Raw genomic sequence first — 113038 nt, 5'->3', positions numbered from 1 at the left:
TGCAGTCCCTCTCATCCTCTCCCTGATGTGGCTCCGCAACCGCGTTGAAGGCGTGTTTCTCCAACTCGCAATGCTGTTGCGTTGACCAGGTCCGGTCTGCGCGAAACAACGCGCAGACCCCTCCATGACATGCGTGTCGCGTGAATTCGGCATCGAAATGACGGGTCGAGGTGTAAAGTTGAGAAACATCTTCTTACGCAGCTTCTTGGCAATGGAGCGTCAGGAAATACCGGAATGGCTGAGCTGGACGCTGACGCTGATTCTGATACCGGCCTTCCTGATTTTTCTCGCAACAATCTACGTTATCACTGCTGTTTTTCTGCGCTATCTTGCCGGATTCAGCCCGGAAGACATCTTGTCGATGGTTGTATTTCGGCCAAGCGCCTGAAGCAACGTAGCCGCGACGCCGGTCACCGCGATTCCGCCCCCCCTGCAGGGCGATCTGCGGCGCAGCCGCAGCCTGTGCATGCCATGACGAAACGGAACGCAAATCGATCAGGAGGCTGACCAATGTTCAAGGTCTTGTTCAAGTTCTGGCTGGGCACCGCGATCCTCTACCTGATCGGGCATGTCGTTCTGACCAGCCATTTGCGAACCGCTGCGGTAGACGCTTTCGCCGCGTCGAACTATCGCTTCGTCGAGGTCAAGCGCGTGTCACTGCCGCTCGATGCGCTGGTTCGCATGCGCGTCGAGGGCCATGCGACGGTCATCATTGACCGTCGTGAAGTCGAAATCGGTGTGCGGCTCGACGGAAACCCGCTGCTTTCACCCACCGTCGAAGTACGGATGGGGATGTCGAATTTCATGCATATCCGCTTTCGAATCGGGCGCGTATGAACCGCGATCGGGGTTCGCGCGCCTGATGCGCTTCATGCCGAGCCGCCTGCCCTTCGCCCACCGGCAGATACGGCCCGACGCTGGTGAACTCGGCCTCTTTCGAGCCGACACGACCTGCCGGCATCGATGAAAAAGGCAACCCGGAGCCGAGCAGGCCCCGGATCCGTTCGCTTTCGGCTTGTGGCACGATCACTCGACCCGGCTGAATATTTCACCGTCGAGGAAAGCGCATGACGGGTCGGCTGCGGTGACACGCAGACCGCCGGCTTCATTCGAGAACATGCAATTCGCATCCTGATCGGCCGGCGTTTCAGGCATCGGCGCTGCGGCCAGAACATTGCCTTCGAGGCGGTCCGTCCCCGCGAGTTCCTCACCTTCGCCGGTCATCTCGATGACATAGGAGCCGTCCGGCGCGATCTCCATGGTCGCCAATCCGGATTCATAGATCCCGGGCTCGATGCTCACACCCGCCTGATCGGGAATGCTGCCGGTCTCATCTGCGTCCGGTTCACCGGATTCCTCCTCGGCGAGCAGGCGCTCGTCGGGATCGGCCTCCGGCTCTATCGGCGGCGATTCGGTAGCAGCGATACCGGCGTCATCCTCTTCCCCGGGCATGACCGGCGAACCCATTCCGCCACCGGCAGGCTCTTCCGCGACACTATCCGGCGGCGTGCCCGGCTCCGGCACGGGCGCAGGATCAGCATCATCCTCCATGAAGGCGGTATCGCCCTCGACGAGTTCGCCCTCCTGCTGCGCGGTCTGGTCTTCGCCACAGGCGGCAAGCAGCAGCGCGAAAGCGGATACGGATGCAATGGCAAGCGGTTTCATCGTGATCACTCCGTGGTGATGATGGATCGGACTTGCAGCACAAACGCGTCCCGCCCCGCTGCGTTCGAGCCTGGCCGTAAAAATCCATGGATTGCGAGGAATATTCTCAACGCTGTCGTGGCGCCTTCGCAGCCTCGAGCGCAATGAAACCATGCGGGTCCGCCTGCGCCTGCGCCATCGCCGCTTCGGGATCGCACCAGGACCAACCGGGCAGCACATTGCGAAACCAGGTGAACTGGCGCTTGGCATAGGCACGCGTATCCGCCTTGCCGCGCGCAACCGCATCCGCGAGTGACATTTCACCGCGCAGGTGAGCGATCAGCGCCGGTACGCCGTGGGCGCGCATCACCGGCAGGGCCGGATCGAGATCGCGCGCGGCCAGCCGGGCGACTTCGTCGAGGGCACCGGCTTGCATCATCGCATCGAAACGCGAATCGATGCGTGTGCGCAAGACAGCACGCTCCGGCGCCAGAAACAGACGCGCCACCGGCTCGCCCGTCAGCGGGCCCGGTTCGCGGGCATCGCGAAATCTGACGATGGAGCGCCCCGTCGCTTCCAGGACTTCCAGCGCCCGCATGATGCGCTGGCGGTCATTGGGCTGGATCCCCGCTGCGGCCCCGGGGTCACGCTCTGCAAGAACCGCATGCAGATCCGGCGTCGGCCTGTCGGCGAATTCCGCGCGCAATCCTGCACGCACGCCATCCGGCACCGGTGGAATCGCCGAGAGCCCTGCAATCAGCGCCTTGAAGTAAAGCCCCGTACCGCCGACGAAAATAGGCACCCGGCCTTCGGCGCGGGTCTCGGCCAGGATCCCTGTCGCATCGGCGAGCCAGCGCCCGACGGAATGGTTCACGTCCCCGTCCACGCTGCCGTACAGCCGATGCGGTGCCAGCGCCTCCTCATCCGGCGACGGGCGCGCAGTCAGGATCCGCAGATCGGCATAAACCTGCATCGAATCGGTGTTGATCACCACGCCGTCCAGCTTCCGTGCGAGGGTGAGCGCCAATGCCGACTTTCCGGAAGCGGTGGGGCCGGCGATGAGGATCGGCGCGACCGGGTTAATGGCTGGAGCAGGTTTCATCGCCTCTGATTAGCCGGTCGTGCGCCATCCCGGAAGTCGTGAAACTCGCAATTCGCTTCACTTCGGTCGTGGCGGAGGTGTCATCCGCGCAAGCCCATGCTAAAGCCGCTTCGCATTCGTCACGAAAGACCAGACTGCAACGCAGACCGCGAGAGAGACCGCATGGCGCGCAAGGCTTTCACCCTCGACAGCGATACCGTGGCTCTGCTCAAGCGCCTTTGGCGTGAGCGTGTGGCGCATCACAGGCGCAGCCTCGTGCTGATCATGATCCTGATCGTCATCGGCGGCGCTGCCACCAGTCTTTATCCGCTCTTGATTCGCGAGGCTTTCGACGCGCTCGACATGCGCAATATGCAGATTCTCTACTGGGGCCCGCTGGTCGTCATCCTGGTGACCTCGATCAAGGGCTTTGCGCTCTACGGGCAGGTCGTCCTGACCAATGTCGTCGTCTGCCGCGTCGAGGCGGACATGCAGAGCGCGCTCTATGCGCATCTGATCGATCTCGACCTTGCACAGCTCCAGAAGGACAGCCCGGCCACACTGACCCAGCGCTTCACCACCGATTTCACCTTCATCAAGGAAGCGCTGACGCGCCTCGTCACGGTCTTCCTGCGCGAAGCGGTGACCGTGATCGCGCTCGTCGGCGCCATGTTCTGGATCGACTGGCTGATGACCCTGGTGGTGATCCTCGTCGCACCCTTCGTCGCGCCTCCCATCGCCCGGATCGGCAAGAAGCTGCGCCGCGTCTCCACCGCCACGCAGGAGGAGATCGGTTCAATGGCCGGGATGGTCTCCGAGAGTCTCGGTGGTGTGAAGGTCGCCAAGACCTATGCCATGGAGCCCTATCTCAAGGGCCGCGCGCGCGACGCGTTCGAGCAGGTTCGCGCGCTCAAGGTCCAGGCGGCGCGGGCGCGGGCCCGGCTCGATCCGATCCTTGAGATCAGCGCCGGCTTCGCAGTGGCCGGTGTGCTCGCCCTGATCGGCTGGCAGATCGGGCGCGGCGAGACCACGATCGGCGATTTCACCGGCTTCGTCACCGCTTTGCTCCTCGCCGCGCAGCCCGTGCGCGCGCTGGGCAATCTCAACGCCACGGTCCAGGAAGCCATCGCCGCACTGGTTCGCTATTACGACGTGATCGGACGCAAACCGCAGATCGCCGAGAAACCCGCCGCCCCCGCACTCGCCATCAGCGATGGCACGGTCCGTTTCGAGAATGCGGGTTTCAGCTATGGTGATCAGGCGGAGAGCGTCGTACCGGCCCTCACCGGGATCGATCTCATTGTCGCCGGCGGCTCGACCACGGCGCTGGTGGGGCGGTCCGGCTCGGGCAAATCCACGCTGCTGTCACTGATCCCGCGCCTCTACGACGTGACGCAGGGCCGCGTTCTGATCGATGGTCAGGACGTGCGCGATGTTTCGCTCGCCAGCCTGCGCGGGGCGATCTCCGTCGTCAGCCAGGAGGTAATGCTGTTCGACGACACCGTACGCGCCAATATCGGTTTCGGACGCCCCGGGGCCGGCGAGGAGGCGATTATCGCCGCTGCCCGCAACGCCGCGGCGCATGACTTCATCTCGGCCCTGCCGGAGGGCTACGACACCCGGGTCGGCCCTGCGGGCAGTCGGCTCTCAGGCGGTGAGCGTCAGCGCGTCTCCCTCGCCCGCGCCTTCCTCAAGGATGCGCCGATCCTGCTTCTGGACGAGGCCACCTCCGCCCTCGATGCCGAGAGCGAGAAGCTCGTCCAGGAAGCGCTGGCGCGGTTGATGCAGGGGCGCACCACGCTCGTCATCGCGCACCGCCTCTCCACCGTGCGCAATGCGGATCTGATCGTGGTTCTGGAGGGCGGGGTTATCGTCCAGCGCGGCAACCACGAGGCGCTCATCGCGGAAGGGGGCGCCTATTCCAGGCTGCATGCACTACAAAACAGCGGCGCCTGAGCGGGCGCGCAGCCTCACTCGCGGCGCATGATCTTGTCGACGAGGATTTCGGAGAGCAGGCCTGCCCTGAAATCCTGCTCCAGCGCCTGCGGATCGTAATGCCCGCTCAGCCATGTCGCGAAAGACAGACCCCGCGCCTCGCCCTCGTCGCGATAGCGTGCGAAGAACGCATCAAGGATCCCGGTGCGCGCGTGGCGGAAATGGCCGTAGCGCCACGAGAGCTGTTTCAGCGCTTCGTCGGCGGACACCTTTTCGACGAGCAGCATGTAGAGCGCCGAGACGAATCCGGCCCGGTCGGCACCGGACTTGCAATGGATCAGAACCGGCTTTTCCAGCCGCGCGAAGAACGCCTCCGCCGCCAGCATTTCCGCGCGATCCGGCGCCCCGCGCGAGCGCACCACGAATTCCTCGAGCTTCAGCCCGAGCCGCGCGCAGGTTTCCTGCTCAAGCTGCCACGAGCCGTGCTCGCGCCCGCCGCGCAGATAGACCACCGTGCGCCCGCCCATCGCGGCGAAGCGCGCGAGCTGATGCGGCACGGGCTGCGCCGAGCGGAAAAATCCCGGAGCGACCTCGTGGAGATTCAGGTAGATCAGGCGAAAGATGCCGTGATCGGCAAACAGCATGTTGATCCAGGCGCGCAGCCGTTCGCCACGGGAGGTGATCGGGCGATTCCAGCGTGCGATCCGCGCGAGACGGCGGGCATTGCGGGTTTCCGGAGCGCGAAAACGATTGAGCACGGAGCAGCCTGGTCGCGGTGGCGGATGAACGGTCAAGCGAAAGTGCATAGCAGCGCCGCCGCCCTCCCGCAATCGCAACCTGCCGCATTTCCCCCGACGCCTCGCGCGCGGCGACATCCTCGCCCGACCGGCTGCGACGCCCATTCACAGCGTTCACGCACCAGACCCACCCTTTTCCGGTTGACCCCACCGCCGCAAGGCCTTAAATCCTCGCCCATCGAGCGCGTAGCTCAGTTGGTAGAGCAACTGACTTTTAATCAGTGGGTCCAGGGTTCGAATCCCTGCGCGCTCACCACTGAATTTTCAGATCCATCAGGATGTTGTGTCTTTATTCCGGGATCTTATCCGGTTTCTTGCGGCACGCTTCAAGCTTCCCCAGCCCGGAAATCCCGTTTCCCCATCACAGCCTTGCCACCTCCCCCATCCGCTCCATTTCAAGCACAGCGGTTAGGTCACGTCGCCCCGCCGAAAACCATGTGCCTGAGATGATCATGCAACGCCCCGCCTCAGCCCTGCTCGCCCTGCTTGCCTTCATCGGCGTGAGCATCGCCAGCCCCGCGCTTGCCGATTTTGCGCCCGTGCAGCGTGAGGCCGATTTTCGTGCGCTGGTCGCGGGGCATGATCTGACGCGATTCGGGATCCGGCTTCAGGTGACGCCGGAGGGGCGGATTACCGGGCGGGGGTTCGGCATGAAGGTGAGCGGCACATGGGAATGGCGCGACGGGTATTTCTGCCGCACGCTGGAATTCGGGACGTCGAACGAGCCGCTGAACTGCCAGCGCGTCCTGCGGCGCGGCGACACCCTGCGCTTCATCGCGGACCGGGGCGAAGGCGATACGGCTGATTTCAGCTTGCGTGACCGTTGAGCCGGTCGCGGCGGGCCAGCCCCTGCGCAACAAGCGTCAGGCAAAACGGATAGAGCCGGCATGGCGGTCGGCGCCGCCACGCCGGTCACGCGCGGCCCCGCCTCAGGCGATGCCGTGCGGGTGCTGCCCGTCGAGGACGACATCGCTCGTCTCCAGGCTCTCGCTCGGGTGACTATGGGCGCGATCGACATCCGGCGGCACGGCCTCGGCGGTGAGCGTGGCGAGCGCCTCGGCGAGCGACATCGCCGTCTGGTCCCGGCTGCCGAGGCGGCGGATATTCACCGCCTTCTCCGCAGCCTCGCGCTTGCCGACGACGAGGATCACCGGCACCTTGGCGTGAGAGTGCTCGCGCACCTTGTAATTGATCTTCTCGTTGCGGATATCCTTCTCGACCCGCAGACCCGCCCGGCGGGCGGCGCGCATCACCTCCTCGGCATAATCGTCGGCTTCCGAAGTGATGGTGCACACGACCACCTGCGCCGGCGCGAGCCAGAGCGGGAAATGGCCGGCGAAATGCTCGATCAGGATCCCGGTAAAGCGCTCCATCGAGCCACAGATGGCGCGGTGGATCATCACCGGCGTCTTCTTCTGGCCGTCGGCATCGACATAGAACGCACCGAAGCGCTCGGGCAGGTTGAAATCGACCTGCGTCGTGCCGCATTGCCAGTCGCGCCCGATCGCATCGCGCAGGACATATTCGAATTTCGGACCGTAGAAGGCGCCCTCACCCGGATTGATCTCCGTCCTGATGCGCCCGCCCGATTGCGCCTCGATCTGCTTCAGCACGTCTTCCATGACGGCCTCGGCGTGATCCCACATGGCATCGGTGCCGACGCGCTTCTCAGGCCGGGTGGAGAGCTTCACCACGATCTGGTCGAAGCCGAAATCGGCATAGGTGGTAAGGATCAGATCGTTGATCTTGAGGCATTCCGCCGCCATCTGGTCCTCCGTGCAGAAGACATGCGCATCATCCTGCGTGAAGGCGCGCACGCGCATCAGCCCGTGCAGCGCGCCGGATGGCTCGTAGCGCGAAACGGCGCCGAATTCCGCCATGCGCAGCGGCAGATCGCGATAACTCTTCAAGCCATGCTTGAAGATCTGCACATGGCCGGGGCAGTTCATCGGCTTGATCGCGAAGACGCGCTCATCCTCGGTCTTGGTGATGAACATGTTTTCGCGATACCAGCCCCAGTGCCCGGAGGTCTCCCACAGGGCGCGGTCGAGAATCTGGGGGGCGTTGACCTCCTCGTAATCCTCGGCGAGGCGCCGGCGCATGTAGTTGGTGAGCTGCTGGAACAGCGTCCAGCCCTTGGCGTGCCAGAAGACGACGCCGGGCCCCTCCTCCTGGAAATGGAAGAGATCCATCTCGCGCCCCAGCTTGCGATGGTCGCGCTTCTCCGCTTCCTCGAGCTGGTGGAGATAGTTCTGCAGATCGGCATCATTGGCCCAGGCGGTGCCGTAGATGCGCGTCAGCATGGGATTGCTGGAATCGCCGCGCCAATAGGCGCCCGCCACCTTCATCAGCTTGAAGGCGTTGCCGATCTTGCCCGTCGAGGTCATATGCGGGCCGCGGCACAGGTCGAACCACTCGCCCTGGCGATAGATCTTGAGGGACTGGTCGGGCGGAATCGCATCGACGAGCTCGACCTTGTAGGCCTCGCCCTTCTCTTCGAAGACGCGCCGCGCCTCGTCACGCGACCATTCCTCCTTGGTGAAGGGCTGGTCGCGCGCGATGATCTCGCGCATCTTCTTCTCGATCGCGGCGAAATCCTCGGGCGTGAACGGCTCGTCGCGGGCGAAATCGTAATAGAAGCCGTTCTCGATCACCGGCCCGATCGTGACCTGCGTTCCCGGATAGAGCTCCTGCACGGCCTCGGCCAGCACGTGGGCGCAATCATGGCGGATGAGATCAAGCGCGCGCGGATCCTCGCGGTTGAGGAATTCGATGCGCGCATCGCGCGTGATCGGATCGGAAAGATCGACGACCGTGCCGTCGAGCGCCATGGCGACCGTCTTCTTGGCCAGTGATTTGGCGATGCCTTCGACGATCTCGCGACCGGTCGTGCCCGCCGGGAATTCACGGCGCGCGCCATCGGGGAATGTCAGGTTTATCATGATTGAAACGCTCCTGGCTCACTCCTGCAAACGCAGCAGGTAAGCATTGGGGGATGACCTTTCCGGAATAGAGCGCGCCGTCAGCCGTCATCCGTGGACTGCGTGCACCTGGCCTCGCGCGGCGCGTTCGTGGAGCGCCACAGGCCATAGCGCCACGGCATATACCAGTGCGCTTGCGCGGGCAATGCGTCGAGAACATTGTCGATGCCGTGCGTTCCGCCAGGGCCGCAGCGGCAGATCCGCGCGAGCCCCATCCAGCTCCCGGCCCAGAGCCCGTATTTGCCGATTGCCTCGTGGGTATATTCCGAGCAGCTCGGCAGATGCCGGCATTGCCGCCCCATCAGGCCGGAAAGCGAATAGCGATAGACCGTGATCAGCCCCCGCGCCGTGTTCGCAGGCGCGCGTGCCATCGCGCCGGCGCTGCGGTCGAACAGCCTGTCGAGCGCGGCGCCGTTGTGAGGGCCTCGGGGGCCATCATGGGGGCCTGGGGGATCGCGGTCGGATTTGCTCATATGCCTGATCTGGCGTGCGCGGGCGCGGAATGCAAGCGGGTGGCAGATCAGCCCCGGCATGGTGCGCCGGCGAGAGCCATGATCACCTCATCATCCTCCACCTGGTGGAAATCATCGTAGAAGAATCCCACCGCCTGGAACAGGCGGGGCGCGAGCGGGCAGATCACGTGATCGACCGCGTCGCGCAGGCGCGCCAGAATCTCCGGCGGCGCCACCGGCACGGCGACGGTGATGTCGCGCGGATCCTGCCGCTGCACGGCGGCAATCGCCGCGAACAGGCTCGTCCCCGTGGCCACGCCGTCATCGACGATGATCACCGAACGTCCCGCGACGGGAAGGCGCGTGCGCCCGGCGCGGTAATCATTGCGCTGGCGTGCGATTTCCGCGATCGCGCGCAGGCGCCCCTCCTCCAGCCAGCCATCGGGGAGGCGCAGTCCTTCGACGATGTCGGGATTGGTCACGACCGCATCCTCCGCGCCCTCGACGACAGCCGCGATGGCGAATTCCGGCTGGCCCGGAGCGCCGATCTTGCGCACGAAGAGCAGATCGAGCGGTGCATCGAGCGCCTGCGCGACGGGAAAAGCCACGGGCACCCCGCCGCGCGGCAAGGCAAGGACGATCGGATCATGCAGCGGCTTGCGCGCGGTATGGTCCGTCAGCGCCCGCGCCAGAACCTGCCCGGCATGGGCGCGGTCATGATAGCGCTCCGGAGCCTTCATCATCGTATCTCCCGTCACCAATCCACAGCGTTACGCTTTCACAGGCGGGTCTGCCCGGTACGACGGAGACTATGAGTCGAAGCCATGTGCGGCCTTGATCATGCGCAATGCAGATGACGCAGCCGACAATCTCGCCGCAGCCCTAATCATCCATGGCGATCAGCGCCGCATTGCCGCCAGCCGCCGCCGTGTTGATGGTAATCGTCTGCTCCGTGCCGAAACGCGTCAGATAGTGCGGCCCCCCGGCTTTCGGTCCGGTTCCCGAGAGACCGTTTCCGCCGAAAGGCTGTACGCCGACCACGGCGCCGATCATGTTGCGGTTGGCGTAGACATTGCCGATGGCGAGACGGTTTGCCACCTTTTCGACGACGCTTTCGATGCGCGAATGCAGGCCGAGCGTCAGGCCGTAACCCTTGGCCTCGATCGCATCCAGCACCGCGTCGAGCTCGGAAGCCTTGTAGCGCACCACGTGCAGGATCGGGCCGAACACCTCGACTTCGAGATCCTCAGCCTGGCCGAGTTCGAACATGTGCGGTGCGACATATGTCCCACGCGCCGGCGCCGTCCCGGCATAATGCACCGCCCTCGCCTCGCGCTTCATGCGCTCGATATGCTTGTCGAGGCCGGCCTTCGCCTCGGCGTCGATCACCGGGCCGACATGGATGGCGAAGTCGCGCGGATCGCCGAGCGTGAGTTCCCGTGCCGCGCCGGCAATCATTGCGATCATCCTGTCGGCGACATCCTCCTGCACGAACATCAGCCGCAGGGCCGAGCAGCGCTGGCCGGCGGAGCGGAAGGCGCTCATGATCACGTCGTCGGCGACCTGCTCCGGCAGCGCCGTGGCATCGACGATCATTGCGTTGATACCGCCCGTCTCTGCAATCAGCGGCGTGATCGGCCCGTCCTTGCCGGCGAGCGTACGGTTGATCAGCCTTGCCACCTCGGTCGAACCGGTGAAGACGACACCGTCGATCCTGTCATGCGCGACGAGCCGCGCGCCGATGCGCCCGTCGCCGAGCACGAGATGCAGCGCCGAATGCGGGATACCGGCCTCGTGCATCAGCGCGATGGTTTCAGCCGCAACCAGCGGCGTCTGCTCGGCGGGTTTGGCGACCACGGCATTGCCGCTCACCAGAGCCGCGACGATCTGGCCGGTGAAGATGGCGAGCGGAAAATTCCAGGGCGAGATCGCCACGAAGACACCGCGTCCGCGCATGCGCAGCCGGTTGGATTCGCCGGTCGGACCGGGCAGTTCCTCACCGTCACCATAGAGCCGGCGCGCCTCGATGGCGTAGTAGCGGCAGAAATCCACGGCCTCGCGCAGTTCGGCCATGGCGTCGTCGATGGTCTTGCCGGCCTCGGCCTGCAGCAGATAGAGCAGCCGTGCACGGCGTTCCTCCATCAGATCGGCAAAGCGCTCCAGCGCTCTGGCGCGCTTGTCCGCCGGCGTGGAATCCCAGGCGCGGAAACCCGCACGCGCGGCAGCGACCGCCTTGTCGGCCAGCGCCTCATCCGCTTCCGTGACCGTCCCGACACGGGTCTCGCCATCGACCGGCGAGACGCAGACCCGGCTCTCGCCACCTGCCGGCTTGCCGTCGACGAGGGAAACAGCCTCCGCTGGCGCCTTGCCGGCTTCATCCATCTGCCCGCGCAGTTGCGCCACCGCCATGCGATCGCCGAATTCGATGCCGGCGGAATTGCGCCGTGCCGCGCCATAGAGATCGCGCGGCAGCGGTAGCGTGGAATGGCGCGCCTGATCCGGCGTGCGGATCAGCTCGGAGGGGCGTCGCAGCAGCGATTCGATCGTGACATCGGGGTCACCCGCCACCGAAACGAAGGAGGAATTGGCACCGTTCTCCAGGAGCCTGCGCACCAGATAGGCCAGCAGGTCGCTGTGACCGCCAACGGGCGCGTAAGTGCGGCAGCCGAGCCCCGGGCGCTGCTTTATCAGGTGCCCGTAGAGCTGCTCACCCATGCCATGCAGGCGCTGGAACTCGTAGCCCGCGTCATCACCGGCCATTTCGATGATCTCGGCCACGGTCAGCGCATTATGGGTGGCAAATTGCGGGAAGATGCGCGGACGCAGGGCGAGCATCTGCTCGGCGCAGGCGATATAGTTGAGATCCGTCATCGCCTTGCGCGTGAAGACCGGATAATCGTCGAGCCCGCGCTCCTGCGCCCGCTTGACCTCCGTGTCCCAGTAGGCCCCCTTGACCAGGCGCACCATCATCTTGCGATCATGGCGCTCGGCGAGAGCGGCGATGTGCTCGATCACGGCGCGGGCGCGCTTCTGGTAGGACTGGATGGCAAGCCCGAAACCGTCCCAATCGGCCAGTGACGGATCGGCGATCACCGCATCGATCACGTCGAGCGACAGTTCGAGCCGGTCCGCCTCCTCGGCATCAATGGTGAAATTGAGATCGAAACCCTTCGCCTTGTGCGCAAGCGCGACGACTTGCGGCACGACCTCCTCCAGTACCTTCTCGCGGTTGAGCGCCTCATAGCGCGGATGCAGAGCCGAGAGCTTTACCGAGATGCCCGGACGCTCAGGCAATGGTCGATTGCCGGCTATACGCCCGATATTTTCGATGGCATGGGCGTAGCTGTCGAAATATTTCTTCGCGTCGCTACGCGTGCGCGCACCCTCGCCGAGCATGTCGAAGGAATAGCGATAGACGCGGCCCTTGGGCGATTGCGCGCGCTTGAGCGCTTCCTCTATGGTCTGGCCGAGCACGAAATGGTTGCCCATGATGCGCATGGCCTGGCGCGTCGCGGTGCGTACGGTGGGCGCGCCGAGGCGCTTGGTCATCTGCCGCAGAATGCCCTCCGGCGTCTCGCCGGGCTGGATGACACGCGCGGTCATGCCGAGCGCCCAGGCCGAGGCATTGACGAGAAAGGCGCCGGATTTCGTTTCGTGATGCGCGAAATCGCCCTGGCCAAGCTTGTCCTCGATGAGCTGGTCCGCCGTGCGGGAATCGGGAACGCGCAAAAGCGCTTCGGCCAGCACCATCAGCGCGAGGCCCTCGCGGGTGGAGAGCGCATATTCCTGCAGCATGTCCTCGATGCTGCCGAAGCCCCCCGCCTCGCTGCGGATCGCCATGATCATGTCGCTGGCGAGCCTATCCACGCGTTCGCGCGAACGTGAATCCGCAGAGCGCCGCGAGAGCAGCCGGTGCGCAAGTGCTTGATCATCCTCCGCATAAGGGGCGGCGAAGCTGGTGGTAGAAGTTGTCACAGCATCCATGAACATCACTCCGTTGCGGCAAGCAGACCGTCACGCTTCAGCGAACTCCAAGAATAATGGATTCAAGGATGGATATCGATCGGCCTTTTTCGAATTATTCCGTGACTTATGCGGAAAATAATTTATAATTTAGTGATTATGACGGAAATTGATCGGACAGACCGGCGCATCCTTCAGGAGCTTCAGCGCGACGGGCGCCTCGCCAATGTCGAACTCGCGGAGCGTATCGGCCTTTCGCCGACGGCAACCGGCGAGCGCCTGCGCCGTCTGCAGAAGGACGGCGTGATCACCGGTTTCGGTGCACGGATTGCGCCCGGGAAACTCGGACTGGGATTGCTCGTCTTTGTCGAAGTCTCGCTGGACAAGACGACGCCGGATGTCTTCGAGCGTTTCGCGGAGGCCGTCAGGCGCGCGCCGGAAGTTCTGGAATGTCATATGGTTGCTGGCGGCTTCGACTATCTGATCAAGACCCGCTTCGGCACGATGAGCGCTTATCGCCGCTTCCTCGGCGAGGGGCTGCTCTCGCTCCCCGGCGTACGCGAGACGCGCACCTACGCCGTGATGGAGGAAGTCAAGACCGATGGGCCGTTGCCCGTCTGAACATCTGCGGCACCGGTCCGATGATGCACGTCAGGCGATCAGTGTTGCAGCGACCGCACAGCGCGCAGATGCGCAGTCGGCTAGAGTGATCGCGATTCGAGGGCTCCACGCAAATTGTCGGGCCCGCCCCATTGCTCGAGCCTATTGCAGATCCATGCCGCGTCACCAGCGAAAGACAGTCGATCCGGTGCTCTCTGCCGCAGCCATGCTGCGGCGCATCGGATTCATGCTGCTGCTGACGGCACTCCCGGTCTTCGCCATGGTCTCGCGTCGTGCCGTTGTGCTGCTCATGCCGATCGCGGTGTCGCTGATCATCATCGCCAGCCTGATCGATGGCCGGCAGCGTGCTTTCGCGCTGGTCAACCGGCGATTCGCAGCCTCCCCGCCCGTTCTCGCGACCCTGGTGCTCGCGATCTGGATCACCATGAGCCTGATCTGGACACCCTATCCCGACCCGGCGATCAGCCGCGCCGTCAGCCTGCTGGCAACCGCCGCGCTGGGTCTGGCGGGTTACTATGCCCTGCCCGACCGGACGCGCTCGGCCAATCTCTATCTCCTTCCGATCGGGGTTGCAGCCGCTGCGGTGACGGGCGCCCTGGCCGCGCTGGCAATGTCGCGCGGCGCGGTTCCCGGTATCGCGCCCGTCGCGCTCGAGCGCGGCATGGCGCTTGCGGTGCTTGCAACGTGGCCGGCGGCTGCGTGGATGCACTCTCGGGGTCGCGACGCGCAGGCGCTCGTCGTCGCGGCATCGGTGGGGCTGATGACATTGCTCGCGCCGACCTGGCTACCGCTGATCGCCTTTGTCGCGGGGGCGCTCGTGTGGCCGCTCGCCGCCTCCTATCCCCGCGCCATGACGGCGATCCTGGCGACCGCCGTTGCTGTGCTCATCATCTCCGCCCCCCTCTTCGCCTTCATCGCGACGCCACTCGGCCCCGGCATGACCGGCGGCAGCATCAATGCCCTGGCGATCTGGCGGGAGATCATCCTGAATGATCCGCTGCGGATCATCACCGGCTACGGGCTCGAAGCGGCGCAGCGATCGCGCATGGCCGGGGATTTACCATGGAATGCGCCGAATTCGCTGCTCTTCGAGATCTGGTACGAGCTCGGCATCGTCGGTGCCGTCGCGATCGCGATTGCGCTAGCCGGTGCCGTAAGAGCGGCGGCGCGGCGCCAGCCGGTCCTGATACCAGGCGGGCTGGCCTGCTTCACCTGCGCCTTCACCTTCGCAGCATCGGGAATTGCAAGCACGCAGATGTGGTGGATGACCGGGCTGATCGTGATCGCGTTGGCGTTTGTCGCCGTGACGCGTGGCCAGTTCCGGACCAGCCGTCCCAGGATGGTATTCCCGCGCAGCCCGGCTGGTGACGATACTGTCGGGTGAGGCGCGCCCTTGAAAAGGCGCGCCGTCACCGGAAACACACCTTCTCAGGCCGCCGAGCTCTGCTGCATCTTGAGCTTCTCGACCTCGGCTGCGAGCCGCCCCTCCTCGACCGCATGACAACGCACGTCGATCTCGCCCGGAAGCGACGTCACGCCCGGTGTCTCGCTCTTGCAGCGCGCGTTGGCGAAGGGGCAGCGCGGGTGGAAATGACAGCCGGACGGCGGCGAAATCGGGCTCGGCACCTCACCACCAACAGGAATGCGCTTGCGCCCGGTCATTTCGAGATCGGGAATCGCATCGAGCAGCATGCGCGTATAGGGATGCTGCGGGTTCTTGAAGATCTCGCGCGCCGGTCCGACCTCGACCAGACGCCCGAGATACATCACGCCCAGATAATCCGAGATGTGATAGACCACCGCGAGATCATGGCTGATGAAGAGATAGGACAGCCCCAGTTCACGCTGCAGATCCTTCATGAGATTGAGAATCTGCGCCTGTACCGAGACGTCGAGTGCCGATGTCGGCTCGTCACAGACGAGGAATTCCGGCTCGGAGGCGAGTGCGCGCGCGATCGAGATCCGCTGACGCTGACCACCGGAAAACTCGTGCGGGAATTTCTCGCCGTCGCGCGCCGAGAGCTTCACGCGCTCCAGATTGAGCGCGACACGGCGCGTGATGTCGCGTTCGTCATCCGAGATTCCGTGGGCGCGGATCGGCTCGGCGATGATGTCGTGCACGCGCCAGCGCGGGTTCAGCGAGGCGAACGGATCCTGGAAGATCATCTGGAAACGCCGGCGCAGACCGGCCATCTCCTTGCGCGAACGCTTGCCGGCCATATCATGCCCGTCGAAGACGCCCTTGCCGCCGGTCGGCTGGTACAGGCCGACGACGAGACGCGCCACCGTGGACTTGCCGCAGCCGCTCTCGCCGACGAGGCTGAATGTCTTGCCTCTCGGGATCCTGAAATTGATCGCATCGACCGCATGCAGCGTCGCGCGCCCCTCCCGGTGGATGATCCGCCGCAGCAAGGGCGCCGACACGTCGAATGATTTCGAGAGATCGACGGCTTCAAAAATGGGTTTTTCAACCTGCATCGTCACTATCCTGTTCGCCTATTGCGCCGCTTCGGTCTTGCTTGTGCCATTGGCGTGCAGCCAGCACGCGGCACTCGAGCGATCGACATCGATGAGATTCGGTCGCTCCACGCGGCACCGATCAAACACCTGCGGGCAACGCGGATTGAAGGCGCAGCCCCTGGGGATTTCCGTCAGACGCGGCATTGAACCCTCGATCTGGGTGAGGCGCTCAAGATCATGGCCGACGACCGGAATCGAGCCCATCAGCCCTTCCGTGTAAGGGTGCTTGGCTTTCTTGATGACATCCTGAACCGGCCCGATCTCGGCGATCCGGCCGGCATACATCACCGCCACGCGGTCAGCCGTCTCGGCGATAACACCCATATCGTGTGTCACCAGCATGATCGCCGCGCCATGCTCATCGCACAGACGCTTGAGCAGCTTGATGATCTGCGCCTGGATCGACACGTCGAGCGCCGTGGTCGGCTCATCCGCGATGATCATGCGCGGATTCACGCACAGGGCGAGCGCGATGACGACACGCTGTCGCATGCCGCCGGAGAACTGGTGCGGATACTGGTCGATTCGCTTCTCCGGCGATGGGATACCCACCTCGCCGAGAAGATCAATGGCATGCTTTCTGGCCTGCGCCTCGGTCAGATCCTGATGGGTCAGGATCGTTTCGATGAGCTGCCACCCCACCGTATAAAGCGGGTTGAGCGAGGTCAGCGGGTCCTGGAAGACCATGCCGATCCGCTTGCCGCGGATTTTTCGCATGGCCTCCTGAGACAGATTGTCGATGCGCTCGCCATCGAGCCACACCTCCCCGCCGGCAATCCGTCCCGGGGGCTCCAGCAGACCGATGATGGCGGAGCCCGTCATCGACTTGCCTGCGCCGGATTCACCGACAACACCGAGCACCTCGCCCTCATTGACGGTAAAGGAGACATCGTCGACCGCAACCAGATTGCCGCGACGATTGGGGAATTCGACCCGGAGGTTCCTGACCTCGAGAACCGGTTTCTTGGTGCTCACGAGACCCTCCTCAGCGCAGCTTGGGATTGAGCGCATCGCGCAGCCAGTCACCCAGCAGATTCACTGCGAGGACGAGCACGACAAGGACGACGCCGGGGAAGATCGACATCCACCATTCACCGGAAAACAGGAAATTGTTCCCGATGCGGATGAGTGTTCCCAGCGAAGGATTGGTGGGCGGCACGCCCACACCGAGGAAGGACAGCGTCGCCTCGGTGAGGATGGCCACGGCCAGCGACAGCGTCGCAATGACGAGAACCGGACCCATCACATTGGGCAGGACGTGCCGCAGCATGATGAGGATTGGATGAATGCCCATAACCTTGGCGGCCTGAACGTATTCCCGGTTCTTCTCGACGAGCGTCGAGCCGCGCACGGTGCGTGCGAAATTCACCCAGAGCGAGGCGGCGATCGCGAGAATGATCACATAGATCTTGAAGTCCGCCCGCGCCTGGCTGCTCATGACCGTCGACGCGACGCCGTCGATCATCAACGCGATCAGAATGGCCGGAAAGGTCAACTGGACATCGGCGATGCGCATGATCACGGCATCGATCCAGCCACCGAAATAGCCGCTCACGAGGCCCAGGATCATGCCGAAGGCCGCAGCCAGCACGACACCGGAAAAACCCACGAGCAGCGATATCCGCAAGCCGAAGATCATCGCCGAAAGCACATCACGCCCCTGATCATCGGTGCCGAGCAGATAGTTCGGATCACCGCCCGGCGACCAGGCCGGCGGCTTGTAGGCATCGATCAGACTGAGCGAGCCCAGATCATAAGTGTCGTAAGGCGCAATCCAGGGTGCAAACACAGCGGCGACAAACATCGCCATCGTGACAAGGAAAGCCACGATCGTCAGTGGCGATTTGCGGAAGCTGTAGAAGATGTCGCCGTTGAAGAAGTCTTTCGTATTGCCGTAAATCCTTTGCCACATGCGCGGCGACGACGCCGCGACGTCGGGGCTCGTCACTTCCGGGCTGGTGGATGCTTGTTTCGTGAAGGTGTTTGACATACCGACGCCCCTTACTTCGTGCTCGCAGGACGCTCGATCCGCAGGCGCGGATCCACGACGTAGTAGAGCATGTCGACGATCAGATTGATGAGCACGAAGAACACGGCGACGAGCACGAGGTAACTGGACATGATCGGAATATCTCCGAAATTGATCGCCTGAATGATCAGGAGTCCCATACCGGGCCACTGGAACACGGTCTCGGTGATGATCGAGAATGCAAGCAGCGCACCGATCTGAAGGCCCATGATGGTGATCACGGGAACCAGCGTGTTCTTGAGCGCGTGCCCGAAATTGATTGAACGCTGCGGTAGTCCGCGCGCCCGCGCGAACTTGATGTAGTCCGTGCGCAGCACCTCCAGCATTTCCGCGCGCACGAGGCGCATGATCAGCGTGAGCTGGAACAGCGCCAGGGTGACAGCGGGCAGAATGATGTGGCTCCAGCCACGCAACGACAGGAGGCTTGTCTCCCAGCCGAAAACGGTCGTCAGCCCGTTCCGCCCGAAAGTCGGCAACCATCCCAGCGACACCCCGAATATCAGGATCAGCAGGATGCCGATCAGGAATGTGGGAAGCGATATGCCGACGAGCGAGACGGTCAGAAAGATCTTCGACAGGACCGAATGACGGTTGAGCCCTGTATAGACACCCATCGGTACACCGACGAATACCGCGAGAATGGCGGATACGAAGACAAGCTCCAGAGTCGCCGGAAGGCGCTCAGCGATCAGCGTGTTGACGTCGCGGCCCATGCGATAGGAGCGACCGAATTCACCCTGGACCGCATTCCCGACCCATTTCGCGAATTGCAGCGGAACCGGATCGTTAAGCCCGAGATTTTCCCGCGCAGCCTGACGTTGTTCTGCCGAGGCTTCGGGTCCGAGCATGTTGTTGACGGGGTCGCCGACGAACTGGAACAGCGAGAACGAGATCATGGCGACGACGAGCATGACGAAAACCGCCTGCACGAGTCTTTGAACGATAAAGTCGAGCATCGACATACCCTTGATAGCCAGGACAGAGCGCGCGTTACGGCACTGACAGGACCCGACAAGAAACCTTCCGCGATAGCAGCGATCGGACTTGAAGCTGCTCCCGATTAGAAAACCCGGGGCAGGAATCCGGCCCCGGGTTTTCCATTCATCTGCAAGGATCAGTCGCGCAGGCGGACGTAACGCAGGTCCACGTCGTTGTGCGGACGCTGCTCGATATGCTCCACACGGTCCGTGCGAACAGCCCAGGCCAGCGCCTGCTGGTGCAGAGGCAGGTGACCCACCTCGTCCTTGTGGATCTGCATCGCTTCGCGGATCAGCTCGTTACGTTCGTCCTCGTCCACGGTCACTGCAATCTGCGCGGACAGTTCATCGACACGCTCGTTGGAATAACGTCCCGAGTTCCAGACGGCACCCTCATTGATGAGGTTCTGGAACGCGTTATGCGCATCATAGGTGCCAGGCGTCCAACCCAGCATGTAGAAGCTGGTATTGTAGTCTTCGGCAGCACCCATCTTGTTGAAGTGCAGCGACAGCGTCTGTGCATTCAGATCGGCATCGATCCCAATTCGGCGCAGCATCGGGATGATCGCAGAGCAGATCGCCTCGTCGTTGACGTAGCGGTCATTCGGGCAGTCGAGGGTGACCGGGAAACCGTCAGGGTAGCCTGCTTCCGCAAGCAGTTCCATCGAACGCTCGGGATCATACGCGTAAGGCTCGGCGATTTCCTCGTCGAAACCGACGATACCCGGAGCGATCATGGAACCCGTCGGCGTGGACGCGCCGCGCATCACCACACGCTGGATAGCATCGAGATCAATCGCATGCGCGAAAGCCTGGCGCACACGAAGATCCTTGAAGGGATTTTCGCCGGAGCCCGGCATATCAAGCAACTCGTCGCGCTGCTGGTCCATACCGAGGAAGATCGTCCGCAGCTCGGGCCCTTGCAGCACCTCGATATTCTCGTCCTGCTCGAGACGCGGAACGTCCTGAAGCGGAACCGGATACATCATGTCGATCTCGCCGGAGAGGATCGCCGCGACGCGCGTGGAATCATTGCCGATCGGGAGGAATTCGGCGCGCTCGACATTGGTCTCGAGTTCGTCATAGCCCCAGAAATCCTCGTTGATCTCCATGACCAGACGATTGTCCTGCGACCATTCGACGATTTCGTAGGGACCCGTGCCATTGGCGTTGAGATTGGCGAAATTGGTCGACCCCCCGCCGACAACGACGTCGAAGGCATCATTCGCTTCCATGAAGTCTTCGTTGACGACGAAGAACAGCGACAGATTCTGAAGCAGGATCGGATCCGGTCCCTTGGTGATGACCCGGATCGTGTGATCGTCGACCTTCTCGATCGTCTCGACATTGGAGAGGAAACCGGACATCTCCGAGCCTTCCTGCGTGATACGGCGGAAGCTGTAGAGAACGTCATCCGCCGTAAAGGGCGTGCCGTCATGGAAGGTGACATCCTCCCGGAGCTTGAACTCCCAGGTCACGTCGTCGATGGTCTCCCACGACTCGGCAAGATCCGGCTCCAGAGTCAGATCATATTTGCGGTGAACCAGCGCACCGTAGACCATGCCCTTCACGGTATTGGTTGTGCCGTGGTTATGCATGTGCGGGTCGAGCCCGAGGATGTCACCCGTCGTGGCGTAACGGAAGGTATTGTCCTGGGCGTGAGCGCTGAAGCTCATCATGGCCGCAACCGCGACTGATGCGAGCAATTTGCCAGTATTTTTCATCTCTGATGGTCCTCCGAAGTCAAAAGCGGACTGTGTGGTTTTTTGCGATCTGTGCCGCTTATCCGAACTCGCGGATCATTATGCACCGCGCCTGACTCTGGCAACTCCCCCCATTTCATTTTCTTGCTGATTTCGCACAATTTGAGAGCATGAACCGGCCAAGATATCGGCATGCAAAGAGTTTGTGCAATTTTTATCGACATTGAACTAGACACATTCTAGGGTTACTATACGTAATATAAAATAGCCTTTGATTGCATTTCTCGTGACGATATGCCCATACCGATTCCGCCGGGGCAGCGGCGGGGCCGGATATTGACCACATGGCGCAGTCAGTCATGATCGCGCATCGAACGCGCGACCCATCCGGCCGGACGCCTCCGTGCTCGGCCCCATCCACGAGAGAGCCCCAAAATGCCCGTCATCAACCGCGTCGCGGATCTCACCGACGAAGTCGCCGCCTGGCGCCACGATTTTCACGAGAACCCCGAACTCCTCTTCGACGTCCACCGGACCGCCGGAATCGTCGCGGAAAAGCTGAAGGAATTCGGCGTCGACGAGATCGCCACGGGTATCGGCCGTACCGGCGTCGTCGGTGTCATCAAGGGCCGCAGCAACACCTCCGGCAAGGTGATCGGCATCCGCGCCGATATGGATGCGTTGCCGATCGAGGAAGCCGCCGACGTCCCCTATCGCTCGAAGACACCCGGCAAGATGCATGCCTGCGGCCACGACGCGCATACCGCCATCCTGCTCGGTGCGGCGAAATATCTCGCCGAGACCCGCAATTTCGACGGCACCGTCGTGCTGATCTTCCAGCCCGCAGAGGAAGGCGGCGGCGGTGGTGACGAGATGGTCAAGGACGGCATGATGGATCGCTTCGGCGTTCAGGAAGTCTATGGCCTGCACAACATGCCGGGCCATCCGGTCGGCTCCTTCGCCATCCGTCCCGGTCCGATGATGGCCGCAGCCGACAGCTTCAGCATCACCATCGAAGGCAAGGGCGGCCATGCGGCCATGCCCCACCAGACGGTGGATACCGTGCTGGTCAGCGCCAACGTCATCACCGCCCTGCAGGGCATCGTCTCGCGCAATGCCGATCCGCTGAAATCCGCCGTGATCTCCGTCTGCTCCATGCAGGGCGGCAACGCCTACAACGTCATCCCGCAGACGGCCACCCTGCTCGGCACCTGCCGCACGCTCGAGCCGGAGGTGCGCGACATGTGCGAGCGGCGCATCAAGGAAGTCGTCGATGGCGTCTGCGCGGCCTATGGCGCAAAGGGGAAGGTGGATTACCACCGCGGCTATCCGGTCACTGTGAACGACCCGGACAAGACGCAGTTCATCGCCGATATCGCAGCCGAGATCGTCGGTGCGGACAAGGTGGCGACCGATATCGCCCCGCTGATGGGCGGCGAGGATTTCTCCTACATGCTCAATGCCCGCCCGGGCGCCTACATCTTCCTCGGCAACGGCGACAGCGAATCCTGCCATCATCCGGCCTATGTCTTCGACGACGAGGCCCTGCCCTACGGCGTCTCGCTCTGGGCAAAGCTGGTCGAGCGCGCGATGCCGGCGCAGCCCTGACGGAGAAGCCACAGAGCCCCGGCAAACCCCGTTAAGGACCCTGAACGCTCTCTGAATATCGCGCTCAGGGTCGGTCCAGCGGCGGTTTGGCATGGTGATTTCCAACAAGGGAGATCACTCATGCGCCGCTTCGTCACCACCGCTCTCACCACCGCCTACTGCTTCGCCATGATCGGCTTGCTCGGTGGTATCGGCGTGATGGCGTCCGGCGCGGGCCTGCCGACACCCAAGGCGGAAGGCAGCGTCGGCATGGCTCTGATCCTGCTGCTGCAGCACTGATTCCCGCATCCCTCCCGGCGCGAAAACGCTTCCCGGCGAAGTCGGAACTGCTCTACCCTTCCGCAACGTCAATACGAATGCGGGAGGAGCACGAAATGGCCGCCGACAATCTTGCGAAAGACCCCGAGACACTGCTCGAATCACACACGCCATCAGGCCGGCTCGCGGGCCGCGTCGCCTTCGTGACCGGGATCGGCTCGGTCGGCCCCGGATGGGGCAACGGCAAGGCCATCGCTGCGCTCTATGCCCGCGAGGGCGCGAAGGTCTTCGGCGTCGACATCAATCCGGATGCGGCAGAGGAAGCCTGCGCGGCAATTCGCGCCGTCAGCGCGGCGGATGGCGGCGAATGCGCTGTCATGGCGTGCGACGTCACGCAGGAAGACCAGGTCGCAGCCGCAATCGCCGCATGCCGCGCCCGCTTCGGGGCGATCGACGTACTCGTCAACAATGTCGGCATCGTCAAGCTCGACCGCGTCACCGAGATCGACGCTGACGACTGGGACCGGGTCTTTGCCATCAACGTCAAGAGCGCCTTCCTCACCGCCAAGCATATCCTGCCGGAGATGGAGGAGCGCGGGCGCGGCGCGGTGGTGAATATCGCCTCAATCGCCGCGATTCGGTACACGGGCGTGCCCTATGTCACCTATTACGCGACAAAATCGGCCATGCTCGGCCTCACCCGGGCCATCGCGCTCGAATATGCGGGCAAGGGTGTGCGCGCCAATGCGGTGCTTCCCGGCCTGATGGATACGCCAATGGTTACCGCCGGGCTCACCAGCGCCTACGCCACGCAGGGTGATGTCGCGGGCCTCAAACAGACGCGCGCGGCACAATGCCCGATGGGGCGCATGGGCGACGCCTATGACGTCGCCACCGCCTGCCTCTACCTCGCCAGCGACGAGGCCAAATATGTCACCGGCGTGGAACTTGTCGTCGATGGCGGGATCACGCAGAAATATGCGTAAGGCAGCGCAATCAGGAGGAGAGCCATGGCCGTCATCGATGAGTTCCGCAAATTCGCCCTGCGCGGCAGCGTGGTCGATCTCGCCATCGGCGTGATCATCGGCGCCGCCTTCTCGCGAATCGTCGATTCGATGGTCAGCGACATGATGATGCCAATCATCGGCGCGCTCGCCGGCGGGCTCGATTTCAACAACTACTTCCTGCCGCTCTCGCGCGAGGTCACGGCGAGCACGCTCGACGCGGCACGCGAACAAGGGGCGGTGATCGCCTATGGCTCCTTCATCACCGTGGCGCTGAATTTCCTGATCATCGCCTGGGTGCTGTTCCTCGTGGTGAAGCTGATCAACCGCCTCAAGCAACGCGAGGAGAAGAAGGCCGAGGCCGTAATCGCCCCCACCTCCGAACTGCCGGCAGATGTAAAACTCCTCGCGGAGATCCGCGATCTCCTCGCGGCAGGCGGCGCCGTCGTGGGCGCACCGGGAAATCAGCCCGCCCCGAATAGCACGCCCGGTGGCGACAGGACGTGACCGGAGGCGCCGGCCTCAGGTGTCGATCACACCCGCCGATTCCTGCTCCTTGAGCGAGCCGGGGCTCGGCATCGAGATGGTGTTGTAGCCGGAATCCACATAGTGGATTTCACCGGTGACGCCGTTCGACAGATCCGACAGCAGATAGAGCCCGGAGCCGCCGACATCCTCGATCGTCACCGTCCGCCGCAGCGGCGCATGCGCCTTCTGATAGGCGAACATCAGCCGCGCATCGGTGATGCCGGCACCTGCCAGCGTGCGCACCGGGCCGGCGGAAATGGCGTTGACGCGGATATTCTCCGGACCAAGATCGGAAGCGAGGTAGCGCACGCTCGATTCGAGCGCGGCTTTGGCCATACCCATCACGTTATAGTTGGGCATGACACGCATCGAGCCGCCATAGGTCAGCGTCAGCATCGAGCCGCCCGGGCGCATGCGCTTCGCCGCGCGCTGCGCCGCCTCGGTGAAGGAGAAGCAGGAGATCACCATGGTGCGCGAGAAATTCTCGCGGGTGGTGGCGTCGATATAGCGCCCCTTCAGCTCTTCCTTGGCCGAGTAGCCGATGGCATGGACGAGGAAGTCGAAACCCTCGCTCCAGGCCGCGTCGAGCTGCTCGAACACGCCGTCGAGCGAGGCCAGATCCTCGACATCGCAGGGGATGACGAGATTCGAGCCCACCGATTCGGCCAGCGGCTTCACCCGCCGCCCGAGCGCATCCCCCTGATAGGTGAAGGCGAGCTCGGCGCCCTGATCGGCCACCGCTTTCGCGATGCCCCAGGCGATGGAATGGTTGTTGGCGACGCCCATGATCAGGCCGCGCTTGCCCTTCATCAGACCGGTCAAAAGCCTGCCCTCCCCTTCAACCGCGCCCAATCAGGCGTCGGGATGTTTCATCACGATGGTCGCGTTGGTGCCGCCGAAGCCGAAGGAATTCGACATGAAGTAGCCGATCTTCGCGTTGTCGCGGCGCCTGGTCGAGATGGGCATGTCGTCGAATTCCGGATCGAGCTCGGTGATATGGGCATTGGCGCTGATGAATTCGTTCTGCATCATCAGAATCGAGTAGATTGCCTCCTGCACGCCGGTTGCGCCGAGGGAGTGCCCGGTGAGCGACTTCGTCGCCGCGATCGGCGGGCATCTCTCGCCGGAGCCGAAGATCTCGCGCAGGGCCTCGATTTCCTTGGCATCGCCCACCGGGGTCGCAGTGGCATGAGGATTGACGAAATCGATCGGCGCTTTCACCGTCGAGAGCGCCTGCCGCATGCAGCGCACCGCGCCTTCGCCCGACGGCGCGACCATGTCGTAGCCGTCCGACGTGGCGCCGTAGCCGACGATCTCGGCGATGATGGGCGCGCCGCGCGCCCTGGCGTGCTCCATCTCCTCGAGCACCAGCACGCCCGCGCCGCCGGCGATGACGAAGCCGTCGCGATAGCGGTCATAGGCGCGCGAGGCGGTCTCGGGCGTGTCGTTGTACTTGCTCGACATCGCGCCCATCGCGTCGAACAGGTTGGAGAGCGTCCAGTCGAGATCCTCGCAGCCACCGGCGAAGATGATGTCCTGCCGCCCCGCCTGGATCGTCTCGAAGGCATTGCCGATGCAATGGTTCGAGGTGGCGCAGGCCGAGGAGATCGAATAGTTCACGCCCTTGATCTTGAACCAGGTGGCGAGCGTCGCGGCAGCGGTCGAGGACATCGCCTTGGGCACGGCGAAGGGACCGATGCGCTTGGGGCCCTTGTCCTGGGTGATGCGTGCCGCCTCGACGATGGTGCGTGTCGAGGGTCCGCCGGAGCCCATGATGATGCCGGTGCGCTCGTTGGAGATGTCCTTCTCCTCGAGCCCGGATTGCGCGATCGCCTGGTCCATGGCGACATGGTTCCAGGCCGTGCCGCCGCCATGGAAGCGCATGGCGCGGCGATCGACCAGCGCCTCGACATCGATCTTCGGCGCGCCATGGACATGGCAGCGGAAGTTCAGATCGGCGTATTCCTGTGCGAAACCGATGCCGGAGCGGCCTTCGCGCAGGGAGGCCGTGACTTCCTGCGTATCATTGCCGATAGAGGAGACGATCCCCATTCCCGTGACGACGACGCGTCTCATGTGCAACTCCCTTCCGCCGCGATTGGAGCCTGCGCGGGCTCGAAGCGGATTGTTATTCAAGCGTTGTCTTTTCTTGTGGCAGAGCCGCCTTGCGCGCCCTGCCGGCTACCCGGCGAAGCGATGCTCAGGCCGCTTCCGGCTTGAACAGCCCGACGCGCAGATCCTTGGCTTCGTAGATGCGCTTGCCATCCGCCTCGAGGAAGCCGTCGGCGACGCCAAGCACCAGCTTGGAGCGGAAGACGCGCTTGAGATCGACGCCGTAGACGACTTTTTTGACGCTGGGCAGAACCTGATCGGCGAACTTCACCTCGCCGACACCCAGCGCGCGACCACGCCCCTCGGCGCCAAGCCAGCCCAGATGGAAACCGACCATTTGCCACAAGGCATCGAGACCCAGGCAGCCCGGCATCACCGGATCACCCTGAAAGTGACAGGGGAAGAACCAGAGATCGGGGCGGACATCCAGTTCGGCGCGGACATGGCCCTTGCCGTAAGCGCCACCATCCTCACCAACGGAGGTGATCCGGTCGAACATCAGCATGGGCGGCAACGGCAATTGCGCGTTACCGGGGCCGAACAGCTCGCCGCGACCGCAAGCGAGGAGTTCCTCGTAGGTGAAACTGTTTTGACGGTCCATGTGACTCCGGCCGATCCTTCTGGGGCTCGATTCTCGATGCCGACGATATGCGCCGACGCGCGTCTGTTAACATAGTGTATCCGGCCATCAAAGGCACGTCGGCAGCGTTTTGCGTGTTTTTCGTATACAATGCGGCACGCGGCGTTGCAGGCTGCCATCGTGCGCAATGCCGCGAAATCGCCGCAGATACACCCAATAAGCGAAGCGACGGGTTGCGGATCGGATGCGCAAACCCTATAGACATGGTAAGGATTGTTCGAGCGAAGAAGCGGGCGTCATGGATCATATCGCGTCGACCGAAAAGCGAAGCACCCAACCGGATACGCAGGGCCAGATTACAACTGCGCCGCAGCCGGCGGGGCGCAGTGGCTGTCCCCTTTCCGAGCTCCGCGACAAGCTGCGCCGAGTAGGCCTGCGCCCGACGCGCCAGCGCGTTTCTCTCGGCTGGCTGCTGTTCGGCAAGGGCGACCGTCATATCACGGCCGAGATCCTCTATGATGAAGCCGCGCGCGCCCGCGTCCCGGTGTCTCTCGCCACGGTCTACAATACCCTGCACCAGTTCACCGAGGCGGGCCTGCTGCGCCAGCTCGCAGTGGATGGCTCGAAGACCTATTTCGACACCAATCCGACCGAGCACCACCATTTCTTCGTCGAGGATGACGAAGCCCTGATGGACGTGCCGGCGGCTGACGTCACGGTGGTCGATCTGCCCGAAGCGCCCGCCGGGTTCGAGATCGCCCGTGTCGATGTCGTCGTGCGTCTGCGCCGCAAGGATGATCACGGCTGAACCGCAGGGCGGTGCCCGCCCTCGGGCGGGTGCGCCACAAGTGATGTGCAGTCTCGTATCTCCCCGTTCTCATGTACATCTGCTAGCGTATTCCGGTTCTGCGCGGCCATGCGGCCTGCGCTTCGAGAGCGGGGTTCGCATATGCCTTCGACATCCTGGAGACTGGGTCCGCAACCGGGGGCGCGTATCGCGGTGCTCGGCGCTTGCGGTGGAATCGGACAGGCCCTTGTTGCTGCCCTGAACGCGATTGGCTGCCGCGTCTTCCCGCTCGACCTGCCGCGCTCGCTTGAATCCTCTGCGCTGCAGGGAACCGAAGCCGCCATCCCCGTCGATGCGACCAGCGAATCGGCGCTGACGGAAGCGTTCGCAACACTGGAGCAGCGCGCCGGCGGGCTCGAAGGCTTCGTGCATCTGGCCGGGTTCACGGCGGCGCCGGCGCCGCTCGCGACGCAGACCCGCGCCGTCTTCGACGATGTCGTCACCGGCAATCTCGATTCGACCTTCCTCGCCGCCCGCGCCGCACTGCCGCTACTGGCGCGCGGGAGCGATGCCTCGCTCGTGCTGACCTCCTCCGGGCTCGCCGCCAAGGCAACGCCTGGATACGGACCCTATGCCGCCGCCAAGGCCGGCGTCATCGCCCTCACCCGCGTCCTCGCCATCGAGAACGCGCCGCATATCCGCGTCAATGCCGTGGCGCCGAGCGCCGTCGAAACACCGTTCCTTGAAGGCGGGATGGGGCGAGACCCGCATGGGCGCGGTTTCGACCGCGAAGGCTATGCGAAGACAATCCCGCTCGGGCGCATCGCTGCCCCCGATGACGTGACCGGCCCACTGCTCTTCCTGCTCGGCCCCGCTTCCGGATACATGACCGGCCAGGTCCTGCATGTGAATGGCGGTTCGCTGATGCCGTAGGCCAGTGGCGCCGGCACGTTGCGGCCTGCCGGCTGATTGTACAATTCTTGCATTCACGGCCCGTTACGCTTACCGGAGTGCCAGGTCGAGACAGGCGGGTCAGGATGAACGAGAGCGCTGAAACGCTGCCACGCTACATGCAGGTCATGCAGATCCTGCGCGAGCGGATCGCGTCGGGGGTCTATGGCGTCGATTCGCTGATCCCGACCGAAGCGGAATTGTGCGAAGAGTTTTCCGTCAGCCGCTATACCATTCGCGAGGCGCTGCGCCGGCTCACAGAAGCGGGATTCGTGGCGCGCCGGCAGGGCTCGGGGACGCTCGTCATCGCACGCCAACCCCCGGGCAATTTCACGCATTCGATGCGCTCGCTGACGGAGCTGTTTCAATACGCCGTCGACACCCGCTTTGCCATCGACGAGATCGCGCCTGTCGCGGTGAACGAGGCGGCCGCAGCATTGATCGGATGCGCACCGGGCGAGACCTGGCTGCGGGTGCAGGGCCTGCGCATGACGCGGTCGCAGGACGCGATCATCTGCCATACGACAGTGTATATCGACATGCGTTTCGCCTGGCTGGAGCCGGAGATGCGCGATTGCGTCGGGCCGCTCTACGCCCTGATCGAGCGTCGCGCCGAAATCCCCGTCGCCGAGGCCATCCAGACGACCAATGCCGTGCCGATGCCGGAGGATATCCGCATCAGACTTGATGCGCCGAAAGGCGCCTATGCGCTGCGTCTGGTGCGATGTTATCTCGATCGCGACGGCGCAACCATGGTCGTCTCGATCAACCACCATCCCGCCGATCGCTTCAGCTACACCATGCGCATCCGCCGCGACGCGCTGGAGGGATGAGGGCGCATCACGCCTGCAGGACGTAGACGCGAAACGGCATCCAAAGTCCCATCCCCATCATGATCAGATTCTCGGTGAGCGAGACGAAGCCGAGCGGCACGTTGCTGTCACCGCCGACACAGGCGCATTTCAACTCACGTTTTTCGATATAGACCGCCTTGAACACCGATACCGCGCCGACCGTCCCGATGAACAACGCCACCGGCCCGGCGAGCCAGATCAGCGCGGAAGCCAGCATCAGCACGCCGGCAAGCGTTTCTGCAAAGGGATAGACGTAGCCATAGGGCACCCAGCGGCGCGCGAGCAGATCGTAATTCAGGAACATGGTCGAGAAACTCTCGACATCCTTGAGCTTCTGAAGACCCAGCAGCACCATCGCCGTCGCCACGAAGATCTCGAAGGTGCGCAGGCTGGCAACCGCCCCCTCCATGCGCCAGCCGATCGCGAGGGCCATGGCGAAAGCCACGGCAAACAGAGCGATGACGGGCATGTAGGTGACCTCGTCCTCATCCTTCACGGCGAGGCCAAAATGCGTGCGAAGCTCTTCGTATCCGCCGATGCGCTCGCCGTCGATATAAGTCTGCGGCGTCGTCTTCACGCCCTCGCGCTGCATGAAGCCATCGGTTTCCTCGCGGGTACGCAGTGGATGATCCTCGACCTCAAAGCCCCTGCGCTGCAAAAGGTCCAGGCTCTTGAGGCCGAACGGACAGCGATGATCGGGCATGTCCATCCGGTAGAGCTGAGCGGTCTTCACCCCTGTGGTGCGTGCATCCACTGCGCATCCCCTTTCTGCCGCATGCGCGGCCTTGAGGGGAGTCAAATCGGGACGGGGGAAGTGGTTCCGGCGACGCCTGCCCTCAGTCAGATAAAGCCCTCAGCGACCCGCATGCAGGCGCGGGTCGAGCGCGAAGCGCTCCTGCCGGACATCCTCGAGATGATGAAAGGCGCGGCCCGGATCGAAAATCAGGTTCCAGCTGTAGCGTGAAACCGTCGAGGGGATCAGTGTGAAAAGATGATCCCTGACGAGCTGGTCGCCGAAACCCTGCTGGCCCGGCCCGTGGGTGGTTGGCACCAGCCAGCTGGGATTGGGTATGTCCTCCGGTCGGACCACGTGAATGATCGACGGATCGGTGATCCTTGCGCAAGTCAGCAGGTGGGGTGCGGTGTCGAGGACGCGGAAACCTTTATGGACCGCAACTTCGAGGATCGCCACAGCGGGATCAATCGAGGCATAGACGACCCGCACACCCCGCGAATTCCATCGCCCGCCGACACGATGCGCCCCCTCGCCGGAATGCCAGCTCCCGGCATGACGATGCTGATCAAGGCGCCACAACCGGATTTCGCCCTGCCCCAACGGCGCCGGCAGAGGGGTCACGTATAGACCCCGTATTCGAGCCGGGTGAGGTAATTCTCCACCGCTTCTGCCCCAGCCGCCGAGGAGAGAAGATCGATCGGACGGCGGTTATCGAGGCCGATCGCCTGCGCTTCGAGCCATGCCTCGGCAGCCTCCTGCGCCCCCATCACGTCGATGGCGCGGGCGAGGATTTCGGCGAAGCGCCAGGCGCGGCTGCTCTGCTCGACAGATAACCGCGTATCCGCCGCATCCTTCCTGCGCCTTTGCAGCGTACGGATGCTCATGCCGATGGCCTTTTCGAGCGCATCGCCATGCGAAAGGACGCGCACACGCGCGATCAGGTGTATCAGCGATGCCGAAGGCAGGCCGCGCATGATCACGTCATGCGCATCGATCGAATTCTGCACGCCATGTGCCACGATCCTGCGCCCGCCCAGCATGGCGAAGGCCCGGATCGGAATGCTGTCACCGGCCAGTGCGCCGGACTGCTCGGCAGCTGGAACGGCTATGCTCATGGGGGCTTCCTCTCGCGTCACCTGTCGCGAGAAGCGTGCCACATGTCGCCAGCTGCCGTCAATGCCTTGCCAGCAGCGTGCCATACCCCTGGATCTTGTCGGTAATGCCGTTCTGGCGCAGGGCCCACCAATAGGTCGCCGTGTTGATCGCGATCACCGGCTTGCCGAGCCAGAATTCGGCGATTCCGGCCACCCGCGCCATGGCGAGATTGGTGCCGACCTGCACGATGGCGTCGACATCCGGGCCGTCGACCTCGTTGATCGCGTCACGCAGCTCGGTTTCCGGGACATGGGCGATCTGCATCGGGCTCTTGCATTTGAGTCCCTTGAGATTGACCACCTCGAAGCCGCAATCGGTGAAGAACTTGCGCACCTGGACATCGCCCACGGGCATGTAGGGCGTGATCACGCCGAGCCGCTTGACATTGTCATAGCAGTTGAGTGCCGCGCGGCAGGCATCCGATCCCATCGCCACCTTCACGCCAGCGCGTTCCTCGACGCGACGCTCCAGTTCGATCGAGCCCTCAAGCCCGTCCCAGAAGGTCTCTGCCGACATCCCCATGACGAGATAATCCGGGCGGCAGGTCATCACCGCATCGACCGAATCCATCAGTGCCGCGCGGATGTCATCCATCAGCTTGTTGAAATCATCGTCGCTGGTGACCGGATTGTCCGGGATGATGATGCGCGAGAAATGGTTGGTCACGCCCACCGGACGCATCGCGTCGAATTCCGGCTGGACCGAGGTGTTGGTAGAGGGGGCGATGACCCCGAATTTCATGCGGTAACCGAGACTGTCGACCATGGTCGTTCTCCCTGGATATGGTGTCCGCGCCGTTCAGGCCACGTCTTCGAGATCACGCAGCGACTGGATCATCGAGGAGCGGCGCACGAAGGCGCGATGGGCCTCTTCGTCAGCCACGGTGCTGCGCAACTCGTCGTGATAGGCGCAGCGCGCCTGCGGGTCTTTCTCGTTGAGGATCTTGCGGTTGCGCAGGGCCTGCGCCTGGACCGTCTCGATCGCCACCTTGCGGCGCTGGCGCTCGTAGCGTCCCATGGTTTCAAGCGGCGCGCCGTTCCACACGGCGGTGAGCTTCTCGCCGAGATTCATGGCGTCGTGGATGCCGCCATTCATACCCATGCCGCCGAGCGGATTGTTGAGATGCGCGGCATCACCGGCAAGGAAGATGCGCCCGGAGAGGTAGCGATCCGCGACGCGCTCATGCACGCGGTAATCGGTTTTATGGACGATCTCATAGGGCGCATCGCGCGGTAGCAGCGCCTGGAGCCGCTCCTCGATGCGCTCCGGCGCCTTCATCGATTCAGGCGTTTCATTATCCTCGGTCGGGAAGAGAACGCGCCACAGCGTGGGCGTACGCAGCAGCACCACCCATTCATCGGGATCGCTGATATAGGCGATATTGGTCAGGTCCGGGATGGCCGAGCCAAAATCGAAGGTCGTCGAGAAGGTCAGGAAGATCTCGGGGATGGTCATCCCCTCGAAATTCACGCCGATCTGCTTGCGCACGATCGAGCGCGCGCCATCGGCGCCGACGAGGAAATGCCCGCGCAATTCCTCGCGATGCCCGTCTCCGTCGGCGATCACGAGGCGCACGCCGTCATCATCCTGGGAGGCTTCCAGCGCCTGCATGCCATAGCGCAGATCGACCTTGCCCTCGGCCTCGAGCTTCTCGCGCAGGAGGCGTGCGAGCTTCCATTGCTCGCATTGCAGCCGATAGGGATGACGCGTCTCGTCTGCCAGCAGCCCGAGATCGAACGTGGCGATGACGCCTTCCCTGCGATCGCGGAACTGCCATTGCGGGCAGATCAGCCCCTGTTCGACGCATTTCTCGGCGATACCGAAGCGATCAAGCATGTCGAGCGTCGGCGGATGGAAGGTCGAGGCGCGCAGATCCGTCGGCACGTCCACATGCCCCTCGATCAGCGTCACCGGAATCCCTTCATCAGCCAGATAAGCCGCCGCCGTCATACCGACCGGCCCGCCCCCGACGATCAGAACGCCCCTGTCACTCATGCCGCGATCCCCTCGCTGTGATGCGCTATGCGCGTTGTCGTTGATTATATGTCCGGACAAAATTTTGCGTCCAGCCCGATACCTTGCATGACACATGAGTGCCCGCCCCAGGTCGAGGACGACCCGCTTGGGCGATGCGAGCGTTCCCCTCTCCTCGAAGGGAGAGGGGAGATTGCGCTGCATCAGCCCTCGCAAATTCAGGCACCTCCCCCATCACATGATCGCCGGCTTCTCGACCGCCGGACTGCGCGCCAGCTGCGCCGCCTCATCGGCGGGAAGCGTGTCGTCCCACAGCCGGGCGATATAGCGCTCTCCGGTATGGCCGCTGGAATCATCGGCGCTTAGCCACAAAGCCGGGGCGCGCATGATGGCGGGTGAAAGCAGGTTGCCGTCGGCGCCCTTCTTGCCAGGTCCGTCGGGCAGCAGCGCCGTATCCGCCGCACCGCCCGGCAGGAGCACGTTGACATCAACACCGGTGCCGGCGAGATCCTGCGCGAAGATGCGCGAGGCGGCCTCCAGCGCCGCTTTGGACGGGCCGTAGGGCGCATAGCCGCGCCGGACCATGGTCTGGTCGCTGGTCGAGATGTTGATGATCTTGCCGCAACCGCGCGCCAGCATGCCTGGCACCACCGCCCGGCTCATATGGAACATGCCGTTGAGATTGGCCGCGATGATTGCCGCCCAGGCCTGCGAATCCGTCTCCCAGAACCGCGTCGGCTCGCGGTTATAGGTCTCGCTGACGAGCCGCATGCCGCGTCCGGCATTGTTGATCAGCACCGCGACCGGCCCCAGCTCCGCCTCGACCCGCGCGACCAGCGCCGTGCAGGCATCCGGATCCGTGACGTCGCAGAGCAGCGGGAGTATCCGCCCCGACAGAGATTCCGCCTCGCGCGCCGTGGCGTCGAGTTCCTCGCCCGCCCGCGCGCCGGTAATCGCGACTCGAGCGCCCTCCTCCGCGAGCGCAAGCGCCATTTCGCGCCCAAGTCCGCGCCCGCCACCTGTGACGATCACGACGCGGTCTCGCAGTGACGGATAGCGTTCGCTCATCAGCCGGCGGCCCCCATGCGTTCGAACAGGCGCCCCGCTGCGGATATGTCGTCGCGGATACCGGCGAGCCGCAGGGCATGCCAGAGCGTGGCGGTGTTGGAGGAGATCACCGGGATGCCGAATTCGGCTTCGAGCTTGCGGATCATTGGCAGGGTCGGAAAATCGGTGCAGGAGATCAGCAACGCATCGGGGCGCCCGGATTCCCGCGCTGCCTGGATCACGCCCCGCGCATGCGCGACGACCGCGTCGAGCGGCGTCTGCGCGATGCGGACATATTCATGGGGCCCGCCGGCGCCGATGCCGAGCCCCGCAATCGCCAGCACCTCGAACCCGCAGCCTTCCAGGAAATGGCGCTCATGCGCGTCGAGCTTTTCATGATAAGGCGTTGCGACGGCGAGCCTCTTTGCTGCGAGGGCATCGAGCGCGGTGACGATCGCCGCAGCGGTGGTGAGGCCGGTGCGCCCGCTCGCGGCCTGCATCCGTTCGGGCAGGCTCTGCGGCGGATGCGTCATCGAACCGGCGGTGCAGGCATAGGCGATGACATCGACATCCGCCTTGACGAGCTCGGCCATGGCCTTGTCGAGATCATCATGCAGCGCGCGCTGTCCCTCACGCGAGCTCGTATCCGCATGCAGCGACATGCGCATGGTGTGGAAGCTCGTGCCCTCCGGCATCAGCCGCGCCCATTCCGCCTCGTTGACCGTATTGGTCGGCGGTACGATCACGCCGAGGCGCGCGCGCCAGGAATAGGCGGAGAGATGGCGCGGGGCGCCGGTCGCTTCAGCCATCGCTGCCTCCCAGTTTGTGGATCGGGCGCTCTGCCACCGGGATCATCACCGTCTTGATCTCGGTATACATCGCCTCGCAGCCGCGTCCGCCCTCGCGACCGACGCCCGATTCCTTGTAGCCGCCGAAGGCCGAGCGCAGATCACGCACCATCGGCGTGTTCACCCAGATGGTCCCCGTGCGCATGGCCTGCGCGACCCGGTGCGCACGCCCGAGCCCCTCGGTCCAGACATAGCCGGCAAGGCCGAAACGGCTCTCATTGGCCAGCCGCACCACTTCCTCCTCGGTCTCGAAGATCTGGAAGGTGGCGAAGGGGCCAAAAATCTCCTCCTGGCACAGCCGCGCGCCGTTATCCTGCGCGAGCATCGCCACCGGCTGCACGTAGTGTCCTGCCTCCATGCCTGGAACCGCCTTGCCGCCGGCGAGCAGCCGCGCGCCCTCACTCTCGCCGATGCCGACATAATCGCGCATGCGCTGCTTTTGCGCGGCGTTGATCATCGGGCCGAGTTCGGTTCCCGGGATCAGAGGATCGCCGATGCGCAGGTTGCGCATGCGCGCGACAAACGCCTCCATGAAGCGCTCGGCGATCGGGCGCTGCACGAAGATGCGGCTGCCGGCCAGGCACATCTGGCCGTTATTGGCAAAGACCCCGAGCAGCGCGCCGTCGAGGGCGCGGTCGAAATCGGCATCGTCGAAAACGATATTCGCGCTCTTGCCGCCGAGCTCCATGGCGGCGCCCTTGATGCCCTTTGCCAGCGCCCCCATGATTGCACGCCCGGTCTCGGTGCCGCCGGTGAAAGAGACCATGTCTATTTCCGGATGCCCCGACAGAGCCGCCCCAGTCACATGGCCGCGCCCGTTGACGAGGTTGACCACGCCCTCCGGCAGGCCGCAATCGCGCATCAGATCGAATAACCGCGCCACCGTCAGTGGCGTCATCTCGCTCGGCTTAACCACGCAGGTATTGCCGAAAGCGAGCGCTGCGGCGAGCTTCATCGAGGTCAGCCCCAGCGGCACGTTCCACGGCCCGATCAGGGCGCAGACGCCCATCGGCTCGCGCGAGACCAGAGTGAGGAAGCCCTCCTCCTGCTGATACAGCTCGCCGGCGCTGTGGTTGATATACTCGGCGAAGAATTTGAAATTATAGGCCGCGCGCGGGATGTGCATGCCGCGCGTCTGGGCGAGCGGGACGCCGGTATTGATGCTCTCCAGCGCCGCCAGCTCGTCGGCATGGGCCATGATCGCATCATGGATCGCCATCAGCACCTGCTGGCGCGTGGTGATGCTGCTCTTCGGCCAGGGCCCGTGATCGAAGGCGTGACGCGCGGCGCGCACGGCGGCATCGACCTCCGCCGCGTCGGATTCGTGCAGGATCGCGATCACCTTCCCCGTGGCCGGATCGTCAACCGGCAGCGGCTCACCCCGATGGGCGACGAAAGCGCCGGCACCATATCCGGATACGGCGCGCGGCGCATCGACGAGCGCATCGCGAAGCCGGGTTGCTGCCTCGGCGCCTGCCATCACTGCCCTCCACGCCCGACGATACCGCGCTCGGCCAGTTCGGCGATCCGCGCATCATCGAGATTCAAAAGGCCCTTGAACACCTGCGCATTATGCTCACCGAGCTCGGGACCGGGGCTGACGACGCGGCCCGGCGTGTCCGAGAGGCGCGGCGCGACATTCTGCATGGCGAGATCACCGAAGACGGGATGGGCGACCTTCACGATCGCTTCGCGCGCCTTGAAATGCGCGTCTTCCAACATTTCCGGCGCGCGGTAGATATCGCCGCGCGGGACGCCCGCTTCATCAAGGAGCGGCCCGAGTTCCGCAGCGGTCATGGTGCGCGTCCATTCCGCAATCAGATCATCGAGCTCGGCCTGATGCTTGCCGCGCGCGGAATGGGTGGCATAGCGTTCATCCGATGCGAGTTCCTCGCGTCCCATCACTCTGGCAAGGCGCGAGAACACCGTATCCTGATTGGCTGCGATCAGGACGAATTTCTCGTCCTTCGTCGGATAGACATTGGACGGAGCCACGTTCGGCAGGATCGCGCCGGTGCGCTCGCGGATGAAATCGGCCTTGTCGTACTCGGTGATCAGCGATTCCATCACGTTGAGCACGGCCTCATAGATGGCGCTGTCGACCACCTGCCCGCGCCCGGTCCGATGCATGTTGTGCAGCGCCATCATGCCGCCAAGGCAGGCGAAGGTCGCCGCCAGCGTGTCGCCGATCGAGATGCCCATGCGGCTCGGCGGCGTCGAGGGGTCACCCACCACGTAGCGCAGCCCACCCATGGCCTCACCGATGGCGCCGTAGCCGGCATTGCGCGAATAGGGCCCGCTCTGGCCGTAGCCGGAGACGCGAATCATGATCAGGCGCGGGTTGATCTTCGCGAGTTCCTCGTAGCCGAGCCCCCATTTCTCCATCGTGCCGGGGCGGAAATTCTCCAGCAGGATATCGGCATCACGCACGAGTTCGCGGATCATCGCCTGGCCTTCCGCTTCGCGCGCATTGATCTCGACGGATTTCTTGTTGCGCGCTATGACCGGCCACCAGAGCGACTTGCCATGCGGTTTCTCGCGGCCCCACTGGCGCATCGGATCGCCGGAACCGGGCTGCTCGACCTTGATCACCTCGGCGCCGAAATCGGCCATCAGCTGACCGCAGAACGGGCCGGCGAGCAATTGCCCCATCTCGATCACCCGCAGGTCGGTGAGCGGGCCGGAAAGGCGGGGATCGCGTATCGCCGTCATGACGTTTCCTCAATTTGTCCGGACAATCTTGTGTCCAATTAATAACCGATCCATGCGATCTGGCAAGACGGATTGCTTGGTTTTTCCTCACGTCGGCACATCGAAAAATGCGCAGGACGCCCGTATCTGGATACAATTCATGCGCAAAACACGCATTTCGGCAATATTCTTGTAGACAGATGAGTTTGTCCGGACATATTTTAGAACCATCCCCGGACCGGCGTGATCCCGCCGCAACCGGGCATGTGGTACGGTACACGATCATGGCCGCACCATGCATGCGAAGCCAACAGGGGAACACATCATGAGGAAGACATTTTCGGCCCTGGCCGTCGCGGCACTTATGGCGCTGCCCGGCCTTTCCACGGCGCCGGCCCAGGCACAGGTCGTGACGCTCGGCTCCACCGCCACCGGCGGCACCAGCCAGATCGGTCGCTCGATCGCGGCGGCGGTCTCCGAATACTCACCCCTGCAGATGCGTCCGCAGGAAATGGCCAATACGGCGGATTACATGCCGCTGGTGAATATCGGCGAGATCGATTTCGGCATCTCCAACGTCGTCCAGCTCTGGTATGCCCATCACGGGCTGGGAATGTCCGCAGGGACGCCGATGAGCGAGTTGCGCAACGTCGCCTCGCTGATGCCCTTCCGCGCCGGCTTCATCGTTCCCGCCGACAGTGAGGTGGAAAGTATCGAGGATCTCGCCGGCATGCGTGTACCCGGTTTCGAGGAGGGCACGCTGGGTTATCACGTGACACTGGCTTATCTCGCGAATGGCGGGCTCGACTATGACGACGTGGTCGAGGTGCCGGTGCCGAATTTTCCGCGCATGTGGGACTCGTTCCGCGAGGGTTCAACGGACGTGACCATCGTCGTCGTCGGTTCGGCGACCAATATCGAACTCGACCAGACGCTCGACGGCGTGCGCTTCATCAGCTTCACCGATGACGAGGAGCGCCTCGAAGCCATGCAGGAATGGCTGCCGCAGATGTATTTCGGCCAGGTCGACGCGGATGCGGGCATACCCGGCATCGATGAGCCGACCAACATCAAGGTCTATGATTACACGCTGTTTGCGCCCGAGAGCGTCCCGGACGATCTCGTCTATGAGGTAACGAAGTCGCTCTACGAGAACGAGGAAAATCTGCTCGCTACGGGTCCGGTCTGGACCGGCTTCACCGCCGAGGGCATGAGCCGCGACGTCGATGTGCCCTTCCATCCGGGCGCGATCCGCTTCTACGAGGAAGCCGGCGCCTGGAATCGCTGATCGGCTGCGGCACACGCTGCCGCCACACGGATCGCCCGATGCGCGCCATGGCGCCGCCCGGGCGATCCGCAGAGCACATGCACGCCATCCTGCCTGACGAGGAGCCTCCCGCATGGATGCGGCCCTGACCGATCTTAGCCCGCGCGACCGCTTCACCCGGCGCCGGATCGTCCCCGCCCTGTGCATCGCGATCACGCTTGCAGCGATCTTCTGGTCGCTGGGCGGGCCGATCCGCATCGGGGTGCGCGTCTATGCCGAGCAGATCCTCGTTGCGGTGCTGACGATGGGGCTCGCGGTCTGCTTCCTGACGCGACGCGCGAGCAGCCGCAGCACCGACACGGCCCCCATCCCGCTCTACGATTACGCCCTCGCCGCGATAGCGCTTGTCTATGGCGTCTATCTGACCTGGGTATTTCCCGATCTCTCCCAGAACGTTTTCTTCCGCCAGACAGAGGCGATCATCGTGGCGAGTATCGGCCTCGCCTTGCTGCTCGAAGGCCTGCGCCGCGCGATCGGCTGGAGCCTGATCGTCATCCTTGCCATGATCGGCGGATACGCGCTCTTTGCCGATCAGTTTCCCGGCCCGCTGGAAGGACGCGGTATCTCGCTGCAGCGGCTGATCAGCTTCACCATTCTCGACAGCGCCGCCATGGCCGGCGCCGCGCTCTATATTGCCGTCGCGGTGGTGATCCCCTTCATCCTGTTGGCGCGACTGCTGCTCGCGACGGGAGGCTCCGCTTTCTTCTCCGATCTCTCGGCCTCGCTGATGGGGCGCTATCGCGGCGGTGCGGGCAAGATCGCTATCGTCGGCTCGGCCTTGTTCGGGACGATCTCGGGAAGCGCCGTGTCCAATGTCGCCTCGACCGGCGGCATTACCATTCCGCTCATGAAGGAGAGCGGCTATCGCCCGCATACCGCCGCCGCAATCGAGGCCTCGGCCTCGACCGGCGGGCAGCTCATGCCGCCGATCATGGGGGCCGCCGCCTTTCTGCTGGCGGAGAATCTGGGTGTGCCCTTCACCGACGTGATCATCGCCGCGATCGTGCCCTCTCTGCTCTATTTCTTCAGCCTTTTCATCTTCGCCGATCTCGAAGCCGGGCGGCGCGGCATCATGCCGGTGGAAGAAAGCCGCATCCCGGCGGTGCTGACCACGATCATGCGCGGCTGGTTCCTGCTCCTTCCCTTCGTTGTCCTGCTCGTCGGCCTCTTTGCCTACGCCATGCGCCCGGAAACCGCCGCGCTCTATGCGGTCGGCGTACTCTTCCTGATCGCGCTGGTGCGCACCTACGAGGGCGGGCGCATCGGCTTTCGCGATCTCGCCGACGCACTCGCGCGCACCGGGCAGGCCTCTGTCGAGATCGTCATCATCTGCGCCGTGGCCGGAATCATCATCGGGTTGTTCTCGCTCTCGGGCCTGAGCTTCGGCATGACCTTCTTCCTCGTGCAGATCGGGCAGACGAGCCTGTTCCTGCTGCTGTTGATGACGGCGCTCATCTGCATCGTCCTGGGGATGGGGCTGCCGACGGTCGGCGTCTACCTGCTGCTCGCGACGCTCGCCGCGCCGCCGCTGGTCCAGCTCGGCCTGATACCGATGTCGGCGCATCTGTTCGTGCTGTATTTCGGCATGCTCTCGATGCTCACCCCGCCCGTGGCGATTGCCGCCTTCGTTGCGGCCAGCATGGCCGGAGCACCGCCGATGCGCACCGGTTTCGAGGCCGTGCGCATCGCCTGGCCGGCCTATGTGGTGCCCTTCCTGTTCGCCGCGTCGCCCAGCCTGATTCTCGCCGGCACGCCCGTCGAAAACGCTGTCGCCTTTGTCACTGCGGCGGGTGGCGTCACACTGGTCACCGCCGCGATCGTCGGCTTCGCCGGCGGCCTGCTGGCCACGCCGATGCGGCTCGGTGTCGCCCTGGCGGGGATCGTGCTGCTGCTGCCGCCTGATCTGTTGCCGGTCTCGGGCCTGCTCTCACTCGTAGCCGCCGCAGCCGGGATTGCATTCTGGATCCTGAGCGGGCGCGCGGCCAGCGCGGTGGCGGCAGGTGAATGACGAAAGGAGGCTTTCGAAAAACGACGTGCAATCCTGATCCATATGCGCAAGCGTGGCGTTGACTATACGTAATGGAGCATGCAGCCTTCCGGCCTGCCGTTCCCCATCACAGTCGCAGTTTCCGGCAAGAGAAAAGCGACCCAACTGTCCAGGGAGGACACCATGATACTGGAAAACACCGCAAAGACTTCTCGCAACTGGCTGGCCGGGCTTGCGCTCGGCGCGGCGATGGCCTTCGGTGGCGCCGCCACGACGGCCCAGGCGCAGAACGACATCACCGTCACCCATTGGGGCGTGCTGATGTATGGCGCGCCCTATGCAATCGCCCGCGACCAGGGTTATTTCGAGGAAGCCGGCTTCGAACTCGGCGACATCCTCACCTCGTCGGGTGGCGGCACCACGGTGCGCAACGTGCTCACCGGCGGCCTGCTCTACGGCGAGACCAGCCTCGCGGCAGCCGTTTCGGCGCATCTGACCGGGCGCGACATCGTCATCGTGAATACCGGCGCTGCGACAGTGGCAGATATTCTCTGGATCACGACGCCCGATAACGACGAGATCGATTCCATCGAGGATTTCGTCGGCAAGCGCATCGCCTATACCCGCCCGCAATCCGTCACCGACATGACGCTGCGCATGTCGCTCGATGCGGCCGGCCTGTCTGCGGATGACATGGAACTGATCGCCGCCGGCGGTATCGGTGACGGCCTGACGCTGCTGCAGCAGGGCGCCGTGGACGCGGTACCGATCCTGGAGCCGATCTGGGCCAGCCAGCGCGACAATTACAAGGCCGTGCTCTACCTGCAGGACGTGCTCCCGCGCGTCGCGCAGACCGTCGGCATCACCACGAGCGCCTTCGCCGAAGAGCGCGGTGACGATCTGCGCGCCATCATCGAGGCCCGTCGCAAGGGTGTTCAGTTCATCAAGGACAACCCGGAAGAAGCCGCCCGCATCTTCGCGGAGGTCTATGACCGCGATGAAGCGATCATGCGTACCGCGATCGATGCCATGCTCGAGATCGACTACTGGTCCGAGGGCGGATTCATCTACGAGGACATGGACCGCAAGATGGATGGTCTGCGCCTGATCGACGTCGTCGAGGGTGATGTCGACTGGAGTGCCGTGGTCGATGAGAGCTTCCTGCCGGAAGATCTGCGCAGCGAGTGAAGCGGGAGCGTTCCAGTGTCTCATGAAGTGCATGCGCGTCTCGAGGGCGTGACGCGGGTCTATCCCGCCGTGGCCGGCAACCCGCCGGTCCACGCTCTGGGCCCGATCGATCTCGACCTGCGCAAGGGCGAGTTCTTCTCCATCGTTGGCCCGTCCGGCTGCGGCAAATCCACCTGCATGGACGTGCTGGCCGGGCTGGCTGCGCCGACCGAGGGCAATGTCTGGTTCGAAGGCAAACGGGTCGATGGCAACGTGCCCGACGGCATCGGCGCCGTGTTCCAGGAGGATGCCTCGTTCCCCTGGCTGACGGTGGAGGACAATGCCGCCTTCGGCCTGCGGCGTGCGGGTGTCGATGCGGCGGAGATCCGCCGGCGTGTCGACTACGCGCTGGGCTTCGTGGGACTCAAGGCCTTCGCAAAGGCCTATCCGGCACAATTGTCCGGTGGCATGCGCCAGCGTGTGTGCATCGCGCGCACGCTGGTGCTCCAGCCGCGCCTGATCCTGCTCGATGAGCCTTTCGGCGCACTCGATGCCCAGACACGTCTGCTGATGGGCGACGAGTTGCTCAAGCTCTGGCGCGAGACCGGCGCAACGGTGCTGCTCATCACCCACGCCCTCGACGAGGCCGCCATGCTCTCCGACCGGATCGGCGCCATGTCGGCCCGGCCGGGGCACTTCCTCGAAACCGTCGAGACCGGCTGGTCGCGCGACCGCGATTCGCGCATGCTGGAAGGCGAGACATTCGGGCACATTACCGGACGCCTGTGGCAGATGCTGCGTTCGGAATCGCAACGCGCCATGGGGCATGAGGAGGGCGCGGCATGAACCGGCTGACGCTGATCCGCCTCGGTGTGATCGTGGCCTTCTTCGGCCTGCTCGAAATCCTCTGCCGCACGGAAGTCATCTCTCCCTTCACCATGATCCCGCCGAGTGAGATGGCCATCGCGCTGTGGGCACTCATTGCATCCGGCGAAATCGCGCGCGGGATGCGCCAGACGCTGGGCAATGTCGCGGTGGCCTGCATCCTCGCCATCTCGGTCGGCTTTGCCGTCGGCGCCGGCGTGCACGCCCTGCCCCGTCTGCGCCGCGCGCTCGACCCGTTCCTGACGACCTATTACGCGGTGCCCTTCTTCGTTTTCTATCCGCTGCTGGTCTTCATCTTCGGGATGAACAACTTCCCGATGATCATGATCGGCTTCCTCTTCGCGGTCGTCGCGATGATCATCAACACGCTCAACGGGCTGGACAAGATCCCGCGGGTCTACCGCAAGGTGGCGCGCATGCATCATATGGGCCGAGCGAAGACGGCGCTGCTGATCGAGCTGCCCTATGCCATTCCCAATCTCTTCACCGGTGTGAAGCTCGCGGTGGCCTATTCCTTCATCGGCGTGATCGCGGCGGAATTCATTCTCGCACCTGGCGGACTCGGCTACGCGATCTCCTTCGCCTATGACAATTTCGACAACGAAGCGATGTACGCGCTGATGCTCTTCATCCTGGTGCTCGTCACCATCATCAACATGTCGCTGCACGCTTACGAGCAGCGGCTGCTGCGGCGTCAGGGGCGGTGATCATGGCAGGAACGCAAACGGCCTATTCACGCAAGGATCACCAGCGCGCCGAGCGGCTGCGCTATTTCGGCGATGTGGCGCTGGTGATCGTCGCCATCGTGGTGGTCTGGCAGGTCCTGCATATGCTCGCAGGGGACGTGGCGATCTCTTCGCCACTCGCCACGGCAATCCGGGCGGGCGAGCTGCTCGGCTCGGCGAGCTTCTGGCCGCATGTTGCGGAGACAGCGAAGGCGCTCGTCTATGCGCTGATCATCGCGCTCCTGATCGGCATCGGTGTGGGCACATGGCTGGGAGCGCACAAGCTCTCCGGCGCGGTGGCGGAGCCAATTCTGGTGGCCTTGTATTCGCTGCCCAAGATCACGCTCTACCCCCTGATCCTGCTGGTCTTCGGCCTCGGCATCGAGGCGAAGATCGCTTTCGGCGCCATTCACGGCGTGATCCCGATCACCATCTTCACCATGAACGCGGTGAAGAACATCAACCGCGTCTTCCTGCGATCGGCGCGCGTGATGAAGCTCACCGTGATGCAGACGGCCACGCGGATTCTCCTGCCGGCGACGATGCCGGAAATCGTCTCCGGCCTGCGGGTCGGCTTCTCGCTGACGCTGCTGGGTGTCGTCATCGGTGAGCTGTTCTCGTCGCATCGCGGCATGGGCTTTCTGGTGATGCGCGCCATCGGCCTGCACGACGTCTCGACCATGATGGCGGTGACGCTGATCCTCGCCGTTGCCGCCGTCACGATATCGAGCATACTGCTTTATGTCGATAATCGTCTGCATCGCCGCGTCTGAGGCAACGATGGGCTGACCAAACCGGGGCGTTGCGCAGGCGACAGCACCGCCGCTGCAACGCCCTTTCGATGGACGCCACATGGCTGAGCGGCACGAAAGTTGCGCTTCGCTCGGCATCACCTGCGTCGCAGTGGACGCACGCGAATTCGTGAGATCCGCCGGCGGATTTGGTTGTCTTACGGGCTTTCTGGAGCGCTAGATGATGCCCGGCGAAGGCACACCACTTCCAGAAGGATCATACGTTTCCAAGATTGCGACCATTGCCATGCACTGAATGCATGGCTTCATTGTGCAGCGCGATATTCTCCTTCGCATGCGCAGCAACTATATCCCTGACGTAACGTTATTCACTACATGCACGTCAGGACAACCATCATGGCCATCGCCACTGCACCGCGCGGCCGCAGCAACGCCGCCCTCACCGTCATCCGTCGGGCCTTCGGCGCCATCGTCGCGGCACTGACTGCCACATTCGAAATCTACCGCGAAGCCGTGGCGGAGCGCGACGCCTATCATGCGCGCAACCCCCATCTCGGCAAGGATTGATCAGGCCGGAAGCGGCGCGGTCGATCTACTCACGCGCGAGTTTCGCCAGTGCATCCGGGGTATCCGCATCGAGATGGATGCCGGGATCGTCCACGGCGATCTCCCGGATATCGGCGCGCCCGCGCAGGAGTGGCCCGGCACCGCGATCGCCTTCCAGCTTTTCGATCTGTGGCAACAGTTTTCGCATCAGCAGCACCGGATTCCCGCGCCCTCCCTCGTAAACCGGAACGAATGCGGCATGATCCGGCTCGGATTGCGCGGCTGCGATCAAAGCATCGAGCGTCGCGGCCCGCACCAGTGGCATATCCGCGAGCAGGACGAGCGCACCGGCAGAATCCGCCGGCAAGGCCCGCATCCCCGCTTTCAGTGATCCGGCCAGCCCGCTGCGATAATCGGGATTATGGACGAGCCTCACCGGGTGATCCGCGCATGCGGGAGCGATCGCGTCATGGTCGTGCCCCGTCACCACGATGATCGGATGCGCGCGCGAACCCTGCGCCGCAGCGAGCACATGGGCGAGCATCGGCGCATCGCGAAACCGCGCCAGCGGCTTGGCGCCGCCACCAAAGCGCGAACCGAGCCCCGCCGCGAGGATGATCGCCGCAATGGTGCTCACGCCTCGTCATCCTCGGCGCTCTCCTCACCGGAGCGCGGCTGCGGACGCGAGACGATTTCCATCAGAAGGCCGCCGACGCCGAGCCCCATGATATCAGTGCGCGTCACCGGCAGGCCGGCCAGCATGCGGTGGAGGATCCAGTCGAAACCATTTTCCTTGGGACTGCGCGCACATCCCGGCGCACCGATCACCGGCTTGTCGCCGATATGGCCGACGAGCAGCAGATTGCCCGGATCGACCGGCATGCCGAAATGATCGATCCGCCCGCCCACTGCCGTGATCGCCGCCGGGATCACGTCGCGGCGATCGGACACGGCGGAGGCGCCGAAGACGATGATCAGTTCCGCATCGCCATGCGCGATCTGCTCCAGCTCGCGCGCCAGCGCCCCGGTCTCGTGCAGGGCGCGTGCCTCGCTGACCACGGTCGCGCCGGCGGGGGCGATGCGTTTGTCAAGGATTTTCAGGGTTTTATCAACGATGGTGGGCTTCAGCGCGTTGGTCAGGGTCGAGATCACGCCGATGCGTGACAGCATATAGGGCGCGATCCGCACCGCTCCTGTCACCCCCCGCGCCACGGCCTCGGCCTGGGCGAGCCGCCCTTCGCTGATCGCATAGGTGATGATCTTCACCGTCGCGATCATCTCGCCGGCAACGACCGGCTTGAACTGTTCGAGCGTGGCGAAGGTGATGGCCTCGTCGATCATGTTGATGCGGTCGATGGCCGCGCGATCGACCTCCAGGACGCCCGCATGTTTGGCGAACAGGTTGGCCCGCCCGGTAAAGGGCGGATCGATGCGCACCCCCTCCCCCGCCGTCGCTTGCGCGAGCCGCGCCGCCGCCTCGTCTTCAGCCACGTCTCCCGGTTCGAGCCGCACCGCCGTGACCTGCGCAACGCCTGCGGCATCGAGCTTGTCGGCATCCTCCGCAGTGATGCTCGCGCCCTTCTTGATCGTGATTCCGGGCAGGCGCAGCGAATGCGCCGCCATGGCGCCGATCGCCTCGCGTGGTGGCAGCGGCCCGAATTTCATCAGCTTCTCCGCCGGTCGCTGCGCAGCGTTGCGATGATCTCGCCGAGAATCGACACGGCGATTTCCGCCGGACTGACGGCACCGATATCGAGCCCGATGGGCGCGTGAATCCGCCCGATCGCCGCCTCCTCGAACCCGCCCTCGCGCAGCCGGTCGACGCGCCTGGCATGAGTCTTCTTCGAGCCGAGAGCCCCGATATAGAAGCACTGCGCCGTCAGCGCCGCATTGAGCGCTGGATCATCGATCTTGGGATCATGGGTGAGCGCGACGAAGGCGGTATAGGCGTCGAGCCCGATACGCGGCAGGGCATCATCGGGCCATTCATCCAGCAACGTCACATCGGGGAAGCGCTCCGGCGAGGCGAAAGCGGTGCGCGGATCGATGATCGTGCAATCGAACCCGGCGAGCTTCGCCATCGGCGCGAAGGCCTGGCTGATATGCACCGCGCCGATGATGACGATGCGCACCGGCGGCACCTGCACGGTGAGGAAATGCTCCGCCCCGTCAATCGCGACGATGCCGGATTTTCCCTTGCGCAGATGGGCGCGCAGGATTTCCGCCGCCGGATCGGCATCGATTTCGGCCTCGCGCACCAGCCTTTGCGCCCCATCCCCCAGCCGCGTCACCAGCACCGCCGCCCGCCGCGCCGCGCGTTCCTCGTTCAACAGGGCGAGATGATCAATCTTCATGCGGGCCTCGGGGGGTTGGGGTGTGGGGTGGGCGAATCGATGCCGGCGTTCCCCTCTCCCTTGCGGAGAGGGGACAGGGGTGAGGGTGGAACCGAGACGCTCGGCACGTCAGCGCCTCGCCCGGCATCAACGCCCCTCACCCCCGGCCCCTCTCCTCGGAGGGAGAGGGGAGAGGCGGTGGAAGTTTGCATCAAGCACATTTCACCCATCGATCCGCTCCACATAGACGCGGATGCGGCCGCCGCAGGAGAGGCCGACTTGCCAGGCGGTTTCGTCGGCGACGCCGAATTCCAGCATTTTGGGCTTGCCGCTCTCGATCACGTCGATCGCGTCGGCGATGACCGCGCCCTCGACGCACCCGCCGGAGACAGAGCCGAGGAAACTGCCCTCGGCGTCGATCACGAGATGCGAGCCGACCGGGCGCGGCGCCGAGCCCCAGGTCTCGACCACGGTGGCGAGCGCGACGCCGCGCCCGTCGCGGGCCCAGGTCTCGGCTTCACGCAGGATATCATCTTCATTGGCAATCATGATTACCCCCTTATGCCGCCATTGCACGCAGCCAACGGGCCGGATCGGCCTCGCGCGCGCGCGCGGCGGCGAGCGCGTCGCACAGCGCTTCCATCGAGCGCAGGTTATGGATCGGGCGGAATTCGTGCACATGCGGCAGCATGGCGCGGATGCCGGAAGCGCGGGCCTGGAAGGCCTCGTAGCGCAGGAGCGGGTTGAGCCAGACGAGGCGGCGGCAGGAGCGCTTCAGCCGGTCCATCTCGAAGGCGAGATCGGGCGAGACGTCGCGCTCCAGACCGTCGGTGAAAAGCAGCACCACGGCCCCCTGCCCCAGCACCCGGCGCGACCAGAGCCGGTTGAAATCGCGCAAGGCGGTGGCGATGCGCGTGCCGCCCTCCCAATCCTGTACCCGCTGCCCGGCCCGCGCCAGCGCCTCGTCCGGATCGCGGCTGGTGAGCTCGCGGCTGATATTGGTGAGGCGCGTGGCGAAGACGAAGGAGTGCACCTTGCGCCGCGTCTCGGCCACCGCATGCAGGAAATGCAGGAAGAGCCGGGAATATTCCGACATCGAGCCCGAGATATCGACCAGCGCCACCACCGGCGGCTGGCGGATGGCGCGGCTGGCGAAGGCAAGATCAATGGCGTGACCACCCGAGCGCAGCGAACGCTGCAGCGTGCGGCGCATGTCGATGCGCGCGCCGCGCGGGTCGGCTCGGAAACGGCGCGTGACGAGTTCTTCCGCCGGCAGGCGCAGCTGGCTGATCAGGCGCTTGGTGCGCGCGATCTCGGCGGCACTCATCTGGGCGAAATCCTTGCTGCGCAGCACTTCGCGATCAGAAACCGTCAGCCGCGCGGAGAATATCTCCTCCTGCTCCTCGATCTCCGGCTCCTTGCCCGGCGGCTTGAGGGCCTCGGCCACCCGCGAGGCGGCGGCGCGCGGCTTGTCCTCGTCCTGGCCCTTGCCCGGCGCCATCGGCGACATCTGGGCGATCAGCTTCTCGATCAGCGCGCGGCGGCGCCAGAACAGGCGAAACGCCTGGTCGAAAACGATCGTATGCTCATGCTTCTTCACGAAGACGGCGTGCAGCGTCCAGTAGAAATCCTCGCGCTCGCCGATCCGCGCCGCCTCCACCGCATCGATCGCATCCATCACCGCGGCGGGACCGACAGGGAGGCCGGCGGCGCGCAGGGCGCGGGCGAAATAGGCGATGTTCTCCGCGAGCTTGCCGCTGCCGTCGCCCGGATCCGGTTCACTGGTGAGATGATCGCTCATGACGTGATTGTGCGCCGGAGGGCGGGGTCGATGCAAGCGCTCGCATCACCGAACGCGTTGCCGGATTTCTCACGACCGGGATGCTTGCCGGCGCAACGTCAAGCTGAAACGATAACGATGAGGGAATGCCATCGAGAAGGAGAAATGCCATGAGCGCCGTCGAAGCGAAACTCTCGGAAATGGGCCTCGCCCTGCCCCAACTGCCGACGCCAATGGGCAACTATGTCCCGTGGAAACGCGTCGGCGACCTCGTCTACCTCTCCGGCCAGGGCCCGCGCAAACCCGAAGGTGGCTCGCATACCGGCAAGGTCGGGGCGGATGTCGATACCGAGACCGCCTATGGCCATGCGAAGATCATCGCCTTGCAATTGCTGGCCGTGGCGAAACAGGCCGCTGGCGATCTCGACAAGGTGGAATTCGTCAAGCTGCTCGGCATGGTCAACGCGACGCCGGAATTCGGTGAGCAGCCCAAGGTGATCAACGGCTGCTCGGACCTGCTCGTCGCGGCTCTGGGCGAGCGTGGCCGGCATGCGCGCTCCGCCGTCGGCATGGGCTCGCTACCAGGCAACATTACCGTCGAGATCGAGGCGATCATCCGCGTGCACGACTGACCGCCGCTAAACCCGGAAATGAAGAAAGCCGGGCAAATCCCCGGCTTTCTCGCATTCTGACGTTCGCGCAGCTTATGCGGCCACGGCCCTCGGCTGCACCTCGGCCATGTAATCCTCCATCAGCGTGCGGGTGACGTCGCCCGGCTGATAACGGTGCGGACCGATCTCGGAGACGGGGGTAACCTCGGCCGCCGTGCCGGTGATGAAGCACTCGTTGAAACTGCCGAGTTCGTCCGGCATGATCCGCCGCTCGATCACCTCGAAGCCGCGACGCCTGGCAAGATCGATCACCGTACGGCGGGTAATGCCATCAAGGAAGCAATCAGCGGTCGGCGTGTGAATCGCCCCATCACGGGTAAAGAACACGTTCGCGCCAGTGCATTCGGCCACGCGGCCCTGCCAGTCAAGCATGAGCGCATCGGCATAGCCCTTGCGCTCGGCGGCATGCTTGGAGATCGTGCAGATCATGTAGAGACCCGCCGCCTTGGAATGGCACGGCGCCGTCATCGGATCCGGGCGGCGGTAATCCGCAATATCGAGCCGGATGCCCTTGAGGCGCTCGGCGGGATCGAAATAGCTCGGCCATTCCCAGGCCGCGATGGCGAGGTGGATGGTATTCTTCTGCGCCGAGACGCCCATCATCTCCGAACCGCGCCACGCGACGGGGCGCACATAGGCATCGACGAGCCCGTTCTGTGCGATGACGAGGCGCTTGGCGGCGTCGATCTCGGCGGCGCTATAGGGGATTTCGAAATCCAGCACCTCGGCCGAACGCAGCAGCCGCTCGGAATGCTCCAGCGACTTGAAGATCTCGCCACCATAGGCACGCTCTCCCTCGAATACGGACGAGCCGTAATGCAGGCCGTGCGACAATACATGCAGCCTGGCCTCGGCCCACGGCGTCAGCGCGCCGTCCAGCCAGATCCAGCCGTCCTGCTGATCGAAGGAGATAGGCGACATCGAAACACACTCCCTGGAATGGCTACTGCGCATGCACGCAAGAACCGTTCTCCCAAGGCCCTTCGTGACACGCGATTGCGACAATCGGCTCATTTACGTTCGATCATTTCGCCGATTGCGCTTGACGGGTAACAATCCTCTTGGGATATGTCAATAAGGCTGACATAACCGGATGAGAGATTTTTCGTGTCGATACGCTCTTCCCAACCTGCCGTTCTCGCAGCCGTGAGCGACGAGCCGCCCGCCGGAAAGGCGCCGGGGCGCGACATTCCCGCCTATGACCTCATCGAGCTGTTCTTTTTCGCCTATCGGGATTTCGTTTCCGGGCCCGACCGCATTCTGGCGGAATACGGCTTTGGACGCGCACATCACCGGGTGCTGCATTTCGTCTCGCGTCAGCCCGGGCTGACGATCGCCGAACTGCTGGACATCCTCAAGATCACCAAACAGAGTCTCAATCGTGTGCTCAAGGAGCTGGTCGAGAAGGATTTCATCGTCAGCCGGATGGGCACGACGGATCGCCGCCAGCGCCTCCTCTTCGCCACGCAGACAGGCGAGGACCTGGCGCTGCGGCTGGCCGATCTGCAGACGGGGCGGATCATGCGGGCGCTGGAAACGGTGCCGACGGAGGAGCGCACGGCGATGCGGCGTTGCGTCAAGGATTACCTGACCGCGATGGTCGACCCGCAGGAGCGCGCGCGCGTCGCACAACTCGCGGCCACACCCGCAAAACGGCATGGACCGGGCGAGGAGCACTGATGCCCGCGAGCCGCAAGGAACTGCCCGACAACGCACCTCATATCCTGGTCGTCGATGATGACCGCCGTCTGCGCGACCTTCTGAGCAAGTTCCTCACGGAGAATGGTTTTCGCGTCACCGTTGCGGCGAGTGCGGCAGAAGCACGCAGCATGTGCGGCCATCTCGTCTTCGATGCCCTCGTCCTCGACGTGATGATGCCGGGTGAGAACGGCTTCGATTTCGCACGCTGGCTGCGCACACGCTCGCAGGTGCCGATCCTGATGCTGACCGCCCGCGCGGATTCGCAGGACCGCGTCACCGGGCTGGAGATCGGCGCCGACGATTATCTGCCCAAGCCCTTCGAGCCGCGCGAGCTGGTGCTGCGCCTCGGCAACATCATGCGCCGCGCCGGGCCCGGTGAAGGCGAAGGCGCAACGCTGCCGGAGACGATCCGCTTCGGCGCCTTCGTCTATCGCTTCGATCGCGGTGAACTGCGCCGGGGCGAGGAACTCATCCGCCTCACCGAACGCGAACGCGAGATGCTGAACCTGCTCGGGCGCCGGCTGGGCGGGCATGTGCATCGCGAAGAGCTTGCCGGCGCGGGCGGTGCCGCCAATGAACGTACCGTCGACGTGCAGATCAACCGACTGCGCCGCAAGATCGAGAGCGACCCGGCCAATCCCGTGTTTCTCCAGACGGTGCGCGGGATCGGATATCGGCTTATCGTGGAGTGATGCGCCTCATTCGTACCCGGACCAATCGCCTCCCGCGCCTGCGCCTCCCCGCCGGTCGCTTCGGTGCGGCGCGCCGCTTCTTCGCCCTGCTTGGCCGGATCTACGGCGCCGTCGCGCGCCGGGTCGGCGCCGCCATGCCCAAGGGGCTGTTCGCGCGCGCGCTGATCATCATCATCGCGCCGATCGTGCTGCTGCAATCCTTCATCGCCTATACCTTCATGGAGCGACACTGGCAGACCGTGACGATGCGGCTCTCTTCCGCCGTAACCGCCGATATCGCGGCGCTGATCGACATCTACGAGACCTTCCCCCAGGACGAGGAAGCCAGCGAACTCATCCGCATTGCCGATCAGCGCCTCGGGCTCGATGTCGAGATCCTGCGCGACACCGAGCTCCCGCCGCCGGGACCGAAGCCGTTCTTCTCCATCCTCGACCAGGCGCTTTCCAGTGAAATTGCACGCCAGGTTGAGCGTCCGTTCTGGATCGATACGGTGGGGCGCTCCGATCTGATCGAGATCCGGATACGGCTCGATGACGGAATCATGCGGGTGATTACCGAGCGCTCGCAGGCCTATGCCTCGAACTCCCACATCTTCCTGCTCTGGATGGGCGGCACCTCCCTCGTGCTGATGGGCATCGCGATCATCTTCCTGCGCAATCAGATCCGCCCGATCCTGCGCCTGGCCGAGGCGGCGGAGAGTTTCGGCAAGGGGCGCGAAATCGAATTCCGCCCGCGCGGCGCGCGCGAGGTCCGGCAGGCCGGCCATGCCTTCATCGAGATGAAGCGGCGCATCGAGCGCGCCATCGATCAGCGTACCGCGATGCTCAATGGCGTCAGCCACGATCTGCGCACGATCCTCACCCGCTTCAAGCTCTCCCTCGCTCTGCTGGAGCCGAGTGATGAGGTGCGTGACATCGAGCGCGATGTCGACGAGATGAGCCGCATGCTCGAAGGCTACCTCGCCTTCGCCCGCGGCGATTCCGGCGAGCAGGCAGTGCCGACCGATCTGCGGGCCATGCTGTCGGAGATCTGCTCTGATGCCGAGCGGCAGGGCCACCCGACGCGGCTTCGGATCGAGGGCGATCCGCAGGTGGTGGTGCGCCCGGATGCGTTCCGCCGCCTTGTCTTCAACCTCGTCTCCAACGCGGCTCGCCATGGCGACACGATCGCGATCAGCGCCAATCACGAAAGCCGCTGGCTCGTGCTGCATGTCGACGATGACGGGCCGGGCATCCCGCCGGAGCGGCGCGATGAGGTGTTCAAGCCGTTCGTCCGGCTCGACGAGGCGCGCAATCAGGACGAAAGTGGCTCAGGGCTCGGCCTCTCCATCGCCCGCGACATCGCGCGCTCGCATGGCGGCGATATCAGCCTCGATGACGGTCCGCTGGGCGGCCTCCGCGCCAGCCTGCGCATCCCTGCCTGATCAGCGCGTGGCCGCCGTGATGCCACCATCGACGACGATCTCGGTTCCGGTGATGTAGCGCGCCTCCTCGGATGCCAGAAACAATGCGGCATGGGCCACGTCGAAGGAATCGCCCATTCGGCCCATCGGCACCTGTTTCGCACGTGTCGCGGCAAACCCTTCATAGTCACCGCCGGCATATTTCTCGGCGAGCCGGCGCACGAGGGGCGTGTCCATCAGTCCGGGCACCACGCAATTGAGGCGGATGCCACGATCGGCATAGATCACGGCTGTGGTCCTGGTCATCTGGATGAGCGCCGCCTTGGCTGCCGCATAGGCCACCTGCGGCTTGCCGATATAGCGCAGACCCGCAATCGAGGAGACGTTGACGACGGCGCCGCCGCCCTGCTCTTCCATCATCGGCAAGGCATGCTTGCAGGTCAGGAAGGCGCTGGTGAGGTTGACGTCCATCTGCTCGTCCCAGACTGCGTGCGTGAGTTCCACCGGCCCGCCCGGTTCCGACCGCCCGACATTGTTGACGAGGATGTCGAGCCGCCCGAAATCCCGCGCGATCAGATCAAACAGAGCCGTCACGGAAACCTCGTCGGTGACGTCGCAGGCATGGCCGGTGAAGCTTCCGCCCTCCTGAGTGATCAGGCGCCCGGTCTCCTCCAGCGCCGCCGGATCCCGGTCGATCCCGATAATGCGCGCACCCTGGCGGGCGAAGATGGTGGCAATCGCCTTGCCGTTACCGAATCCAGGCCCGCTCGACCCTGCTCCCGTGACCAGCGCGATCCTGTCCGTCAGCCTCAGCATCGTCTCTCTCCCCGCCATCCTCAGGCGTCCACAATTCCGGGCGGACCTTACGCCGTGCCCGCCGGGCTGACCATGCGGGCTTTCTCGATCCGAACCGGCGCGAACGCGCATGACGACCCGCCGCGCACCGTTCGTGGCGCATATGTCATGATCGGCATTTGCAAACCGCGCGGCTTCTGCAAAAAAGAGGCATGCGTCGCATCACCATCATCGAGCCGGTCTCGCGCTTTGCCGTCTGGTCCCGCCGGATGGCGCTTCTGTCGCTGGCCTCGAGCGGGCTCGCGCTGTATCTCACCCGGGCGCGCCTGGTCGATCTCGATGCCGGTATGGCGGCGATCCTCGGCGGGCTCGTCATCGCGGCGATCGCCCTCGGTCTCGCACTCGCCGCCTTCTCGCGGATCTGGTATCTCGGGCGACGGGGATTTGCATCCGCAGTAACGGGTTTCGTGCTCACGCTGCTGGTTCTTGCACTGCCGCTCTATATTGCAGGATTGCGTCTGCATGCTCCGCAATCGCGCGACATCAGCACCGATCCCCAGACTCCGCCGGCATTCGCCGCGCCGGATGAGGCGTTGCCGCAGCGGCCCGGCCTGCTCGACCGCCTCGTTCCCGAAGCGCCGATGACCCGGACATGGCGCGCCCGGGCCATGGTACGTCCGCTCTATCTCGATGTCCCGCTGCGGGAAGCGGAGGAACTGGCGCGGCGCGCCGCAAGCGCGCTCGATCTGCGCCTCGAAGACGAAGGTGGCCCCGCAGATGCGCAGACCCGTGAGGCGGCGGAGGCCGCACTCTCGCGGCGACCCGATGACCCGCCACCCCTGCCCCCGCTGCGCCCCGTTTTTCCGAGCACCCCGGAGACGGGCAGCGTAACGCCGGGCGTGGAGGCAGAGATGCGGCCCGTCACCCTCGAAGCATCCGGCGAAACACCGATCCTGCGCCTGCCGCTGCGGCTTGCCGTGCGCATCACCCCCGTCGGTGACCGGGTGCGCATCGATGCGCGTGCGACCGCGCCGCAGGGCAATTACGATATCGGCGCCAACAGCGCATTGCTGCGTGCCTATCTCGCCGAGATCGCCTTTCTGGACAATCCGCGCTGAGCGCGATCATGCGGGCCGGTAGCTGCCTTCCAGCCCCACCGCGCCCTGCGCATGGACAAGCCCGCGCGCGACCAGGTCCTCGATATGCGCGAGCACATTCAAGGAAGCCGCACCGATCAGCGCCGGCGCGAGGCCGGGATACACGTTCGCGACGATCTGCACGATCGTGTGATCACCTGCGGCAATCCGCGCCAGGATCATCGCCTCGCGTTGCCGGCGATGCGCGATCAGCGCACGAACGAACCGCGCCGGTTCGCGGACCGGACCGCCATGGCCGGGCCAGTAGATCGCATCGTCGCGCGCCCGCAGCTTTTCCAGCGAGCGCATATAGGCGGCCATGTCGCCATCCGGCGGTCCGACAAAAGACGTCGACCAGGCCATGACGTGATCACCGGAGAACAGCGCCTTCTCCTCAGGCAGGGCGAAAGCGAGATGGTTGGCGGTATGGCCCGGCGTCGCCACGGCCTCCAGCGTCCAGCCCTCGCCCGAGACGCTTTCACCATCGCCGAGTTCGCGCTCCGGCCGATGCTCGCGATCACCTGCCCCCTCCATCCGGTTGGCCTCGCCGGTGTCCAGCGGTCGCGCCGGGCGATGCGGGCCGCAGCCGATGATCGGCGCACCGGTCGCCCGCGCCAGTGGACGCGCGCCCGGTGAATGATCGCGATGGGTGTGGGTGACGAGAATGGCGCTGATGCGCGCATCGCCGATAGCGGCGCGAATCGTCTCCAAATGGGCCGGATCTTCGGGGCCGGGATCGATCACGGCGATGTCGGACGTGCCAACGAGATAGGTGCAGGTGCCGGTGAAGGTCATCGGTCCGCCATTGCCGGCAACGATACGGCGCACGCGCGGCGATAACCGCTCACACAGGCCGGCAGGGGAATCGAAGGTGGTTTCGAAGGTCAGGGGCTCATCCATCGGGTCAGGTTCGGCGCTCGCGCGGTTTCTGGCAAGTGCCCTGATCGGGGGATTTCAGCAAGCGCTTCCGGCGCATTTTCAAAGCCTCGGCGTGGCGTCTCGCAAGAGAAACCCGCCGTCGGTTCACGACGGCGGGCCCGATGTCGACAGGCTTCAATCGGTGGAAGCTCGTGCTTTTGCGATGGTATGTTACATCGACTGCCGGGAATGAGCGAAAGCGCTCCCCCGGCGCATCATCTCCTCAAAACACGCCCGCGACAACGGCACCGACAAAAACCAGCGCCGCACAAACCGCAGCAACATTCAACTTTGGAACAAGGTTGAGTTTCGAGATCAGGCCCATTTGTAACCTCCCTGACGGGGGACCATCGGAACAGTTTAGCATGCTCAGCATCCGCTGCAAGATGCATTCGACACAACCCCTGCTCAGGCACCCGCGACGATCATCCTTAATAATCGGTTAACGCATTGTATTGGAACAGGTTTGTACCATCATGAAGCCGGGTTGTTCACAGCCTTTTCTGCAGTGCATTCTCTATGCATGCCGCGACCTGTAATGCCTTGTCGTCGCGCCCGAAACCCGTCACGATCTGCACCCCCACAGGAAGGCCTGCCGCATTGCGAAAACCGGGTACGTTGACCGCCGGAACGCCCATCAGGGTCCACAATCGGTTGAAGCGCGATTCTCCCGTCGAGGCGAGGCCTTCCGGTGCGGAACCAGGGCTCGCAAAGGTCAAGAGCGCATCGTATCCGCGCATGAAGCTCTTGGCCTCGCGCCGTGCCTGATGCGCCGTACGCCGGGCCTCGTCATAGGCCCCGGCGGGCACATGTTGCGCCGCATCGAGGGTCTCGCCGAGGATCGGCGGCAACTGATCGCGATGGGCGTCGTATTCCCAGGCCAACGCGCGGACTGATTCGTAATCCTGGATGATGCCGTGCACATTATAGGCAGCGGCGAGCGACTCAGGGGCGGAAACCGGCGTCACCTGCGCCCCATCCGCCTCGATCGCCTTGACCGCGGCGTCGAGTGCTGCCGCCGAATCATCCTCGGGCGGCCCCGCGAAATCCTGCATCAGCAGACCGATACGCAGACCGGCAGCCGAATCCGGCGCCCGGTCGTCCGGCAGGCGCAGATCGGGGCGCTCGCCGAGGGCTGCCAGCGCATAGGCGAGATCCGGTACGCTGGCCGCGAACAGACCGAGCGTGTCGAGTGCCCAGGAGTAGCACTTGACCCCGACCGTCGGCAGCAGCCGGAAGGACGGCTTGATCGCAGCCGCGCCGCAATAGGAGGCCGGGCGGATCACCGACCCGCCCGTCTGCGTCCCGATTGCGAGCGGCAGCATGCCGGCTCCGACCGCCGCAGCCGAACCGGCCGAAGAGCCGCCGGGTGTATGGGCAGGGTTATGCGGATTGAGTGTCTCGGTCGGGTCCAGAAAGGCGAAGGCTGTCGTCGTCGTCTTTGCCAGAGGCGTTCCGCCGGCCCGGCGCAACATCGCGGTTATCGAGGCATCGGCGCGCGCGACATTGTCGCGATAGATCGGCGAGCCCATCCCCGTGGGCATGCCGGCCACATCGATGATGTCCTTGACGCCGATGGCGATCCCGCGCAGCGGCCCCTGCGCCGCCGCAGCCGCATGGGTGTCCATATGGGTGAAGGCGCGTACCGCGTATTCACGCGCCTCGATCAGATCGAGGCAATGGGAGAGCGCCGATTGCGCGCTGATATGGCCCGCATCAATGCGGCGCAGAAGGTCGAGAAGAGAGAGCATGACACCTTGTTGTGATCGGTAGCGTAAATTGAACCTAGCCTAAAGTGCCACGTTTTTGTCATATTGAGAAACAGGAAACTGACGCAGGGACAATGGACAAACGCGCGCCACATATCGCAATGGCCCAGGAACAGCCCATCGGCAAACGCGGATATCATCACGGTAATCTGCGTGCCGCACTGGTCAGCGCGACGCGTGAATTGCTGGCAGCGCGCGGACCGCGGGGCTTCACCCTGGCCGATGCGGCACGCAAGGCCGGCGTCAGCGCCGCCGCGCCCTATCGCCATTTCACCGATCGTGACGCCCTGATGCGGGCTGTCGCGCATGAGGGTTTCATCCTGTTCGGCAAGCGCATCTTTGCCGCCACGAAGGATCATCGCGATCCGCGCGAGGCACTCGTGGCGATGGGGCGCGCCTATCTCGCCTTCGCCCGTGCCGAGCCCGGCTATTACGCGGCGATGTTCGCGCTGCGCCATGGCGACGACGCGCCGCCTGACGAGGAGCACGATGCCGCTTTTCAGCTCCTGATATCGACGATCGCCTCGATCCTCGCCGAACGCCGGCTGCCGGACGACGCCGCCTGCCCCCTCGCCTTTCAGATCTGGAGCCTCTCGCACGGCGTCGCGACGCTCGACATGGCGGGCCATCTCGACGATGCGGTGATGAGTGCGGAAGACATCCTCGTGGGTGGCGCCATGGCACTGCTTGCAGCGAACGGGCGACCGGCTGACTGACCCCTTGAGATCCACGCCGCAGCGTCCGTGGCACGGTTGACCAATCCTTTACCGAATACGCGGCATTATCTGCGGATGCGTCGCGTATCTGTAGCCTTGGGAGTTCTCGCCGGCGTCAGTGTCTTGCTGACGGGCTGCTCGCTGTTGCCGGGCGAGCCGCGCGAAGCCTGGCGAAGCCAGGCCGAACGGGCCTGCCTCGCACGCGGCGACGTTACCCCTTCCTCCTACGCGTCCCGGCTCTCGCCCATCAGCGGGCCCGGATCCTGTGGCATCACCCGCCCGTTTCGCGTCACAGCCCTCGATGAGGGACGGGTGGAGCTCAGCAACCCCGCCACGCTCGGCTGCCCGGTGATCGCCGAGACCGATCGCTGGCTGGGGGAAATCGTGCAGCCAGCGGCGATGCTCTATTTCGGATCGCGCGTCACCGCCATGCGCTCGGGCGATTATTCCTGCCGCACCCGCAACAGCCGCCCGGGCGCGCGGATGTCCGAGCATGCTTTCGGCAACGCCGTCGACGTGATGTCGTTCAGCCTCACCGATGGCCGCAGTATCACCATCAGCGACGGCTGGCGTGGCGATCAGGCCGAACGCGCCTTCCTGCGCGAGGTCTTCGTCGGCGCCTGCCGTTACTTCACGACGGTGCTGGGGCCGGGATCCGACGCCTTCCATTACGATCATTTCCATCTCGATCTCGCCCGCCATGGCCGCAATGGCGACATCCATGTCTGCCGGCCGGAAATCGAATTCAAACCCCGGATCGACCCGGATGCCGCGCCGATCATGAGCGTCTGGCCGCGCAAGGGAGGCGATCCGACGGGCGCCGAGCCGGTTCGCAGCGTTTCGCAGCAGAGGCCGGATACGTTACCGCGCGCGCCGCAGGACCGGAGCCGTCCGGTTCCGCAAGCCGATCCGTTTCCGATCGCGCCGGCGCTCGAGCCGCAAACCGGGTCGCGCTTCGGGCCGATCTATTGAGCCCACCCGCCACCTGCGCTTGACCGCAAGGCCCGTCTGACGGAATGTGCCGCCATCCGAGGCTACGGGTCATGTGTCCGGGCAGGCGAGAGATGGTGCGGCGATGATCACGATGTCGAATTGGGCTCACAATCTCCGGCAGACCGCTTCTGCGGCGCTGTCGGCAGCGCTGACATTGGCGGTGACCCTCCTGCTTGCATCCACTGCGCAGGCCGATCGCTGGGCACAGCCGCCCGCCGAGGAGCGCGCCGTGAGCTGGTCCGGAGAGCTGCCTGCCTGTGATGATCGCCTCGTTCTGTCGCGGATCGCCGCACGTTTCGACACGCGCGAATCGCGCTTCTGGGATTCCGGGATCCGGCTCACCGAACTCACACAGGCGCGACAGATCGCGCTGCGTCCCTGGGGCGAGAGTTATATCCCGCGCCGCTTCTGCAGCGTGCGGGCGATGCTGACGAGCGAAGCGGGCACGCATCACAGCCGTGTCGATTACATCATCGTGGAAGGCCGCGGGATTTTCGGTCACTGGGGCGTCGAATGGTGCGTGGCCGATTTGGTGCGCCATCAGCATGCGGGGCCGGATTGCCGCGCCTTTCGGCCCTGATCGCCGCGCATGAACTACCGCCACGCCTTTCATGCGGGGAATTTCGCCGATGTGCTCAAGCACGTTGTGCTCACGCGCATCCTCACCTATCTCGCCCTGAAGCATAAACCCTTTCGCGTCATCGATACCCATGCCGGGATCGGCCTCTATGATCTCGAGGCCGACGAGGCAGCGCGCACCGGTGAGTGGGTCGACGGGGTCGGACGCCTCGATGCGCCGCTCGCGCCGGAATGCGAGGCGCTGCTCGCGCCTTACCGCTCCGTGCTCGCCGACATGCGGGCCCGTTACGGCACAGGCATCTATCCCGGCTCGCCGGCGATCATCCGCGAGATGCTGCGCCCGTCGGATCGCGGCATTCTGGTCGAGCTCCACCCCGCCGATCACGCGGTTCTGGCCGCGCGCTATCATCAGGTGAGCAATCTCAAGGCGCTCAACCTCGACGGCTGGCAGGCGCTCGGCGCGATGATTCCGCCAAAGGAGAAGCGGGGCCTCGTGCTGATCGATCCGCCCTATGAGAAGCCCGGCGAACTGGGCCGGCTCGCGCGTGAGATCGCGACGGCGGTGGCGAAATGGCCCGGCGGCATCTATGCCGGCTGGTATCCGATCAAGCGCCAGCGCGAGGTCGATGAAGCCCTGGCTCCGCTCACGGCCCTCCCCCGCCCGGCTCTGCGCCTCGAAATGCGGGTGTCGGACGAATATCCGGAGCCCCGCCTGATCGGCAACGGCCTCGTGATCGTCAACCCGCCCTGGACGCTCGAAGACGAGATGCGCAGGCTCTTGCCGGAACTCGCAACGCGGCTCGCACAGAAGCCCGGTGCCGGTCGTGCACGTATCGAGCCGCTCGGCGCGGCTGCCTGAGCGCCCCCGCCTCAGCGCCTCCGACCGGCCTCATTGAGCCGCAAATACCCGGAAATCGCCTCTTTCCGTTCCCCCGAGCGTCACATTCCGGCGCTTCAAACGCTTCGCGCGCACGGCCCGGCCATGCAGATCGCCGGGATGCGCGCCATGAGGGCCGGCAAACGGCCAATGAGCGGGAACGTATCGTGTTCGGGGGGCAAGAAGTGGACATGCCATGCGCATGGCAGGAACCGTTCTGCCGGCACTCATTGCCGCAACGATACTCGTATTCGCCGCGCCTGCGGTCGTTGCCGGAGACGGTGATGCCGCGCCGGCTCAGGGCAACATGCAGGTCGCATCGACCGGGGGCGGGCTCGCAGCCCTGTTCGGTGGCGGTCGCAACCTCTCGGGTTTTCGCCAGCATGTGAATGCCGGCGCCATCGTCGTGCGCAAGAGCACACCCACTGAATGTCTTCCGGGCAATCTGAAGGGCGTATTGGGCCAGGTCGCGGAGGAGTTCGGGGCCGTTTCGGTGCAATCGACCCATCGCAGCCCGCAGCGCAATCGCCGGGCCGGGGGGGCACCGCAATCGCTGCATCTCGATTGTCGGGCCATCGATTTTCGCGTCGATGCGCGCGGGCGCGAAGTCATGGCCTGGCTGCGTGAGCATCCCGATATCGGGGGGCTGAAGATGTACCGCAACGGCGTCATCCATATCGACAACGGCGCAAGACGCACCTGGTGAACGGCCTCAGACGGGCTCAACCGGAAAGCGCAGACGGAAGATGGCACCGTGGCGGCGCTCATAGGTCATACGTGCCCCGAGCTGGACGGCGAGCGACTTGATCAGACGAAGGCCGAAACCGCGCCCGTCGATCTCCGGATTCCGGCCCTCTCCTTCATCGTCCACGCAGAGTTCGATCTCATCACCCTCGCGTCGCAGCACAATGGTGATCGGGCTCGAATCTTCGGCAAAAATGTGGCTCGCCGCATTGCTGACGACCTCGCTCAGGATCAGTGCGAAGGGCATGGCGCGATCGAGCGCGATGGTTACCGGTTCGAGCTGAAGATCGAATTCCGGCGGATCGTCGCGTCCGCGCCGCACGCCCTCGACCAGGCGATGGGCATAGGCGGCCAGATTGACACTGGCGAAATCGCCGTGGCTGTAGATCAGATCATGGACCAGAGCCATGGCCTGTACCCGCCTGATGGTCTCGTCCGGTGAAGTATGCACACGCTCCTGCATGCGGATCAGCGAGGAGATGATCTGCATGTTGTTCTTCACGCGGTGATGCACTTCCTTGAGAAGCAGATTCTTCTCGGCGACTGCGGAAGACAGCGCCTGCGTGCGCAGCTCGACCGTGTCTTCCAGCTCGCGATGATTGCGCCAGGCGAACAGGGCCAGGACCAGCAGGGCCGCACCAGCAGGAATGAAGAATCCGGCATAGGAGCCCAGCCGGCCCAGCCAGATGCCGAGCATGTCGGACCGACCGAGACCGTAAGCGAGGTAGACCGGGTAGGCGCCGACCTGCGCGTAGCCATAAAGGCGCTCTTCGTCGTCACCGCCACCGCGATACGTGATCAAGCCGGACGGCGCTTGCGCGACAGCCTCACGGAACGCGTCATCCTGCGTCAGATCGCTGGCCATGGCGACATCCGGTGGATAGCGGCTGAGCATCTCGCCGTTTTCATGAAACAGCGTGATCACCCCCTGCTCCGGTGCGATGTCGGAATGGAAGATATTGAAATACCCGGGTGAAATCGCCAGCCTCACTGCGCCGTCAAACCCGCCTTCGGGATCATCATGGCGGAAACTCAACGTGAAAAGGCCTTGTGCAATGGCGTTCTGTGCCGGATCGGCCTCGACGACCCGCGACATTTCTCCATCGCGCAGGCGGCGAAACCATCCCGCATCGGCAAAGCTGAGGGCTGCATCGGCCTCTCGGGCACTCGAAGCCAGAAGTTGCCCCTCCGCATCGATCACCGATATCGACGCGATTTCGGGGAAGGCGCCGGCGAGGGAAAGCAGGAACCCGCGCAAGTCATCAGGCTGCGCCGCAGGCGCGCGGCGTATCCGGTCGCGCGTCGCGAGAGCCGCGAGTTCATGCGTCTTGAACACCCGTCGGGCGTGCTCGACCAGGACATCGCGAACATGCGTGACTTGTGTCTCGGCCTCGGCGCGAACACTGGTCCAGTCGCGATAAGCTGCAAAGCCGAAGAAGAGGAGTGGCAGCAGGATGGCAATGACCAGAAATTGCGGAAAGGCTTTCTCGATGAGCGTCGAGGCGCGCGGACGCTGCGCAGCCTCACCATTATCCGAGGGCTGTTCAGAGGAATTTGCTGGTTCGATCCGCTGCAACATGCAATCAAGTTTCTCCGGTCATCACCGGCGAGACCTCCGGGGTTTTCGGTATCACGAGCGCTCCGAGAACGCGCCGATCAGCCGAATTGTTCCTGTGCGCCAGAATTTCCCTTTATTTTATCGGGATTTGATTAAATATCCCGTAAGCGCCACAAGAGAGGCTGTCATGAGGTCGCGATTCGCGCGACGGGGATTCGGGCATGACCGTGTTGGAGGAGAATCAGCGTCCTGAAACTGCGCGGCACCATGCCGACGCGGATTTCGTGACCCGACGGGTGCTTTTCGCGGAAGCAGAGCCGGCGCTCTTGCGGGAATGGGAGGCCCTTGCCGCAGAGCCGCTGCACCCCAATCCGTTCTACACGCCCGCCGCCCTCGATGCCTTGCTGGCTGCCGATCCGTCGGCGCGCGATCGCCTGCAACTCATCTGCCTGTACCGTACCGACGGTCCCGGTCGAGGCCGGCTCGTCGGCCTGCTGCCGTGGCTTCGACGCGGAGCCCGGATCGGATGGCGACGCGGGGGCGTGAATTACACCTCACCCTACCTGCCCTGCGGCACCCCGCTGATCGCCCGTGATGCGCCCCCCGGATGGGCCGAAAGACTGATCCATGCTCTCTCGAATGACGCAAAGCCGGCGCTTCTGCGCCATGTGCCGCTCTCCGGCCCGATCGGCGATGCGCTGCTCGCCGCGCTGCGCGAGACCGGCGCAACATGGCGCCCGCTCGACCCGTTCGCGCGTCCCGTCGCGACGCCGTCACAATCCTATGAAGCCTTCACGCGTCGCGCCTATGGCCGCAACCGGCGCAAGGGAATCAAGCGGCTGCGCAATGCCCTCTCGGCCGATGCGACCCTGACGCTGGAGAGCCGTACCGACCCGCAAGGCTGCGCTGCGGCGACCGGGCCCTTCCTCGCCCTCGAGGCAGGGGGCTGGAAAGGGGCCGGCGGAACCGCGCTGGCGCAGAAAGACGCGACACGCACCATGCTGGCGCGCTTGTTCCGGCCCGATCTGCCACCCGGCAGCCGCCGCGTCGACCAGCTGCTGCTCGATGGTCGGCCGATCGCGATCTCGATGAGCCTCGTGCAGGACGGCACGGCGTTTCTCTGGAAAACCGCCTATGACGAAGCCCTGCGCCGGCATGCGCCGGGCATCGTGCTGGAGGATGCCATCGTCCAGGCCCTGCATGCCGAGCCGGCGCTGCGCGGCCTCGATTCCTGTACGCTCGCGGCGTCGCCCTTGCAGGATCTGTATGACGAGCGCCTCGAGATGGCTGATCTCGTGATCGCACCGGGCCGGGCCGGAGCAGCGCTCATCGCTGCGGAGCAGGAACGGCGCGCCATGCGCCGGCGGGTGGCCGGCTGGCTGCGGCGGCGGCGCGGCTGAGCCGCTCACCGCATCGGGCGGGCACCGCGCAGATCGTCACCGATGGCGAGGGGGCGATCCTGATCGAGGCGGTAGCGGTAGACGACGAGATTTTCCATGACGCGCTGGACATAGCTGCGCGTCTCCGGGAAGGGGATCTGCTCCACCCAGTCAATGATGTCGCGGTCGCCGCGGCGCGGGTCGCCGAATCGCTCGATCCAGCGGCGCACATGGCCAGGCCCGGCATTATAGGCCGCGAAGGCGAGCGCCGCCGAGCCACCCCAGTCATCGAGCAATTCGCCCAGATGCGCAGCGCCCAGCTTGGCTGAAAACGCGGGGTCATCCAGAAGCCGCTCTTCGTCGAAATCGATACCATAACGCTGCGCCACGCGCCGCGCCGTCCCTGGCATGAACTGCATCAGGCCACGCGCACCGGCGGGGGATACGGCATCGGCATTGAAGGCACTCTCCTGGCGTGCAATGGCGTGAACCAGTGCCGGCTCGACCGCCGGGCCGATCTCCGGATAGTCCGGAATGGCGCCGACGGGATAAGCCTGCCGCTCCAGCGGCAATCCGCGCAGCAGTGCCGAGCGGGCCAGAGCCAGGAGCGCGCGGGGATTGTCGAGCGCCTCGGCGAGATCCCCATAGGCACGCAGCATCGCTGGATCATCGAGCGTACGCCCGAGATCGCCCAGCAGCGCAATGGCCAGATCTTCCGCATCCAGCGCGTGCAGAAGCACGATCGCGCGGGTAAACAGCCGCTCGTCGCGCTCCGCGATGATGGTCTCGTCGATATCGGGCAAGGGCCGCAGCGTGATCGGCCCGCCATCCAGTTCCTGACGTGCCAGCTGGCCGTAGAAGACCGTTGCATGCTCGGCAGCCTCTTCAAGCGCCGCGCGCGCCGCCTCCTCGTTACCCGATGCCCGATGCGCCCTGCCCTGCCAATAGGCCACCCGAGCCAGCGAGATCGGCGTCGTGGCCGGTTCGGCGGCAGCGATGAAATGGGTCAGTGCGGTTCGGGGATCATCGAGAAAGCGCAGAGCGATCCAGCCAGCATGGAATTCGGCGTCGAGATAGTCAGCCGCCGATTGTGCCGCATGGCCCGCAACGAGTTCATAGGCCAGCCCGTAGGCGCCCTCCTCGAGCAGGTTGCGGGCGACGATGCGGCGCTCGACCCACCAGGCATCCCCATCGCCGATGATGGACAGCGCGCGCGGCGCACGGTTGATGATCTGCGCTGCCCCACGCACATCATCATCGAGGCGCGCCTTGCGCACCATTGCATAAAGCGTCGAGGAATCATGGCGCAACGCCGCCGGTACCGCGTCGATCGCCGTATCGATCCGCGCCGGATCACGCATCAGTGCCTCACGCAGATCGACGAGCGCCTCGAATTCCTCACCGGCAAACCGCGCCGCCCGCCGGGCCGCCGCCCAGTCCTGGGCGAAGAGGCGGTTCTCCATGCGCAGGCGGTGGTCCGACGGTGTGAAGACGGACGCGAAGGAGAGCAGGAATTGCGCCTCGACATTCTCATCGAGGCCACGCTCGCGCCAGTACCCCCGTGCGAGATGCTCGGCAGCCTCCTGCGCCCCCGAGCCCCAGAGCGACTGGGTCAGCAGGAGTGCACCACGCGCGGTGCGCGGCTCCTCGTCAGCGAAGAAACCGAGCACCCGCTCCGGCCCGGGCCCGGTCTCGACGAGCGCCTGCTCGGCACGCAGCCGCATCAGGCTACGGCCGGGCCAGTCCGGCTGGCTGCGCATGAATGCGGTGATCCGCTCGAAATCGCGCAATTCAGACGAGCGCACGGCGGCCCATTCGAGCAAAGCATCAGCGGCCTCGTCCGTGACGTCGGGACGCAGCGCGTCACCTTCCGCGATACGCCCGAACCGGTAATGCGTCAGCGCCTCCTCGGCGATATCGAGATCGAGGCCGGGAAACAGGGCCGGTATCTCGTCGAGGGCAATCCGCTCGGGCAGCGGCTTTGCGTGCACGGCGGAATCGATGGCGTGGCAACCAAGCAAGGTGAGGGCCGCAACCAGGGCGAGAACCCGGCTGCGAAGCCGCTCCGTTGTTTTCGGCATCGCGCATGCCATCCAGGCCATGACGGCGCGGACCGGGTAGTGACGCCCAGTGGCGATCGTTCGACTGATCACGCTTCCCCTCTCCCGATCATGCATGTCCGGAATAAACGTGTGCCTGCTCCTGCAACACGGATAAAGCCGAATCATGGCGCATGATGGTATTTGCGCCGCGTCGCGCCAAGGGTTATGTGGAAGCCAAGCCGCATCCGCATATGCGACACGACAACAACAGGAAACGGTCCAGGAGGCCGCCATGCCCGCACAATCCACGGCAATGCCCGCTTTCTCGGGTTCCATCACGGCACTGGTTACACCCTTCGCCGGCGATACGCTCGACGAAGATGCCCTGCGCCGCCTCGTCGACTGGCAGATCACCGAAGGCTCGAACGGCCTCGTCCCCGTCGGGACGACCGGCGAGAGCCCGACCCTGAGCCATGACGAACACAAGCGCGTCGTCGAGATCGTGATCGACGAGGCGAAGGGACGCGTACCGGTGATCGCCGGTGCCGGCTCGAATTCGACGATGGAGGCGATGGATTTCGCCATCCACGCGGAAAAGGCGGGCGCCGATGCGGTCCTCGTCGTGACGCCCTATTACAACAAGCCGACCCAGGCCGGCATGGAGGCGCATTTCAAGGCGGTGGCCGGGGCGACCGGTCTGCCCCTGATCATCTACAACATCCCGCCGCGCTCGGTGATCGACATGTCGGTCGAGACCATGGCGCGGTTGTTCGAAGTGAAAAACATCATCGGCGTCAAGGATGCCACCGCCAGCATGAGCCGGGTGAGTCTGCAGCGGCAGATGATGGGGCCCGATTTCCTGCAGCTCTCGGGCGAGGACGCCACGGCGCTCGGCTTCATGGCGCATGGCGGCCATGGCTGCATCTCGGTCACCGCGAATGCCGCGCCGCGTCTTTGCGCGCAGTTCCAGGCCGCCTGCCTCGCCGGTGATTATGCGAGGGCCCTTTCGCTTCAGGACAAGCTTATGCCGCTGCACACGGCGCTGTTCCTGGAGACGAGCCCCTCGCCGGTGAAATATGCGCTGGCGGCGCAGGGCCGCATGCAGGAGACGGTGCGCCTGCCCCTGCTCCCGGCCTCGGATCCGACGAAGGCGGCCGTGCGCGAGGCGCTCGCTATCGCCGACATTCCCCTGGCCTGAGTGGATCATGGCAAAAGCAAACAAGAGCGCGCACCGCGTCGTCGCGGATAATCGCAAGGCGCGCTTCAATTACGAGATCAAGGATACCTACGAGGCCGGCATTGCCTTGTCGGGAACGGAGGTGAAGAGCCTGCGCACCGGCAAGGCAACCATCGGCGAAGCCTATGCCGGACCGATGCGCGAAGAGCTTTATCTGTTCAACGCCTATATCCCGGAATATCTGCAGGCCAATCGTTTCAACCACGAGCCCAAGCGCCCGCGCAAATTGCTGCTCCATCGCCGCGAGATCGACAAGCTCATCGGCGCGACGCAGCGCGAGGGCTACACCGTGGTGCCGCTGCGGATCTATTTCAACGATCAGGGGCGCGCCAAGGTCGAGCTCGGACTCGGGCGCGGCAAGAAGCTGCACGACAAGCGCGAGACCGAGAAGAAACGCAGCTGGGAGCGCGACAAGGCGCGCATCCTGCGCGAGAAGGGCTGAAGCCGGGAGGGCGGCGCGCGAAGATCCCGCGCCGATTTCCGGTTCAGATCAGGATTCAGCGCCTTCATCAGTCGGCGGCGACTGGCGGATGCCATAGCGGCGCTCAAGTGCGACGTTGCCACGTGGCTGCGCATCCGGGCCCCGTGCGCCCCCGCGATCAGCGATGTCGCGTCCGATCCGCTTTTCCAGCGAGGCGATGTCGAGGAACTCGTCCGCCTGGCGCCGCAATTCGTCGGCAACCATCGAGGGCTGGGTCGAGATCGTCGAGACGACCGTCACACGCACGCCGCGACGCTGCAGCGCTTCCACCAGCGAACGAAAATCGCCGTCGCCGGAAAAGAGCACCACATGGTCGATATAGGGGGCGAGTTCGAGCGCATCGATGGTGAGCTCGATATCCATATTGCCCTTGACCTTGCGCCGCCCCGAAGAATCGACGAACTCCTTCGTGGGCTTGGTGACGACACGGTAGCCGTTGTAATCGAGCCAGTCGATCAGCGGGCGGATCGAAGAGTATTCCTGATCTTCAACGATCGCGGTGTAATAGAACGCCCGGAGCAGGTTGCCACGCTCCTGGAATTCTTTCAGCAACATCTTATAATCAATGTCGAAACCGAGTGTGCGCGTCGTCGCATACAGGTTCGCACCATCGATAAACAGGGCAATCTTTTCTTTATCACTCATCGCTTCGCTTTCAATTCGCCGCAATCCTATCCGGATCTCGGCACCTCCCCCGGTCATTCATCGTGCGCTCATCGCAGAAGCCGTCCGTTACCGAAATCGCGCGCGGGGTGTTCCATGAATGACGCAACCACCACGACCTGAGCCGGGCTCCACCCGCATCAAAACCTACCGCGCGCTGGTGTCAATTGCAGAGAGCCAATGCCCGAAACCGTTCACCAACACTTTGCGGGATAAACCGAAACCACTTGCGGCGCAACCAGCCCGACGTCGATATTCGGGCGAATTGCCACGTTTACGCCATGAAACCCGTATCATGCGAAACGAGACGTGGCGACGATTTGCATGACACATCCATGTGCGCGCAAGTCGAGGCTCTGTTTCAAGGCCGCGACCCGGGAGACTGGCATCACCAAAGAATCTGTGCGGGACACCTGCGCGTGACAAGGCGCGCGTGAAATGGCGCGCGTGAAATGGCGATGGTCGCCGAAGATACGGCCATCGGGTCGCGCGAACCCTCATGCACGCCGGATTACGCTCGCGGAACGCGACAGAGCCATGCGAGACCAAATCGGGACCATCGATGATCTTGCGGCAGGTAGACGTGCCGGAGCCCGACGTGTCGGGCCTAATCACGAACTCTGCGGAAACCACCACGAAATCCACGCCAGGCAGCGCATGCACCGCCACATCACGGCCTTTATAGATCCTGATCAGATCCCTCATGCGAAACACCGGCGGCACAGCCGCGCCCGCATCCACAACGCTCAACAGCAGATTTCCGATGCACTCCCTCCTCCATGATGACGCGGCACACGTTCATGGAGACGACGAAGATCAATCTGTACGCACCATGCCGGGCACGGCATCGCGCAGCGTATGGCGGGATGCGACGATGAAACCCGTCACCGCATACGCCGTTTTTGATTGTCAAGCAGCCCCAAAAGGCGCTAAGCAACCGCCGCACCGTGGCGTGTTCGCGCCGCGCAAGGAATCGTCACGTCAATATCCGCAACTGGCGGATCGGAGCTGTCGCATGAACTCGTTCGAGCTCAACAAGATCATGGGCGCCGTCTTCGGCGCACTTCTCTTCGTCGTCGGTATCAGCGTCATCGCCGGGATGCTCTTCTCGCCGCGTCCCGCAGAGCTGGGTGAACTGGCCCTCCCCGAGCCGGACGCGGAAGAAGGCGAGGCTGCTGAAGTCGTCGAGGTCGACCCGCTTCCGGTGCGTCTCGCCAATGCTTCGGCCGAGCGCGGCGAGAATGCGTTTCGTGCCTGCGCCTCCTGCCACTCGGTTGATCCAGGCGGTGACCATCGCGTCGGTCCGAATCTCTGGGGCGTGGTCATGGCCCCCATGGCGGACAAGGATTTCGGCTATTCGTCTGCGCTGGAGGAGCGCGGTGCCGAGGGCGATGTCTGGAGCTTCGAATCGCTTGATGCCTTCATCGAGAATCCGAGCAACTACGTGTCGGGCACCTCGATGTCCTATGCCGGGCTGAGCAATGTCGATACCCGTGCCAACGTGCTGGCCTATCTGCGCTCGCTCTCCGACGATCCGGCCCCGCTGCCGGAGGCTTCCGAGGACGAAGCCGCGCTCGACGGTGAAGAAGAGACCGCCGATAACTGATGACGGCAGGCTTTCCCGGCGGGTATCCGCCGGCGACATGCCCCGGTGAACGGCAAGGGAACCCGCCGCGCCGGACGAATCAAGAAGACAAGGGTTTTCTGAACTGAAAAAGGCCGGGTCACCCCGGCCTTTCCTGCTTTCAGTGACATGCAGCGAAGCGCGCCGCCTCAACGCGCCTTCGGGCTGATCAGCTTGCGATTGACCAGTACCTCGGCAATCTGCACCGCATTCAGCGCCGCGCCCTTGCGCAGATTATCCGAGACGCACCAGAAGGCGATACCGTTCTCCACGGTCGCATCCTCGCGGATGCGCGAGATATAGGTCGCATCCTCGCCGGTCGCATCGACGGGGGTGACGTAGCCGCCATCCTCGCGCTTGTCGACGACCATGATGCCCGGTGCCGCGCGCAGGATTTCGCGCGCTTCGTCGGCGCTGATCGGCCTTTCGAATTCCACGTTCACCGCCTCGGAATGCGAGACGAAGACGGGCACGCGCACGCAGGTGGCGGTGAGCCTGATCTTCGGATCGAGGATCTTCTTCGTCTCCGCCAGCATCTTCCACTCTTCCTTGGTATAGCCGTCCTCCATGAAGACGTCGATCTGCGGAATGAGATTGAAGGCGATGCGCTTCTGGAATTTCTCTGTGACAGCATCCTGCAGCGAATAGACCGCGCGCGTCTGCCGGTCGAGCTCATCCTCCCCCGCCTTGCCGGCGCCGGAGACGGATTGATAGGTCGAGACCACGACGCGCCTGATACCCGCGTGATCATGCAGCGGCTTCAGCGCCACGACGAGCTGCGCGGTGGAGCAGTTCGGATTGGCGATGATATTCTTTTTCGAGAACCCCGCTGCCGCATCCGCATTCACCTCCGGCACGATCAGCGGCACGTCCTGATCGTAGCGCCAGGCGCTGGAATTATCGATCACGACGGCGCCCTGTGCGGCGATGCGCGGCGCCCATTCCTTCGAGACGTCCCCGCCGGCCGACATCAGGCAGATGTCGATATCGGAAAAGTCATACGTCTCCAGCGCTTTCGTCTTCAGGGTCTTGTCACCGAACGAGACTTCCTTGCCCTGGCTACGGCGTGAGGCCAGTGCCACGACTTCATCGGCGGGAAAAGCGCGCTCGGCGAGAATATCGAGCAGAACATGCCCGACATTGCCGGTCGCGCCGACAACGGCGACCTTGTAACCCATCTTTTTCAAGCTCCTGAAAGAAACGCTCTCCCCTTCGGCGGCGATGCGGCGGCCAATGACCTGCCGCCTGCTCCTCCCGCCGGGCGGGAGAGTTCTCCACGGCGAGGAAGCGTTCAGCGCGTCGTTTTCACGCGCGTGCCCGTGAAGCACGTCGTTTTCGTCCCGCGAGAGCCTGAACGGCTCTCCGGGCTGGGCATTGCGGTCATCTGCATGCCGGAAGCGGCCACGACGAACTCCTGCAAGCGCATTGCATCATTGCGCGGATCGATCTGCGATTTTGCCCTTCCTGTCAAGGGTAAAGGCCGGGGCGCGCCGCCGACCCTTTGCAATCGCCTGCGCAAACTGATATCGCCTGCACGCAGGATCGACGATCCGATTCACGTCTCGCAAGAGGATGATCACGAGTACCATGCGCGCCGAATTCGAAGCATTGGTCGAGACCGCCAAGCAGTCCATAGGGCTGCTGAGGAGGCATCTTTGACTGGGATCACGCCCAGCGCCGTCTCGCCGAACTGAACGCCCTGTCCGAGAATCCCGATTTCTGGAATGACGCGGATGCCGCGCAGAAACTCATGCGCGAACGCACCGCGCTGGAGAACCAGATCGAGACGATCAAGCGCCTCGAACAGGAACTCGAGGACGCCATCACCCTGATCGAACTCGGCGATGCCGAAGGCGATGCCGACACTGTTGCCGAAGGTGAGAGCGCCCTGCGCAGCCTCGAAGGCGAAGCCGAGCGCGCCCAGATCGAGGCGCTTCTCTCCGGCGAGGCCGATTCGAACGATACCTTCATCGAGGTTCATTCCGGCGCGGGCGGCACCGAGAGCCAGGACTGGGCCCAGATGCTGATGCGGATGTATATCCGCTGGGCCGAGAAGCGCGGCTTCAAGGTCGAGGTGGTGGAGGTCTCGGACGGCGAAGAAGCCGGCATCAAGAGCGCGACGCTCATGGTCAAGGGCCACAACGCCTATGGCTGGGCCAAGACGGAATCAGGGGTGCATCGCCTGGTGCGGATCTCGCCCTTCGATTCCAACGCGCGCCGCCATACCAGCTTCGCCTCGGTCTGGGTTTACCCGGTGGTCGACGACAAGATCGATATCGAGGTCGCGGAATCCGATTGCCGCATCGACACGTATCGCGCCTCGGGCTCCGGCGGTCAGCACGTCAATACGACGGATTCCGCCGTGCGCATCACGCATATCCCCACGGGGATCGTGGTGGCGTGCCAGCAGGAGCGCTCACAGCACAAGAACCGCGCCAAGGCCTGGGACATGTTGCGCGCGCGGCTTTATGAGCGTGAATTGAAGATGCGCGAAGAGAAGGCCAATGCCGAGGCCTCCTCCAAATCGGAAATCGGCTGGGGTCATCAGATTCGCTCCTACGTGCTTCAGCCTTACCAGCTGGTGAAGGATCTGCGCACCGGCAAGCAATCGACGAGCCCGAACGACGTGCTCGACGGTGCGCTTGATCCGTTCATGGAGGCCTCGCTCGCCCAGAAAGTCTCCGGCAGTGCGGGCGAACCGGTCGCCGATATCGACTGATCTGATGGTTGTCGCCGGCAGAGCCTGGCGGCAGCGCATTCCATAGAATTGCAGGCATTCCGTTCAGCGCCCGAAAACCACGTTTCTCAAGCCGGTCTTCAACCCCTTCATGCATTCTGCCCGCATGACAGGGACTGGATGACGGGGACGGAATGCTTGCCGAATTCTGGAACAGCGCTTCGGGCTGGCTGATCGCGGTCGTCGCGGGGCTCGGCATGGTCGGAACGATCTCGGCGCTGATGCTGCTGATCGCCTATTTCCGGCTCGAACGCCACACCCGGCGGATCGAGGACGAGAACGAGATGCTGCAGGACGAGGTCTGGCGTGCCTCCGAGAGCCGCGAACTCTATCGCTCCCTGGTCGAGGCGCAGCTCGACGTCATCGTCCAGCGCGACAAATCCGGTCGCATCACCTTCGCCAATGACCGCTATGCCGAAATCGTCGGGCGCCCGCGCGCCACGCTGATCGGTGCGCGGACCTGCCCGCGCGTTGTCGAAGCGGGTCCGACCCGCCGGCGCGAGGATGGTGCGATGCTGGTCGACGAGGCGATCGATACCGGCGATGCCGAGCCGCGCTGGTTCGCCTGGATCGAGACGCCGGTCCATGCGCCGGGCGGCGCCATCGAAATCCTGCGTGCAGGCCGCGAGATCACCGAGCGCGTCGTCACCGAACGTGCCCTCGCGGAAGAGCGCTCCCGGGCACAGGCCGCAAACGAAGCCAAATCGCGCTTCCTCGCCACCGTCAGCCACGAATTCCGTACGCCGCTCAACGGCATTATCGGCATGACCGATCTCCTGCTCGAAACCGATCTCGACCCTGAGCAGACCAACTACTTGCGCGCCGTCAAGACCTCCGGCGGCGCGCTCCTTTCCCTGATCGACGAGATCCTCGACTTCTCCAAGATCGAAGCCGGCAAGCTCGACATTGCGAACAACCCCTTCGATATCCGCGCCGTCGTCGAGGGCGTCGTCGAATTGCTGGCGCCGCGTGCGCAGGGCAAGGGTATCGAAATTGCCTGTCACATCGCCGCCCGCACACCCGCAAGCCTGATCGGTGATGCCGATCGCCTAAGGCAGGTCCTGGTCAATCTCGCGGGCAACGCCGTGAAATTCACCGAGATCGGCGGTGTCGGCATCGAAGTCGATATCAGCGAGACGGGCGGGCTCGTGATCGCGGTATCCGATACCGGTCCGGGTATCGCGCGCGATCGCATCGCCTCGCTCTTCGAGGAATTCGAGCAGGGCGATGGCAGTCCTGCGGCACGCCATGGCGGGACGGGGCTCGGGCTTGCCATCAGCCGCCGGATCGTCGAGCGCATGCAGGGCGATATCGATGTCGAGAGCCGCCCGGATGCCGGTTCGCGCTTTACCATCACCCTTCCCCTCCCCGCCGATGGTGATGCGGACGGACGCAGCGAACTTCCCGATCTGCGAGGCAAGCGCTATCTCGTTCTCGCCCGCTCGCCCTTCGAGGCACCGTTCATCCGCCGCAAGCTCGGGGAGGCGGGGGCGGATGTGGTGCTCATGGCCAGCGAAACCGAAGCGCTCGCCAAGATCGCGACGGCCTCGGACATCGCGACGCCATTTGCCGGTCTGATCGTCGATTGTGCGCTCGGTGATGATGTCGCCCGCGATATCGCAACGGCAGCGCGGGAGGCCGGCGCGCAACGCTGCCTCGTCCTGCTCTCGCCTTTCGAGCGCCGCGATCTCGGCTCACCGAGCGCGGCGGGATATGATGCCTATCTCGTCAAGCCGCTGCGGGCGCGCTCGCTCTATGCGCGGCTGACGGAGCCGGTCATGCCGGCTGCCGATCAGGCGCAGGAGCAGGTGCATGCCGGGCCGCCGCGTCCGCGCAAATCCGAAACCGGGCGCACGCAACGCGTCCTGCTTGCCGAGGATAACGAGATCAACGCACTCCTCGCGGTGAAGACACTGGAGCGGCTCGGCGCCGTAGTGGACTGGGCAAAGGACGGGCACGAAGCGTTTTCGCTCGCGGAAGCCTCGTTCTCGGGGCTGCGCCCGGATTACGATCTGGTGTTGATGGATATCCGCATGCCCGGCCTTGACGGACTCGAGGCGACACGGCGCATCCGCAATCTCGAGCGGGCAATGACCCGGCGCACACCAAGACGCATCATCGCACTGACTGCCAATGCCCAGCGCGAGGACGAGGATGCGGCGATCGAAGCCGGGCTCGATGGTTTTCTGGCCAAGCCCTTCGACATCCGCGACCTGTCGCGGCTCCTCACGGACGCCCCGGCACGCGCCATGGCCGGGACGTCGTGATCCGGGCGGTCAGGGGGCGGGCGCCGGGGCCGCGGGCGGCGGCGTTGCGCCACTCTCGCCGCCCGAACTGACAGCGCGCTCCTTGAGCTTGCGGAACTTGCCGGACATGCTCTCCAGCCGCGCCTCCCATTCCGGATTCGGCGCCTGCCCTTCGATGGTGCGGAAATAGACCTGCATCAGGCAGGTGATGGCGAAGGGTTCCAGAATGGCGACCTTCACGGACCAGGCGAAGATCAGCGCGAAGACGAAACCGCCCGCCGACCAGGCGCCAGGGATCATGTTCACCACCAGTGCAGCCGGCGCCAGCATGACGATGAAGACCAGTGCCGACAGCCCGTAGACGAACAGCGTGATCCAGGCGGCATTGCGCAGCATCGGGCCGTAATTCTGCCCGTAGAGCACGAGGGCCGTGCGTGCCGATTGCCACGGATTGGTCGAACGCGTGCGAATGTTATAGGCGAGGATCACCTCGTCGATGAAACCCACCGCGACGCGCAGGAAGGCGCGCAGGATGCTGATCAGCTGGCGCATGCCCGGGATCGGCAAGAGCGTGAACACGCCGCGAATGAGCCCGGTCACCGCGCGCAGGGTGCCCTTGATCAACTGATCCACTGCGAAAAGGATACTCGCCTCCGCGAAACGCTCGCGCACGATCGCCTGGGCATGGCCGATCTGCGAGCGGCCCTCCGGCATCGGGCGCTCGTCGATCAGTTCGACGAGCACCGCGATATGCCCTGCCTTCACGATATAGAGCAGATATTCACGCAGCCAGTACATGATCACGGCGACGAAGCCGAAGCCGATCACACCACCCCAGAACGTCGACCCGGCCTGAAAACCGGGATCACCCAGCGCGCCGACCCCATACCCGATACCCGCGCCGGTGCCGGTCATCAGGATGTAGCCCAAAGCCACGCCGAAATAGACCGCCATCCGCAACAGGATGAACGGCATGGTCCGCATCAGCAGACTGATTGTTCGACCGATGGAAAAATCCCACATCGCCCGTCTCCCTCTTCACTCGCGATTCGCAAGGCTTAGCAGCGACGGCGCAGGCGCGCCCCGTTCGATTGCAGGGGACACCCCCGCTTCATGATCGCGCGCGGATCCGGCGGCCGAGGCGCATGCCGAGCGCGACGGCGCCGAGCCAGACGATCAGCGAGAGCAGGAGATAACCGGCAGCCAGGGCGAAGGCGCCGGTCTCGATGAAATAGAGCAGTTCGAAGGAGAAGATCGAGAAGGTGGTGAACCCGCCGCAAAAGCCGGCGATGAGGAATTGCCGGCGTGCGAGCGTCGCTCCGAACTGCCCGTCATGCAACATCAATGCGGCGACGAAACCGATCAGGAACGAGCCGAGCCCGTTTGCCGCGATGCTGCCGAGCGGCAGCCCCGATTCAGGCCAAATCATCATCAGCGCGAGGCCGAGGAGATGGCGGGCGCAGGCGCCAAGCGCGCCGCCGAGTGCGACGGGAAGGAGCGGCGCCGCAGATCCGGATCGCGCGGTCTTGCCGCGATGCACATCCCGCGCCATCAGACCACCCCCATCAGGGCCGCGACCGCCCTTGAGGCCACGAAGACGGCCCCGAGGCAAAGCGCCACCGAGGCGAGCAGATTCGCGACCGCAGCCCGCCAGGACCCCTCCTCCAGCAATGCGATGGTCTGGAGCGAGAACGAGGAGACGGTCGTATAACTGCCCACCAGCCCGACGATCAGGAGCGCCACCGCCGGCGAACCGGATCCCGAAACCACGACAGCCTGGATTTCCGCCAGCAGGGGCAGCAGCGCACCGATCAGCAGCGCGCCACTCACATTGACCACGAGTGTCCCCCAGGGAAACGAATCACCCAGACGCGTGGCCACCGCCTGCGCGACCAGCACCCGCGCGACACTGCCGAGCGCACCGCCGAGCGCAACGAGCGCCAGAGTCGTGAGCGCCTTCCCCATCCCGCCCGCCGATTCAGGCCTTGGCCGCAAACGGCATCGGCCCGCGCGTATCGCGATGCACATTGTGTTCGGCAAGCCGATGAGCGAGGACGTGACCGTAGAACTGGCGCGCGCTCGCGCGCCAGTCGAAGCGCTCGGCATGGGCGCGGCAGACCGCCGGATCGATGGTTTGCGCGGTCAGGATCGCATGCCCCAGATCCCGATCCATCACCCCGGCCCCGGAATTGCCGAGCACGTCGAGCGGACCGGGCACCGGATAGGCGGCGACGGGCACCCCCGAGGCGAGCGCTTCGAGCATGACGATGCCGAACGTATCGGTAAGACTGGGAAAGACGAAGACATCGGCGCTGCGATAGATCTCCGCAAGCGGCTCGCCGGTGAGCTTCCCGAGAAAGCGCGCAGACGGATCGATCGCTTCGAGCCGCGCGCGGTCAGGCCCGTCACCGACGACGATCTTCTGGCCGGGCAGGTCGAGGGCGAGAAAGGCCTCCAGATTCTTCTCGACCGCAAGCCGCGCGACCGTGAGATAGATCGGCGATGCACCCGCAGGCCGCTCTCGCGCCCGCGGGCGAAATTGGGCGCAATCAACCCCCTTCTGCCAGAGCACCAGGTTGTCGAAACCCTTCGCCGCCAGTTCGTCGAGCATGGTCTGCGTGCCGACCATGACGCAGTCGGCGGGAGCGTGAAACCAGCGCAGCATCCGATAGAGCGGGCGCTCGGAGAGCGGAAAGCGCGCGGCGGCATATTCCGGGAAGCGTGTGTGCAGGCCGGTGGAGAAACCCAGACCCCGCGCGAGACAGTAGCGCCGCGCCATCAGGCCGATCGGTCCCTCGGTGGCGATATGGATGTATTGCGGACGCGCCTGCGCGATGAAGCGCGCGATGCGCGACGGACGCGGCAGGGCGAGGCGGATTTCGGGATAGGTCGGCATCGGTACGCTGCGGAAGGCGCCGGGTTCCAGCACGCTCGTCTTGAAGCCGAAATCGGCAGCGCGGGCGACCATGTGCTCGATTGATCGCACGACCCCGTTTACCTGCGGGTGCCAGGCATCCGTGGCAATCAGCAGCCGGCGCGCGGGCAGCCCAGCGTGACGCGTGCCATTTGGCCCGGACGTCCCGGCTGAAGCCGATTGCGAGACGCTCCATTCATCCGTCACGGACACACCCCGAGGCCTCCTTGCCGATATCGCATTTCATCGCCGCATTCCCTGCCCCGGATCAGACAGATTTTTGCAGCGCAAAGAAAGCGAAATCGGGGTATCAGCTGTGGAATTCACATTATGACGCAGCCGGATACCGGCAAAACAAGCCATCTGCGCGATGCAGGCGCGTGACGGCGAGACGGCCTCCCACCGGTGAGCGCGCTATTTCGTGCTCGCGCTATTTCGTGCTCGCGCTATTTCTTGGCCAACTCGTTGAGGCGCGCCTGCATCTCGGCCATCTGGGCTTTCAGACTGTCGATATCGGCCTCCGCGCCGGTCCCGGACTGGCCCTCGGAATCGTCCTTCCCGGCGGATCCCTTGTTGGCGAATGGCGTGAACACCTTCATCGCCTCGGTGAACATCTGCATGTTGGAGCGCACCTGCTCGTCGAGTGCCATGAAGGCCTTCGGGCCGAAGGTCTCGCTCATCTGGGCGCGTATCTTTTCCTGCTCATTGGTGAACAACGACATGGAATGCTCGAGATAGCTCGGCACCATGGCTTGCATGCTGTCTCCGTAGAAGCGGATCAGCTGGCGCAGAAACGTAACCGGAAGAAGGTTCTGGCCGCCTTCCTTGTTTTCCTGCTCGAAGATGATCTGGGTCAGCACCGAGCGGGTGATGTCCTCGCCGGATTTGGCGTCGTAGACGAGGAAATCCTCGCCCGCCTTCACCATGGTGCCGAGGTCTTCCAGCGTCACATAGGTCGAGGCGCCGGTATGGTAGAGTCGGCGATTGGCGTATTTCTTGATGATGATGGGCTGCTTTTCCGTCGCCATGGCGTTGTCACGTCTCTTTACTCACGGCACGACACCGGCTCACCGGACAGGTCGGCGCAGGACAATCTCCCTTGAACCTTAAGCACTTCGCCGCAATGCGCAAACATGAATTTTGCGAAATGCACGTTGGCGCGACATGCAAAGTGCGAATTCCGGGTCGAAGGCGCGCCTCGGGCAGGATCGATCCCGCTTGTAGCCCGCGCCATGCCCTGCTATCCCCTGCCACGGAATTTCATACAGCTTGCGATGGGACGAAGCTCGTGGCGCGACAGTTCATCTATCATATGCGGGGTCTCTCGAAGACCTATTCCGGGGGCAAGAAGGTGCTGGATAACGTGCACCTGTCCTTCTATCCGGATGCCAAGATCGGCGTGCTCGGGCCCAACGGCGCGGGTAAATCCACGCTCCTGCGCATCATGGCCGGGCTCGACAAGGAATGGAACGGCGAGGCCTGGGTGGCTGACGGCGCGAGGGTCGGCTACCTGCCGCAGGAGCCCAGGCTCGAGAACGACAAGACCGTGCGCGAGAATGTCGAGCTCGGCGTCGCGCCGCTCAAGGCAATCCTGGAGCGCTACAACGATCTCGCCATGAACTATTCCGAGGAAACCGCCGACGAGATGACGGCGCTCCAGGACGAGATCGAAGCCAAGGATCTGTGGGATCTCGATTCCAAGGTCGATCAGGCCATGGACGCCCTGCGCTGCCCGCCGGACGATTGGGGCGTGGAGAACCTTTCCGGCGGTGAACGCCGCCGCGTGGCCATGTGCCGGCTGCTGCTCGAACAGCCCGACCTGCTGCTCCTCGACGAGCCGACCAACCATCTCGACGCCGAGACGGTCTCCTGGCTCGAAGGGCATCTGCGCACCTATCCCGGCGCGATCCTGATCGTCACCCACGATCGCTACTTCCTCGACAATGTCACCGGCTGGATTCTCGAGCTCGATCGCGGGCGCGGCATTCCCTATGAGGGCAACTACACCTCGTGGCTGGAGCAGAAACAGAAGCGCCTTTCGCAGGAATCGCGCGAGGACGAGGCGCGCCAGCGCACCATCGAGCGCGAGCGCGAATGGGTCTCCGCTTCGCAGAAAGCCCGCCAGACGAAATCCAAGGCGCGCATCCAGCGCTACGAGGAACTTGTCCAGAAGGCGCAGGACAAGGGTCCGACCACGGCGCAGATCATCATTCCGATCGCCGAGCGGCTGGGCGCCAACGTGATCGAATTCGACAATCTGAAGAAGGGCTACGAGGACAAGCTGCTCATTGACGGCCTCTCCTTCAAGCTGCCACCGGGCGGTATTGTCGGCGTGATCGGCCCCAACGGCGCCGGCAAGACCACCCTTTTCCGCATGATCACCGGCCAGGAGACTCCGGACGAAGGCACGATCACCATCGGCGAGACGGTGCAGCTCGGCTATGTCGATCAGTCACGTGATGCGCTCGACGCCAACAAAACCGTCTGGGAAGAGGTTTCGGGCGGCAACGAGATCATCTATCTCGGCAAGCGCGAGATGAATTCCCGCGCCTATTGCTCGGCCTTCAATTTCAAGGGTGGCGACCAGCAGAAGAAGGTCGGCATGCTCTCGGGCGGTGAGCGCAACCGCGTCCATCTCGCGCGCATCCTCAAGAGCGGTGCCAATGTGCTGCTGCTCGACGAACCGACCAACGATCTCGACGTCGATACCCTGCGCGCCCTCGAGGATGCGCTGGAGGATTACGCCGGCTGTGCGGTGATCATCAGCCACGATCGCTGGTTCCTCGATCGCATCGCCACCCACATCCTCGCCTTCGAGGGCGACAGCCATGTGGAATGGTTCGAGGGCAACTTCGCCGATTACGAGGAAGACAAAAAGCGCCGGCTGGGCACGGATTCGACCATCCCCAAGCGCATCAAGTACAAAAAGTTCACCCGCTGAGCAGATACCTGCCGTGAAATACGAAACGGGCGCCGCGAAGGCGCCCGTTCCCGTTCAGGGATCTTTTGCCGGCTGCACCCGGCGATCTCAGTCGAACAGCGCGTCGATATCGCCCTGATCGACATGCCCGTCATCCTCGTCGAGCCTGGGCCCGTTGAGCAGGCTCTTCTCGTCATCGAGCGCCGGCAGGCCGTCGGTGTGCGTATCGGCGATTTCCTTGAAGGCTTCGAGCCCGCCCCAGACGCCGATCATCTTGTCGAGACGTTCCTCGACGAATTTCAGCACATTGACGATCTTCGAGATGCGCTGACCCGTCAGATCCTGGAAATTGCAGGCCTCATACATGCTGATCACGCGGTCGAGGATCGCGCCGACATGGTCGTTGTTGCCGCTATCCATGCCGGATGCGCGCAGCATGTTGGCCTCAGCCTCGATATCTTCCAGCCCGGACAGGATCGAGCTCGTGGCCGTCTCCGTGGCGCCGACGACGGCATCAAGCTCGCCGGCGACGCGGCGCATACCCTTGCCCTCCTCCTCGGAGCGGTAGAGCGAGGCAATCTCGCGCTTTGTCTGGGTGATGGCGAGTTTCATCGCGTCGAGTTCGCCGCGCAGCTCGTAGACCTCGGCGATCTCGCGGCGATAGGCTTCGACCACATCGGCGGAATTGCGCAGGGCAGGGTCCATGTAACGCTTGATCTCTTCGAGCGCAGTCATGATCTGCTCGAAACGCGGATCATTGGCGGCAGCCTCGCCGGAGACGGGTGCTGCGGAGGCGACCGGCGTCACGGGTATCTCGATCGGCTGGAAAAAGCGCGGATCGTGGCCGAGGGTTTCTTCGATGCGATAGCGTTTATGGGCAAGTGACATGGCGCGCCGTCGATCCCTTTCTGGAAGTGTCCCGATATCCATGACGGCAATTCATTAGAATAACGTGAACGCGCACGCCGCCACCGCACCAACAAGCATTGCGGCCGTTCAGAGTTGATTCACCGTACTTCCCCATTTCCGATTCACCAATATCAGTAAAAACGTCTTCTCGCCATGATTTCGCACTGCATCTCCGCCTGGGCGAAAGAATTCCTCAAAACGGATCTGCGATTACAGGCTGTATCGACGACGGGCCGCATCAGAACGACCCGCGCCCGACCAGCCACGCTCGCGGCGCAAGCCGACGAGACCTATCGATCCGAGGCGTCCGACACCAAGAGGTCAATTGCATGAAACTGACAGGCTTTACGGCTCTGACCGCCTTCGCGGCGGCCTGCCTCATCGTTCCCGCGAGCGGGATCGGTGACGGCGGTGAAGCGTCGGCGCAAAGCCGCGCCGCCTATAACCAGCCTCCGGGAGCGCATCAGCAGCAGGCCCGCCAGCCCAATCTCGGCGGCGGCTTCCTCGAAATGCTGATCACCGGACGCGACCCGACACCGCGCACGCATGCTGCGCCCCGCACGCATGCCGCACCACCAGCGCAGCAGGCGCAACGTCGCCAGGCGGCTCCGCAACAAACCCGCGCACATGCGCCGCGACAGGCGCAGGCACCCGCCCGCACGGCGCCGCAGACGCGCAACAATGCCCAGACTGCCGCACCGCAGCGCGCCCGCCAGGCGCCCCGTTCACTGCCGGCAAATGACGCCATGCCCGCGCGGATCATTTCCGCCCGCACACCGCCGACGGTGCGCCATCAGAATGCGACCGCCCGCAGCGCCGCTCCGCAATCCGCAGCGCGTACTGGCAACAGCCGGGTTGCGTCATTGCAGGCGAGCGCGCCCGCACCGCGCGCCAATCCCCGCAACACACCCGTTGCCGAGCGTTTCCGGCGCACCACGGTCGATTACAGCGGCCCCTATGGCCCCGGTACGATCGTGGTCGATACGTCAAGCCGCTTCCTCTACTTCGTCCAGCCGGGCGGCAAGGCAATCCGTTACGGCGTCGGCGTCGGTCGCCAGGGCTTCTCATGGCGCGGCACCGAGACCGTCTCCCGCAAGGCGGAATGGCCGGACTGGCGCCCGCCGGAATCCATGCGTCGTCGGCAGCCGGAATTGCCGCGCTTCATGGCCGGCGGCCCGGAAAATCCCCTCGGCGCCCGGGCGCTCTATCTCGGCAACACGCTCTACCGCATTCACGGGACCAATGAGCCGCACACGATCGGTCAGGCCATGTCCTCCGGTTGCATCCGGATGATGAACGAAGACGTGAAGGATCTCTACGAGCGCGTCCGCGTAGGCTCCCGTGTGGTAGTGATGTAAACCGGTTTTGGACAATCATAAGTAGATAAACTGATCATGAAAACCGGCCCTAGGGCCGGTTTTTGCTTTTTTGCCTGATTTCACGATCCTGATTACCATTTATGAAGGTATTTTAAGAAAACTGCTCTCATGCATAGTCGATAAGGCGGCTAGCACTTCGGAAAACATGCTACGGTCGGGATCTAGCGTAAAGCTGACCGTTCTGCGTCGAAAGAGCCATATTCAGGAGCTGCTCATGCGGTATTTCGAGATGACCAAGGGGATCGCAAGGCTGACGCTCCAGGCGCGGATTACATTGACGATCGGACTTGTTGCACTGCTTTCCTGTGCGGGAGTCGGCTATTACGCCTATACGAGCGCCCATGGCGCCCTGGTCGAGGCTACGCGCGACCGCCTCGCGCTGGTCGCCGATTCGCGCAGTGAAGCCCTCCAGGCCGATCTCGACGCGACGGCGCGGGACCTCCTTACCCTTTCCGAGAACGCCACTGTGCGCATCGTGCTGGAGGACCTGCGCTCCTCATTTCGCCTCAACGACACGCAAAAGCAGGAATTCACCACCTTCTTCACCACACCGGAGACGCTTGAAGAGCGCATCGCGCTGACCGGCGAGGGCGACAAATCGATGTATGCCTGGCGCCATACCGACGTCCACGCCTCCTTCCGGGCCATCATGCAGGAACGCGGTTACGCCGATATCATGGTGCTGACCGAGGAAGGCGAGATCATCTACACTGTCGCGAAGCACGCCGATTTCGCCCGCGATATCGACGACGCGATCATGGCCGATACCGGCGCCGCCGCCGCATTCGAAGCCGCGATCAAGGCGCCGCAGGGCGAAGTCGCCCTCGTCGATTTCGCGGCATACGAACCCGCCGGGAGCGTCGCCTCGGCTTTCATTGCCACGCCGGTCTTTTCGCATGGTCTGGAGGGCATGCCCGCCGATGGCGTCATCATTTACCGCCTGGAGGCCGACCTGATTGACGCGCGCATCGCCTCCCGCGACGGCCTCGGCGATACGGGTGAGAGCTACCTCGTCGGCACTGACGGGCTGCTGCGCTCGAACCGCCCGCTGCTGGACGGCGACAGCGCCCTGACTGCCCTGGACCGCCCTGCCGTCGAGCAAGCCGCAACGGGAACCTTCACCTTCACCGATGAGGGCGGCGCGACCCGCTTTGCCGAGAAGCGCGCAATCTCCTGGCTCGGCCAGGATTTCTACCTCGTCACCGACCAGACGACGGCCGAAGCGCTCGCCGATGTGGTCGCCACGGCACGTGGCATCGTCATCGCGACCCTCTCCATCCTGGCAGGCGCACTGGTTCTCGCCGTGCTGACGGGACGCTCCATCGTGCGCCCGATCAAGGCACTGACCGTCACGCTGCATCGTCTGGCGGAGGATACGAAGGTCACGCACATCGCCGGTGAAGAGCGCAGCGACGAGATCGGCGATATCGCCCGCGCCGTCGGCGGTATCCGCAACCGTGTCCAGGCCGATGCCCAGCAGCGGGCACGCGAAGCCGAAGAGGCGGCGGAGGCGCAGAACACGGCGCGGTCGGAAGCGATGCAGGCGCTCGCGAGCGATCTCGAAGCAGCGATCGGCGAAGCCGTCGGCGCGCTCGGTGGTCAGGCGGATGCGCTGACACGGGCGGCACGCGACATGGCGGATCAGTCCGACCGGGCCCGTTCCGGCTCCGACCGGGTCGCGGAAGGTGCGCAGACCGCCAGCCACTCGGTGGCCGATGTCGCGAGTTCGACCGAGCAATTGTCGAACTCCATCATGGAGATCTCGCAACTGATTACACGCTCGGCGCAGGTCACCCAGGAAACCGATCGCTTTGCCGCCGATACGGGCACCGTCGTCGCCTCGCTGAGCGAATGTGCCTCGCGCATCGGCGAGATCGTCGGGCTGATCGAGAGCATCGCCAACCAGACCAACCTGCTGGCTCTGAACGCAACCATCGAAGCCGCACGTGCCGGTGAAGCAGGCAAGGGCTTTGCGGTCGTCGCGGCGGAGGTGAAAGGCCTCGCCACGCAGACGGCGCAGGCCACCGAGGAGATCAGCCGACAGATCGCCGAGATGCGCGCGGCCACCGATCAGGCCGTCGGCGCCGTCGGAGATATCCAGAGCAAGGTCGGCGAGATTTCCTCGGCCATGACATCCGTTTCCGCTGCCGTCGAGGAGCAGACCGCAGCCACCCAGACCATCGCGGCGAGCGCCGATACAGCGCGGGCCGGCGCTTCTCATGTCAGCGAGGATATCGCCGATGTCCGCAGCATGATCACCTCGGCCGACGAGGCTGCGGACGAGGTCGTCCAGACTGCCGCATCGTTGCAGGAGCAGGCCGATCTGGTCAATTCGCGGGTGCGCAGCTTCCTGGAACAGATTCGGGCGGCTTGAAATTGCGGAAAGAATCTGACGGGCTACAGGGTGGCGCGATGCCGCCCTGTTTTCGTTTGGGGATACCGATGCCGCATCGCCCTGGATCGCAGTGACCGATCCCTGTGTAGCGGCGTGAAGCGTGCCGCCTCCGATTGACCTCGCTGCGGCGATTGCACAAGGTGGCGCCCGTTCAGCGCCGGTCGCGGAGGCCGGCGGTCGATTCGGGAGTGCAGCATGACCGCCACCTGGCCCGTCCACGCCGAGATCACCGGCCCGATCGTGCTGATCGGTTTCGGTTCGATCGGCAAGGGGATCCTGCCCCTGATCGAGCGGCATTTCGCCTTCGACAAGGAGCGCTTCACGGTGATCGACCCGGTCGACAGCGATCGCGCCATGCTCGACGATCGCGGCATCCGCTTCGTGCATGAAGCCATCACCAAGGACAATTACGCGCAGATCCTGGAGCCGCTCCTGACCGAGGGCGGCGGCCAGGGCTTTTGCGTCAATCTCTCCGTCGATACCGCCTCGCGCGATCTCATGGAACTCTGCCGTGCGCTGGGAGCGCTCTATATCGACACCGTCAACGAGCCCTGGCCCGGCCTCTACCGCGACGCCTCCGCCGATCCGGCGGATCGCACAAATTACGCCCTGCGCGAGCGCACCATGGAGGCGCGGCGGCTGGCGCCGGGTGGCACCACGGCGGTTTCCTGCTGCGGCGCCAATCCGGGGATGGTCTCCTGGTTCGTCAAACAGGCGCTCGTGAATATCGCCCATGATATCGGGCTCACTTTCGAGGAGCCGACCAGCCGCGAGGGCTGGGCGCGGCTGATGCGCGATGTGGGCGTCAAGGGCATTCACATCGCCGAGCGCGACACGCAGCGCGCGCGTGATCCCAAGCCGTTCGACACCTTCGTCAATACCTGGTCCGTGGAGGGTTTCATCGTCGAGGGCTTGCAGCCGGCGGAGCTCGGCTGGGGCACGCATGAGCGCTGGCGGCCCGACAATGCCCATGACCATGTGAGCGGCTGCAAGGCCTCGATCTACCTGCTCCAGCCCGGTGCCGATACGCGCGTGCGCTCCTGGACGCCGACGGGTCAGGCGCAATTCGGCTATCTCGTCACGCACAATGAATCGATCTCGATCGCGGATTACTTCACCCTGCACGAGGGCGATGCGCCCACCTACCGCCCGACCTGCCATTATGCCTATCACCCCTGCAACGATGCGGTGCTGTCGCTGCACGAGATGTTCGGCAATGGTGGCAACCAGCAATCGCGCTTTCATATTCTCGACGAGCACGAGATCGTTGACGGCATCGACGAGCTCGGCGTGCTGCTCTACGGCCACGGCAAGAACGCCTATTGGTACGGTTCGCAGCTCTCCATCGAGGAAACGCGCCGGATCGCGCCCTACCAGAACGCTACCGGCCTGCAGGTGACATCCGCCGTCATTGCCGGCATGGTCTGGGCGCTGGAAAACCCGCAGGCGGGAATCGTCGAGGCGGATGAGATGGATTACAGGCGCTGCCTCGAGATCCAGCTTCCCTATCTCGGGCCGGTGATCGGCACCTATACGGACTGGACGCCGCTCGACAGCCATACCGGGCTCTATCCGGAGGATATCGATCACGACGATCCCTGGCAGTTCCGCAACATTCTCGTGCGCTGAGGGGACGGCATGACGGATTTCGAAGGCGTTCACACGGGCGCGCTGCTCGGCTCGCTGGGCATCAGCAATGCCGATGCCGTGCTCGATCTGCGCGAGGCCGATGCCGCGCAGGCGGATGCATCCGTGAAGGAGCTGATCGAGCGCAGCCTGTTCATGCCGCGCCGCGCCGTTGCCATTCGGCTTTCGCCGCCGCCAGAGGGAGGGGGCGAGACACTGTTCCTGCCCGTGGGCCGGCAATTGCTGGCGGCACGCAGGCGGGGCTGGATCGCGCGGATGAGCCCCCTCCCCGCCCATGACGGGCTGGGTTATTTCGTGGTCTTTCCCGGGCGCGATACGGGGACGGCGGAAAGTAATGATTAACCACAATCCGCAAGAACACCCGGCAATACCGGCCAAGAGCGGCAATAGGGGCGCGACTCCCGCATCGGTTTAAGAATCGCGCAAGAAAACCCGTGCTTTCTGTCTGCTGTCTCCAGGATGGAGGCGTCAGACAACGGGAGAATTCCATGTCAGCTATCAACCTTTCCGCCGGTGTGCGTTCCAACCTGCTCTCGCTTCAGGGCACTGCCGGTCTACTCGAGCAGACCCAGAATCGTCTTGCCACCGGCAAGAAGGTCAACGGCCCGCTCGACGACGCCGCCGCTTTCTTCACCGCCCAGGGCCTCAACTCTCGCGCGAACGATCTTTCGTCGATCACGCAGGGCATGCAGAACGGCATGAAGACCATCGACGCTGCCTCGAAGGGTATCGATTCCATCAGCACGACGATGGAAACGATGATTGGCCAGGTGCGTCAGGCGCTGCAGGATCCGGGCAGCGAGCCGCCGGAATCAGCCGGCATCACGGCGCCTGCGGACGACTCGACCGCGTTCGTCGTCGAGGCAGCCGTCGGCGGCGGCGCGGCTTTCGACGTCACCATCGCGACGGGTGATCTGAGCGCGACCGATCAAGCCGCCAACGCCCAGACGGTCGTTGATGCGATCAATGGCGACGCGAATTTCCAGAGCAACAATCTGACCGCACAGCTCGACGATGCCGGCACCGGCTTCACCATCGTCAACGAGAGTGGTCAGGAAGTTGTGCTCACTGAAGGCGCATCATCCGGCGGCACCATCGACGCTGTCGGCGATCTCACCGATGCCCGTCAGGCGCTGATGAACAGCTACAACGATCTGCGGACCGAGCTCAACGCGCTTTCCGCCGATTCCGGTTACAACGGTAACAACCTGCTTATGGGTGATGCGCTTGAGGTCGTGTTCAACGAACTCACCGGCGATGATCGCACGAGCTTCACCGTCAGCGCCAAACAGGCTGATGGCACTGCCTTCGGCAATGTGACGGCCGATCGCCTCGGCGGCGCCGAGGGCGATGCCACGACCTTCGCGTCCAACGTGAACCTGGAGTCCCGCCTCGAAGCCCTCCAGTCGGGCGTGAGCGAGCTGCGCAGCCTGTCGAGCCAGCTCGGCACCGCGCAGACGATCGTCGAGAACCGCGAGAGCTTCACCAAGGAAATGGTGAACACGCTGCAGGCCGGCGCTGATGGCCTGACCCTGGCCGACATGAACGAGGAAGCCGCCAACAACCTGGCTCTGCAGACGAAGCAGCAGCTTGGCCAGTCGGCTCTCGGTCTGGCGATCCAGAACGACCAGTCGGTGCTTCAGCTTCTGCGGTGATCGACACTCATTATTCTGTAGATCATGCGGCGGCGGGGCTTTCCTGCCGCCGTTTTTTACTTGCCGTTAACCACGCGCGCCTAGGCTTTCGCAGCGCAGCGGGAGAGAGCCATGCCCTTACGGATCGAGCTGAAGCCCAATGAGCGGCTGATCATCGGCGAGACGACCATTCGCAACGGGCCGAAGCGGTCGAGTTTCGTTGTGGAATCGCAAAGCCGGATCCTGCGTGAAAGCGATATTATCACCCAGTCGGAAGCGGATACGCCCTGCAAACGGCTCTATGTCGCGCTTGAACACATGTATCTGGCCGACGATCCGCAAGCTGGCGAAACCGCCTTCATCGAGATCGCCAACCAGATCATGCAGGCGGCCCCGGGCACACGGGCGCACATTCTGGCGATCTATGAGCAGCTTCAGGAGCGCAAGCTCTACAAGGCGCTCAAACAGGCCCGCAAGCTCATTGCCTATGAGACGGAACTGCTCGCCCTCGCAGCAGGGGACAGATCCGCTCCCGCAGAGCCCGACGACATCCGCAAGGCCCGCCCCGCCCTATCCTGATCGCCGAGATCCGAATCACGAAAGAACGGTCCCGCAGGGGGCCGTTTTCTCGGTATCCGTCGACTTGTTCAGTTTACGCGTCAGAGCGAAGCGCTGAAGGTCGGTATGCTCGGGGGCTCGTTCTCGGCATAGAACTTGCGCAGGTTGAGCATGATTTCCGTCGGCAGCTGAAAGATTACCTCATCGCTCTGAGTGTTGACGACCTGAAACAACAGAGCGCCGATTTCGGCATCACGCTCGAAACGCACTTCACGGTTGGCCGAAAAACTGTTGCCTGAATCAGAATCAGCATCCTGATCCGCCTGACGAAACTGCGCCTCGTCGATGGCCGTTACCGTTGCTTCCGCACGGCTCTCACGCAGCATCGCGACACCTTCGCGTCGGAAATCTGCAGTATATGACCAGCTTGCGCCAGCACCCAATCCAGGGTCCATCATGGCCACTACTCCTGATACGAGGTGACAGGATATCAGTTTCGGATCAACTTCCTCCTAAGGCAAACGCTCGAATTTTATTGAAATCTTATTGTCTGTCTCGATACTTGATAAATACTCATACCGCATCGCTGCATTCGGCAAAATCGCCTTAAGCCATTTTTAAGGCACTATGGTTAAAAGTCGTGACGGAAGTTCACTCGTGAGGTTGTCCATGAACTCGGCTGCCAATGCCTACGCGAAAGTCGCGAAAGCTGCTCCTCTCCCGCCCCGCGAACTCGAAGCTACCTTGCTGATCAAGGCTGCCGGCAAGCTCCAGGCTGCGCATGACCAGCTCGAGAGCGGTGCCGCGCCGCTCGACGACGCGCTCGCCTTCAACCGGCAGCTCTGGACCATCTTCGCCACCTCCGCGACCACGCCGGAGAACCCGCTTCCTGCCAAGGTGCGCGAGAATGTCGCCAATCTCGCCGTTTTCATGCTCACGGAAATCCTCGCCGCGAGCACGCGCCCGTCGAAACAGGCGCTGACGACGATGATCAACATCAACCGCGAACTCGCCGCAGGTCTTTCCGAGCAGGCGCCGCAACCCGCTGCCTGAATCGCGTGAGCACGTGTCATCCACAATCCCGCATCACCGCGCCTTATTGACCTTGCATGCGCAGGCTGGTTCTATGCGCGGAAACGGGGAAGGATTCGAGCAAGGTGGTGCGTTTTCTCCAACATGCGAGCCGCGTGGCGGATCGGTTTGCGCGGGCGGTCTGCATGCTCGCGGGGATCGTGCTTGTTGCATCCGTGCTGGGGATCGTCATCCTGCGCTACGGGTTCGGGGTCGGTTTCATCGAATTGCAGAATCTTGCCAGTTATGCTTTCGCGGTCTTCGTGATCTTCGCCCTCCCCGTCTGCATGGCGCAGGACGGGCATGTGCGCGTCGAGGTGCTTTCGGAGCGGCTCTCGCCGCGCTACCGCGTCTGGTCGGAGGGGCTGGCTCTGGTCCTGCTGCTGATCCCGGTATTCGCGCTCACCATCATCAGCTACTGGCCCAGCCTCTCCTATAGCTGGGCGATCCGCGAACGCGCCCTGGAAACCGGCGGATTGCCCGGCATCTTCCTGATCAAGACGGCGCTGCCGCTGGCCGCATTCCTGATGATCATCCAGGGCATCGCCGCCTTCCTGCGCAGGCGTGAAGCCGAGTACGGCGTGCCGCCCCTGCCGGGAGATCCGCCCTCCCCGGCCTCCAGCGGGACGGGCTGAGCGTGTCGGAACTCTTCCTCATCATCATGGTGATCGGGCTCTTCGCCGGGATTCTGAGCGGCATACCCGCCATGCTGGCGATTGCCGGGATTCCGATGCTGGTCGCCGTCGCCGCATCCGTATTCTTCGACGCCTTCAACCTCTCGCTTCTGGCGCTGTTTCCCAACCGCGTCTGGGGGTGATGAACAACACCCTGCTGATGGCGGTACCGCTCTTCGTGATCATGGGCGTGTTGCTGGAGCGCGCGCGGCTGGCCGAGAACATGCTCGGAGTGCTCGCGCGGATGCTGGGCGGCTCACCACGCGGGATGGGGCTTTCGGTGCTGGCCTTCTCCGCGATGATCGCCGCCGCGACCGGCATCATCGGCGCCACTGTCGTGATGCTGGTTCTGGTCGCCCTCAAACCGATGATGGATGCCGGCATCCCGGCGCGGCGAGCCTCGGGACTGATCTGCGCCTCGGGCACGCTTGGGCAGATCATCCCGCCTTCGATCCTGCTGGTGCTGCTGGGTGACCAGATCGGCAATACCTATCTCGAAGCGCAGCAGCGCGCCGGCAATTTCGCACCGATACCGGTCTCGGTCGGAGATCTGTTTGCAGGTGCGCTCGTTCCCGGCCTGATGCTGGTCGCGCTCTACGGGCTGTATCTCGCATTCGTGCTCCGCCCGGCCAAAGGCGTCAGCGTTCCCGCGCAGGGCGAACCCGTGACCTGGACGGAGGTGATCTTCACCTTCCTGCCGCCGATGCTTCTGATCGTCTCGGTGCTCGGCTCCATCCTCGCCGGCGTTGCAACCGCAACCGAGGCAGCGGGGCTCGGAGCCATCGGCGCGATGCTGCTCGCCGGCTGGCAGGAGCTGCGGTTTCGCATCGAGCGCTGGCTCGTCGCCGGGGCCGGCATCGCCGCCTTCGCCCTCGTCGCCCTGCGCATGGGCGGTATGGGACGCGCGGCTTTGGACACACCTGCCGGGCTGCTCGCGCTCGCGGGTGCGATCATCATCACCCTCGGCGTGCTGATCGCCGCCACGCGGCTATGGGGGCGCGGGGCGCTGCAAGGCGCGCTCGGGGATACGATGAAGATCTCCGGCATGGTCTTCGGCATCGTCATCGCCGCCTCGATGCTCGCCCTCGTCTTCCGCGGCTTCGGCGGTGACCGGATGGTCGTCCAGCTGATGAGCGGGCTACCCGGCGGCCAGTGGGGTGCGCTGCTCCTGATCATGCTGCTGGTCTTCATCCTCGGCTTCATCCTGGAAGCCATCGAGATCATCTACATCGTCGTGCCGCTGCTCGGCCCGGCGATTCTGGGCACGGATATCTCGCCCGTCTGGTTCGCTGTGCTGCTCGCCATGAACCTGCAGACGAGCTTCCTGACACCGCCTTTCGGTTTTGCGCTGTTCTATTTCCGCTCGGTCGCACCGCGATCGATCACGACCATCGATATTTATCGCGGAGTGATACCTTTCGTCTTGCTGCAACTCGTCGCTCTGGGCATCCTGCTGGCAGTGCCCGAGCTGGCGACATGGCTGCCGGAGGTCATCTTCGGATGAAGCGTGTCGCCTTCGGATGAAAGCCGGCGCAACCGGCTTCGGGCGAAGGCAACGAGCGCCGCTACCAGGCGGCAGAATGTCAATGATCCAGAGGGAGGATCTCTTTTATGAAACGCAGAACGTTCCTGATGGGCGGCGCCGCCGCCGCCACGGCGACCACACTCGCCGCCCCGGCTATCGCCAGCGGCCATGTGAAGTGGGATATCGCCTCGTCCTTCCCGGCCGCCGCACCGGGCGTGGGCACCAACGTCACCCGCTATGCGGAGCTGGTCAAGCTGATGTCGGACGGGCGCATGGAGCTCACCGTCTACGGCGCCGGCGAACTCGTGCCGCCGCTTGAAGTCGAAGATGCCGCCCAGGCCGGTACCGTACCCGTCGTCCATGGCCCTCCCTACTATGCCGCCGGCAAGGAAGCCGCGCTGCACTGGTTCACCGGCGTGCCCTTCGGCATGACATCGAACGAACATTTCGCCTGGCTCAAATGGGGTGGCGGACAGGAGCTGTTCGACGAGATCTATGCCGAGCGCAATCTCAAGCCGTTCTATTCCGGCAATTCCAACACCCAGTCCGGCGGTTGGTTCAAGGAGCGCCTGAACAGCGTCGAAGATCTTGATGGTCTGAACATGCGCATTGCCGGCCTCGGTGCCGACGTGATGCGCAAGCTCGGCGTCAACGCCGTGCTCATGCCCGCCGGCGAGATCTTCCAGGCGCTGCAATCGGGTGCGATTGACGCAGCCGAATGGGTTGGCCCGATGCTCGACCAGGCCTTCGGCCTGCAGCGCATCACCAATCTGTGCTACATGCCAGCCTATGCCGAGCCGGGCGCTGCCGTCGCCGTCGTCTTCAACCAGGACGCCTTCGCTGAACTCCCGGACGATCTCAAGGCCGTCTGCGAGGCAGCGGCTCAGGCAGCAGCGCTCGAGATGCACGCGCAGTTCGATTACTACAACGCCCAGGCAGCCCGCGAGCTGGAAGAAGCCGGCGTCGAATTCCTGCGCTGGCCGGAGGATATCACCACCGCGCAGCGCGAAGCCTGGAGCGAAGTCCGCGAGGAACTGCGCGCCGAACATGGCAATGTCGCGCGGGTTCTGGAAAGCTACGAGCCTTATCTCGAAGCGGCTCGCGCCTTCAGCGGCATGATGACCGAGCCGATGCTGGCGGCCCGCCGCGGCTGATACCGCACGCACACCAGATCATCGCGAAGCGAGAGACGGCCCCGGTTATCCGGGGCCGTTTTCACGAGCAGGCGCGCGATCAGCCTTCCAGCTCCTCGCGCAGCATTTCCAGTTCGAGCCATTGCTCCTCTGCCTGGTTGAGCGCGAGCTGCAGTTCACCAAGCTTTGCGGTAGCTGCCTCGAAACGCGCCGGATCGCGCGTGAAAAGCTCGGGATCGTCCATCACCGCCTGCACTTTGGTAATCTGCGCCTCCAGTTCGGCGATCCGCCCGGGCAGGGTTTCGAGCGCATGTTTCTCCTTGAACGAGAGCCGGCGCTTGCGCGCCTCGCCGCCGGATGAGGCCGATCTGGCAGCGCTCTTTTCGGCATCCTTGCCGCCCTTGCGCGCGCCTGAATTCGCCCCCGTCGCCACACCGCCATAGGCCGAGACACCGGCGCCGCGCTGCGCCACCATATCGGAATAGCCACCGGCATATTCGCGCCAGCGACCCTCGCCCTCCGCCATGACCGTGGATGTCACGACGCGGTCGAGAAAGTCGCGATCATGGCTGATCAGGATCAGGGTACCGGCGTAATCAGCCAGCAGTTCCTGCAGCAGATCGAGGGTTTCGAGATCGAGATCGTTGGTCGGCTCGTCGAGCACGAGCAGGTTGGAGGGGCGCGCCAGCGCCCGCGCCAGCATCAGCCGCCCCCGCTCGCCGCCGGAGAGCACACCGATGGGCGTGCGCATCTGCTCGGGCTGGAAAAGGAAGTCCTTCATGTAGCCCGCGACATGCTTCGTCTCGCCACCCACCTGAACCGTGTCGCCACGCCCGCCAGTAAGCGCCTCCGCGAGCGTCCAGTTCGGATCGAGGCTCTCGCGGCGCTGGTCGAGCGTCACCATCTGGACCGAGGCCCCGATACGCACCTCCCCCGCATCCGGTGCCAGGCCACCCGTGAGCAGATTGATCAGGGTGGTCTTGCCCGCCCCGTTGGGCCCCACGATCCCCACACGATCGCCCCGCGCGATGCGCATCGAGAAATCGCGCACGATGGGCGAGTCGTCATAGGCCTTGGTCACGCCCTTCGCTTCGATGACGACCTTGCCGGAAGTCTCCCCCTCGGTCGCAGCGAGCTTCACGTCTCCGGTGGCGCGGCGCTGCTCGCGCAATTCCTTGCGCAGGCCGTGCAATTCGCCGAGCCGCCGGACATTGCGCTTGCGGCGCGCGGTCACGCCGTAGCGCAGCCAGTCTTCTTCCGCCGCGATCTTGCGGGTCAGCTTGTGGCGGTCGCGCTCTTCTTCCTCGAGCACCTTGTCGCGCCAGGCCTCGAACGCGCCAAAGCCCTCCTCCAGCCGCCGCGTCTGCCCCCGATCGAGCCAGATCGTGGCGCGCGACAGCTTCTCGAGGAAACGGCGGTCGTGGCTGATCAGCACGAGCGCCGTGCGCATGCCGGCGAGCTCGCTCTCAAGCCATTCGATCGCGGGAAGATCCAGATGGTTGGTCGGCTCGTCCAGAAGCAGGATGTCCGGCGACGGGGCCAGCGAGCGTGCAAGCGCCGCCCGGCGCGCTTCACCGCCGGAGAGCCCCTGCGTGTCACGCGCGGGATCGAGTCCGAGTTCGGTGAGCAGATACGCGCCGCGATAGGCATCATCGGCCGGACCGAGACCCTCCGCCACATAAGCTCCAAGCGTGTGATAGCCGGTCAGATCCGGTTCCTGCGGCAGGTAACGCAAGGTCGCGCCGGGCTGGACGAAACGCTTGCCCGCATCCGGCTCGACAAGCCCCGCCGCCATTTTCAAGAGCGTCGACTTGCCCGAGCCGTTTCGGCCCACCAGGCAGATGCGCTCCTGGGGTGCGACGGAGAGTTCGGCATTTTCGATCAGGGGCGTGCCGCCGAAAGTCAGCGCCACCCCCTGCAGATGAAGAAGCGGAGGAGCCATGACCGTCGTTTACGCCTTTTCGCGCGCCGGGTTAAGAGGCGTTTGCAGCAAACCGTATCATCAGCGCGCGCGCACGATCACGAACAGACCCGGATCCATGCGCGAGACGAAATCCACCTCGTCGAGCGCCACCGTGGTGGTGAAACCCTGCGGATCGCGGATGCGCCAGCGTTTCAATTCCGACAGGCGATCATCGAATGTGAGTGTCACCCGCGAGGTTCCGCCCAAAGTCGAGCGATCCTCGAGCTGGATGTCGACCTCGTCATCGAAGCGCTCGACATCGAGCACGCTGACGTCGCGCCCGAGATTGACGCGCGAACCGAGAAGGAATTTCAGGGGCGTCTGCGAGATCGGATAGAGATCCTGGGTGTTCAGCCGGCTGTCCTGGATCGCGACCTGCCGCCCGTCCGCGACGACCTGAAGCGTGGCCGGCTCATCGTAATCGAAACGCAAGCGTCCGGGGCGATGCACATAGAGCTCGCCCGTCAGCCGGTCCCCATTGGCATTCATCTGCGTGAAGCTGGCATACATGGTGGTGATGCCGTTGAAGAAATCATTGGCACGGGAGACGATCTGCTCGGCGCTCAGATTCTCGGCCGTGCTATCCGTCGCAGGCTGCTCGGGCGCCTGCCCGGGGGCTACGCCGCGCACGCCGGCCGGCGGCTCGGGAAGCTGTGCCTGGCTGACGAGCAGGCGCTCGGGCCGCGGCGGAGGCAGCGTATCGATCTGCCAGAAGGCGCGCTGCACGCTTTCAGCAGCGACCGGAGCCACACCGATCCCAGGCATCGGTACCAGAGCGGCACCGGCCAGGAAGGCGAAAGCAAGCCCGCGCAGACGCGCCAAATGACGCGGATCCCGCACCTTGCCCGAATGAATTTTCTGCTTCCCCATACCGTGAACCATGCATCGTCATCCCGTTTCAGGCGCGGACGCGAAACATCACACCACGCCGATTTTCTTGCGCAGGCGTAACGTCCGGCTGTGGCAAAACCGCGACTCCTTCCGGGCATGCGCGCGGCATATCCGGCTCGGAACAGCCTCAATCATCGCCGTTTCCATAACGATCCTCCGGCGATTCCATCAGGATCTCGCGCTTTCCGGCATTGTTGGGCGCGCCGACGATCCCCTCATTCTCCATCCGCTCCATCAGCGAGGCTGCCCGATTGTAGCCGATCTGCAGACGGCGCTGGATATAGGAGGTCGAGGCCTTCTTGTCGCGCAGGACCACCGCGACGGCCTGATCGTAGAGATCGGCGCCGGGATCACCGAACGAGCCCTTGTCGAACACGGCGCCGCCGTCATCGCCGCCGGAGCCACCCTCATCCTCCTCTGACGTGACCGCGTCGAGATAGGCCGGGCGCCCCTGCGTCTTGAGGTGGGCCACGACATGTTCGACCTCGTCATCGGAGACGAAGGGCCCGTGCACGCGTGTGATGCGCCCGCCACCGGCCATGTAGAGCATGTCACCCTGTCCGAGCAGCTGTTCGGCACCCATCTCACCCAGGATCGTGCGCGAGTCGATCTTCGAGGTGACCTGGAAGGAGATACGGGTCGGAAAATTCGCCTTGATCGTACCGGTAATGACATCGACCGAGGGGCGCTGGGTTGCCATGATCAGATGGATGCCGGCTGCGCGGGCCATCTGGGCGAGACGCTGGATGGCACCCTCGATCTCCTTGCCGGCGACCATCATCAGATCGGCCATTTCGTCGACGATGACGACGATGTATGGCAATTGATCGAGGCTCATTTCCTCCTCTTCGAAGATCGCCTCCCCGGTCTCGCGGTCGAACCCGGTCTGGACCGAGCGCGTGATCACCTCGCCGCGTGCGGTCGCTTCGGCCACGCGGGCATTGAAGCCGTCGATGTTGCGCACGCCCATCTTCGACATCTTGCGATAGCGGTCCTCCATTTCGCGCACCGCCCATTTCAGCGCGACGACGGCTTTCTTGGGGTCGGTCACGACCGGCGAGAGCAGGTGCGGAATGCCGTCATAGACCGACAGTTCCAGCATCTTGGGATCAACCATGATCATGCGGCACTGCTCCGGCGACATCCGGTAGAGGATCGACAGGATCATGGTGTTGATCGCCACCGACTTGCCCGAGCCGGTCGTGCCCGCCACCAGCAGATGCGGCATCTTGGCCAGATCCGCGATCACCGGCTCGCCGCCGATGGTCTTGCCGAGGCACAGGGCGAGTTTCTGCTTGGATGATTCGAAATCGCGGCTGGCCAGCAATTCGCGCAGGAAGACGGTGTCGCGCTTCACGTTGGGAAGTTCGATGCCGATGGCATTGCGCCCCTGCACCACCGCAACGCGGGCCGAGACCGCGCTCATCGAGCGGGCGATGTCGTCGGCAAGCCCGATCACGCGGCTCGACTTCGTGCCCGGGGCCGGCTCCAGCTCGTAGAGCGTGACCACGGGGCCGGGGCGCACATTGATGATCTCGCCCCGCACGCCGAAATCCTCCAGCGTCGATTCGAGCATTGCGGCGTTCTGCTCCAGGGCTTCGCGCGAGACCTCGGCCAGATGAGACGCGGTGGGCTCCGACAGCAGCTGCAGGGCCGGCAACTGGTAATCATCCTGCGGGTCGAGGAAGGAGGGCTGCGCTTCGCGCTTGATGCGTTTGCCGGGCTTCGTCGTCGCGACGGGCATGGTGACACGGCTGGAGGCGGAACCGGCACCCTCCTCGCCCTGTTGCGTGGGTGCCGACTCGGCGTCCTGATCGACAGGGAGATCGGCATCCTCATCCCAGGCGTTCCAGCCGCCACCATCGCGATTCCACGGCGCCTCGTCGCGCAGCGGACTCGTTTCCGCCTCCGCCGGATGCGCGCGGGCCGACTGGTCGTGCGATGCGTCCCGTAGCGCAGCTTGCGCCTGCACGGGCACGCCCGGCATGTCGAGAACCGGCTCGCGGCGGGCCCCGGGGGGCACCGGGCGCACGAAATCGGACAAACCGTCATCGCGGTCGGTCTCGCGGCGCATCGGCCCCGAAGCATAGGCAAAGCCGTCCTCGGGTCCACGCCGCAGCCGCCGCGCCATTGCATCGCGCATCAGTTGTGCGAAGCGCCGCAGATGGACTTGCAGACTGAGCGCCGCATGGGCTGCGGCACCGAGCCAGACGATCGCCCGACCGGGCTCGTCCTCGCGCGGCGATTCGTCGAAATCGTCGAGATCGACAGGGCGGCCACGCGGCGCAGGCGCCGCAATCTCGTCCTCCTCCGCATCCTCCTCCTCATCGGAGAAGCCGAAGCCTGAGGCGGCGGTAATGGCGAGTATGGCGATACCGGCGAAGACGAAACCGAGCAGCGTCGCGGCGGGGCCTTCGGCGATCCCGGTCAGCGCCCGCGCAGCGGCGAGAACCGCATCGCCGGCAACACCGCCGAGCCCCGTCGGCAGCGGCCAGCGGGTGGTGGCCGGCAAGCTGCTCGCCATCGCCGTTGCGGCAACGACGCCGAGGACGAACAGGACGAGCCTCAGTTGCACCCGCGCGAGCCGGCCTTCGCGCAGCAGCCGCCATCCCCAGGCGGCGAGCGGCAGCAGCGCCGCGAGCGCGGCCAGACCGAAGAGCTGCATGGCGAGATCGGATGCCACAGCACCTGGATAACCGAGCCAGTTGCGCACCGGCCCGTCGACGGCATGGTTGAGGCTCGGATCCTCCACCGACCAGGTCGCGAGCGCCAGCGTCATCGCAATGGCGAAGACGAGCATGACCAACCCCGATATGTCCACGAGGCGGCGCATGACGAAGGCGCGCAGTGCATCCGTCAGTTCATCGGCAGGCGAGGCATGGCGACGTGTTTTCGGCATGATCCGGCGATTCTTTTTCAGACCCGGCGAGCCTAGCCGGGATGCGGTTAAGAGACGCTTAACCAAGACCCGCCGCATGGTGAACCAGGATTTGCCGCCTGCCGATCCCGCGCCGGGAACGCTGCGGCGCCTTTGGCGCAACACACCGCTTGCCCCGCCCCGCCCGATCCGCTATGCAGGATTCGCGCGGCTCACGCCGCCTCGCGCCCGTAGCTCAGCTGGATAGAGTGTTGGATTCCGATTCCAAAGGTCGCAGGTTCGAATCCTGCCGGGCGCGCCATTTCGGTACAGAACTGTGAACCGCAGCGGGCAAGTTTTCGTGCTCACTCTGGGCCGCCCGTTCAAGGGTGTGCTTGCTTCCCGTAATGCGAATGACGTTTGTATCGACGTCAATGCGATCAACCGCAGCTTTCAAACAGGCCTTGCAGAGCGGGATTTCCCCGGAACGGATATGCATGCGCATCGCTCAGAACCAACCCGATCAGCAGATGCAAAGAGTAGCTTAAACCACGCTTAATCCTGTCCAATAGATGGGGAGTAGCTCTGTCTGAGATTTGCGTACCATTGCCTTGTTTGCACAAGACGCCACTCTGCGATTGCGAACGACACCAGAGCTGCCACGCAACCTTTTACTGCACAATGCGAACCGGTTCGGATGCGCCGTTGATGCGCAAATCGTGCTGGAAGACGACCGCCTCGAAATCCATCTGGAAAAAGGGCTGATCAGTTTCAGGGTTTGGTGCGATCCTCAGATGACGCTAAGCCTGCCGCCGGATCTCGATCTCGATGTGGGCCTCGACAAACTGGTTGCCGACATCGCGGGCGATTTCGGGGATATCATGATCGATGTCGAGAATGCCGCGCTTGACTTCGACGGCACGTTGCGGGCCTTCGCCATGCAGGGACATCGCGCGACCGTGCAGTTGAACTTTGCCTCGGGCATGCCCCGTGATGCCATCGCCCTCAAGGTCGCCTCGCTCATATCACGCATTTCGTTCGAGGGGTCAGGGCGCGATGCGTATTCCGCCTTCAGAGCAGCAACCGCAGCCATCATCGCTTCACTCAATCCGGGCCTGTCTCCACGAACCGGCGCGATCCCGCATTGACGGGGATTGACCTGGATCAGCCCGGCTGCGCCCGGTCCGGCCAGACGTCAGCGAGGCCATGGGTCTGACCGGCGGCAAGGCGGTGTTCGCCCCCGTTAGCAGCCGCGAGCGTTAACGCCAGATCGATCGCCTTGCCCTGTGCAGCGGGCCGGATCCCCAGATCTCCGCCGGGATGTGTCGGCATGCTGCGCATGATCCGCAATGCCATCGCTTCCTGCGCCTGACCCGACCTCACTCAACGCGGACAAACAGCGTGTCGGAAGAATGGCAACGCCGGCAGGCGGCCCTGCCGCACCGTGCATTCCTTGTCAGCAGACGCGCCGATGCTCACGCCGCGCTCCACCGGGTAACATATAGCCGAAACGGCATTCGGCGCCGCCTCGTATTGCCAGCGCGAATCCGGGTGAGGCGTTCCCGGGATGGCCGCATGCGCAGATCGGATCACCTGCGCATGCACTTCTGCGCCTCGACTTCTGCGCCTCGACTTCAGCGCCTCGACGTGGCTTCGCCCGCGCAATCAACTCGCCAGTGCGAGTTCCGCACTTTCGGTGAAGGTACCGCCATGGATGATGGTCTCGGCGAGGCCGGGGGCGAGGCTTGCCTGGTTTTCGGCAAAGAAACGCGCCAGCGCCACGCGACCGGCGGCGAGCGGGTCGCCCTCAGCGCTCGCAAGCGCGGACTCGGCCAGCGAGGCCGCCCCGAGTGTCAGGCCGAACAGGCGCAGATAGGGCGTCGCGCCGGCGAGCGCGTCCTGCTGGGCATTGCCGGAGAGCGCCTTGAGCAGATGGCTCGTCGCCCGGTCGAGCGATTCCACGGCCTCGCGCAGGCGGCTGGCCGTATCACCGTAGGCCGCCCCACCCTCTTTCGTGACACGATCAGCAACCGCACGCAGGCGCGCAATCTCAACGCGCACCGTCTCGCCGCCGGAAAGGGGCAGCTTGCGGGTGACGAGATCGATCGCCTGGATACCGTTGGTGCCTTCATAGATCGCGAGGATGCGCGCATCGCGAAGATGCTGCGCCGCGCCGGTCTCCTCGACGTAACCCATGCCGCCATGCACCTGCACGCCCAGCGAGGCGACTTCGTTGGCAAGATCCGTCGAGAAGGCTTTCGCGATCGGGGTCATCAGCGAAGCGCGCTCATGCGCCCGGCGCCGCGCATCGGCCTCAGCCTCGAAATGGGCGCGGTCGAGTGCCCCGGCGGTGATGTAGCAAATCGCGCGCGCGGCCTGGGTGAAGCCCTTCATGGTCATCAGCATGCGCTGGACATCCGGGTGCGCGATGATCGGCGCCATGCCGTCACCCTGCCACGAGGCGGCGCGGCCCTGGCGGCGATCACGGGCATAGGACAGAGCCTGCTGATATGCACGCTCGCAGGCGGCGACACCCTGGAGGCCGACGCCGAGGCGGGCATTGTTCATCATCGTGAACATGCAGGCCAGCCCGCGATTCTCCTCGCCGATCAGCCAGCCGGTGGCGCCGCCCTTGTCACCGAACACCATGGTACAGGTCGGCGAGCCATGCAGCCCGAGCTTGTGCTCCATGCCGTTGCAGAAGACGTCGTTGCGGCTGCCATCGGGCAGGATCTTGGGCACGAGAAAGAGCGAGATGCCCTTCGTTCCCGCCGGCGCATCCGGCAGGCGCGCGAGTACCATGTGGACGATGTTGTCCGTCATGTCGTGCTCGCCATAGGTGATGTAGATCTTCTGGCCCGTGATCCTGTAGGTGCCGTCACCGGCGGGTTCGGCGCGGGCGCGAAGCGCGGCGAGATCGGAGCCGGCCTGCGGCTCGGTCAGGTTCATCGTCGCGGTCCACTCCCCCGAGATCAGCTTGCCGAGATAAAGCTCCTGCAATTCCGGCGTCGCATGCTTCGTCAGCGCCTCGATCCCGCCCATGGTGAGCAGCGGCGCGATACCGAAGGAGAGCGAAGCGGCATTCCACATCTCGATGCAGGCGGCATTGAGAAGGCCGGGCAGCCCCTGTCCGCCATGCTCCGCCGGCCCCGGAAGCGCGTTCCAGCCGGCATCCGCCCAGTCGCGATAGGTCTCTTTCCAGCCAGGAGGCGTTTTCACCACGCCCTCTGCGAGTTTCGGCCCATTGGTATCGCCGATGCGGTTGAGCGGCGCGATCGCATCGCCGGCGAACTTGCCGGCCTCTTCCAGAATCTGGTCGACGAGCTCCGCCGAGAGATCGGGATGCAGCCCCTTTGCGAGCGCGTCGTCAAGGCCGGCCACATGGCGCATGACATGGACCATATCGGTCACGGGCGCACGGTAATCCATCGTCGTCCTCCAAAGCCGCACGCGCGTTCCGGCCCTGCCGTGGCGTGCCTGTTTCTTCGCCGGGAAGCGTATCCGCGCCGTGTTCCGGTGCAGCCGGCCTCTCCTGACCAAGAGTTATGTGAGCAGGGCTGCGAGGGCAATGGGGAAATGCAGCAAACCGCCGTGACGCAAGGGCGCGGAAGCGAAAAGCGGAGCTCTTTTGCGCACATGTCGAGGCGCACCGTCAGGCGCCCCGCCACAGGCCGAGCAATGTCAGCGCGGCGCCGAGCATCACGACGGACACGGCGGCATAGCCGGCATTCCAGCGCGTCCCCACCGTGAATGAGCCATATCCCGTCAGCCGCCCGATATACATGGTCGCGGCGGTGGCCGGCGAGGAGGCGATCGCCATGCCCCAGCCGATCGCCAGAGCGGTCGCGACCAGCGTCGCATCGACACCGTAGCGCGCGGGATCGGCCATCACGCTGGCCAGCACCGCGACGGTGATCAGCGGATTGGCGCCGAGCAGACCAAACAGCACCACGAGCAGCATGAACAAAGCCGGGACGAAGACCGGCGGCAGGCCCTGCGGGCCGATCAGCGCGTCGATGAAGATCTGCGGCAGCAGCATCCCGATGAGCGTGCCGGCATAGGCCGCATTGGCCAGAACGGACAGTTCCTGGCGCTGCCCGGGCGCCTGCTCCACCACATAGCGCCGCAGATGGGTGAGCCCCGCGCGCCCCGTATCGCGCAGGATCCAGACGAGCCCGATCAGGGGCACGAAGAGGATGACCCCGTGGATCAACGCCCCCGGCGTGAAGCGCTCGACCAGAGCCGCCGTGCTCGACAGGATCAGAAGCAGGGTGACGAGCGGCACCAGAGCGGCGAAGGAGAACGGCACGGCATCGCCCGTCCCCGCCGCGCGCCGCGATGCGCCGCTGTCGATTGCCCAGCCGGCGATGGCGGTCATCACCGCGAGCCCGGCCCCGATCAGCACCATCGAGGGCCATTGCGCGCCAGCAATGCCGGTGGTCGTTATGGCGAAGGCGACCGTCAGGGGGCACCAGAACATGGTCACCGAGAACCCGCGCAGCATGGCCAGCAGCATCCGCCGCTCACGCGCTCTGGCCACTGTGGCATCGCCGGGAGCCGCCTTGACGGCGTCGCGGATCATGCCGCTGAAGAGCGCGATCACACCGAAATTCAGGATCGCCCCAAACAATGTAGAGCCGCCTGCCAGCGCGAAATAGCGGCGTCCCGGCGGCTGGCGCACCAGCATGGCGCCGGCCTCGCGTACCATCGGCGAGGTCTGCGCCGCGACGCGCAGCACGCCCAGCGACGAAAACAGCACGACGATGAAAACGCTACGCCAGAATGCCTCCGCCAGCGCCATGACCGGCGAAGCCAGCCCGAACAGGGCAATCACCGTAATGACCGCACCAAATGTCAGATGGCTCCAGACGAAGCGCGTGTAGCGTGTGCTCTGCGCAACCAGATAGAACAGGATCCCCGCCATCCCGAAGAGCATGAGCGGGCTCGGCGCGCCCTCCGCGAGAGCCTGCCCGGCTTCACCGGAAAGGCTTGTCACGAGCAGGGTGAACCAGGCGATGACGAGCGCAATTCCCGAAAACGCATCGATGCGGTCAGTCATGGAGCGGGTTCCGGTAAGCGCTACGAAGCAGGCATGCCGCGACGGGGGCCAAGGGAGCCGCCACCACATACCCGAAGACCGGCATGCCATGCGGCACTGCGCTGCACAACCGGCAGCCATGCGCGATCCGCAAGCGCAGGATCACCCGCTACGGCGCGTCTTCCACGCCGAATAGGCCTCCGGCATGCATACGGCACAGGGGCGATAGCCGGCGCTCACGGCACTCGCCTCGTCGGCGAAGAAGACGCGATGACGCGCGTAAGGCCCGCCGCGCGCGAGTGCGGCCAATGCCGCGCGGCAATCGAGCCGCCCGTAGATGCGGCTTTTCGCATGGCCGCCGAAGCGCCCGGGCGCAGCGGAGGGATACGGGTGGTTATGTGCGTCGCGCAGCGTAAAGCGGGCTTCCATGGTCACCTCATGCGTACCAAGGAAAACTGAGAATCCGAAGAGCATTGCACCATTTAGAGTCGGATTCAAAAGTTTATGTTATTACACAATAGGTTGCGAGCCTGCGTGTCATGAGCCTGATGCTGGCGACTATGACCCATGCGGTGGCGCTTTCGACGGATTTCTCCCAGTCCTTTGCGAGCCTGCGGCATCGTCCAAACCATCCGAAGGTGCGTTCCACCACCCATCGCCGGGGTAGGACGTGGAAGCCTTTGGCAGCATCTGAACGCTTGATGATCTCGATGGTCCACGTGCCGCAGCCGATCAATGCGGTGCGCAGCTTGTCGCCTGCGTAGCCGCCGTCGGCGAAGACATGGCGCAGCCAGGGGAACCGGTGCCGGATGGCTTTCAGAACATCGGGCGCGCCGTCCCGGTCCTGAATGTCGGCGGCATGAACCAGTACGAACAGCATCAGGCCGAGCGTGTCGGTGATGATATGGCGCTTGCGTCCCTTGATTTTCTTGCCCGCGTCATAGCCAGAGATCCCGCCGCTTTCCGTGGTTTTGACCGACTGACTGTCGATGACACCGGCAGTTGGAGAGGCCTCGCGTCCTTCCAGTTCCCGCGTGGCTGCGACAAGGATGTGGTTTATCGTCTGCCAGAGGTCGGTATCGCGCCAGGAATAGAAATAGCCTCGCACGGTGGAGGCTGGAGGAAAGTCCTTCGGCAGTGCCCGCCACTGACAGCCGCTGCCCGCGATATAAAGGATCGCGTTCACCACCTCTCGCATATCGGTCTTGCGTGGACGACCGCCGGATTTGGCCGGAGGGATCAGCGGCGCCAAAATCGCCCATTCCCGGTCCATCAAATCACTTGGATAACGCAGATGGTCCCGGTTATGCTGCCGGCGAGTGATATCATCCCAGGGCATTCGATCCTCCATCTTCTCGACAAAGACGGTTGAATCACAACCCTTTGATATCACTCAACTACTTTTAGATCCGGCTCTTTGTATTCCTCGCAAGAGGTTTCCACTTGGATCATGACGCGAGCCTGGATCGTCTTCGTGGTGGAAAAGGGACGATTGGCAAGTTTGATGATTTCGGATGATGGCAGCGTTGCATGAACGATCGTGTTGCAAGCCCCCAGGGCCATGCAAGCGAGGGTGATGATCAGCGCTCTCATGTTGCCCCCTTCGCTCTGCCATACGGGCTTCGCCCCGCCGCGGCAGAAGAAAGTGTCGCGGATGCTATCCTATATTATAAGTTTTCCCTTAACGTAAATCTATAATTGATAAATTCCGGCTGCCCATTCCAATCGAAGCAGCGTTCGAGGCATCATCCGAACAGCCTGGGTCGGATCAGGCGCTGTCACGCTTCGCTGCAGCCGATCATGCCAAATGGCAACCCATACGGCCGGTACGGCACGCTCCCTCACAGCCCCCGCAACACCCCCGGCAGCGCCTCGCTCAGATCCTCCGCGATCAGCCCCGGGCCGTAGACGATACCGGTGCGCGCGTGGAGCCAGACGGCGGCGCAGGCGGCTTCGAAAGCCGGCATGCCTTGCGCGATCAGGCCGGTAACGATGCCGGTGAGCACGTCGCCGGAGCCGGCTGTGGCGAGATAGGGGGTCGTCTCGGCGAGGATCGCGGCGCGTCCGTCGGGGCTCGCGACGATCGTGTCGCCCCCCTTGCAGATCACCACCGAGCGGACGATCTCCGCCGCGCGCAGGGCCGCCTGCCAGCGGTTGGGCGCATCGCGCACGCCTTCCGCCGATTCGAACAGACGGCGCATCTCGCCCTCATGCGGCGTGAGCACGCAGGCGCGCGCGGCGCTCGCCACCATGCCGAGCGTATAGGCCTCGCCGGCGAACGACGTCAGCGCATCGGCGTCGAGCACCAGCCCCCTGCCCGTGCGCGCCGCAGCCTTGACCATGGCGCGCGTCGCCTCGCCGACCCCGTAACCGGGGCCGAGCGCCACCGCCGTGAAGCGGCGATCTTCGAGCAGCACCCCGAGCTCCTCCGGCGTATCGCAGGGCGCGAGCATGATCGCGGTGAGATGGGCTGCATTGACCGCGAGGGCGGCCCGCGGCGAGGCGAGCGTCACCGCGCCGGCGCCGACGCGCAACGCCCCGCGCGCTGCGAGACGCGCCGCACCCGTGCGATGCATCTCGCCGGAGAGCACCAGCGCGTGCCCGCGCTTGTATTTGTGAGTATCCGATTCGGGACGCGGTAGCGTATCGCGCCACAGGGCTGGCTCGTTGGCGAAGAGCGCGGGCGCGAAACCGTCGCACGTGGCATCGGGAATGCCGATATCGACGACGCTTATCGCCCCGCAAAGATCACGCCCGGGCAGCAGCAGGTGCCCCGGCTTTCGCGCGGCGAAGGTGACGGTGCGCGTGGCGGGGAGCGCGACACCGCGTATGGCGCCCGAATCACCGTCGATGCCCGACGGGATATCCACGGCCAGAACCGGCACGCCGCTTCGCGCGACACGTGCGATACAGGCCGCGACGGCGCCTTCCAGATCACGCGTCAGACCGGTGCCGAAGAGCGCGTCGATAACGAGACCGGCCTCGTCGCAAGTGATATCCTCCAGCGCAATGACGGGCCCATCATACAACCTCGCCGCAGCAGCCGCATCGCCGGAGAGCCTTTCACGCGGGCCGAGGAGACCGAGCGTCACCCTGTAGCCGTCCTCGGCGAGGCGGCGCGCGGCAATGAAACCGTCACCGCCGTTATTGCCCGGCCCGCAGAGAATCACCACACGCCCCGTCGGCGCAAGCATGGCGCGGGCGGCCTGCGCCACGCCCGCGCCGGCGCGCTCCATGAGAACCATGCCCGGCACGCCGGAAGCGATCGTGAGCCGGTCGGCTTCGCGCATATGGGCGACGGCGAGAATGCGATGATGGTTCATGGCGATCCTCCTGCAGGACAGGCATGCCCCATCTCTTTCTCCCGAGCAATGCGGAGTCGCGCGGCGAGGAAGGCGTGTGAACGGCTATGGCACAACATTACGGCTCAAATCGTCTGAAGAAGTGGCGAATGCATAAATTTTATGCAAACATCGCTGCGTAAATGGGCATACCTGCAGCGGGTTCCCTATCGGAGCCGTGGCAGGGGTGTCGTTAAGATGGTATCACCGTGGTGTTCAAAGAACGACAACCGCGCGGCAAAAGGCGGCTTCACATGCGAAAGATCGAAGCGATCATCAAACCGTTCAAGCTCGACGAGGTGAAGGAAGCTCTTCAGGACGTCGGCCTGCAGGGTATCACCGTCATCGAGGCCAAGGGTTTCGGGCGTCAGAAAGGCCATACGGAGCTTTATCGCGGCGCCGAATACGTGGTCGATTTCCTGCCCAAGGTGAAGCTGGAAATCGTATGCAGCGACGACCTCGTCGAGAAGGCCGTCGACGCCATTCGCAAGGCTGCCCAGACGGGTCGTATCGGGGATGGCAAGATTTTTGTATCTGCCGTCGAGGAGGCGATCCGCATCCGCACCGGCGAGACCGGGTCGGACGCAATCTGACTGTCTCGGAAACCAACCGCGAAACCCGGCCTCACGCCGGATCCTTCGCTTGCAAGCGTCAAGAAAAGAGGACAGGTCCATCATGAAGTCGGCCAACGATGTGCTCAAGGCACTCAAGGACAACGACGTCAAATACGTCGATTTTCGCTTCACCGATCCCAAGGGTAAGTGGCAGCACGTCACCTTTGACGTCACCATGGTCGATGAGGATCTCTTCGCCGATGGCGTGATGTTCGATGGTTCGTCCATCGCCGGCTGGAAGGCGATCAACGAATCCGACATGTGCCTGATGCCCGATCCGGAGACGGCCGTGATGGATCCGTTCTTCGCGGCGCCCACCATGTCGATCGTCTGCGACATCCTCGAACCCGCTTCCGGCGAGCCTTATAACCGCGATCCGCGCGGCATCGCCAAGAAGGCGGAAGCCTTTCTGAAGTCCACCGGTCTCGGCGACACCGTCATGATCGGCCCGGAAGCCGAGTTCTTCGTCTTCGACGACGTGAAGTTCGCCGCCGAGCCCTACAATACCGGCTTCGTGCTCGATTCCGTCGAGCTGCCCTCGAACTCCATGGCGGATTACGAGAGCGGCAACATGGGTCACCGCATCCGCACCAAGGGCGGCTACTTCCCCGTCCCGCCGCTGGATTCCGGGCAGGACATGCGCTCCGAAATGCTCGCCTCCATGGCCGAGATGGGCGTCCAGGTCGAGAAGCACCATCACGAGGTGGCCAGCGCCCAGCACGAGCTTGGCATGAAGTTTGATACGCTCACCCGCATGGGCGATCTGATGCAGGTCTACAAGTACTGCATCCACAACGTCGCCCATTCCTTCGGCAAGTCCGCCACCTTCATGCCCAAGCCCGTCTATGGTGACAACGGCTCCGGCATGCACGTGCACCAGTCGATCTGGAAGGACGGGAAGCCGCTCTTCGCCGGCGACAAATACGCCGATCTCAGCCAGGAATGCCTGTGGTATATCGGTGGCGTGATCAAGCATGCCCGTGCCATCAACGCTTTCACCAACCCCTCGACAAATTCGTACAAGCGTCTGGTCCCGGGCTTCGAGGCGCCGGTGCTGCTGGCTTATTCTTCGCGCAACCGCTCGGCCTCCTGCCGTATCCCGTGGACGACGTCGCCGAAAGCGAAGCGCGTCGAGGTTCGCTTCCCCGATCCGACGGCGAACCCGTATCTCGGCTTCGCGGCCCTCGTCATGGCCGGCCTCGACGGCATCCTGAACAAGATCGATCCCGGTCAGGCGATGGACAAGGATCTCTACGATCTGCCCCCGCGCGAACTGAAGAAGATCCCGACCGTCGCCACCTCCCTGCGCGAGGCGCTTACGGCTCTCGACAAGGATCGCGCCTTCCTCAAGGCCGGCGGCGTCTTCAACGACGACATGATCGATGCCTATATCGCCCTGAAGATGGAAGACGTCATCCGCTTCGATCACACGCCGCACCCGGTCGAGTTCGACATGTACTACTCCGTCTGATGCGGCACCCGCCCGGCCCGCCGGGCGGCGTCCGGATCGTCCGAATACAGACCGGGGCGCGAAAGCGTCCCGGTTTTTCGTTTCGGCGCAACCATGCCAAAGCCTCCCTCCGGAATCACGCCTTGCGCGGTCACGCGACGGCGCTAGACTCGCGGCCACATGAGAGCTGGTGAAAGCCGGTCGGAGGAAAGCATGAGCGACGAGCACCACGCCCATCATCACCACGCCCATCATCACCATGACCACGACCATGGCAGCGAACTCTCGCCCATGGATCTGCGCGTGCGCGCGCTCGAATCGATCCTCGTCGAGAAGGGCTATGTCGACCCCGCCGCGATCGATGTGCTCGTGGAGATGTATGAAACCCGCGTCGGCCCGCGCAACGGCGCGCAGGTGGTGGCGCGGGCCTGGGCCGATCCCGATTTCCGCGACTGGCTCAAACGCGACGCGACGGCGGCCATCGCATCAATGGGCTTCGAGGGCCGCCAGGGCGAGCATATGGTCGCGGTCGAGAACACGCCGGAAGAGCACAATCTCGTCGTCTGCACCCTGTGCTCCTGCTATCCCTGGCCCGTACTTGGCCTGCCGCCGAGCTGGTACAAATCCGCGCCCTACCGCTCGCGCGCGGTAATTGATCCGCGCGGCGTGCTGGCGGAATTCGGCGTCAGCCTGCCCGGGACGACGCGCATCCGGGTCTGGGATTCCACCGCCGAGATGCGCTACCTCGTCATCCCGATGCGCCCGGAAGGGACGCAGGGCTGGTCGCAGGAGGAACTCGCCGATCTCGTTACCCGCGATTCGATGATCGGTACCGGACTGGCGCGCGATCCGCAGAGCATCGCAAACGGGGAGAGCGCGGCATGAACGGCGCGCAGGATATGGGCGGCATGCACGGTTTCGGCCCCGTGCAGATCGAGGCGGGTGAAATCCCGTTCCATCACGACTGGGAAAGGCGCGCCTTCGGCATCACCATCGCCATGGGAGCCAGCGGCGCCTGGAATCTCGACATGAGCCGGCATGCGCGCGAGACCCTGCCGCCGCCCGATTATCTCGCCTCAAGCTATTTCGAGATCTGGACCAAGGGCGTCGAGCGGCTGGTCACGCGGCTCGGGCTCGTCAGTGAAGCCGAGCTCGCCGCCGGCGCGGCCCTCGAGGCGCCCGTTCCGGTCAGGCGCGTCCTGCGCGGGGGCGATGTCGAAGCCGCCATGAAGCGCGGCGGGCCGACGGAGCGCGAGCCGGCGCATCCAGCGCGATTCAAGCAGGGCGACAGTGTCGTCACCCGGGTGATGAACCCCGCCGGCCATACCCGCCTGCCCCGCTATGCGCGCGGCAAGCGCGGCGTCATCGCCATGGTCCACGGCGTCCACGTTTTTCCCGATACCCATGCCCACGGCCAGGGCGAGGAGCCGCAATGGCTCTACAATGTCCGCTTCACGGGGCGTGAGCTCTGGGGCGAGGAAGCCGATGCGACGCTGATCGTCGGGATCGATGCCTGGGAGAGCTATCTTGAACCTGCCTGACGCGCTCGACGCCGCCACCCGCGCCGCGCAGGTGCCGATCCCGCGTTGCGCCGACGGCCCGGTCTTTGCCGCGCCCTGGGAAGCACAGGCCTTCGCCATGACCCTGCGGCTGCACGAGCAGGGCGCCTTCAGCTGGAAAGAGTGGGCGCAGACGCTTTCAGCCGTCATCCGCGAGGCGCAGGCCGGAGGCGATCCCGATGACGGCGCAACCTATTACACGCATTGGCTCACCGCACTGGAGCGCATCATCGCGCAAAAGCAGCTCGTCGCGCAGGACCAGCTCGA

At 64.3% G+C, this 113038-nt stretch carries 110 protein-coding genes and 2 tRNA genes (2 of these 112 running past the window's edge); 58 read left to right on the top strand and 54 right to left on the bottom strand.

Translation table 11 applies throughout. From position 1 onward, the window contains the following. The 3 genes from GA0071312_RS19200 to GA0071312_RS12300 form a co-directional block, all read left to right on the top strand. Positions 1–85: the 3' portion of a Flp family type IVb pilin gene (locus GA0071312_RS19200; RefSeq protein ID WP_083204549.1), read on the top strand. 80 nt of this gene lie to the left of the window's left edge; 85 of the gene's 165 nt are visible here — the last part of the coding sequence; the start codon falls outside the window, past its left edge; the stop codon is at positions 83–85. A gap of 48 nt (positions 86–133) precedes the next feature. Beyond that, positions 134–388, top strand: coding sequence for a hypothetical protein (locus GA0071312_RS19695; protein WP_131817798.1), 255 nt, complete (start codon positions 134–136; stop codon positions 386–388). Between the two features lie 122 nt (positions 389–510). Continuing rightward, entirely contained in the window at positions 511–837 is a 327-nt protein-coding gene (locus GA0071312_RS12300; protein ID WP_074445213.1) for a hypothetical protein, read from the top strand. A 189-nt stretch (positions 838–1026) separates the two neighbouring features. Here the strand turns inward: GA0071312_RS12300 and GA0071312_RS12295 are convergent, their stop codons facing one another. Further along, positions 1027–1665, bottom strand: a complete 639-nt coding sequence (locus GA0071312_RS12295; RefSeq protein ID WP_131817797.1) for a hypothetical protein — start codon at positions 1663–1665, stop codon at positions 1027–1029. 106 nt (positions 1666–1771) lie between these two features. Further along, entirely contained in the window at positions 1772–2746 is a 975-nt protein-coding gene (miaA, locus tag GA0071312_RS12290; RefSeq protein ID WP_074445211.1) for a tRNA (adenosine(37)-N6)-dimethylallyltransferase MiaA, read from the bottom strand. 162 nt (positions 2747–2908) lie between these two features. Here miaA and GA0071312_RS12285 point away from each other — a divergent pair, with 162 nt between their 5' ends. Next, entirely contained in the window at positions 2909–4681 is a 1773-nt protein-coding gene (locus GA0071312_RS12285; protein ID WP_074445210.1) for an ABC transporter ATP-binding protein, read from the top strand. A gap of 14 nt (positions 4682–4695) precedes the next feature. Here GA0071312_RS12285 and GA0071312_RS12280 read toward each other — a convergent pair whose 3' ends face one another. Continuing rightward, positions 4696–5418, bottom strand: coding sequence for a tyrosine-protein phosphatase (locus tag GA0071312_RS12280; RefSeq protein ID WP_074445209.1), 723 nt, complete (start codon positions 5416–5418; stop codon positions 4696–4698). 219 nt (positions 5419–5637) lie between these two features. On the opposite strand from GA0071312_RS12280, the gene GA0071312_RS12275 reads away from it, so the two are divergent. Further along, a tRNA-Lys gene (locus GA0071312_RS12275) sits at positions 5638–5713 on the top strand. A gap of 196 nt (positions 5714–5909) precedes the next feature. Beyond that, on the top strand, positions 5910–6284 hold the full coding sequence (locus GA0071312_RS12270; RefSeq protein WP_074446147.1) for a hypothetical protein: 375 nt from the start codon (positions 5910–5912) through the stop codon (positions 6282–6284). A gap of 102 nt (positions 6285–6386) precedes the next feature. Here the strand turns inward: GA0071312_RS12270 and thrS are convergent, their stop codons facing one another. From thrS to putA, 4 genes are all read right to left on the bottom strand, one after another. Next, complete coding sequence (thrS, locus tag GA0071312_RS12265; protein ID WP_074445208.1) at positions 6387–8399, bottom strand: threonine--tRNA ligase; 2013 nt, start codon at positions 8397–8399, stop codon at positions 6387–6389. An 80-nt stretch (positions 8400–8479) separates the two neighbouring features. Continuing rightward, positions 8480–8809 carry a membrane protein insertion efficiency factor YidD gene (yidD, locus tag GA0071312_RS12260; protein WP_074446146.1) on the bottom strand — a complete coding sequence of 110 codons (330 nt, stop codon included), beginning with the start codon at positions 8807–8809 and terminating at the stop codon, positions 8480–8482. Positions 8810–8958: 149 nt separating this feature from the next. Continuing rightward, positions 8959–9633 carry a phosphoribosyltransferase gene (locus GA0071312_RS12255; protein ID WP_074445207.1) on the bottom strand — a complete coding sequence of 225 codons (675 nt, stop codon included), beginning with the start codon at positions 9631–9633 and terminating at the stop codon, positions 8959–8961. Positions 9634–9772: 139 nt separating this feature from the next. Further along, complete coding sequence (putA, locus tag GA0071312_RS12250; protein WP_074446145.1) at positions 9773–12874, bottom strand: bifunctional proline dehydrogenase/L-glutamate gamma-semialdehyde dehydrogenase PutA; 3102 nt, start codon at positions 12872–12874, stop codon at positions 9773–9775. A gap of 138 nt (positions 12875–13012) precedes the next feature. On the opposite strand from putA, the gene GA0071312_RS12245 reads away from it, so the two are divergent. Next, on the top strand, positions 13013–13474 hold the full coding sequence (locus tag GA0071312_RS12245; protein ID WP_074445206.1) for an Lrp/AsnC ligand binding domain-containing protein: 462 nt from the start codon (positions 13013–13015) through the stop codon (positions 13472–13474). A 154-nt stretch (positions 13475–13628) separates the two neighbouring features. Then, on the top strand, positions 13629–14858 hold the full coding sequence (locus GA0071312_RS12240) for a hypothetical protein (protein ID WP_074445205.1): 1230 nt from the start codon (positions 13629–13631) through the stop codon (positions 14856–14858). Positions 14859–14902: 44 nt separating this feature from the next. Here the strand turns inward: GA0071312_RS12240 and GA0071312_RS12235 are convergent, their stop codons facing one another. The 5 genes from GA0071312_RS12235 to GA0071312_RS12215 form a co-directional block, all read right to left on the bottom strand. Beyond that, the gene (locus tag GA0071312_RS12235) at positions 14903–15952 is read right to left on the bottom strand and encodes an ABC transporter ATP-binding protein (RefSeq protein WP_074445204.1); all 1050 of its coding nucleotides are present in this window, start codon (positions 15950–15952) and stop codon (positions 14903–14905) included. 18 nt (positions 15953–15970) lie between these two features. Beyond that, complete coding sequence (locus GA0071312_RS12230; protein ID WP_074445203.1) at positions 15971–17005, bottom strand: ABC transporter ATP-binding protein; 1035 nt, start codon at positions 17003–17005, stop codon at positions 15971–15973. Next, entirely contained in the window at positions 16980–17984 is a 1005-nt protein-coding gene (locus tag GA0071312_RS12225; RefSeq protein ID WP_083204547.1) for an ABC transporter permease, read from the bottom strand. Before GA0071312_RS12225 ends, GA0071312_RS12230 begins: the two co-directional genes overlap by 26 nt. A gap of 11 nt (positions 17985–17995) precedes the next feature. After that, positions 17996–18979, bottom strand: coding sequence for an ABC transporter permease (locus GA0071312_RS12220; RefSeq protein WP_074446143.1), 984 nt, complete (start codon positions 18977–18979; stop codon positions 17996–17998). A 158-nt stretch (positions 18980–19137) separates the two neighbouring features. Next, complete coding sequence (locus GA0071312_RS12215; RefSeq protein WP_083204681.1) at positions 19138–20679, bottom strand: ABC transporter substrate-binding protein; 1542 nt, start codon at positions 20677–20679, stop codon at positions 19138–19140. 459 nt (positions 20680–21138) lie between these two features. Between GA0071312_RS12215 and GA0071312_RS12210 the strand changes: the two genes are divergently transcribed. From GA0071312_RS12210 to mscL, 4 genes are all read left to right on the top strand, one after another. Then, the gene (locus GA0071312_RS12210; protein ID WP_074445201.1) at positions 21139–22311 is read left to right on the top strand and encodes a M20 aminoacylase family protein; all 1173 of its coding nucleotides are present in this window, start codon (positions 21139–21141) and stop codon (positions 22309–22311) included. 120 nt (positions 22312–22431) lie between these two features. After that, positions 22432–22590, top strand: a complete 159-nt coding sequence (locus tag GA0071312_RS20090) for a hypothetical protein (protein WP_165604027.1) — start codon at positions 22432–22434, stop codon at positions 22588–22590. Between the two features lie 95 nt (positions 22591–22685). Beyond that, a complete protein-coding gene (locus tag GA0071312_RS12205) occupies positions 22686–23555 on the top strand; it encodes an SDR family NAD(P)-dependent oxidoreductase (RefSeq protein ID WP_083204680.1) in 870 nt (289 codons plus the stop codon). 24 nt (positions 23556–23579) lie between these two features. Further along, complete coding sequence (gene mscL / locus GA0071312_RS12200) at positions 23580–24080, top strand: large conductance mechanosensitive channel protein MscL (RefSeq protein WP_074445200.1); 501 nt, start codon at positions 23580–23582, stop codon at positions 24078–24080. Positions 24081–24095: 15 nt separating this feature from the next. On the opposite strand, the gene fabI is transcribed toward mscL, so the two are convergent. The 3 genes from fabI to fabA all read right to left on the bottom strand — a co-directional run bounded on the left by fabI (position 24096) and on the right by fabA (position 26814). Then, entirely contained in the window at positions 24096–24923 is an 828-nt protein-coding gene (gene fabI, locus GA0071312_RS12195; RefSeq protein WP_074445199.1) for an enoyl-ACP reductase FabI, read from the bottom strand. A 30-nt stretch (positions 24924–24953) separates the two neighbouring features. Continuing rightward, entirely contained in the window at positions 24954–26177 is a 1224-nt protein-coding gene (fabB, locus tag GA0071312_RS12190; protein WP_074445198.1) for a beta-ketoacyl-ACP synthase I, read from the bottom strand. Positions 26178–26301: 124 nt separating this feature from the next. After that, positions 26302–26814 carry a 3-hydroxyacyl-[acyl-carrier-protein] dehydratase FabA gene (fabA, locus tag GA0071312_RS12185; protein WP_074445197.1) on the bottom strand — a complete coding sequence of 171 codons (513 nt, stop codon included), beginning with the start codon at positions 26812–26814 and terminating at the stop codon, positions 26302–26304. A gap of 277 nt (positions 26815–27091) precedes the next feature. Here fabA and irr point away from each other — a divergent pair, with 277 nt between their 5' ends. The 3 genes from irr (at position 27092) to GA0071312_RS12170 (ending at position 29364) form a co-directional block, all read left to right on the top strand. Further along, complete coding sequence (gene irr, locus GA0071312_RS12180; protein WP_083204546.1) at positions 27092–27601, top strand: Fur family transcriptional regulator Irr; 510 nt, start codon at positions 27092–27094, stop codon at positions 27599–27601. A 141-nt stretch (positions 27602–27742) separates the two neighbouring features. Continuing rightward, positions 27743–28513, top strand: a complete 771-nt coding sequence (locus tag GA0071312_RS12175) for an SDR family NAD(P)-dependent oxidoreductase (protein ID WP_074445196.1) — start codon at positions 27743–27745, stop codon at positions 28511–28513. Positions 28514–28617: 104 nt separating this feature from the next. Continuing rightward, complete coding sequence (locus tag GA0071312_RS12170; protein ID WP_074445195.1) at positions 28618–29364, top strand: GntR family transcriptional regulator; 747 nt, start codon at positions 28618–28620, stop codon at positions 29362–29364. A 7-nt stretch (positions 29365–29371) separates the two neighbouring features. Here GA0071312_RS12170 and GA0071312_RS12165 read toward each other — a convergent pair whose 3' ends face one another. The 9 genes from GA0071312_RS12165 to GA0071312_RS12125 all read right to left on the bottom strand — a co-directional run bounded on the left by GA0071312_RS12165 (position 29372) and on the right by GA0071312_RS12125 (position 37857). Beyond that, the gene (locus GA0071312_RS12165) at positions 29372–30094 is read right to left on the bottom strand and encodes a MauE/DoxX family redox-associated membrane protein (RefSeq protein WP_074446140.1); all 723 of its coding nucleotides are present in this window, start codon (positions 30092–30094) and stop codon (positions 29372–29374) included. 144 nt (positions 30095–30238) lie between these two features. Next, entirely contained in the window at positions 30239–30742 is a 504-nt protein-coding gene (locus GA0071312_RS12160) for an RES family NAD+ phosphorylase (protein ID WP_074445194.1), read from the bottom strand. Continuing rightward, positions 30739–31230, bottom strand: a complete 492-nt coding sequence (parS, locus tag GA0071312_RS12155) for a type II RES/Xre toxin-antitoxin system antitoxin (protein ID WP_074446139.1) — start codon at positions 31228–31230, stop codon at positions 30739–30741. Before parS ends, GA0071312_RS12160 begins: the two co-directional genes overlap by 4 nt. 64 nt (positions 31231–31294) lie before the next feature. Next, on the bottom strand, positions 31295–32041 hold the full coding sequence (locus GA0071312_RS12150) for a maleate cis-trans isomerase family protein (protein ID WP_074445193.1): 747 nt from the start codon (positions 32039–32041) through the stop codon (positions 31295–31297). A 33-nt stretch (positions 32042–32074) separates the two neighbouring features. Then, complete coding sequence (locus tag GA0071312_RS12145; protein WP_074445192.1) at positions 32075–33271, bottom strand: FAD-dependent oxidoreductase; 1197 nt, start codon at positions 33269–33271, stop codon at positions 32075–32077. 213 nt (positions 33272–33484) lie between these two features. Then, positions 33485–34318: an SDR family NAD(P)-dependent oxidoreductase gene (locus GA0071312_RS12140; protein ID WP_074445191.1), complete on the bottom strand. Its 834-nt coding sequence runs from the start codon at positions 34316–34318 to the stop codon at positions 33485–33487. Next, positions 34318–35106: a maleate cis-trans isomerase family protein gene (locus GA0071312_RS12135; RefSeq protein ID WP_074445190.1), complete on the bottom strand. Its 789-nt coding sequence runs from the start codon at positions 35104–35106 to the stop codon at positions 34318–34320. Before GA0071312_RS12135 ends, GA0071312_RS12140 begins: the two co-directional genes overlap by 1 nt. Then, a complete protein-coding gene (locus tag GA0071312_RS12130; protein ID WP_074445189.1) occupies positions 35099–36625 on the bottom strand; it encodes an aldehyde dehydrogenase in 1527 nt (508 codons plus the stop codon). Before GA0071312_RS12130 ends, GA0071312_RS12135 begins: the two co-directional genes overlap by 8 nt. Continuing rightward, a complete protein-coding gene (locus GA0071312_RS12125; protein ID WP_074445188.1) occupies positions 36625–37857 on the bottom strand; it encodes a CaiB/BaiF CoA transferase family protein in 1233 nt (410 codons plus the stop codon). The genes GA0071312_RS12130 and GA0071312_RS12125 overlap by 1 nt, the downstream gene beginning before the upstream one ends. A gap of 304 nt (positions 37858–38161) precedes the next feature. Here GA0071312_RS12125 and GA0071312_RS12120 point away from each other — a divergent pair, with 304 nt between their 5' ends. The 7 genes from GA0071312_RS12120 (at position 38162) to GA0071312_RS20085 (ending at position 45246) form a co-directional block, all read left to right on the top strand. Continuing rightward, the gene (locus GA0071312_RS12120) at positions 38162–39124 is read left to right on the top strand and encodes a TAXI family TRAP transporter solute-binding subunit (protein WP_074445187.1); all 963 of its coding nucleotides are present in this window, start codon (positions 38162–38164) and stop codon (positions 39122–39124) included. Positions 39125–39236: 112 nt separating this feature from the next. Continuing rightward, the gene (locus GA0071312_RS12115) at positions 39237–41171 is read left to right on the top strand and encodes a TRAP transporter permease (protein WP_074445186.1); all 1935 of its coding nucleotides are present in this window, start codon (positions 39237–39239) and stop codon (positions 41169–41171) included. 162 nt (positions 41172–41333) lie between these two features. After that, positions 41334–42338 (top strand): ABC transporter substrate-binding protein, encoded by a 1005-nt coding sequence (locus GA0071312_RS12110; protein WP_083204543.1) that lies wholly within the window; start codon positions 41334–41336, stop codon positions 42336–42338. A 15-nt stretch (positions 42339–42353) separates the two neighbouring features. Then, entirely contained in the window at positions 42354–43163 is an 810-nt protein-coding gene (locus tag GA0071312_RS12105; protein ID WP_074445185.1) for an ABC transporter ATP-binding protein, read from the top strand. Beyond that, complete coding sequence (locus tag GA0071312_RS12100) at positions 43160–43909, top strand: ABC transporter permease (RefSeq protein WP_074445184.1); 750 nt, start codon at positions 43160–43162, stop codon at positions 43907–43909. The genes GA0071312_RS12105 and GA0071312_RS12100 overlap by 4 nt, the downstream gene beginning before the upstream one ends. 2 nt (positions 43910–43911) lie before the next feature. Continuing rightward, positions 43912–44700, top strand: a complete 789-nt coding sequence (locus GA0071312_RS12095) for an ABC transporter permease (protein ID WP_074445183.1) — start codon at positions 43912–43914, stop codon at positions 44698–44700. Between the two features lie 375 nt (positions 44701–45075). Then, on the top strand, positions 45076–45246 hold the full coding sequence (locus GA0071312_RS20085) for a hypothetical protein (RefSeq protein ID WP_165604026.1): 171 nt from the start codon (positions 45076–45078) through the stop codon (positions 45244–45246). A gap of 25 nt (positions 45247–45271) precedes the next feature. Here GA0071312_RS20085 and GA0071312_RS20345 read toward each other — a convergent pair whose 3' ends face one another. The 5 genes from GA0071312_RS20345 to GA0071312_RS12070 form a co-directional block, all read right to left on the bottom strand. After that, positions 45272–45862 carry a nucleotidyltransferase family protein gene (locus tag GA0071312_RS20345; RefSeq protein WP_074445182.1) on the bottom strand — a complete coding sequence of 197 codons (591 nt, stop codon included), beginning with the start codon at positions 45860–45862 and terminating at the stop codon, positions 45272–45274. After that, entirely contained in the window at positions 45859–46890 is a 1032-nt protein-coding gene (locus GA0071312_RS20340; protein ID WP_074445181.1) for a molybdopterin-binding protein, read from the bottom strand. Before GA0071312_RS20340 ends, GA0071312_RS20345 begins: the two co-directional genes overlap by 4 nt. After that, positions 46890–47579, bottom strand: coding sequence for an XdhC family protein (locus tag GA0071312_RS12080; protein ID WP_074445180.1), 690 nt, complete (start codon positions 47577–47579; stop codon positions 46890–46892). Before GA0071312_RS12080 ends, GA0071312_RS20340 begins: the two co-directional genes overlap by 1 nt. A 201-nt stretch (positions 47580–47780) precedes the next feature. Then, entirely contained in the window at positions 47781–48107 is a 327-nt protein-coding gene (locus GA0071312_RS12075) for an XdhC family protein (protein WP_074445179.1), read from the bottom strand. Between the two features lie 10 nt (positions 48108–48117). Next, positions 48118–49359 carry a vWA domain-containing protein gene (locus GA0071312_RS12070; RefSeq protein ID WP_074445178.1) on the bottom strand — a complete coding sequence of 414 codons (1242 nt, stop codon included), beginning with the start codon at positions 49357–49359 and terminating at the stop codon, positions 48118–48120. A gap of 149 nt (positions 49360–49508) precedes the next feature. Between GA0071312_RS12070 and GA0071312_RS12065 the strand changes: the two genes are divergently transcribed. Further along, positions 49509–49970 carry a RidA family protein gene (locus GA0071312_RS12065; protein WP_108721867.1) on the top strand — a complete coding sequence of 154 codons (462 nt, stop codon included), beginning with the start codon at positions 49509–49511 and terminating at the stop codon, positions 49968–49970. Between the two features lie 72 nt (positions 49971–50042). Here GA0071312_RS12065 and GA0071312_RS12060 read toward each other — a convergent pair whose 3' ends face one another. Continuing rightward, on the bottom strand, positions 50043–50930 hold the full coding sequence (locus GA0071312_RS12060; RefSeq protein WP_074445176.1) for a branched-chain amino acid aminotransferase: 888 nt from the start codon (positions 50928–50930) through the stop codon (positions 50043–50045). 192 nt (positions 50931–51122) lie between these two features. Between GA0071312_RS12060 and GA0071312_RS12055 the strand changes: the two genes are divergently transcribed. From GA0071312_RS12055 to GA0071312_RS12045, 3 genes are read left to right on the top strand one after another with little or no spacing between them, the layout of a single operon-like run. Beyond that, complete coding sequence (locus GA0071312_RS12055) at positions 51123–51689, top strand: MarR family winged helix-turn-helix transcriptional regulator (protein ID WP_074446137.1); 567 nt, start codon at positions 51123–51125, stop codon at positions 51687–51689. Further along, positions 51689–52402: a response regulator gene (locus GA0071312_RS12050; protein ID WP_074445175.1), complete on the top strand. Its 714-nt coding sequence runs from the start codon at positions 51689–51691 to the stop codon at positions 52400–52402. Before GA0071312_RS12055 ends, GA0071312_RS12050 begins: the two co-directional genes overlap by 1 nt. Continuing rightward, positions 52402–53826: an ATP-binding protein gene (locus GA0071312_RS12045; protein ID WP_083204541.1), complete on the top strand. Its 1425-nt coding sequence runs from the start codon at positions 52402–52404 to the stop codon at positions 53824–53826. The genes GA0071312_RS12050 and GA0071312_RS12045 overlap by 1 nt, the downstream gene beginning before the upstream one ends. On the opposite strand, the gene GA0071312_RS12040 is transcribed toward GA0071312_RS12045, so the two are convergent. Continuing rightward, positions 53827–54621, bottom strand: coding sequence for an SDR family NAD(P)-dependent oxidoreductase (locus GA0071312_RS12040; RefSeq protein ID WP_238947199.1), 795 nt, complete (start codon positions 54619–54621; stop codon positions 53827–53829). It abuts the gene before it with no gap. Positions 54622–54812: 191 nt separating this feature from the next. Between GA0071312_RS12040 and GA0071312_RS12035 the strand changes: the two genes are divergently transcribed. Continuing rightward, positions 54813–55718, top strand: coding sequence for a DUF1499 domain-containing protein (locus GA0071312_RS12035; protein WP_074445173.1), 906 nt, complete (start codon positions 54813–54815; stop codon positions 55716–55718). Positions 55719–55724: 6 nt separating this feature from the next. On the opposite strand, the gene GA0071312_RS12030 is transcribed toward GA0071312_RS12035, so the two are convergent. Together GA0071312_RS12030 and GA0071312_RS12025 are read right to left on the bottom strand one after the other, a co-directional pair. Beyond that, positions 55725–56636, bottom strand: coding sequence for an MBL fold metallo-hydrolase (locus tag GA0071312_RS12030; protein WP_074445172.1), 912 nt, complete (start codon positions 56634–56636; stop codon positions 55725–55727). Positions 56637–57145: 509 nt separating this feature from the next. After that, a complete protein-coding gene (locus GA0071312_RS12025) occupies positions 57146–58405 on the bottom strand; it encodes an amidase (RefSeq protein ID WP_074445171.1) in 1260 nt (419 codons plus the stop codon). Between the two features lie 92 nt (positions 58406–58497). On the opposite strand from GA0071312_RS12025, the gene GA0071312_RS12020 reads away from it, so the two are divergent. The 5 genes from GA0071312_RS12020 to GA0071312_RS12000 all read left to right on the top strand — a co-directional run bounded on the left by GA0071312_RS12020 (position 58498) and on the right by GA0071312_RS12000 (position 62294). Continuing rightward, the gene (locus tag GA0071312_RS12020) at positions 58498–59139 is read left to right on the top strand and encodes a TetR/AcrR family transcriptional regulator (RefSeq protein WP_083204540.1); all 642 of its coding nucleotides are present in this window, start codon (positions 58498–58500) and stop codon (positions 59137–59139) included. 123 nt (positions 59140–59262) lie between these two features. Beyond that, entirely contained in the window at positions 59263–60111 is an 849-nt protein-coding gene (locus GA0071312_RS12015; RefSeq protein ID WP_238947198.1) for an extensin-like domain-containing protein, read from the top strand. 112 nt (positions 60112–60223) lie between these two features. Continuing rightward, positions 60224–60712: a hypothetical protein gene (locus GA0071312_RS12010; protein ID WP_131817796.1), complete on the top strand. Its 489-nt coding sequence runs from the start codon at positions 60224–60226 to the stop codon at positions 60710–60712. A 9-nt stretch (positions 60713–60721) separates the two neighbouring features. Then, on the top strand, positions 60722–61570 hold the full coding sequence (locus tag GA0071312_RS12005; RefSeq protein WP_074445168.1) for a 23S rRNA (adenine(2030)-N(6))-methyltransferase RlmJ: 849 nt from the start codon (positions 60722–60724) through the stop codon (positions 61568–61570). A gap of 214 nt (positions 61571–61784) precedes the next feature. Next, complete coding sequence (locus tag GA0071312_RS12000) at positions 61785–62294, top strand: YcbK family protein (protein ID WP_074445167.1); 510 nt, start codon at positions 61785–61787, stop codon at positions 62292–62294. Between the two features lie 6 nt (positions 62295–62300). On the opposite strand, the gene GA0071312_RS11995 is transcribed toward GA0071312_RS12000, so the two are convergent. Continuing rightward, the gene (locus GA0071312_RS11995; RefSeq protein WP_074445166.1) at positions 62301–63911 is read right to left on the bottom strand and encodes a sensor histidine kinase; all 1611 of its coding nucleotides are present in this window, start codon (positions 63909–63911) and stop codon (positions 62301–62303) included. Between the two features lie 200 nt (positions 63912–64111). On the opposite strand from GA0071312_RS11995, the gene GA0071312_RS11990 reads away from it, so the two are divergent. Next, positions 64112–65290 (top strand): GNAT family N-acetyltransferase, encoded by a 1179-nt coding sequence (locus tag GA0071312_RS11990; protein WP_074445165.1) that lies wholly within the window; start codon positions 64112–64114, stop codon positions 65288–65290. A 5-nt stretch (positions 65291–65295) separates the two neighbouring features. Here the strand turns inward: GA0071312_RS11990 and GA0071312_RS11985 are convergent, their stop codons facing one another. After that, entirely contained in the window at positions 65296–67350 is a 2055-nt protein-coding gene (locus GA0071312_RS11985) for a lytic transglycosylase domain-containing protein (protein WP_165604025.1), read from the bottom strand. A gap of 253 nt (positions 67351–67603) precedes the next feature. On the opposite strand from GA0071312_RS11985, the gene dapA reads away from it, so the two are divergent. Together dapA and smpB are read left to right on the top strand one after the other, a co-directional pair. Further along, the gene (gene dapA / locus GA0071312_RS11980; RefSeq protein WP_238947197.1) at positions 67604–68509 is read left to right on the top strand and encodes a 4-hydroxy-tetrahydrodipicolinate synthase; all 906 of its coding nucleotides are present in this window, start codon (positions 67604–67606) and stop codon (positions 68507–68509) included. A gap of 7 nt (positions 68510–68516) precedes the next feature. Continuing rightward, on the top strand, positions 68517–68990 hold the full coding sequence (smpB, locus tag GA0071312_RS11975) for an SsrA-binding protein SmpB (RefSeq protein ID WP_074445162.1): 474 nt from the start codon (positions 68517–68519) through the stop codon (positions 68988–68990). A gap of 48 nt (positions 68991–69038) precedes the next feature. Here smpB and GA0071312_RS11970 read toward each other — a convergent pair whose 3' ends face one another. After that, positions 69039–69674 (bottom strand): LabA-like NYN domain-containing protein, encoded by a 636-nt coding sequence (locus tag GA0071312_RS11970; protein ID WP_074445161.1) that lies wholly within the window; start codon positions 69672–69674, stop codon positions 69039–69041. Between the two features lie 1033 nt (positions 69675–70707). Here GA0071312_RS11970 and GA0071312_RS11965 point away from each other — a divergent pair. Beyond that, positions 70708–71298, top strand: coding sequence for a c-type cytochrome (locus tag GA0071312_RS11965; protein ID WP_074445160.1), 591 nt, complete (start codon positions 70708–70710; stop codon positions 71296–71298). A 167-nt stretch (positions 71299–71465) separates the two neighbouring features. Here GA0071312_RS11965 and GA0071312_RS11960 read toward each other — a convergent pair whose 3' ends face one another. Further along, complete coding sequence (locus GA0071312_RS11960; RefSeq protein ID WP_074445159.1) at positions 71466–72494, bottom strand: aspartate-semialdehyde dehydrogenase; 1029 nt, start codon at positions 72492–72494, stop codon at positions 71466–71468. Here GA0071312_RS11960 and GA0071312_RS20080 point away from each other — a divergent pair. The 3 genes from GA0071312_RS20080 to GA0071312_RS11950 all read left to right on the top strand — a co-directional run bounded on the left by GA0071312_RS20080 (position 72447) and on the right by GA0071312_RS11950 (position 76320). Next, on the top strand, positions 72447–73010 hold the full coding sequence (locus GA0071312_RS20080; RefSeq protein WP_165603972.1) for a hypothetical protein: 564 nt from the start codon (positions 72447–72449) through the stop codon (positions 73008–73010). The genes GA0071312_RS11960 and GA0071312_RS20080 overlap by 48 nt on opposite strands. Then, a protein-coding gene (gene prfB / locus GA0071312_RS11955; RefSeq protein WP_108721911.1) for a peptide chain release factor 2 occupies positions 72904–74035 on the top strand; the annotation gives its coding sequence in 2 pieces (ribosomal slippage) (positions 72904–72972 and positions 72974–74035; 1131 coding nt in all). Before GA0071312_RS20080 ends, prfB begins: the two co-directional genes overlap by 107 nt. A gap of 152 nt (positions 74036–74187) precedes the next feature. Then, entirely contained in the window at positions 74188–76320 is a 2133-nt protein-coding gene (locus GA0071312_RS11950; protein WP_238947196.1) for an ATP-binding protein, read from the top strand. 9 nt (positions 76321–76329) lie between these two features. On the opposite strand, the gene GA0071312_RS11945 is transcribed toward GA0071312_RS11950, so the two are convergent. The 5 genes from GA0071312_RS11945 to phaR form a co-directional block, all read right to left on the bottom strand. Then, positions 76330–77322 (bottom strand): hypothetical protein, encoded by a 993-nt coding sequence (locus GA0071312_RS11945; protein WP_074445157.1) that lies wholly within the window; start codon positions 77320–77322, stop codon positions 76330–76332. An 88-nt stretch (positions 77323–77410) separates the two neighbouring features. Next, a complete protein-coding gene (locus GA0071312_RS11940; protein WP_074445156.1) occupies positions 77411–77851 on the bottom strand; it encodes a fluoride efflux transporter FluC in 441 nt (146 codons plus the stop codon). After that, a complete protein-coding gene (locus GA0071312_RS11935) occupies positions 77851–78264 on the bottom strand; it encodes a fluoride efflux transporter FluC (RefSeq protein ID WP_074445155.1) in 414 nt (137 codons plus the stop codon). Before GA0071312_RS11935 ends, GA0071312_RS11940 begins: the two co-directional genes overlap by 1 nt. Positions 78265–78277: 13 nt before the next feature. Beyond that, on the bottom strand, positions 78278–79345 hold the full coding sequence (locus GA0071312_RS11930) for a glycosyltransferase family 4 protein (protein WP_074446133.1): 1068 nt from the start codon (positions 79343–79345) through the stop codon (positions 78278–78280). 314 nt (positions 79346–79659) lie between these two features. Continuing rightward, positions 79660–80241 carry a polyhydroxyalkanoate synthesis repressor PhaR gene (gene phaR / locus GA0071312_RS11925; RefSeq protein ID WP_074445154.1) on the bottom strand — a complete coding sequence of 194 codons (582 nt, stop codon included), beginning with the start codon at positions 80239–80241 and terminating at the stop codon, positions 79660–79662. 260 nt (positions 80242–80501) lie between these two features. Between phaR and ettA the strand changes: the two genes are divergently transcribed. Further along, positions 80502–82154 carry an energy-dependent translational throttle protein EttA gene (gene ettA, locus GA0071312_RS11920; RefSeq protein WP_074445153.1) on the top strand — a complete coding sequence of 551 codons (1653 nt, stop codon included), beginning with the start codon at positions 80502–80504 and terminating at the stop codon, positions 82152–82154. 87 nt (positions 82155–82241) lie between these two features. Here ettA and GA0071312_RS11915 read toward each other — a convergent pair whose 3' ends face one another. Beyond that, positions 82242–83021, bottom strand: coding sequence for a protein phosphatase CheZ (locus tag GA0071312_RS11915; protein WP_074445152.1), 780 nt, complete (start codon positions 83019–83021; stop codon positions 82242–82244). 350 nt (positions 83022–83371) lie between these two features. Between GA0071312_RS11915 and GA0071312_RS20595 the strand changes: the two genes are divergently transcribed. The 6 genes from GA0071312_RS20595 (at position 83372) to GA0071312_RS11885 (ending at position 90676) form a co-directional block, all read left to right on the top strand. Beyond that, positions 83372–84400 carry a L,D-transpeptidase gene (locus GA0071312_RS20595; protein WP_083204537.1) on the top strand — a complete coding sequence of 343 codons (1029 nt, stop codon included), beginning with the start codon at positions 83372–83374 and terminating at the stop codon, positions 84398–84400. Between the two features lie 235 nt (positions 84401–84635). Further along, positions 84636–86795: a methyl-accepting chemotaxis protein gene (locus GA0071312_RS11905; protein WP_074445151.1), complete on the top strand. Its 2160-nt coding sequence runs from the start codon at positions 84636–84638 to the stop codon at positions 86793–86795. 216 nt (positions 86796–87011) lie between these two features. Next, positions 87012–88445, top strand: a complete 1434-nt coding sequence (locus GA0071312_RS11900; RefSeq protein ID WP_074445150.1) for a homospermidine synthase — start codon at positions 87012–87014, stop codon at positions 88443–88445. A 9-nt stretch (positions 88446–88454) separates the two neighbouring features. Beyond that, positions 88455–88805 (top strand): hypothetical protein, encoded by a 351-nt coding sequence (locus tag GA0071312_RS11895; RefSeq protein ID WP_074445149.1) that lies wholly within the window; start codon positions 88455–88457, stop codon positions 88803–88805. A 146-nt stretch (positions 88806–88951) separates the two neighbouring features. Beyond that, positions 88952–90118, top strand: a complete 1167-nt coding sequence (locus GA0071312_RS11890; protein WP_074445148.1) for a flagellin N-terminal helical domain-containing protein — start codon at positions 88952–88954, stop codon at positions 90116–90118. A 111-nt stretch (positions 90119–90229) separates the two neighbouring features. Beyond that, positions 90230–90676, top strand: a complete 447-nt coding sequence (locus GA0071312_RS11885) for a flagellar biosynthesis repressor FlbT (RefSeq protein ID WP_074445147.1) — start codon at positions 90230–90232, stop codon at positions 90674–90676. 80 nt (positions 90677–90756) lie between these two features. Here the strand turns inward: GA0071312_RS11885 and GA0071312_RS11880 are convergent, their stop codons facing one another. Further along, complete coding sequence (locus tag GA0071312_RS11880; RefSeq protein WP_131817795.1) at positions 90757–91113, bottom strand: flagellar protein FlaG; 357 nt, start codon at positions 91111–91113, stop codon at positions 90757–90759. A 211-nt stretch (positions 91114–91324) separates the two neighbouring features. On the opposite strand from GA0071312_RS11880, the gene flaF reads away from it, so the two are divergent. The 5 genes from flaF (at position 91325) to GA0071312_RS11860 (ending at position 95079) form a co-directional block, all read left to right on the top strand. Further along, positions 91325–91708: a flagellar biosynthesis regulator FlaF gene (flaF, locus tag GA0071312_RS11875; RefSeq protein WP_074445145.1), complete on the top strand. Its 384-nt coding sequence runs from the start codon at positions 91325–91327 to the stop codon at positions 91706–91708. A 104-nt stretch (positions 91709–91812) separates the two neighbouring features. Continuing rightward, a complete protein-coding gene (locus GA0071312_RS11870; protein WP_238947195.1) occupies positions 91813–92361 on the top strand; it encodes a TRAP transporter small permease subunit in 549 nt (182 codons plus the stop codon). A gap of 2 nt (positions 92362–92363) precedes the next feature. Continuing rightward, a complete protein-coding gene (locus GA0071312_RS20335) occupies positions 92364–92543 on the top strand; it encodes a hypothetical protein (RefSeq protein WP_238947194.1) in 180 nt (59 codons plus the stop codon). Next, entirely contained in the window at positions 92543–93904 is a 1362-nt protein-coding gene (locus GA0071312_RS11865; protein ID WP_238947193.1) for a TRAP transporter large permease, read from the top strand. Before GA0071312_RS20335 ends, GA0071312_RS11865 begins: the two co-directional genes overlap by 1 nt. A gap of 107 nt (positions 93905–94011) precedes the next feature. Next, positions 94012–95079 (top strand): TRAP transporter substrate-binding protein, encoded by a 1068-nt coding sequence (locus GA0071312_RS11860; RefSeq protein WP_074445144.1) that lies wholly within the window; start codon positions 94012–94014, stop codon positions 95077–95079. A 79-nt stretch (positions 95080–95158) separates the two neighbouring features. On the opposite strand, the gene GA0071312_RS11855 is transcribed toward GA0071312_RS11860, so the two are convergent. From GA0071312_RS11855 to GA0071312_RS11845, 3 genes are all read right to left on the bottom strand, one after another. After that, positions 95159–97000, bottom strand: coding sequence for an ABC-F family ATP-binding cassette domain-containing protein (locus GA0071312_RS11855; protein WP_074445143.1), 1842 nt, complete (start codon positions 96998–97000; stop codon positions 95159–95161). 60 nt (positions 97001–97060) lie between these two features. Then, positions 97061–97843 carry a LolA family protein gene (locus GA0071312_RS11850; protein WP_165604024.1) on the bottom strand — a complete coding sequence of 261 codons (783 nt, stop codon included), beginning with the start codon at positions 97841–97843 and terminating at the stop codon, positions 97061–97063. A 196-nt stretch (positions 97844–98039) separates the two neighbouring features. Beyond that, entirely contained in the window at positions 98040–100811 is a 2772-nt protein-coding gene (locus GA0071312_RS11845; protein ID WP_074445141.1) for a DNA translocase FtsK, read from the bottom strand. Positions 100812–101014: 203 nt separating this feature from the next. Here GA0071312_RS11845 and GA0071312_RS11840 point away from each other — a divergent pair. After that, positions 101015–101091 (top strand) — tRNA-Arg (locus tag GA0071312_RS11840). Positions 101092–101365: 274 nt separating this feature from the next. After that, on the top strand, positions 101366–101917 hold the full coding sequence (locus GA0071312_RS11835) for a hypothetical protein (RefSeq protein WP_131817794.1): 552 nt from the start codon (positions 101366–101368) through the stop codon (positions 101915–101917). A gap of 16 nt (positions 101918–101933) precedes the next feature. Here the strand turns inward: GA0071312_RS11835 and GA0071312_RS11830 are convergent, their stop codons facing one another. The 7 genes from GA0071312_RS11830 to GA0071312_RS11800 all read right to left on the bottom strand — a co-directional run bounded on the left by GA0071312_RS11830 (position 101934) and on the right by GA0071312_RS11800 (position 109130). Next, the gene (locus tag GA0071312_RS11830) at positions 101934–102125 is read right to left on the bottom strand and encodes a hypothetical protein (RefSeq protein ID WP_131817793.1); all 192 of its coding nucleotides are present in this window, start codon (positions 102123–102125) and stop codon (positions 101934–101936) included. A gap of 309 nt (positions 102126–102434) precedes the next feature. Then, positions 102435–104198, bottom strand: coding sequence for an acyl-CoA dehydrogenase family protein (locus GA0071312_RS11825; RefSeq protein WP_074445138.1), 1764 nt, complete (start codon positions 104196–104198; stop codon positions 102435–102437). Between the two features lie 223 nt (positions 104199–104421). Further along, a complete protein-coding gene (locus GA0071312_RS11820) occupies positions 104422–105828 on the bottom strand; it encodes a hypothetical protein (protein ID WP_074445137.1) in 1407 nt (468 codons plus the stop codon). A gap of 141 nt (positions 105829–105969) precedes the next feature. Further along, the gene (locus GA0071312_RS11815; RefSeq protein ID WP_074446131.1) at positions 105970–106236 is read right to left on the bottom strand and encodes an Ada metal-binding domain-containing protein; all 267 of its coding nucleotides are present in this window, start codon (positions 106234–106236) and stop codon (positions 105970–105972) included. Positions 106237–106309: 73 nt separating this feature from the next. Continuing rightward, the gene (locus GA0071312_RS11810; RefSeq protein WP_074446130.1) at positions 106310–107146 is read right to left on the bottom strand and encodes an IS5 family transposase; all 837 of its coding nucleotides are present in this window, start codon (positions 107144–107146) and stop codon (positions 106310–106312) included. A gap of 50 nt (positions 107147–107196) precedes the next feature. Then, on the bottom strand, positions 107197–107400 hold the full coding sequence (locus tag GA0071312_RS11805; protein WP_074445136.1) for a hypothetical protein: 204 nt from the start codon (positions 107398–107400) through the stop codon (positions 107197–107199). 248 nt (positions 107401–107648) lie between these two features. Further along, positions 107649–109130: a bifunctional ADP-dependent NAD(P)H-hydrate dehydratase/NAD(P)H-hydrate epimerase gene (locus tag GA0071312_RS11800; protein WP_074445135.1), complete on the bottom strand. Its 1482-nt coding sequence runs from the start codon at positions 109128–109130 to the stop codon at positions 107649–107651. Between the two features lie 272 nt (positions 109131–109402). On the opposite strand from GA0071312_RS11800, the gene GA0071312_RS11795 reads away from it, so the two are divergent. The 5 genes from GA0071312_RS11795 to GA0071312_RS11775 all read left to right on the top strand — a co-directional run. Next, positions 109403–109741, top strand: a complete 339-nt coding sequence (locus GA0071312_RS11795) for a P-II family nitrogen regulator (RefSeq protein ID WP_074445134.1) — start codon at positions 109403–109405, stop codon at positions 109739–109741. 82 nt (positions 109742–109823) lie between these two features. Next, positions 109824–111233 (top strand): type I glutamate--ammonia ligase, encoded by a 1410-nt coding sequence (gene glnA, locus GA0071312_RS11790; protein WP_074445133.1) that lies wholly within the window; start codon positions 109824–109826, stop codon positions 111231–111233. Positions 111234–111425: 192 nt separating this feature from the next. Further along, a complete protein-coding gene (nthA, locus tag GA0071312_RS11785; RefSeq protein ID WP_074445132.1) occupies positions 111426–112097 on the top strand; it encodes a nitrile hydratase subunit alpha in 672 nt (223 codons plus the stop codon). After that, entirely contained in the window at positions 112094–112753 is a 660-nt protein-coding gene (gene nthB / locus GA0071312_RS11780) for a nitrile hydratase subunit beta (RefSeq protein WP_074445131.1), read from the top strand. Before nthA ends, nthB begins: the two co-directional genes overlap by 4 nt. Further along, positions 112746–113038, top strand: the 5' portion of a protein-coding gene (locus GA0071312_RS11775; RefSeq protein ID WP_238947299.1) for a nitrile hydratase accessory protein. The gene runs 91 nt beyond the window's last position; only the first 293 of its 384 coding nucleotides appear in the window; it begins with the start codon at positions 112746–112748; the stop codon falls past the right edge of the window. The genes nthB and GA0071312_RS11775 overlap by 8 nt, the downstream gene beginning before the upstream one ends.

Source organism: Saliniramus fredricksonii, from assembly GCF_900094735.1.
Lineage (GTDB): Bacteria > Pseudomonadota > Alphaproteobacteria > Rhizobiales > Beijerinckiaceae > Saliniramus > Saliniramus fredricksonii.
This window is presented reverse-complemented; position numbering and strand designations above follow the sequence as displayed.

What these genes read in the sequence shown, in the direction of transcription:
- GA0071312_RS12170 (WP_074445195.1), top strand. Translation starts at nt 28,618, where the DNA reads ATGAACGAGAGCGCTGAAACGCTGCCACGCTACATGCAGGTCATGCAG.
- GA0071312_RS11940 (WP_074445156.1), bottom strand. Translation starts at nt 77,851, where the DNA reads ATGGCGCGGGATGTGCATCGCGGCAAGACCGCGCGATCCGGATCTGCG.
- GA0071312_RS12145 (WP_074445192.1), bottom strand. Translation starts at nt 33,271, where the DNA reads ATGAGTGACAGGGGCGTTCTGATCGTCGGGGGCGGGCCGGTCGGTATG.
- GA0071312_RS12120 (WP_074445187.1), top strand. Translation starts at nt 38,162, where the DNA reads ATGAGGAAGACATTTTCGGCCCTGGCCGTCGCGGCACTTATGGCGCTG.
- GA0071312_RS12100 (WP_074445184.1), top strand. Translation starts at nt 43,160, where the DNA reads ATGAACCGGCTGACGCTGATCCGCCTCGGTGTGATCGTGGCCTTCTTC.
- GA0071312_RS12075 (WP_074445179.1), bottom strand. Translation starts at nt 48,107, where the DNA reads ATGATTGCCAATGAAGATGATATCCTGCGTGAAGCCGAGACCTGGGCC.
- GA0071312_RS12270 (WP_074446147.1), top strand. Translation starts at nt 5,910, where the DNA reads ATGCAACGCCCCGCCTCAGCCCTGCTCGCCCTGCTTGCCTTCATCGGC.
- GA0071312_RS11965 (WP_074445160.1), top strand. Translation starts at nt 70,708, where the DNA reads ATGAACTCGTTCGAGCTCAACAAGATCATGGGCGCCGTCTTCGGCGCA.
- GA0071312_RS11810 (WP_074446130.1), bottom strand. Translation starts at nt 107,146, where the DNA reads ATGCCCTGGGATGATATCACTCGCCGGCAGCATAACCGGGACCATCTG.
- GA0071312_RS11985 (WP_165604025.1), bottom strand. Translation starts at nt 67,350, where the DNA reads ATGCCGAAAACAACGGAGCGGCTTCGCAGCCGGGTTCTCGCCCTGGTT.
- GA0071312_RS11865 (WP_238947193.1), top strand. Translation starts at nt 92,543, where the DNA reads ATGAACAACACCCTGCTGATGGCGGTACCGCTCTTCGTGATCATGGGC.
- GA0071312_RS12125 (WP_074445188.1), bottom strand. Translation starts at nt 37,857, where the DNA reads ATGACGGCGATACGCGATCCCCGCCTTTCCGGCCCGCTCACCGACCTG.
- flaF (WP_074445145.1), top strand. Translation starts at nt 91,325, where the DNA reads ATGAACTCGGCTGCCAATGCCTACGCGAAAGTCGCGAAAGCTGCTCCT.
- miaA (WP_074445211.1), bottom strand. Translation starts at nt 2,746, where the DNA reads ATGAAACCTGCTCCAGCCATTAACCCGGTCGCGCCGATCCTCATCGCC.
- GA0071312_RS12005 (WP_074445168.1), top strand. Translation starts at nt 60,722, where the DNA reads ATGAACTACCGCCACGCCTTTCATGCGGGGAATTTCGCCGATGTGCTC.
- phaR (WP_074445154.1), bottom strand. Translation starts at nt 80,241, where the DNA reads ATGGCGACGGAAAAGCAGCCCATCATCATCAAGAAATACGCCAATCGC.
- GA0071312_RS12020 (WP_083204540.1), top strand. Translation starts at nt 58,498, where the DNA reads ATGGACAAACGCGCGCCACATATCGCAATGGCCCAGGAACAGCCCATC.
- GA0071312_RS12235 (WP_074445204.1), bottom strand. Translation starts at nt 15,952, where the DNA reads ATGCAGGTTGAAAAACCCATTTTTGAAGCCGTCGATCTCTCGAAATCA.
- GA0071312_RS12220 (WP_074446143.1), bottom strand. Translation starts at nt 18,979, where the DNA reads ATGCTCGACTTTATCGTTCAAAGACTCGTGCAGGCGGTTTTCGTCATG.
- GA0071312_RS20080 (WP_165603972.1), top strand. Translation starts at nt 72,447, where the DNA reads ATGCCCGACATTGCCGGTCGCGCCGACAACGGCGACCTTGTAACCCAT.
- GA0071312_RS11995 (WP_074445166.1), bottom strand. Translation starts at nt 63,911, where the DNA reads ATGTTGCAGCGGATCGAACCAGCAAATTCCTCTGAACAGCCCTCGGAT.
- GA0071312_RS12095 (WP_074445183.1), top strand. Translation starts at nt 43,912, where the DNA reads ATGGCAGGAACGCAAACGGCCTATTCACGCAAGGATCACCAGCGCGCC.
- GA0071312_RS11950 (WP_238947196.1), top strand. Translation starts at nt 74,188, where the DNA reads ATGCTTGCCGAATTCTGGAACAGCGCTTCGGGCTGGCTGATCGCGGTC.
- GA0071312_RS11820 (WP_074445137.1), bottom strand. Translation starts at nt 105,828, where the DNA reads ATGACTGACCGCATCGATGCGTTTTCGGGAATTGCGCTCGTCATCGCC.
- GA0071312_RS11960 (WP_074445159.1), bottom strand. Translation starts at nt 72,494, where the DNA reads ATGGGTTACAAGGTCGCCGTTGTCGGCGCGACCGGCAATGTCGGGCAT.
- GA0071312_RS11990 (WP_074445165.1), top strand. Translation starts at nt 64,112, where the DNA reads ATGACCGTGTTGGAGGAGAATCAGCGTCCTGAAACTGCGCGGCACCAT.
- GA0071312_RS12295 (WP_131817797.1), bottom strand. Translation starts at nt 1,665, where the DNA reads ATGAAACCGCTTGCCATTGCATCCGTATCCGCTTTCGCGCTGCTGCTT.
- putA (WP_074446145.1), bottom strand. Translation starts at nt 12,874, where the DNA reads ATGGATGCTGTGACAACTTCTACCACCAGCTTCGCCGCCCCTTATGCG.
- GA0071312_RS12050 (WP_074445175.1), top strand. Translation starts at nt 51,689, where the DNA reads ATGCCCGCGAGCCGCAAGGAACTGCCCGACAACGCACCTCATATCCTG.
- GA0071312_RS12065 (WP_108721867.1), top strand. Translation starts at nt 49,509, where the DNA reads ATGAGCGCCGTCGAAGCGAAACTCTCGGAAATGGGCCTCGCCCTGCCC.
- fabA (WP_074445197.1), bottom strand. Translation starts at nt 26,814, where the DNA reads ATGGACCGTCAAAACAGTTTCACCTACGAGGAACTCCTCGCTTGCGGT.
- GA0071312_RS11805 (WP_074445136.1), bottom strand. Translation starts at nt 107,400, where the DNA reads ATGAGAGCGCTGATCATCACCCTCGCTTGCATGGCCCTGGGGGCTTGC.
- GA0071312_RS12225 (WP_083204547.1), bottom strand. Translation starts at nt 17,984, where the DNA reads ATGTCAAACACCTTCACGAAACAAGCATCCACCAGCCCGGAAGTGACG.
- GA0071312_RS12135 (WP_074445190.1), bottom strand. Translation starts at nt 35,106, where the DNA reads ATGGCTGAAGCGACCGGCGCCCCGCGCCATCTCTCCGCCTATTCCTGG.
- GA0071312_RS12230 (WP_074445203.1), bottom strand. Translation starts at nt 17,005, where the DNA reads ATGCGCTCAATCCCAAGCTGCGCTGAGGAGGGTCTCGTGAGCACCAAG.
- smpB (WP_074445162.1), top strand. Translation starts at nt 68,517, where the DNA reads ATGGCAAAAGCAAACAAGAGCGCGCACCGCGTCGTCGCGGATAATCGC.
- GA0071312_RS12080 (WP_074445180.1), bottom strand. Translation starts at nt 47,579, where the DNA reads ATGAAGATTGATCATCTCGCCCTGTTGAACGAGGAACGCGCGGCGCGG.
- GA0071312_RS12060 (WP_074445176.1), bottom strand. Translation starts at nt 50,930, where the DNA reads ATGTCGCCTATCTCCTTCGATCAGCAGGACGGCTGGATCTGGCTGGAC.
- GA0071312_RS11895 (WP_074445149.1), top strand. Translation starts at nt 88,455, where the DNA reads ATGACGGATTTCGAAGGCGTTCACACGGGCGCGCTGCTCGGCTCGCTG.
- GA0071312_RS11915 (WP_074445152.1), bottom strand. Translation starts at nt 83,021, where the DNA reads ATGTCACTTGCCCATAAACGCTATCGCATCGAAGAAACCCTCGGCCAC.
- GA0071312_RS11825 (WP_074445138.1), bottom strand. Translation starts at nt 104,198, where the DNA reads ATGGATTACCGTGCGCCCGTGACCGATATGGTCCATGTCATGCGCCAT.
- GA0071312_RS12045 (WP_083204541.1), top strand. Translation starts at nt 52,402, where the DNA reads ATGCGCCTCATTCGTACCCGGACCAATCGCCTCCCGCGCCTGCGCCTC.
- GA0071312_RS20340 (WP_074445181.1), bottom strand. Translation starts at nt 46,890, where the DNA reads ATGAAATTCGGGCCGCTGCCACCACGCGAGGCGATCGGCGCCATGGCG.
- GA0071312_RS12035 (WP_074445173.1), top strand. Translation starts at nt 54,813, where the DNA reads ATGCGTCGCATCACCATCATCGAGCCGGTCTCGCGCTTTGCCGTCTGG.
- GA0071312_RS11860 (WP_074445144.1), top strand. Translation starts at nt 94,012, where the DNA reads ATGAAACGCAGAACGTTCCTGATGGGCGGCGCCGCCGCCGCCACGGCG.
- nthA (WP_074445132.1), top strand. Translation starts at nt 111,426, where the DNA reads ATGAGCGACGAGCACCACGCCCATCATCACCACGCCCATCATCACCAT.
- GA0071312_RS12025 (WP_074445171.1), bottom strand. Translation starts at nt 58,405, where the DNA reads ATGCTCTCTCTTCTCGACCTTCTGCGCCGCATTGATGCGGGCCATATC.
- GA0071312_RS20595 (WP_083204537.1), top strand. Translation starts at nt 83,372, where the DNA reads ATGAAACTGACAGGCTTTACGGCTCTGACCGCCTTCGCGGCGGCCTGC.
- GA0071312_RS12140 (WP_074445191.1), bottom strand. Translation starts at nt 34,318, where the DNA reads ATGAGCGAACGCTATCCGTCACTGCGAGACCGCGTCGTGATCGTCACA.
- yidD (WP_074446146.1), bottom strand. Translation starts at nt 8,809, where the DNA reads ATGGCACGCGCGCCTGCGAACACGGCGCGGGGGCTGATCACGGTCTAT.
- GA0071312_RS11800 (WP_074445135.1), bottom strand. Translation starts at nt 109,130, where the DNA reads ATGAACCATCATCGCATTCTCGCCGTCGCCCATATGCGCGAAGCCGAC.
- GA0071312_RS11935 (WP_074445155.1), bottom strand. Translation starts at nt 78,264, where the DNA reads ATGGGGAAGGCGCTCACGACTCTGGCGCTCGTTGCGCTCGGCGGTGCG.
- glnA (WP_074445133.1), top strand. Translation starts at nt 109,824, where the DNA reads ATGAAGTCGGCCAACGATGTGCTCAAGGCACTCAAGGACAACGACGTC.
- GA0071312_RS12010 (WP_131817796.1), top strand. Translation starts at nt 60,224, where the DNA reads ATGTCGAATTGGGCTCACAATCTCCGGCAGACCGCTTCTGCGGCGCTG.
- GA0071312_RS12000 (WP_074445167.1), top strand. Translation starts at nt 61,785, where the DNA reads ATGCGCATGGCAGGAACCGTTCTGCCGGCACTCATTGCCGCAACGATA.
- GA0071312_RS12130 (WP_074445189.1), bottom strand. Translation starts at nt 36,625, where the DNA reads ATGGCAGGCGCCGAGGCAGCAACCCGGCTTCGCGATGCGCTCGTCGAT.
- GA0071312_RS12110 (WP_083204543.1), top strand. Translation starts at nt 41,334, where the DNA reads ATGATACTGGAAAACACCGCAAAGACTTCTCGCAACTGGCTGGCCGGG.
- thrS (WP_074445208.1), bottom strand. Translation starts at nt 8,399, where the DNA reads ATGATAAACCTGACATTCCCCGATGGCGCGCGCCGTGAATTCCCGGCG.
- GA0071312_RS12030 (WP_074445172.1), bottom strand. Translation starts at nt 56,636, where the DNA reads ATGGATGAGCCCCTGACCTTCGAAACCACCTTCGATTCCCCTGCCGGC.
- GA0071312_RS12215 (WP_083204681.1), bottom strand. Translation starts at nt 20,679, where the DNA reads ATGATGAGCTTCAGCGCTCACGCCCAGGACAATACCTTCCGTTACGCC.
- nthB (WP_074445131.1), top strand. Translation starts at nt 112,094, where the DNA reads ATGAACGGCGCGCAGGATATGGGCGGCATGCACGGTTTCGGCCCCGTG.
- GA0071312_RS12115 (WP_074445186.1), top strand. Translation starts at nt 39,237, where the DNA reads ATGGATGCGGCCCTGACCGATCTTAGCCCGCGCGACCGCTTCACCCGG.
- GA0071312_RS11855 (WP_074445143.1), bottom strand. Translation starts at nt 97,000, where the DNA reads ATGGCTCCTCCGCTTCTTCATCTGCAGGGGGTGGCGCTGACTTTCGGC.
- GA0071312_RS12070 (WP_074445178.1), bottom strand. Translation starts at nt 49,359, where the DNA reads ATGAGCGATCATCTCACCAGTGAACCGGATCCGGGCGACGGCAGCGGC.
- GA0071312_RS11885 (WP_074445147.1), top strand. Translation starts at nt 90,230, where the DNA reads ATGCCCTTACGGATCGAGCTGAAGCCCAATGAGCGGCTGATCATCGGC.
- GA0071312_RS11890 (WP_074445148.1), top strand. Translation starts at nt 88,952, where the DNA reads ATGTCAGCTATCAACCTTTCCGCCGGTGTGCGTTCCAACCTGCTCTCG.
- GA0071312_RS12165 (WP_074446140.1), bottom strand. Translation starts at nt 30,094, where the DNA reads ATGGACATGCCCGATCATCGCTGTCCGTTCGGCCTCAAGAGCCTGGAC.
- GA0071312_RS11795 (WP_074445134.1), top strand. Translation starts at nt 109,403, where the DNA reads ATGCGAAAGATCGAAGCGATCATCAAACCGTTCAAGCTCGACGAGGTG.
- GA0071312_RS11970 (WP_074445161.1), bottom strand. Translation starts at nt 69,674, where the DNA reads ATGAGTGATAAAGAAAAGATTGCCCTGTTTATCGATGGTGCGAACCTG.
- GA0071312_RS12245 (WP_074445206.1), top strand. Translation starts at nt 13,013, where the DNA reads ATGACGGAAATTGATCGGACAGACCGGCGCATCCTTCAGGAGCTTCAG.
- GA0071312_RS11830 (WP_131817793.1), bottom strand. Translation starts at nt 102,125, where the DNA reads ATGGCATTGCGGATCATGCGCAGCATGCCGACACATCCCGGCGGAGAT.
- GA0071312_RS20085 (WP_165604026.1), top strand. Translation starts at nt 45,076, where the DNA reads ATGGCCATCGCCACTGCACCGCGCGGCCGCAGCAACGCCGCCCTCACC.
- GA0071312_RS12210 (WP_074445201.1), top strand. Translation starts at nt 21,139, where the DNA reads ATGCCCGTCATCAACCGCGTCGCGGATCTCACCGACGAAGTCGCCGCC.
- GA0071312_RS12300 (WP_074445213.1), top strand. Translation starts at nt 511, where the DNA reads ATGTTCAAGGTCTTGTTCAAGTTCTGGCTGGGCACCGCGATCCTCTAC.
- GA0071312_RS12175 (WP_074445196.1), top strand. Translation starts at nt 27,743, where the DNA reads ATGCCTTCGACATCCTGGAGACTGGGTCCGCAACCGGGGGCGCGTATC.
- GA0071312_RS12205 (WP_083204680.1), top strand. Translation starts at nt 22,686, where the DNA reads ATGGCCGCCGACAATCTTGCGAAAGACCCCGAGACACTGCTCGAATCA.
- dapA (WP_238947197.1), top strand. Translation starts at nt 67,604, where the DNA reads ATGCCCGCACAATCCACGGCAATGCCCGCTTTCTCGGGTTCCATCACG.
- GA0071312_RS11880 (WP_131817795.1), bottom strand. Translation starts at nt 91,113, where the DNA reads ATGATGGACCCTGGATTGGGTGCTGGCGCAAGCTGGTCATATACTGCA.
- GA0071312_RS12150 (WP_074445193.1), bottom strand. Translation starts at nt 32,041, where the DNA reads ATGGTCGACAGTCTCGGTTACCGCATGAAATTCGGGGTCATCGCCCCC.
- GA0071312_RS11845 (WP_074445141.1), bottom strand. Translation starts at nt 100,811, where the DNA reads ATGCCGAAAACACGTCGCCATGCCTCGCCTGCCGATGAACTGACGGAT.
- GA0071312_RS12255 (WP_074445207.1), bottom strand. Translation starts at nt 9,633, where the DNA reads ATGATGAAGGCTCCGGAGCGCTATCATGACCGCGCCCATGCCGGGCAG.
- GA0071312_RS11905 (WP_074445151.1), top strand. Translation starts at nt 84,636, where the DNA reads ATGCGGTATTTCGAGATGACCAAGGGGATCGCAAGGCTGACGCTCCAG.
- GA0071312_RS20090 (WP_165604027.1), top strand. Translation starts at nt 22,432, where the DNA reads ATGCGCCGCTTCGTCACCACCGCTCTCACCACCGCCTACTGCTTCGCC.
- GA0071312_RS12285 (WP_074445210.1), top strand. Translation starts at nt 2,909, where the DNA reads ATGGCGCGCAAGGCTTTCACCCTCGACAGCGATACCGTGGCTCTGCTC.
- GA0071312_RS11900 (WP_074445150.1), top strand. Translation starts at nt 87,012, where the DNA reads ATGACCGCCACCTGGCCCGTCCACGCCGAGATCACCGGCCCGATCGTG.
- fabB (WP_074445198.1), bottom strand. Translation starts at nt 26,177, where the DNA reads ATGAGACGCGTCGTCGTCACGGGAATGGGGATCGTCTCCTCTATCGGC.
- GA0071312_RS12240 (WP_074445205.1), top strand. Translation starts at nt 13,629, where the DNA reads ATGCCGCGTCACCAGCGAAAGACAGTCGATCCGGTGCTCTCTGCCGCA.
- irr (WP_083204546.1), top strand. Translation starts at nt 27,092, where the DNA reads ATGGATCATATCGCGTCGACCGAAAAGCGAAGCACCCAACCGGATACG.
- mscL (WP_074445200.1), top strand. Translation starts at nt 23,580, where the DNA reads ATGGCCGTCATCGATGAGTTCCGCAAATTCGCCCTGCGCGGCAGCGTG.
- GA0071312_RS11815 (WP_074446131.1), bottom strand. Translation starts at nt 106,236, where the DNA reads ATGGAAGCCCGCTTTACGCTGCGCGACGCACATAACCACCCGTATCCC.
- GA0071312_RS11945 (WP_074445157.1), bottom strand. Translation starts at nt 77,322, where the DNA reads ATGTGGGATTTTTCCATCGGTCGAACAATCAGTCTGCTGATGCGGACC.
- GA0071312_RS12040 (WP_238947199.1), bottom strand. Translation starts at nt 54,621, where the DNA reads ATGCTGAGGCTGACGGACAGGATCGCGCTGGTCACGGGAGCAGGGTCG.